Source organism: Streptomyces sp. NPDC097107 (genome assembly GCF_044762405.1).
Classification (GTDB): domain Bacteria; phylum Actinomycetota; class Actinomycetes; order Streptomycetales; family Streptomycetaceae; genus Streptomyces; species Streptomyces thinghirensis.
Genome location: NZ_JBIWEF010000014.1, coordinates 1 through 112,533, shown reverse-complemented (window position 1 = coordinate 112,533; position 112,533 = coordinate 1). Strand labels below are relative to the sequence as shown.

The 112,533-nt window shown below is 71.1% G+C and carries 105 protein-coding genes and 3 pseudogenes (1 of these 108 only partly in view); 41 read left to right on the top strand and 67 right to left on the bottom strand.

Annotated elements, in window-relative coordinates:
• The 3 genes and pseudogenes from ACIQ1J_RS29585 to ACIQ1J_RS29575 form a co-directional block, all read left to right on the top strand.
• Positions 1–618, top strand: partial view of a hypothetical protein gene (locus tag ACIQ1J_RS29585; protein ID WP_403561581.1) — the 3' portion only. 132 nt of this gene lie to the left of the window's left edge; only the last 618 of its 750 coding nucleotides appear in the window; its start codon lies beyond the left edge, outside the window; it ends in the stop codon at positions 616–618.
• Between the two features lie 364 nt (positions 619–982).
• Positions 983–1,535, top strand: a pseudogene (locus tag ACIQ1J_RS29580) (hypothetical protein); the annotation flags it as partial.
• A gap of 21 nt (positions 1,536–1,556) precedes the next feature.
• Positions 1,557–1,862, top strand: a complete 306-nt coding sequence (locus ACIQ1J_RS29575; protein WP_403561579.1) for a hypothetical protein — start codon at positions 1,557–1,559, stop codon at positions 1,860–1,862.
• Between the two features lie 4 nt (positions 1,863–1,866).
• Here the strand turns inward: ACIQ1J_RS29575 and ACIQ1J_RS29570 are convergent, their stop codons facing one another.
• Positions 1,867–2,049, bottom strand: a complete 183-nt coding sequence (locus tag ACIQ1J_RS29570; RefSeq protein WP_403561577.1) for a hypothetical protein — start codon at positions 2,047–2,049, stop codon at positions 1,867–1,869.
• Between the two features lie 22 nt (positions 2,050–2,071).
• Positions 2,072–2,464: a hypothetical protein gene (locus ACIQ1J_RS29565; RefSeq protein ID WP_403561575.1), complete on the bottom strand. Its 393-nt coding sequence runs from the start codon at positions 2,462–2,464 to the stop codon at positions 2,072–2,074.
• A 101-nt stretch (positions 2,465–2,565) separates the two neighbouring features.
• Here ACIQ1J_RS29565 and ACIQ1J_RS29560 point away from each other — a divergent pair, with 101 nt between their 5' ends.
• Positions 2,566–2,712 (top strand): hypothetical protein, encoded by a 147-nt coding sequence (locus ACIQ1J_RS29560; protein WP_403561573.1) that lies wholly within the window; start codon positions 2,566–2,568, stop codon positions 2,710–2,712.
• Positions 2,709–3,389, top strand: a complete 681-nt coding sequence (locus tag ACIQ1J_RS29555) for a hypothetical protein (RefSeq protein WP_403561571.1) — start codon at positions 2,709–2,711, stop codon at positions 3,387–3,389. The genes ACIQ1J_RS29560 and ACIQ1J_RS29555 overlap by 4 nt, the downstream gene beginning before the upstream one ends.
• A 51-nt stretch (positions 3,390–3,440) precedes the next feature.
• Here ACIQ1J_RS29555 and ACIQ1J_RS29550 read toward each other — a convergent pair whose 3' ends face one another.
• Together ACIQ1J_RS29550 and ACIQ1J_RS29545 are read right to left on the bottom strand one after the other, a co-directional pair.
• Positions 3,441–4,136, bottom strand: coding sequence for a hypothetical protein (locus tag ACIQ1J_RS29550; RefSeq protein WP_403561569.1), 696 nt, complete (start codon positions 4,134–4,136; stop codon positions 3,441–3,443).
• Between the two features lie 61 nt (positions 4,137–4,197).
• Positions 4,198–4,491 carry a winged helix-turn-helix domain-containing protein gene (locus ACIQ1J_RS29545; RefSeq protein ID WP_376669922.1) on the bottom strand — a complete coding sequence of 98 codons (294 nt, stop codon included), beginning with the start codon at positions 4,489–4,491 and terminating at the stop codon, positions 4,198–4,200.
• Between the two features lie 162 nt (positions 4,492–4,653).
• Between ACIQ1J_RS29545 and ACIQ1J_RS29540 the strand changes: the two genes are divergently transcribed.
• The 5 genes from ACIQ1J_RS29540 (at position 4,654) to ACIQ1J_RS29520 (ending at position 8,194) form a co-directional block, all read left to right on the top strand.
• A complete protein-coding gene (locus ACIQ1J_RS29540) occupies positions 4,654–4,950 on the top strand; it encodes a hypothetical protein (protein ID WP_403561567.1) in 297 nt (98 codons plus the stop codon).
• 497 nt (positions 4,951–5,447) lie between these two features.
• Positions 5,448–6,104, top strand: coding sequence for a hypothetical protein (locus ACIQ1J_RS29535; protein WP_403561565.1), 657 nt, complete (start codon positions 5,448–5,450; stop codon positions 6,102–6,104).
• A 32-nt stretch (positions 6,105–6,136) separates the two neighbouring features.
• Positions 6,137–7,126, top strand: coding sequence for a hypothetical protein (locus ACIQ1J_RS29530; protein ID WP_403561563.1), 990 nt, complete (start codon positions 6,137–6,139; stop codon positions 7,124–7,126).
• Positions 7,127–7,150: 24 nt separating this feature from the next.
• On the top strand, positions 7,151–7,456 hold the full coding sequence (locus ACIQ1J_RS29525; protein ID WP_403561561.1) for a hypothetical protein: 306 nt from the start codon (positions 7,151–7,153) through the stop codon (positions 7,454–7,456).
• A gap of 78 nt (positions 7,457–7,534) precedes the next feature.
• Positions 7,535–8,194 carry a hypothetical protein gene (locus ACIQ1J_RS29520; protein ID WP_403561559.1) on the top strand — a complete coding sequence of 220 codons (660 nt, stop codon included), beginning with the start codon at positions 7,535–7,537 and terminating at the stop codon, positions 8,192–8,194.
• Positions 8,195–8,205: 11 nt separating this feature from the next.
• Here ACIQ1J_RS29520 and ACIQ1J_RS29515 read toward each other — a convergent pair whose 3' ends face one another.
• From ACIQ1J_RS29515 to ACIQ1J_RS29505, 3 genes are all read right to left on the bottom strand, one after another.
• The gene (locus ACIQ1J_RS29515) at positions 8,206–8,925 is read right to left on the bottom strand and encodes a hypothetical protein (RefSeq protein ID WP_403561557.1); all 720 of its coding nucleotides are present in this window, start codon (positions 8,923–8,925) and stop codon (positions 8,206–8,208) included.
• Positions 8,922–10,316, bottom strand: a complete 1,395-nt coding sequence (locus ACIQ1J_RS29510) for a hypothetical protein (protein WP_403561555.1) — start codon at positions 10,314–10,316, stop codon at positions 8,922–8,924. The genes ACIQ1J_RS29515 and ACIQ1J_RS29510 overlap by 4 nt, the downstream gene beginning before the upstream one ends.
• 567 nt (positions 10,317–10,883) lie before the next feature.
• Positions 10,884–11,186 carry a WXG100 family type VII secretion target gene (locus tag ACIQ1J_RS29505; protein ID WP_210958061.1) on the bottom strand — a complete coding sequence of 101 codons (303 nt, stop codon included), beginning with the start codon at positions 11,184–11,186 and terminating at the stop codon, positions 10,884–10,886.
• 294 nt (positions 11,187–11,480) lie between these two features.
• Between ACIQ1J_RS29505 and ACIQ1J_RS29500 the strand changes: the two genes are divergently transcribed.
• Complete coding sequence (locus ACIQ1J_RS29500; protein WP_403561552.1) at positions 11,481–16,160, top strand: FtsK/SpoIIIE domain-containing protein; 4,680 nt, start codon at positions 11,481–11,483, stop codon at positions 16,158–16,160.
• Between the two features lie 77 nt (positions 16,161–16,237).
• Here the strand turns inward: ACIQ1J_RS29500 and ACIQ1J_RS29495 are convergent, their stop codons facing one another.
• Together ACIQ1J_RS29495 and ACIQ1J_RS29490 are read right to left on the bottom strand one after the other, a co-directional pair.
• Positions 16,238–16,402 (bottom strand): hypothetical protein, encoded by a 165-nt coding sequence (locus ACIQ1J_RS29495; RefSeq protein WP_403561550.1) that lies wholly within the window; start codon positions 16,400–16,402, stop codon positions 16,238–16,240.
• Positions 16,403–16,581: 179 nt separating this feature from the next.
• Positions 16,582–17,430: a menaquinone biosynthetic enzyme MqnA/MqnD family protein gene (locus ACIQ1J_RS29490; protein WP_210958063.1), complete on the bottom strand. Its 849-nt coding sequence runs from the start codon at positions 17,428–17,430 to the stop codon at positions 16,582–16,584.
• A 290-nt stretch (positions 17,431–17,720) separates the two neighbouring features.
• On the opposite strand from ACIQ1J_RS29490, the gene ACIQ1J_RS29485 reads away from it, so the two are divergent.
• Both ACIQ1J_RS29485 and ACIQ1J_RS29480 read left to right on the top strand, forming a co-directional pair.
• Complete coding sequence (locus ACIQ1J_RS29485) at positions 17,721–17,924, top strand: cold-shock protein (protein ID WP_003974443.1); 204 nt, start codon at positions 17,721–17,723, stop codon at positions 17,922–17,924.
• A gap of 147 nt (positions 17,925–18,071) precedes the next feature.
• The gene (locus tag ACIQ1J_RS29480) at positions 18,072–18,740 is read left to right on the top strand and encodes a class I SAM-dependent DNA methyltransferase (protein ID WP_403561547.1); all 669 of its coding nucleotides are present in this window, start codon (positions 18,072–18,074) and stop codon (positions 18,738–18,740) included.
• A gap of 91 nt (positions 18,741–18,831) precedes the next feature.
• Here ACIQ1J_RS29480 and ACIQ1J_RS29475 read toward each other — a convergent pair whose 3' ends face one another.
• Both ACIQ1J_RS29475 and ACIQ1J_RS29470 read right to left on the bottom strand, forming a co-directional pair.
• Positions 18,832–20,763, bottom strand: a complete 1,932-nt coding sequence (locus tag ACIQ1J_RS29475) for an AMP-dependent synthetase/ligase (RefSeq protein ID WP_403561544.1) — start codon at positions 20,761–20,763, stop codon at positions 18,832–18,834.
• 239 nt (positions 20,764–21,002) lie between these two features.
• Positions 21,003–22,289: an acetyl-CoA C-acetyltransferase gene (locus ACIQ1J_RS29470; protein ID WP_403561542.1), complete on the bottom strand. Its 1,287-nt coding sequence runs from the start codon at positions 22,287–22,289 to the stop codon at positions 21,003–21,005.
• A 151-nt stretch (positions 22,290–22,440) separates the two neighbouring features.
• Between ACIQ1J_RS29470 and ACIQ1J_RS29465 the strand changes: the two genes are divergently transcribed.
• Together ACIQ1J_RS29465 and ACIQ1J_RS29460 are read left to right on the top strand one after the other, a co-directional pair.
• Positions 22,441–23,742: a 3-oxoacyl-ACP reductase gene (locus ACIQ1J_RS29465; RefSeq protein ID WP_403561540.1), complete on the top strand. Its 1,302-nt coding sequence runs from the start codon at positions 22,441–22,443 to the stop codon at positions 23,740–23,742.
• Positions 23,742–24,608 carry a MaoC family dehydratase gene (locus ACIQ1J_RS29460; RefSeq protein ID WP_403561538.1) on the top strand — a complete coding sequence of 289 codons (867 nt, stop codon included), beginning with the start codon at positions 23,742–23,744 and terminating at the stop codon, positions 24,606–24,608. Before ACIQ1J_RS29465 ends, ACIQ1J_RS29460 begins: the two co-directional genes overlap by 1 nt.
• Here ACIQ1J_RS29460 and ACIQ1J_RS29455 read toward each other — a convergent pair.
• From ACIQ1J_RS29455 to ACIQ1J_RS29405, 11 genes and pseudogenes are all read right to left on the bottom strand, one after another.
• Positions 24,596–25,390, bottom strand: a complete 795-nt coding sequence (locus tag ACIQ1J_RS29455; protein ID WP_403561536.1) for a TetR family transcriptional regulator — start codon at positions 25,388–25,390, stop codon at positions 24,596–24,598. The genes ACIQ1J_RS29460 and ACIQ1J_RS29455 overlap by 13 nt on opposite strands.
• 71 nt (positions 25,391–25,461) lie before the next feature.
• The gene (locus ACIQ1J_RS29450) at positions 25,462–26,796 is read right to left on the bottom strand and encodes a dicarboxylate/amino acid:cation symporter (RefSeq protein WP_403561534.1); all 1,335 of its coding nucleotides are present in this window, start codon (positions 26,794–26,796) and stop codon (positions 25,462–25,464) included.
• Positions 26,797–26,869: 73 nt separating this feature from the next.
• Positions 26,870–26,971, bottom strand: coding sequence for a putative leader peptide (locus tag ACIQ1J_RS29445; protein WP_403561532.1), 102 nt, complete (start codon positions 26,969–26,971; stop codon positions 26,870–26,872).
• A 140-nt stretch (positions 26,972–27,111) separates the two neighbouring features.
• A complete protein-coding gene (locus tag ACIQ1J_RS29440; RefSeq protein WP_403561699.1) occupies positions 27,112–27,411 on the bottom strand; it encodes a DUF4229 domain-containing protein in 300 nt (99 codons plus the stop codon).
• Positions 27,412–27,511: 100 nt separating this feature from the next.
• Positions 27,512–28,036 carry a GNAT family N-acetyltransferase gene (locus tag ACIQ1J_RS29435; protein ID WP_403561530.1) on the bottom strand — a complete coding sequence of 175 codons (525 nt, stop codon included), beginning with the start codon at positions 28,034–28,036 and terminating at the stop codon, positions 27,512–27,514.
• A 16-nt stretch (positions 28,037–28,052) separates the two neighbouring features.
• A pseudogene (locus ACIQ1J_RS29430) lies at positions 28,053–28,687 on the bottom strand (UdgX family uracil-DNA binding protein).
• A 176-nt stretch (positions 28,688–28,863) separates the two neighbouring features.
• A complete protein-coding gene (gene mqnE, locus ACIQ1J_RS29425) occupies positions 28,864–30,027 on the bottom strand; it encodes an aminofutalosine synthase MqnE (RefSeq protein ID WP_210958070.1) in 1,164 nt (387 codons plus the stop codon).
• A 58-nt stretch (positions 30,028–30,085) separates the two neighbouring features.
• Positions 30,086–30,544: an Lrp/AsnC family transcriptional regulator gene (locus tag ACIQ1J_RS29420; protein ID WP_055418503.1), complete on the bottom strand. Its 459-nt coding sequence runs from the start codon at positions 30,542–30,544 to the stop codon at positions 30,086–30,088.
• 71 nt (positions 30,545–30,615) lie between these two features.
• Positions 30,616–31,296 carry a UbiX family flavin prenyltransferase gene (locus ACIQ1J_RS29415; protein ID WP_403561527.1) on the bottom strand — a complete coding sequence of 227 codons (681 nt, stop codon included), beginning with the start codon at positions 31,294–31,296 and terminating at the stop codon, positions 30,616–30,618.
• 31 nt (positions 31,297–31,327) lie between these two features.
• On the bottom strand, positions 31,328–32,233 hold the full coding sequence (mqnP, locus tag ACIQ1J_RS29410; RefSeq protein ID WP_403561525.1) for a menaquinone biosynthesis prenyltransferase MqnP: 906 nt from the start codon (positions 32,231–32,233) through the stop codon (positions 31,328–31,330).
• Positions 32,230–33,687, bottom strand: a complete 1,458-nt coding sequence (locus tag ACIQ1J_RS29405; protein ID WP_403561523.1) for a menaquinone biosynthesis decarboxylase — start codon at positions 33,685–33,687, stop codon at positions 32,230–32,232. Before ACIQ1J_RS29405 ends, mqnP begins: the two co-directional genes overlap by 4 nt.
• 88 nt (positions 33,688–33,775) lie before the next feature.
• Between ACIQ1J_RS29405 and ACIQ1J_RS29400 the strand changes: the two genes are divergently transcribed.
• Positions 33,776–34,156, top strand: coding sequence for a PLD nuclease N-terminal domain-containing protein (locus ACIQ1J_RS29400; protein WP_403561521.1), 381 nt, complete (start codon positions 33,776–33,778; stop codon positions 34,154–34,156).
• Positions 34,157–34,370: 214 nt separating this feature from the next.
• On the opposite strand, the gene ACIQ1J_RS29395 is transcribed toward ACIQ1J_RS29400, so the two are convergent.
• The 3 genes and pseudogenes from ACIQ1J_RS29395 to ACIQ1J_RS29385 form a co-directional block, all read right to left on the bottom strand.
• The gene (locus ACIQ1J_RS29395; RefSeq protein WP_403561519.1) at positions 34,371–35,243 is read right to left on the bottom strand and encodes a hypothetical protein; all 873 of its coding nucleotides are present in this window, start codon (positions 35,241–35,243) and stop codon (positions 34,371–34,373) included.
• Between the two features lie 200 nt (positions 35,244–35,443).
• Positions 35,444–35,563 (bottom strand): annotated as a pseudogene (locus ACIQ1J_RS29390) (DUF397 domain-containing protein); the annotation flags it as partial.
• Positions 35,517–36,473: a Scr1 family TA system antitoxin-like transcriptional regulator gene (locus ACIQ1J_RS29385; RefSeq protein WP_403561697.1), complete on the bottom strand. Its 957-nt coding sequence runs from the start codon at positions 36,471–36,473 to the stop codon at positions 35,517–35,519. The gene ACIQ1J_RS29385 and the pseudogene ACIQ1J_RS29390, both read right to left, overlap by 47 nt.
• 112 nt (positions 36,474–36,585) lie before the next feature.
• Between ACIQ1J_RS29385 and ACIQ1J_RS29380 the strand changes: the two genes are divergently transcribed.
• Positions 36,586–37,125, top strand: a complete 540-nt coding sequence (locus ACIQ1J_RS29380; RefSeq protein WP_403561517.1) for a hypothetical protein — start codon at positions 36,586–36,588, stop codon at positions 37,123–37,125.
• On the opposite strand, the gene ACIQ1J_RS29375 is transcribed toward ACIQ1J_RS29380, so the two are convergent.
• Complete coding sequence (locus tag ACIQ1J_RS29375; protein WP_403561515.1) at positions 37,052–38,665, bottom strand: carboxylesterase/lipase family protein; 1,614 nt, start codon at positions 38,663–38,665, stop codon at positions 37,052–37,054. The two genes, ACIQ1J_RS29380 and ACIQ1J_RS29375, sit on opposite strands and share 74 nt — an antisense overlap.
• A gap of 114 nt (positions 38,666–38,779) precedes the next feature.
• On the opposite strand from ACIQ1J_RS29375, the gene ACIQ1J_RS29370 reads away from it, so the two are divergent.
• Positions 38,780–39,499, top strand: coding sequence for a MerR family transcriptional regulator (locus tag ACIQ1J_RS29370; RefSeq protein WP_403561513.1), 720 nt, complete (start codon positions 38,780–38,782; stop codon positions 39,497–39,499).
• 123 nt (positions 39,500–39,622) lie between these two features.
• Positions 39,623–41,032 carry a condensation domain-containing protein gene (locus ACIQ1J_RS29365; protein ID WP_403561511.1) on the top strand — a complete coding sequence of 470 codons (1,410 nt, stop codon included), beginning with the start codon at positions 39,623–39,625 and terminating at the stop codon, positions 41,030–41,032.
• A gap of 40 nt (positions 41,033–41,072) precedes the next feature.
• Here the strand turns inward: ACIQ1J_RS29365 and ccsB are convergent, their stop codons facing one another.
• The 7 genes from ccsB to hemL all read right to left on the bottom strand — a co-directional run bounded on the left by ccsB (position 41,073) and on the right by hemL (position 49,083).
• Positions 41,073–42,212, bottom strand: coding sequence for a c-type cytochrome biogenesis protein CcsB (gene ccsB, locus ACIQ1J_RS29360; RefSeq protein WP_403561510.1), 1,140 nt, complete (start codon positions 42,210–42,212; stop codon positions 41,073–41,075).
• The gene (locus ACIQ1J_RS29355) at positions 42,209–44,041 is read right to left on the bottom strand and encodes a cytochrome c biogenesis protein ResB (protein WP_403561509.1); all 1,833 of its coding nucleotides are present in this window, start codon (positions 44,039–44,041) and stop codon (positions 42,209–42,211) included. Before ACIQ1J_RS29355 ends, ccsB begins: the two co-directional genes overlap by 4 nt.
• A gap of 3 nt (positions 44,042–44,044) precedes the next feature.
• Positions 44,045–44,815 (bottom strand): cytochrome c biogenesis protein CcdA, encoded by a 771-nt coding sequence (locus ACIQ1J_RS29350; RefSeq protein WP_310871892.1) that lies wholly within the window; start codon positions 44,813–44,815, stop codon positions 44,045–44,047.
• Position 44,816: 1 nt separating this feature from the next.
• Entirely contained in the window at positions 44,817–45,512 is a 696-nt protein-coding gene (locus ACIQ1J_RS29345) for a TlpA family protein disulfide reductase (RefSeq protein WP_403561507.1), read from the bottom strand.
• A 66-nt stretch (positions 45,513–45,578) separates the two neighbouring features.
• The gene (locus tag ACIQ1J_RS29340; RefSeq protein ID WP_403561505.1) at positions 45,579–46,868 is read right to left on the bottom strand and encodes a hypothetical protein; all 1,290 of its coding nucleotides are present in this window, start codon (positions 46,866–46,868) and stop codon (positions 45,579–45,581) included.
• A gap of 212 nt (positions 46,869–47,080) precedes the next feature.
• Complete coding sequence (locus ACIQ1J_RS29335; protein ID WP_403561695.1) at positions 47,081–47,728, bottom strand: histidine phosphatase family protein; 648 nt, start codon at positions 47,726–47,728, stop codon at positions 47,081–47,083.
• Positions 47,729–47,766: 38 nt separating this feature from the next.
• Complete coding sequence (hemL, locus tag ACIQ1J_RS29330) at positions 47,767–49,083, bottom strand: glutamate-1-semialdehyde 2,1-aminomutase (RefSeq protein WP_210958083.1); 1,317 nt, start codon at positions 49,081–49,083, stop codon at positions 47,767–47,769.
• A gap of 329 nt (positions 49,084–49,412) precedes the next feature.
• Here hemL and ACIQ1J_RS29325 point away from each other — a divergent pair, with 329 nt between their 5' ends.
• Together ACIQ1J_RS29325 and ACIQ1J_RS29320 are read left to right on the top strand one after the other, a co-directional pair.
• On the top strand, positions 49,413–50,039 hold the full coding sequence (locus ACIQ1J_RS29325; RefSeq protein ID WP_403561503.1) for a hypothetical protein: 627 nt from the start codon (positions 49,413–49,415) through the stop codon (positions 50,037–50,039).
• Positions 50,040–50,250: 211 nt separating this feature from the next.
• On the top strand, positions 50,251–50,448 hold the full coding sequence (locus ACIQ1J_RS29320; RefSeq protein ID WP_403561501.1) for a hypothetical protein: 198 nt from the start codon (positions 50,251–50,253) through the stop codon (positions 50,446–50,448).
• Positions 50,449–50,525: 77 nt separating this feature from the next.
• Here the strand turns inward: ACIQ1J_RS29320 and ACIQ1J_RS29315 are convergent, their stop codons facing one another.
• The 3 genes from ACIQ1J_RS29315 to ACIQ1J_RS29305 are packed head-to-tail and all read right to left on the bottom strand — an operon-like array spanning position 50,526 to position 53,389.
• Positions 50,526–51,794, bottom strand: coding sequence for an MFS transporter (locus ACIQ1J_RS29315; RefSeq protein WP_403561499.1), 1,269 nt, complete (start codon positions 51,792–51,794; stop codon positions 50,526–50,528).
• Positions 51,791–53,188: an NAD(P)-binding domain-containing protein gene (locus tag ACIQ1J_RS29310; RefSeq protein WP_403561497.1), complete on the bottom strand. Its 1,398-nt coding sequence runs from the start codon at positions 53,186–53,188 to the stop codon at positions 51,791–51,793. The genes ACIQ1J_RS29315 and ACIQ1J_RS29310 overlap by 4 nt, the downstream gene beginning before the upstream one ends.
• Before the next feature lie 30 nt (positions 53,189–53,218).
• Positions 53,219–53,389: a hypothetical protein gene (locus tag ACIQ1J_RS29305; RefSeq protein ID WP_403561495.1), complete on the bottom strand. Its 171-nt coding sequence runs from the start codon at positions 53,387–53,389 to the stop codon at positions 53,219–53,221.
• 84 nt (positions 53,390–53,473) lie between these two features.
• Here ACIQ1J_RS29305 and ACIQ1J_RS29300 point away from each other — a divergent pair, with 84 nt between their 5' ends.
• Positions 53,474–53,839 (top strand): ArsR/SmtB family transcription factor, encoded by a 366-nt coding sequence (locus tag ACIQ1J_RS29300; RefSeq protein ID WP_403561493.1) that lies wholly within the window; start codon positions 53,474–53,476, stop codon positions 53,837–53,839.
• A 168-nt stretch (positions 53,840–54,007) separates the two neighbouring features.
• Here the strand turns inward: ACIQ1J_RS29300 and ACIQ1J_RS29295 are convergent, their stop codons facing one another.
• The 3 genes from ACIQ1J_RS29295 to ACIQ1J_RS29285 are packed head-to-tail and all read right to left on the bottom strand — an operon-like array spanning position 54,008 to position 56,504.
• On the bottom strand, positions 54,008–55,093 hold the full coding sequence (locus ACIQ1J_RS29295; protein ID WP_403561491.1) for an ArsO family NAD(P)H-dependent flavin-containing monooxygenase: 1,086 nt from the start codon (positions 55,091–55,093) through the stop codon (positions 54,008–54,010).
• Positions 55,090–56,199, bottom strand: coding sequence for an ACR3 family arsenite efflux transporter (gene arsB, locus ACIQ1J_RS29290; RefSeq protein ID WP_403561489.1), 1,110 nt, complete (start codon positions 56,197–56,199; stop codon positions 55,090–55,092). The genes ACIQ1J_RS29295 and arsB overlap by 4 nt, the downstream gene beginning before the upstream one ends.
• Positions 56,196–56,504, bottom strand: a complete 309-nt coding sequence (locus tag ACIQ1J_RS29285; RefSeq protein ID WP_403561487.1) for an ArsR/SmtB family transcription factor — start codon at positions 56,502–56,504, stop codon at positions 56,196–56,198. Before ACIQ1J_RS29285 ends, arsB begins: the two co-directional genes overlap by 4 nt.
• Before the next feature lie 95 nt (positions 56,505–56,599).
• Here ACIQ1J_RS29285 and ACIQ1J_RS29280 point away from each other — a divergent pair, with 95 nt between their 5' ends.
• Positions 56,600–57,013 carry an arsenate reductase ArsC gene (locus ACIQ1J_RS29280; RefSeq protein ID WP_403561485.1) on the top strand — a complete coding sequence of 138 codons (414 nt, stop codon included), beginning with the start codon at positions 56,600–56,602 and terminating at the stop codon, positions 57,011–57,013.
• Between the two features lie 118 nt (positions 57,014–57,131).
• On the opposite strand, the gene ACIQ1J_RS29275 is transcribed toward ACIQ1J_RS29280, so the two are convergent.
• The 3 genes from ACIQ1J_RS29275 to ACIQ1J_RS29265 all read right to left on the bottom strand — a co-directional run bounded on the left by ACIQ1J_RS29275 (position 57,132) and on the right by ACIQ1J_RS29265 (position 64,914).
• Entirely contained in the window at positions 57,132–62,270 is a 5,139-nt protein-coding gene (locus ACIQ1J_RS29275) for a DNA repair ATPase (RefSeq protein WP_403561483.1), read from the bottom strand.
• 77 nt (positions 62,271–62,347) lie between these two features.
• A complete protein-coding gene (locus ACIQ1J_RS29270) occupies positions 62,348–64,375 on the bottom strand; it encodes a flotillin family protein (protein WP_403561481.1) in 2,028 nt (675 codons plus the stop codon).
• 146 nt (positions 64,376–64,521) lie between these two features.
• Entirely contained in the window at positions 64,522–64,914 is a 393-nt protein-coding gene (locus ACIQ1J_RS29265; RefSeq protein WP_403561479.1) for a hypothetical protein, read from the bottom strand.
• A gap of 618 nt (positions 64,915–65,532) precedes the next feature.
• Here ACIQ1J_RS29265 and ACIQ1J_RS29260 point away from each other — a divergent pair.
• Positions 65,533–67,056, top strand: coding sequence for an alanine/glycine:cation symporter family protein (locus ACIQ1J_RS29260; protein WP_403561477.1), 1,524 nt, complete (start codon positions 65,533–65,535; stop codon positions 67,054–67,056).
• Positions 67,057–67,096: 40 nt separating this feature from the next.
• Here ACIQ1J_RS29260 and ACIQ1J_RS29255 read toward each other — a convergent pair whose 3' ends face one another.
• On the bottom strand, positions 67,097–67,423 hold the full coding sequence (locus ACIQ1J_RS29255; protein ID WP_403561475.1) for a hypothetical protein: 327 nt from the start codon (positions 67,421–67,423) through the stop codon (positions 67,097–67,099).
• Between the two features lie 158 nt (positions 67,424–67,581).
• Between ACIQ1J_RS29255 and ACIQ1J_RS29250 the strand changes: the two genes are divergently transcribed.
• Genes ACIQ1J_RS29250 through ACIQ1J_RS29240 form a run of 3 tightly spaced genes read left to right on the top strand, consistent with a single transcriptional unit; the run spans position 67,582 to position 70,679 of the window.
• Positions 67,582–68,352 carry a hypothetical protein gene (locus ACIQ1J_RS29250; RefSeq protein WP_403561473.1) on the top strand — a complete coding sequence of 257 codons (771 nt, stop codon included), beginning with the start codon at positions 67,582–67,584 and terminating at the stop codon, positions 68,350–68,352.
• A gap of 6 nt (positions 68,353–68,358) precedes the next feature.
• Positions 68,359–69,933: a hypothetical protein gene (locus ACIQ1J_RS29245; protein WP_403561471.1), complete on the top strand. Its 1,575-nt coding sequence runs from the start codon at positions 68,359–68,361 to the stop codon at positions 69,931–69,933.
• A complete protein-coding gene (locus tag ACIQ1J_RS29240; protein WP_403561469.1) occupies positions 69,930–70,679 on the top strand; it encodes a TIR domain-containing protein in 750 nt (249 codons plus the stop codon). Before ACIQ1J_RS29245 ends, ACIQ1J_RS29240 begins: the two co-directional genes overlap by 4 nt.
• Positions 70,680–70,997: 318 nt before the next feature.
• Here the strand turns inward: ACIQ1J_RS29240 and ACIQ1J_RS29235 are convergent, their stop codons facing one another.
• The gene (locus tag ACIQ1J_RS29235) at positions 70,998–71,822 is read right to left on the bottom strand and encodes a macro domain-containing protein (RefSeq protein WP_403561467.1); all 825 of its coding nucleotides are present in this window, start codon (positions 71,820–71,822) and stop codon (positions 70,998–71,000) included.
• 242 nt (positions 71,823–72,064) lie between these two features.
• Here ACIQ1J_RS29235 and ACIQ1J_RS29230 point away from each other — a divergent pair, with 242 nt between their 5' ends.
• The gene (locus ACIQ1J_RS29230) at positions 72,065–73,495 is read left to right on the top strand and encodes a macro domain-containing protein (protein ID WP_403561465.1); all 1,431 of its coding nucleotides are present in this window, start codon (positions 72,065–72,067) and stop codon (positions 73,493–73,495) included.
• Between the two features lie 252 nt (positions 73,496–73,747).
• Here the strand turns inward: ACIQ1J_RS29230 and ACIQ1J_RS29225 are convergent, their stop codons facing one another.
• The 4 genes from ACIQ1J_RS29225 to ACIQ1J_RS29210 form a co-directional block, all read right to left on the bottom strand.
• A complete protein-coding gene (locus ACIQ1J_RS29225; RefSeq protein ID WP_403561463.1) occupies positions 73,748–75,181 on the bottom strand; it encodes an ATP-binding protein in 1,434 nt (477 codons plus the stop codon).
• A complete protein-coding gene (locus tag ACIQ1J_RS29220; protein WP_403561461.1) occupies positions 75,182–75,931 on the bottom strand; it encodes a response regulator transcription factor in 750 nt (249 codons plus the stop codon). It lies immediately after the preceding gene.
• A gap of 61 nt (positions 75,932–75,992) precedes the next feature.
• Positions 75,993–76,643: a CE1759 family FMN reductase gene (locus ACIQ1J_RS29215; RefSeq protein ID WP_403561693.1), complete on the bottom strand. Its 651-nt coding sequence runs from the start codon at positions 76,641–76,643 to the stop codon at positions 75,993–75,995.
• Positions 76,644–76,651: 8 nt separating this feature from the next.
• Positions 76,652–77,752 carry an LLM class flavin-dependent oxidoreductase gene (locus ACIQ1J_RS29210; protein WP_403561459.1) on the bottom strand — a complete coding sequence of 367 codons (1,101 nt, stop codon included), beginning with the start codon at positions 77,750–77,752 and terminating at the stop codon, positions 76,652–76,654.
• A 123-nt stretch (positions 77,753–77,875) separates the two neighbouring features.
• On the opposite strand from ACIQ1J_RS29210, the gene ACIQ1J_RS29205 reads away from it, so the two are divergent.
• Both ACIQ1J_RS29205 and ACIQ1J_RS29200 read left to right on the top strand, forming a co-directional pair.
• On the top strand, positions 77,876–78,214 hold the full coding sequence (locus ACIQ1J_RS29205) for a YnfA family protein (RefSeq protein ID WP_053135097.1): 339 nt from the start codon (positions 77,876–77,878) through the stop codon (positions 78,212–78,214).
• A gap of 62 nt (positions 78,215–78,276) precedes the next feature.
• A complete protein-coding gene (locus ACIQ1J_RS29200) occupies positions 78,277–79,056 on the top strand; it encodes an SDR family NAD(P)-dependent oxidoreductase (RefSeq protein ID WP_403561457.1) in 780 nt (259 codons plus the stop codon).
• A 21-nt stretch (positions 79,057–79,077) separates the two neighbouring features.
• Here ACIQ1J_RS29200 and ACIQ1J_RS29195 read toward each other — a convergent pair whose 3' ends face one another.
• Complete coding sequence (locus tag ACIQ1J_RS29195) at positions 79,078–80,271, bottom strand: RtcB family protein (protein ID WP_403561455.1); 1,194 nt, start codon at positions 80,269–80,271, stop codon at positions 79,078–79,080.
• A gap of 203 nt (positions 80,272–80,474) precedes the next feature.
• On the opposite strand from ACIQ1J_RS29195, the gene ACIQ1J_RS29190 reads away from it, so the two are divergent.
• From ACIQ1J_RS29190 to ACIQ1J_RS29180, 3 genes are all read left to right on the top strand, one after another.
• A complete protein-coding gene (locus ACIQ1J_RS29190; protein WP_403561453.1) occupies positions 80,475–81,335 on the top strand; it encodes a DUF3558 domain-containing protein in 861 nt (286 codons plus the stop codon).
• Positions 81,336–81,467: 132 nt separating this feature from the next.
• The gene (locus tag ACIQ1J_RS29185) at positions 81,468–82,340 is read left to right on the top strand and encodes a DUF3558 family protein (RefSeq protein WP_403561691.1); all 873 of its coding nucleotides are present in this window, start codon (positions 81,468–81,470) and stop codon (positions 82,338–82,340) included.
• A gap of 89 nt (positions 82,341–82,429) precedes the next feature.
• A complete protein-coding gene (locus tag ACIQ1J_RS29180; protein WP_403561451.1) occupies positions 82,430–83,848 on the top strand; it encodes a DUF2637 domain-containing protein in 1,419 nt (472 codons plus the stop codon).
• Positions 83,849–83,927: 79 nt separating this feature from the next.
• Here the strand turns inward: ACIQ1J_RS29180 and ACIQ1J_RS29175 are convergent, their stop codons facing one another.
• Positions 83,928–85,193, bottom strand: coding sequence for a hypothetical protein (locus ACIQ1J_RS29175; protein WP_403561449.1), 1,266 nt, complete (start codon positions 85,191–85,193; stop codon positions 83,928–83,930).
• A 1-nt stretch (position 85,194) separates the two neighbouring features.
• Between ACIQ1J_RS29175 and ACIQ1J_RS29170 the strand changes: the two genes are divergently transcribed.
• From ACIQ1J_RS29170 to ACIQ1J_RS29160, 3 genes are all read left to right on the top strand, one after another.
• Positions 85,195–86,466 carry an ALF repeat-containing protein gene (locus ACIQ1J_RS29170; RefSeq protein WP_403561447.1) on the top strand — a complete coding sequence of 424 codons (1,272 nt, stop codon included), beginning with the start codon at positions 85,195–85,197 and terminating at the stop codon, positions 86,464–86,466.
• Positions 86,467–86,605: 139 nt separating this feature from the next.
• Positions 86,606–86,986, top strand: a complete 381-nt coding sequence (locus ACIQ1J_RS29165) for a hypothetical protein (protein ID WP_403561445.1) — start codon at positions 86,606–86,608, stop codon at positions 86,984–86,986.
• Positions 86,987–87,023: 37 nt separating this feature from the next.
• Entirely contained in the window at positions 87,024–87,515 is a 492-nt protein-coding gene (locus tag ACIQ1J_RS29160; RefSeq protein ID WP_403561443.1) for a hypothetical protein, read from the top strand.
• 96 nt (positions 87,516–87,611) lie between these two features.
• Here the strand turns inward: ACIQ1J_RS29160 and lysS are convergent, their stop codons facing one another.
• Complete coding sequence (lysS, locus tag ACIQ1J_RS29155) at positions 87,612–89,354, bottom strand: lysine--tRNA ligase (protein ID WP_403561441.1); 1,743 nt, start codon at positions 89,352–89,354, stop codon at positions 87,612–87,614.
• Between the two features lie 254 nt (positions 89,355–89,608).
• On the opposite strand from lysS, the gene argS reads away from it, so the two are divergent.
• Positions 89,609–91,372, top strand: coding sequence for an arginine--tRNA ligase (gene argS / locus ACIQ1J_RS29150; RefSeq protein ID WP_403561439.1), 1,764 nt, complete (start codon positions 89,609–89,611; stop codon positions 91,370–91,372).
• A 139-nt stretch (positions 91,373–91,511) separates the two neighbouring features.
• Here the strand turns inward: argS and hemB are convergent, their stop codons facing one another.
• The 3 genes from hemB to ACIQ1J_RS29135 all read right to left on the bottom strand — a co-directional run bounded on the left by hemB (position 91,512) and on the right by ACIQ1J_RS29135 (position 94,762).
• Positions 91,512–92,504, bottom strand: a complete 993-nt coding sequence (gene hemB / locus ACIQ1J_RS29145; RefSeq protein ID WP_403561437.1) for a porphobilinogen synthase — start codon at positions 92,502–92,504, stop codon at positions 91,512–91,514.
• 108 nt (positions 92,505–92,612) lie between these two features.
• Positions 92,613–93,563 (bottom strand): nitroreductase/quinone reductase family protein, encoded by a 951-nt coding sequence (locus ACIQ1J_RS29140; protein ID WP_403561435.1) that lies wholly within the window; start codon positions 93,561–93,563, stop codon positions 92,613–92,615.
• Between the two features lie 230 nt (positions 93,564–93,793).
• Positions 93,794–94,762: an NAD(P)-dependent alcohol dehydrogenase gene (locus ACIQ1J_RS29135; RefSeq protein WP_403561433.1), complete on the bottom strand. Its 969-nt coding sequence runs from the start codon at positions 94,760–94,762 to the stop codon at positions 93,794–93,796.
• A gap of 111 nt (positions 94,763–94,873) precedes the next feature.
• Between ACIQ1J_RS29135 and ACIQ1J_RS29130 the strand changes: the two genes are divergently transcribed.
• Entirely contained in the window at positions 94,874–95,566 is a 693-nt protein-coding gene (locus ACIQ1J_RS29130; RefSeq protein ID WP_403561431.1) for a TetR/AcrR family transcriptional regulator, read from the top strand.
• A gap of 83 nt (positions 95,567–95,649) precedes the next feature.
• Here the strand turns inward: ACIQ1J_RS29130 and ACIQ1J_RS29125 are convergent, their stop codons facing one another.
• The 5 genes from ACIQ1J_RS29125 to ACIQ1J_RS29105 all read right to left on the bottom strand — a co-directional run bounded on the left by ACIQ1J_RS29125 (position 95,650) and on the right by ACIQ1J_RS29105 (position 101,398).
• Positions 95,650–97,347 carry a uroporphyrinogen-III synthase gene (locus ACIQ1J_RS29125; RefSeq protein WP_403561429.1) on the bottom strand — a complete coding sequence of 566 codons (1,698 nt, stop codon included), beginning with the start codon at positions 97,345–97,347 and terminating at the stop codon, positions 95,650–95,652.
• Positions 97,344–98,303, bottom strand: coding sequence for a hydroxymethylbilane synthase (gene hemC / locus ACIQ1J_RS29120; protein WP_403561427.1), 960 nt, complete (start codon positions 98,301–98,303; stop codon positions 97,344–97,346). The genes ACIQ1J_RS29125 and hemC overlap by 4 nt, the downstream gene beginning before the upstream one ends.
• Positions 98,300–100,024 (bottom strand): glutamyl-tRNA reductase, encoded by a 1,725-nt coding sequence (locus ACIQ1J_RS29115; RefSeq protein WP_403561425.1) that lies wholly within the window; start codon positions 100,022–100,024, stop codon positions 98,300–98,302. Before ACIQ1J_RS29115 ends, hemC begins: the two co-directional genes overlap by 4 nt.
• A complete protein-coding gene (locus tag ACIQ1J_RS29110; RefSeq protein ID WP_403561423.1) occupies positions 100,021–100,791 on the bottom strand; it encodes a redox-sensing transcriptional repressor Rex in 771 nt (256 codons plus the stop codon). The genes ACIQ1J_RS29115 and ACIQ1J_RS29110 overlap by 4 nt, the downstream gene beginning before the upstream one ends.
• A gap of 274 nt (positions 100,792–101,065) precedes the next feature.
• Complete coding sequence (locus tag ACIQ1J_RS29105; protein WP_210964086.1) at positions 101,066–101,398, bottom strand: glutaredoxin family protein; 333 nt, start codon at positions 101,396–101,398, stop codon at positions 101,066–101,068.
• Between the two features lie 174 nt (positions 101,399–101,572).
• On the opposite strand from ACIQ1J_RS29105, the gene ACIQ1J_RS29100 reads away from it, so the two are divergent.
• The 3 genes from ACIQ1J_RS29100 (at position 101,573) to ACIQ1J_RS29090 (ending at position 105,134) form a co-directional block, all read left to right on the top strand.
• The gene (locus ACIQ1J_RS29100) at positions 101,573–102,505 is read left to right on the top strand and encodes an HAD family hydrolase (RefSeq protein WP_403561420.1); all 933 of its coding nucleotides are present in this window, start codon (positions 101,573–101,575) and stop codon (positions 102,503–102,505) included.
• A gap of 302 nt (positions 102,506–102,807) precedes the next feature.
• Positions 102,808–103,605, top strand: a complete 798-nt coding sequence (locus tag ACIQ1J_RS29095; protein ID WP_193776438.1) for an ECF subfamily RNA polymerase sigma factor, BldN family — start codon at positions 102,808–102,810, stop codon at positions 103,603–103,605.
• A 284-nt stretch (positions 103,606–103,889) separates the two neighbouring features.
• Complete coding sequence (locus ACIQ1J_RS29090) at positions 103,890–105,134, top strand: DUF5667 domain-containing protein (protein WP_403561418.1); 1,245 nt, start codon at positions 103,890–103,892, stop codon at positions 105,132–105,134.
• A gap of 68 nt (positions 105,135–105,202) precedes the next feature.
• On the opposite strand, the gene ACIQ1J_RS29085 is transcribed toward ACIQ1J_RS29090, so the two are convergent.
• The 8 genes from ACIQ1J_RS29085 to ACIQ1J_RS29050 form a co-directional block, all read right to left on the bottom strand.
• The gene (locus tag ACIQ1J_RS29085; protein ID WP_403561416.1) at positions 105,203–106,285 is read right to left on the bottom strand and encodes a lysophospholipid acyltransferase family protein; all 1,083 of its coding nucleotides are present in this window, start codon (positions 106,283–106,285) and stop codon (positions 105,203–105,205) included.
• A gap of 14 nt (positions 106,286–106,299) precedes the next feature.
• Positions 106,300–107,361, bottom strand: a complete 1,062-nt coding sequence (locus ACIQ1J_RS29080) for an NAD-dependent epimerase/dehydratase family protein (protein ID WP_210964082.1) — start codon at positions 107,359–107,361, stop codon at positions 106,300–106,302.
• Between the two features lie 211 nt (positions 107,362–107,572).
• Positions 107,573–107,671, bottom strand: a complete 99-nt coding sequence (locus ACIQ1J_RS29075; protein ID WP_003948845.1) for a 30S ribosomal protein bS22 — start codon at positions 107,669–107,671, stop codon at positions 107,573–107,575.
• A gap of 108 nt (positions 107,672–107,779) precedes the next feature.
• Positions 107,780–107,992, bottom strand: coding sequence for a helix-turn-helix domain-containing protein (locus ACIQ1J_RS29070; protein ID WP_004984898.1), 213 nt, complete (start codon positions 107,990–107,992; stop codon positions 107,780–107,782).
• Between the two features lie 129 nt (positions 107,993–108,121).
• Positions 108,122–108,937: a phosphatase gene (locus tag ACIQ1J_RS29065; RefSeq protein ID WP_403561413.1), complete on the bottom strand. Its 816-nt coding sequence runs from the start codon at positions 108,935–108,937 to the stop codon at positions 108,122–108,124.
• Between the two features lie 383 nt (positions 108,938–109,320).
• On the bottom strand, positions 109,321–110,493 hold the full coding sequence (locus ACIQ1J_RS29060; RefSeq protein WP_403561689.1) for an acetoin utilization protein AcuC: 1,173 nt from the start codon (positions 110,491–110,493) through the stop codon (positions 109,321–109,323).
• Positions 110,444–111,688 carry an MFS transporter gene (locus ACIQ1J_RS29055; RefSeq protein ID WP_403561411.1) on the bottom strand — a complete coding sequence of 415 codons (1,245 nt, stop codon included), beginning with the start codon at positions 111,686–111,688 and terminating at the stop codon, positions 110,444–110,446. The genes ACIQ1J_RS29060 and ACIQ1J_RS29055 overlap by 50 nt, the downstream gene beginning before the upstream one ends.
• Positions 111,689–111,767: 79 nt before the next feature.
• A complete protein-coding gene (locus ACIQ1J_RS29050) occupies positions 111,768–112,415 on the bottom strand; it encodes an HAD family hydrolase (protein WP_403561409.1) in 648 nt (215 codons plus the stop codon).
• Between the last annotated feature and the right edge of the window lie 118 nt (positions 112,416–112,533).

Sequence of the window (112,533 nt, the reverse complement as noted above, 5' to 3'; positions counted from 1 at the left end):
CGGGAACAGCAGGAGAAGCAGGCGACGCCGGAGGAGCGGCTGAAGCAGCTCGCCATCACACAGACGGACGCCCCCGGCGACAGGAAGGTCACTGAGCCCGACGACGAGTTCGTGTTCGCCAAGTCCGCGAAGGAGGTCACGGCGGACAAGCCCGCCTGCGCCCCGCCGGCCCTGGCCATGAACCAACTCCCCCTCGGCGAACCCCAGGCCGACCTCACGCGCGTCGTCGACAGCGGTGGCGCGAACATCGGCGCGTTCACGTACGTGACGCTCACAGCGTACGAGTCCGGCGGCGCCCAGTCCGCGATGTCCGGTCTGTCGAAGGCGGTGGACGCCTGCGGTGGCGGCTTCACGGCCAAGTCCGGCGAGAACACGAGCGCGTACGACTCGGCGACCGTCGAGAATCCCGTGGCGACGGCCGGCGACCAGTCCCTCGGCTTCCGCTCCACGCTGACGTTCCGCGGCGTCACCCACACCGTGCACACCCAGGCCGTGCGCAGTGACGACGTCCTCGCCGTGTACTTCTCGGTCGACGGCAGCGCCATCGCCAACGCCAGGCCGAGCGACGCGAAGCTGCCGACGGCGGTGGTGGAGGCGCAGAACGGAAAGCTGGGGTGAGGGAGCGGGCGGTTTCGCGGCAGCGGAGCCGACCCCAGAGGTGCCGCTGGCGAGCAAGAGGGGAGCGGGGACACGGGACCGGTAGACGAGGGCTCGGCAGTAGAGCCAACCCGGGAGCCCCGCCCTGCCGTACGAGCCCAAGTGGACTCCGGACGAGTTCGCCGACGAGTTCCGCGAGCGCTGGGACATACCCCATGCCAGTGGAGTGGGTGAGGCGTACCGGCTCTCGCAGGACCACTACATCAACGGTGAGCCATACGAGGACTTCAACAAGAAGGAGGCGGGGAAAGGAATCTGGTGGGACTCGGTTCGGGACGAGAAGCGCGCCGAAGCGGGCGACCCGGCGGCCTTCGCCTGCGACACCCAGACGTTCTGGGTCGAGAACGGGGAAGCGCCGAACGTCGAGAACGCCGTCACTCCGGAGATCCTCGCCCAACTCGCCTACGCCAGGATCAAGGTCCCCGACACCGCCGTCACCCTCGCCCCGGCGGACGCGACCAAGGTCAACCTGCCCACCTGGGCCTGGCTGGACAAGGCGGAGTTCGACGAGGTGTCGGTCACGGCGTCGCTCGACGTCGGCGGCGTGAACATCCAGGCCACCACCACCGCCACCCCCGTCTCGCTCAAGCTGGAGCCGGGCACACCGGACGCCGAGACCTACCCCGCCTCCGGCGAGTGCACGATCAACGACGACGGTTCGATCGGGGAGCCGTACGCCAAGGGCAAGGCCGACCAGAACCCGCCCTGCGGTCAAGTACCTCCGCTCCTCCGGAGACGGTGCCTTCAAGCTCCAGGCCACGGTCACCTGGGAGGTCGCCTGGACCGGCAGCGGCGGCGCGGGCGGCGACCTGCCCGACGGGACCTTCGGCAACGACCAAGAGGTCGTCGTCCAGGAAATTCAGTCGATCAACCGCTGACCAGGTTAGGAGCAGGCATCCATGTCGTTCTTGAAGTTCTTCGCCGACGATGTGAAGGAGATGGCCCGCACCCTTGAGAACAGCGGTGGCCGTATGAAGGACGCGTCGAAGGAGATGTCACGCGCCGACTCGAGTCAGGTCGGCCACTCCGGGCTCCAGTCCGCATGTGACGACTTCGCCGGTTCCTGTGACTACGGCTTCGGCCAACTGTCGAAGTTGACCAAGGGCGTCTCGAAGTTCGCCAACAAGGCCTTCGACGAATTCCTCAAAATGGACCAGACGCTCTACGACGAGCTGAAGAAGTCCGGGGCCAAGAACAAGAAGTGACCACTCACGCATCCACTCGGGGAGGCCATTCAACACCCGCCGCGGCAAGGCGTGCGAGGTGCTTGGCCCGTCGGTACCGTGACACGCAGAGACCGACCAGATAGAGCGTGAAGAAAGCCAGCCAGATCCCCGCCGCGATGAGTACATCGTCGACCGTATAGCCGGGGAAGATGAGGAAAATCGCCATAACGATCGGCAGAATCAGAATGTTACTCAGTACGCGCGGGTTGTACCGGCCACTCGCGTCGACGACCATCTGCGAATAAGAGAAGCTCCGCCTCGGGCCGCACCGCCGGGATCGGAGTGAAACCGAGCCCCGGTCGCATACCCGGCAGCGCGTCCCCGACAGGAGCGGCCGCGTCGGTCCCCATGAGAACGGTGGCTCGCTCGCGGGCGTCGGGCGTGCGACGAAAGAGGAAGTACGGGTTGTTCAGAGCCGCGTTCCCCGGGGCGTGCCCCAGGTAGCGGTAGCCGAACCGTTCGGCGACGTAGGCGAAGGCCTCGAATTTCTTCAGACCGGGAAAGTGCGGTCTGACCGCGAACTCACGCGCCTCTTCCGCAACCGCCTTCATCAGTTCGTTGACGAGATGCCGTTCGTCCATGGGCCCCTCCTCCTTCGGCTCGTGCGGGGAGCGGGCGCCCTATCGTGGCATACAGGTGCCGCTGGTAACTTACCGGCTCATCCTGCACAGTCGGCCCGTTCATGGACTACTTCGGTCCGGTCGACGAGGACGAAGTCGTGGCTCCGGGCCCTCCCCCCGCCACGTTCGACGCCCCGACCGCCCTGAGCTCCTCGGGCAGCACCTTCACCAAGCACCTCGATCCCTCGCAGATGGGCGTGGCCGCATGAGCGCGGTGGCCCATGGACGGGCCGACGACGTCAAGCGCAACGCGGCGGCTCCCTTCCACTACGCCTTCCACCACGACGTCCCCGACGAGTTCGTCCGGCTTCCGGAGCCAACGGCCTCCGAGGGTTCGGAGAACGTGCTCCTCACCGCCATGTGTATCGGCACCGAGGAGGTGGACGGCGGCGAGCGCCTGTCCATGGGCCTGCTCGCGGTCACCGTCCGGCTGAGTGAACACAGCCCGGCTCAGCGCCTCTTCACTGCGGAGGGCATCCATCAAGCGACCGCGCGGAAGTTCTTCTCCAACGTCTCCGAAGACCGCTTGGAGGAGATCAGTTTCCCACTCGGTGAAGGACTGCAGGGTCCGCAGGACATGGTGCTCGCCTTCAAGCTGCCGTGCGGTCCGGGCGTGATGTCGACGTCGCTTCGCACACTCCGTCTGCCTGCCCTCGAGGCCGGGATCAGTGTGCCGCCCCTCCCGGTGGCCGCTCTGCAGTTGATCGTGCCCGCACCCCACAGTTACTGCGTGTACGTCACCATCTCCACGCCGTCCGTCTTCCTGCTCGATTCCTACAGTGCCCGCCTGGCGCACATAGGTCGCACTCTCAAATTCGGTGAGCGTCGCGGGACGCGGAGCCGACGGAGCGCTGAGCGCCAACACCGAGACGACGCCTTCCGTTGAAGCCACGCATGGGGGGGCGTCGGCACGAGCCGAGCGTCGCGAGCGGCGTGCTCACGCCCGTCGGGGGTCGCTCGCCCGCTCGTCATACTCCCGGTCCCACCTGCTCTGCCGAACGCCACCCCACGTGCCCATCACGACGGCCGCCCCGAAGAGCGTCGCGAGGAACACTCCGTCCGAGTCGCTGTCCCGGTCCTCGGTCGGACTGGCGATGCCCTCCGGGTCGTAGCGCACGCGCAGCTTGTCGCCCTTCGACACCCAGTCCTCGCAGCCGTCGCCCTCCGAGAGCGAGGGGGATATCGACCACCCGTCGACCGAGCGCAGGTCGCAGTGGTTGGTACTGCTGTCATCCATGCGTACGACCACTGCGTCGGTCCACTCACCCCGGTTCGCCAGAGCGACCTGATCACCGGCGTCGGTGCCGAAAAATCCCATGGCCATCCCGGCCATCAGAGACACGGTGAGCTGCCATGCGAACTTCCTCGTCTTGCGCGGCACCCTCCGCAACACGAGCAACGGGACCAGCAGCGAGGCCAGCGGAAGCACCAGGACGGCGAGCAGGAGCCCAACGCCCCGCAGCACAGACGGAAGCGGCACCACGGGCCCCAGCCAGGAGAGCCCCAGCGAACCGCCGGCGCACACCAGGCTGAACAGCAGCCACCGAACCCAATCGGCCCGCCACCACACGCCCGTACCGCCACCCCGCTCCGGCCGAACAGCGGCCCCCGCCCCGGATATGTCGTCTGCCACGCGCCCACCCTAACGAGCACGGCGCAGCCGCGAACGCCCGCGAGATACTCGCCCGGCAGACCTACGCCTCAGAGTCGTCGTCCGCCACCTGACCGGCTTCCGGCGGGTAGGCGACGAAGGTGCCCTTGGCGGGGAGGGTGACGACGAGGCCGCGTTCGCGGAGTTCGCGCGTAGCGCGCCGGGCGGTCAGATGCGCGACCCCGTACTCGGCGGCCAGATCACGCTCCCCCGGCAAACGAGCGCCAGGCCGGAGCTCACCCTTGGAGATCTGCTCGGCAATGTGATCGGCCATCTGCATGTACACGTAGGCGATCTTGGTGGGGTCAATCGGCGACTGCCCTGGATCTGGCGTCATATCGAACAACGTACGACAGCACCGAGCTGCATGTCTGGCTGGAGTGCGGTTAACCGCTATACACCACGTCATCGCACCCTGTAGCGTGCCAAGCACAAGCAGACCCCGGCGACGGATGAAGGCCGTCCCGGGGCATGGCCGACGCTGCAAAGGAGCGCCAACATGCTGGACCTTACCGCCCGCCTCCTCGCCTGGATGCTGAGCATCTGCACGCCCAACCCCCGGGGCCGCCACCGCCTCGGCACCACACCTCCCCTGCGTTTCATCCCGGCGCCCCCGCCCCGCTTCACCGAGATCCTCGACGGCAACGCGTCCCGCCTCGTACGCCCCTACGTCCTGGACCCCGCCGAACGCCGCCACCAACGCGAACGCCGCCGCGCCGCACACCTGAGCCCCCTCGGGATCGGCGTCGGCCCGAAGCACATCCACGGCGTACGGATCCCGGCGGCGACCCGATGACCGGGCGGCCTCCCCTGCGGATGTGCGCCCGCTGCCGGCGCACCACCGACGAACCGGTCCTGGTCCACGAGGTCCACGCGGCCACGGGCCCCGGCTTCAACGTCTACGCGTGCCCTGAGTGCGCGGAGCACTACCCGCCCATGACCGACGTGCTGGAACTACTGGACTCCGCCGCCCGCCGCCGCAACCGAACAGGCGGACCACCCACCGAACCGATCCCCTGCCCGCCGACGAACCCGCCGTGCGCGTGCCCGAGGTGCACAGCACAGCTATAGAGAAGGCCCCCAACGGCCCCGGACGCCACACTCCCCAGCGCGCCCGGGGCCACTTCCGGCCCCTCGCCCGCTGGGGCACGATCAGGACACAGCACATCACGGAAATGGCAGCAAAGGACCGGAATGCCCGAGCCGTTGAGGCAGTTCGCTCTGGCGAAACCAGCAACCCCACCGCTAGCGTCTGTGCTCTTGACTGAACCTTTGTCTTACGGGGAGTCCACTGTGAAGCGCCGCTCTTTGCCCGTTGCCGCGACGGTTGCCGCGACAGCAGCACTGCTCCTGACGTCCTGCGGAAGTGGGGAGGAAGGGTCCAGCGACAAGGACAAGATCGCTGGAGTGGACACAGGCGACTCGTCGACATCGGCGTCTGCGCCACCAAGCGCATCGGCCGACGCCGGCCGTCCTGATCTCTCCCTGCCCGATGACGTCAAGGAGGTCTTCGAGGACTGGGAGACCGGTGACGCCACCAAGGACGCCGTCCTCGCGGACGCGGGACACTCGATGACCGCGGTTACCCGAGCCATCACGGACGGAGACACCGAGTCACCCGCTCTCAGCTTCTACTACAAGGGCGAGGCTCTGGCAGGCGCTGCGAAGTGGGTGCAGACCTTCGTGGACCACGACGCGACGATCACCGGCGCCACGCGCTACTACGCGCCAACCGTGGATCTGTCCGGCAAAACCACGGCGGCGGTCACACTCTGCGCCGACGAGAGTAAGGCATTCAACAAGTTCCGCAAGACGAACAAGGTCGACCGCAGCACTCCCTCCGACAACTCGTACGTGTACTACGTCAGCCGTCTCGAGCGGAACGCCGAGGGAGTCTGGGTCACAAGCAAGGCCATTTCCAAGCGGGGGAACGAGAAATGCATTGCGTAAAGTACCCCAGAAGACTGGCGCTGCCCTCAGCCGTGCTGTTCATCAGCACCTTGTTCACCACGGGTCCGGCACACGCGGAGACCGGCTTCGGCGGATCTCGCGGAGAAGCCGACACCAGCAGCGATTCAAGCGGGCGGACCATCACTTCGCAGGTCACCTTCAACACCTCCAAGAACGGGGCCGGCGAGTCGACCGGCGCCCTGACCCCCGTCGGTGACTACGACCCACCTGCCTGTTGGTACGAACCGAAGTGGACGCCCGAGGAGTACGAGAAAGACTTCAAGCAGCGATGGAACGTCGGGCACTTCAGCGGTGCGGCGCAGGGTTACGCGGCAGAGAAGTCCCGCTACATCGAAGGCAAGCCTTACAAGGACTTCAACAAGGAGAAGTCCGGAGAAGGCATGTTCTGGGGCACGGTCTACGACTGGGACCGTCTCGAAGGGGATGACTACCTGACGTGCGGCCAAGCCGATTTCTGGGTCGACAACGGCGATGACCCCCCTGTGGAAGGTGCCATCGACGCCGAGACCCTGGCCAAGCTCGCATACAACCAGCTCCAAGTCCCCGACACCGCGGTCACTCTCGCACCCGAAGAGGCCTCGAAGGTCAACCTTCCGACCTGGGCCTGGCTGGACAAGGCCGACTTCCACGAGGTGTCCGTCACCGCGTCCCTCAACGTCGGCGGTTGGAATCTCTCTGCGACCACGACGGCCACGCCCGTCTCACTGAAGCTGGAGCCGGGAACCGCGGACGCCACCATGTTCCCCGCCTCGGGCGAGTGCACCATCAGCGCAGACGGCTCCGTCGGTGAGCCCTACGCCAAGGGCAAGTCCGATGAGGACCCGCCCTGCGGCGTCACATACCTCCGGTCCTCGGGGCAGGGCACGTATGACCTCAAAGCAACCGTCACCTGGGAAATCACCTGGGAAGGCTCCAACGGGGAGACCGGCTCGCTCCCCGACGGCGCCTTCGGTAATGAGCAAGCGGTGACGGTGCAAGAAATTCAGGCCGTTAATCGGTGATGCCGGAAGGGAAGCCGACTTTTCATGTCTTTTTTGAAGTTTTCGAGCGACGAGGTGAAGGAGATGGCGCGGACTCTGGAGAACAGCGGAGGCGACATGAAGAAGGCTTCGAAGGAAATGACCCGCGCCGACTCCAGCCAACTGGGTCACAGCGGCCTTCAATCCGCCTGCGACGAGTTCGCCGAGTCTTGGGACTATGGCTTCGGACAACTGTCAAAGCTCACCAAGGGCGTTTCCAAGTTCGCTACCAAAGCGTCGGACGAGTTCCTGAAGCTCGATCAGAAACTGTACGACGAGCTACGCAAAGCACAAGCCAAGGAAAAGCCGTAGCATCACAGAGCCAACCAGCAGGAATTATGAGAGGATACCTGCCTGGAGCTATGATACTCGCACCTCGAAAGGTGGGATATGGGCCTACGGCATCACCTCAAAAAGCTACTAGCTGAAGCCGACGAAGACAATCAGACCATATCTGAATTCACATCGTCCGGTTTCACGCAACCCGACTTGTACTACACCACGGAGATCCCGTGGCCGTCAATATGGTCCTTTGCGAAGTTCGCCTACATTGCCGAGCAATACGGGTACCGGTATGCCGGATTGCAGCCGGATATGGCCGACGCCGGGAGGCCCGCATTCATCTTTCGTCGCACGCCGGATGCCCTGGTTCGCGCGGAGCGAACGCGGGCCCAATATCCCAGAGCCCTGGAGGGCGGACAACTCCCCGGCATGCACGCATGGCGGTTTCCGCTTCTCCCGCAGCCGCGTTCGCGGCCCGATGTGAGGCTGCTTCACGCCCGCATAAAAGTCGACTACTTCAGTACACTGGGACGACAACAAATGAGGCCGTGGTTCATCCGCATCGCGGCGGTATGCCTCGTCGTCATCATAGTCAACGGTCAGTTCAATGCTTCGGGGCTGCGTCTCGCCGCAGGAGTAGCTGTCGGCCTGGGGGTTCTGGTTGCCACATCAAGGATCTTCATGCGCCGTCGGATCATCGCGTACCGCAAGAAGCTGGAACAAGCCGGTATCAACTGGCCACCCCCGACCGACCAAGTGAGTGGCTGAAGAGCAACTTCTCAGTCCGTTCTGTCAAATCTGAACGTCCGCCCGATGTGCGCCAGTCGCCCACAGTAAGAATTCAGGAGATAGACCGATGGCGTGCTAATCGTTATGTATACGCAGTAGTCGTTGGGGGCCGGGATGATCAGCTGAAGCACTGCCATGGGGATGCGTTTTGTGGACGAGGCGTTGGGGAGATGCGCCGCTCCCCGGGGTATCCGCGCCTCGACCGAACGCAATGAAACCGACATGACACCGGGCCCGCAGGGCAGTTTTGCGGCGAGCAGGGAATCCTGTCGCCCCTGAAAGCCTTTCCCGAGCGGGAAGTCCAGATCTTCGATCTGAGACTCCTTCGCAAAGAACCGCTTCCCTTTGGCTCGGTATATGCCTTCGGCACTCAACAACTGATCGCGGTGGTTGCTGGGCCGCACTGTGACGATGAGCAACCCCAGAGAGAGCCTGGCGGCCCCATCGACTTCCTCGATGCCCGTGCACAGGGCAATGTCGACGGGGGTTTCGCCCGAGTCGATCAACCAGGGAAGACAGCGGTTCATTTCTGCTGCCGCCTGATCGCGCTCATCGTTGGTGGCAGCAGGCATGAGCTCGGCCATGGCCGTCGCCCAGCCCTCGGCCGTATCGGGCGCCGACACCTTCACGAACTCCTCCGGCAACCGGTAGCGAAAGGCATAGGAAGCCTCTCGGGGTGCAGGTTCCGGGTCAGGCAGCCCCACTGTCATGCGGGGGCTCCCGCGAGGCCGGCAGCGAACGATCCGCTGGCACTGTTGAGCGCCTTGGATGGGCTCGACTCATGCCCGTAGTCGTATTCCAGAAGAGGTGGAAACGTGCCGACTACCGGAAGGTCGGCCCCTTTCAACTTCCCATCGAGCCAACGGTCCTCGTTGGCGTTGGAACCACCGGCAAGCCCGACCCCGGCCAATGTCCAGTTCGTGTCGAGCGTCTTTCCGCGAGCCACCATCTCCTGGCCCGCGGCGATTCGACGCTCGCCCTGGGCGATCTGGCGGAGGCCCGTATTCATCTGGCGAAAGCCGTGCAAGGAGTTCCGCACTCCGTCACCGATGCCCTTGATGTTCTTCCACGGGCTCTGCTTGAAGATGTTTCTTCCGGCCTTACCGACCGAGGCCGCGAAACCCTGGCCAAGGCGGAGCGCTTCGCCACTCCGCACGTTGGCTCGGCCCAGGTCTTTGAGAGCTTTCCCGGCCTGCGTGAGCTTGCTGCCCGCTTTACCCAGCTTCAGTCCCTTGAAGGCCCGCACACCAGCGAACAGGCCCGCTGCGTCCCAGGCCAGGGTCTTCCAACTCACGCCCTCCACGCCGTTCCCCCAGGCAATGAGGTGAGACCCCAACGCACCACCCGCGACGATCAAACCCAGCCAGCCAAGCCCCGGTACGCCGAGGAGCGCGAGAATGCCGATCACCATGGCAAGGTCGGCGAGAAGATCTCCGACCAGCTTCCAGAAGTTCGGGTCAGTAATAGTTTCCCAAGCGTCTGCGAAGAACTCACCGAGTCCGTCGACCAGTTCGTCGAACCAGCCAGGCTCGGGCGGAGCGTCATCGGCCGCTTCCTTGATGCGACGGGAAACGTCATCCGCCGCGGCGATGAACTCAGCGTGCAGGGTGTGGGCGCGACTGCGCACGGCATCGAGTTCATCGTTGGCCGTGTCGTATCTGTACTGCCGGCCCTCCTTGTCCTTGTCGTGCTCGTCCTTCTCCTTCTCGGACATTTCAGAAATGTCACTCGGCAGTCCGTCAAGTTTGGCCTTCGCGGCGCCGACCCGACTTGCCGCCTCAGCGGCCTCCCGTTCAAGCTTTCTGGCCCGGGTCTGGAAGTCGCTCAGGCTGGTCTCCCATGAGGAGAGGGCCCGGTGAGCGGCATCCATGGAGTTCAGGGACTTCTTGAGGTAAGGCGGGATCACCGAGACGGAGTCCGTGAACGCGACGGCTGACTTGCCCGCCCATACTCCGTCAGAGGTGCCAACTCTACTGAGTTTGGTCTGTGCGTCGCTGCCTCCGCTGATGACCGTGCCGACGGCGGCGACCAGCAACCTCACTGCTTCCGCATCCCCCGGCGCCGGGTCAAAACCCAGATTCGGAAACCCCGATGACTCCACCCGTTCCCCTCCTACTCGGCCGCCCGTGAGCGAGCGCCCGCCCCTCGGCCTCACTGTCCCTGGTGCTAGGAAGCTGTCCGTAGGCGAATGGTTCCGCCATCTCGCTGATCAGACGGTATCGGCGTCCGTGCACTGTGCGATGTCCAACCCCAAGAGGGTCAGTGTTCCTGCAGCCCACAGCTCGATGCACTTGAGTTGTCGGCGAGGGCACGGGATCTGCCAGCGTCAGGAGCAGCAGTCCACGCACGGGTGGCGGACGTGCGACGGAAGAGGAAGTACGGGTTGTTCAGTGCCGCGTTGCCCGGAGCGTGGCCCGCATAGCGGTATCCCCGCTGCTCCGCCAGGTACGCGAAGGCCGCAAATCTCTTCAGCCCTGGGAGACGTGGCCTCACCGTGAACTCACCCGCTTCTTCCGCGACCGCCTTCGCCAGCACGTACGGAAGATGCCTTCATCCACTGTCCACGGCTCCTTCCACACGCCTGGGCGTTCGGGAACACCGGCGCACCAACGCGACGGGAGACGGGAGCCGCCGGCCCGCCGCGTCGGCATGTCCGGACCGGCGCGCCCTACTTGCTCCGTGCCTGCTTCGCCAGTTCCTCGTCGATCTGCTCGAACTTGTCGGCGGCCGTGGTCAGGTAGTCGCCCATGCCGTCGAGGCCGTCGAGGGTGGTCTTGGCGCCCTTGGTGAACTCGTCGAAGTTCTCGTCGAAGGCCTTCGAGGAGGACTTCGTGACGTAGCCCGACTCGACCAGGTTGGCGATGTACTTGCGGAGGCCGTCGAGCTTCTCCTGGAGCTTTTCCTTCTCCTTCACGACATGCTTGGCCGCATCCCGCATGTCCTGGTATGTGATGTCAAGGTCCTTGGCCATGAAGCCGCTTCCTCTCACAACGCCGCAGGGCCAACCCCCGTGGCTCCCTGTTTGCGGATCGGACCGGCGCACCGGTCGAACCGGTCGCATGTGTCGCATGAAACGACCGGTGTGATCTTCCGCTCTTGAGGCAGCAGCTTACGGGGGTGGCTTGTGGTGTCACATCCCTGCATTGCCTTCGGGAACGTTCGGTCACCGCCCTGTTGCCGCACCGCGACACCCAACGGATATCGTCGCTTGGACTGTGAGCCGTGTTGCGGAAGCGGCCGCAGGGGCCGTTTGGGGAGGACAAGCGTGCGACTGAGCCTGACCGTCGTCGACCCGTTCGGCGGGGGCGCCGCCGACGTCGTGCTCGACGCCGATCCCGAGTCCACCGTGGGGGACATCGCCGAGGAGCTGGCCAAGCAGGTCGGCGTCGCGGGTGCGCAGGTCATTCCCATCGGGCATCAGCGGCAGGGGGGCGCGGACAACGCGCCGCTCGTCTACGTCGACGGGTATCCCGTCGATCCGTCGGCCACGGTCATCGGGTCGCCCCTTCGCGAAGGCGCGGTCGTCTCGCTCCAGGATCCCTCCGGGTGCCTGCCCGGGGAGCCCAGCGGGCTGGTCGAGTTGCGTGTCGTCGGCGGGCCGGGCGCCGGGTTCGTGCACCGGCTCGGCGTGGGGAAGTACGACATCGGCAGCGGGGCGGCGTCGTACATCCGTATCGACGATCCGGAAGTCGACGCGCGTGCTCTCACCCTCTCCGTGGCCACCGACGGCACCTGCAAGGTCGCCGTGCACTCCGACAAGGAGGGCGTCACCCTCGACGGCGAGCCCATGACGGACCCGGACAAGGACGGGGACAAGGGCCGGGGCAGAGGCGACAAGCGCCGGGACAGGGATCGCGCCAAAGGCCGGGACAGGGACCGGGACAAGGAAGGGGACAAGGGCCGGGGCCGGGGCGAGTGGCCGCTCGGGGCGCAGATAGCGGTCGGGAACTCCCTCCTCGAACTCGCCCGGTACTCGCCGCCCAACGCGGCGCTGAAGTGGTCCGAGGACGGTGTCGGGCTCGACTACAACCGGCCGCCGCGGCTGCGTCCGCCGGAGCGGCAGACCAGCTTCCGGCTGCCGTCGCCGCCCCGCGAGTACGAACCACGGCCGCTGCCCTGGCTGATGGCGTTCACGCCGATCGTCGGCGCGGTCGTGGCCGTCGCGATCTTCGGGCGCTGGTACTACCTGATCATGGCGGGACTCAGTCCCATTCTGCTCTTCGCCAACTACTTCAACGACAAGAAGCACGGGCGCAAGTCCCACGCCAAGCAGGTCAAGGAGTACGAGGAGCAGAAGGCGCGGATCGAGAAGGACGCGCAGGACGCGCTCGTCACCGAGCGGAACGACCGGCGGCATGCCATTCCCGATCCGGCGGTCGTGCTGTCGGTGGGGACGGGGCCCCGGACGCGGTTGTGGGAGCGGCGGCGGACGGACCGGGATCACCTGCTGCTGAGGGTCGGCACGGGGCAGTTGCCCTCCGAGGTCGTACTCGACGATCCCGAGCAGGACGACCACCGCCGGCAGGTCACCTGGAAGATCGAGGACGCTCCCGTCGCCCTCTCCCTGCGCGGCCTCGGTGTCATCGGCATCGCGGGGCCCGGGGACTCCGCCCGGTCGCTGGGGCGTTGGGCCGTCGCGCAGACCGCCGCGCTGCACAGCCCCATGGACGTGCAGTTCTACGTGCTGAGCGAGAACTCCGCCCAGGCCGAGTGGGACTGGGTGCGCTGGCTGCCGCACTCCCGGCCCTCCGGCGGCCAGGACGTCAACGTCCTCATCGGCACCGACGCCGAGACCGTCGGCGCCCGCATCGGTGAGCTGACGCAGATCCTCGACGCGCGCAAGAAGGCCGCCCAGCAGAAGGGTGGCAGCGGACAGGCGTCGACCTTCAGCGATCCCGACATCGTCGTGGTGTGGGACGGGTCGCGGCGGTTGCGGTCCCTGCCCGGGGTCGTACGGCTGCTGCGCGAAGGGCCGTCCGTGTCCATGTACGCCGTCTGCCTCGACGCCGAGGAGCGGTTCCTGCCCGGTGAGTGCCAGGCGTTCGTCGTCGCCGAGCCCAAGGCCGAGGAGACGGGACGGCGGCAGGAGAGCGAGCAGCGGCAGGCGCAGCCGGTCGCCGGCGGGTTTCCGTCCTTCCAGGCCTGGCACACCGGGGCCGCCGCGCAGCCCGAGCAGCGGGCGCGGGCCGAAAGGCTGCGGCTGCGGGTGGAGGAGGCGGGTGCCGAGCGGATCGCGGACGTGCGGCCCGACTTCGTGACCCCTGCCTGGTGTCTGCGGCTCACGCGTTCGCTGTCCGCGCTGCGGGACATCAGCGGCGAGACCGAGGACTCCGCGCTGCCCGGCTCCAGCCGGCTCCTCGACGTGCTCCAGCTGGAGCCGCCGACGGCCGACGCGATCAGCGCGCGCTGGCGGATGGGCGGGCAGTCGACGATGGCCGTCATCGGTGAGTCGTACGACGGTCCCTTCGGCATCGACATGCGCAAGGACGGGCCGCACGGGCTCATCGCCGGTACGACCGGTTCGGGCAAGTCGGAGCTGCTGCAGACCATCGTGGCGGCGCTGGCCGTCGCGAACACGCCCGAGAACATGACCTTCGTCCTCGTCGACTACAAGGGCGGGTCCGCGTTCAAGGACTGCGTGAAGCTGCCGCACACCGTCGGCATGGTCACCGACCTCGACGCGCACCTCGTCGAGCGCGCCCTGGAGTCGCTGGGCGCCGAGCTGAAGCGGCGCGAGCACATCCTCGCCGCCGCCGACGCCAAGGACGTCGAGGACTACCAGGACCTCGTCAGGCGAGACCCCTCGCATCCCCCCGTGCCTCGGCTGCTCATCGTCATCGACGAGTTCGCGTCCATGGTGCGGGACCTGCCGGACTTCGTGACCGGGCTCGTGAACATCGCCCAGCGAGGGCGGTCCCTCGGTATCCATCTGCTGCTCGCCACGCAGCGGCCGAGCGGCGTCGTCTCGCCCGAGATCCGCGCCAACACCAACCTCCGTATCGCGCTGCGCGTGACCGACGGCGGCGAGTCGAGCGACGTCATCGACTCCCCGGAGGCCGGGCACATCTCCAAGAGCACCCCGGGCCGCGCCTACGTGCGGCTGGGTCACTCCTCCCTCGTGCCCTTCCAGTCGGGGCGGGTCGGGGGCCGGCGGCCGGGTGCCGCCGACCCGGCCGCGCTCGCGCCCTGGGTCGGGCCGCTGGAGTGGGAGGACCTGGGCCGGGCGGCGCTGGCCAAGCCGAAGACCGAGTCCCGCGAGGACGACGAGATCACCGACCTCAAGGTGCTGGTCGACGCGGTGCGCGACGCCAACCGCTCGCTCGGCATCCCCGCCCAGCACAGCCCCTGGCTGCCGGCGCTCGACGAGACGCTGCTGCTGGACGAGATCGAGGTCCCGGCCCTCACCGGCGCCGCGCCGGGCAAGCTGCCGCCCGCCCCGTTCGGCATCGAGGACCTGCCCTCCGACCAGGCGCGCCGCCCGGTCGTGGTCGACTTCGCGAGCTTCGGCCACCTGATGATCGGCGGTGCCCCGCGCAGCGGCCGGTCCCAGGTGCTGCGCACCATCGCGGGTTCCCTGGCCCGTAGCCACTCCGTCGCCGACGTGCACCTGTACGGCATCGACTGCGGCAACGGCGCCCTCAACGCGCTGACCCGGCTGCCGCACTGCGGCGCGGTCGTCGGCCGTAACCAGACGGAGCGGGTGGTCCGGCTCGTCAACCGGCTCAAGGGGGAGATGGACCGCCGCCAGAACCTCCTGGCCGACAAGGGCTTCGCCGACATCGGTGAGCAGCGGGACGCGGTCGAGGAGGGCGAGCGGCTGCCGCACATCGTGGTGCTGCTGGACCGCTGGGAGGGCTGGGCGCCCACCCTCGGCGAGGTCGACCACGGCTCGCTCACCGACGAGTTGCAGACGATGATGCGGGAAGGTGCCAGCGTCGGCATCCACCTGGTGCTCACGGGTGACCGCACGCTCCTCGTCGGGCGTATCGCGACGCTCACCGAGGACAAGTACGGCCTGCGTCTCGCCGACCGCAGCGACTTCTCCTCGCTCGGCATCCCGGCCCGCAGGGTGCCCGAAGAGATCCCGCCGGGCCGCGCCTTCCGCAACGAGGCCGGTACGGAGACGCAGTTCGCGCTGCTCGCCGAGGACACCACCGGCCAGGGCCAGGCGGCGGCGATCACCGCGATCGGCGAGGCGGCCGCGGCCCGGGACGCGGAAGTGCCGCGCGCCCGGCGGCCGTTCCGCGTCGACAGCCTGCCCAGCCGTATCTCCTTCACCGAGGCGTGGGAGCTGCGCGACCCGGAGGCGTCCCGTTCCAAGCTGTGGGCGATGGTCGGCATCGGCGGCGACGAGATCGTCGGCTTCGGCCCCGACCTCGCGGACGGTGTCCCGGCGTTCGTCATCGCCGGTCCGGCCAAGTCGGGCCGCTCCACGGTGCTGATGAACGTCGCGAACTCCTTCCTCGCCCAGGGCACCCGCCTCGTCGTCGCCGCGCCCCGCCAGTCGCCGTTGCGTCAGCTGGACGGTGCGGAGGGCGTGCTGAAGGTCTTCACCGGGGACGACATCGACGAGGACGAGTTCGAGGAACTCATCGACCGGGCCAGCCTGGAGGAGCCGATCGCCGTCCTCGTCGACGACGGCGAGATCCTCGAGGACTGCGACGCCGAGAGCCAGCTGAAGAAGATCGTCTCCCGGGGTGCCGAACGCGGTCTCGCCCTCGTCATCGCCGGTGACGAGGAGGACGTGTGCAGCGGCTTCTCCGGCTGGCAGGTCGACGCCAAGAAGGCCCGCCGCGGCATCCTGCTCTGTCCGCAGGAGTCCTCCAGCGGCGACCTCATCGGCCTGCGTGTCTCCCGCGGCATGGTCGGCGGCCAGATCGCCCCGGGCAAGGGCATGCTGCACCTCGGGGACGGGGAGCTGCGTACGGTCGTGGTGCCGGGGTGAGTGGCGGCGGTTCGGGCCGGCCGGGCCGGTCCTGCCGCCGCCGGGCAGCAGGTCCGGGACGAACACCGAGCCGACCGTCACCGCCGCCGGCGGTGGCTGCGGTTCGGGCGGCCCGGGCCGGTCCTGCCGCCGCCCGGCAGCAGGTCCGGGACGAACACCGAGCCGACCGTCACCGCCGCCGGCGCTCCCGCCACCGCGAGCGCCACGGTGCAGCTCAGCCGCCGGCCGCGGCCACCGGCCACCGGCGCCCCGGGTGGAGGTCGCCGCGACGGACAGGGCGGGCTTGCCCGGCGAGCGGTCGCCCTCGCGGGGACGGTACGCCGGCGGCGGGTGCCGTCGGCGCGGGCATCACCGGCGGGGGCCCGAAGACGCCGGACGCCGCCCCGCCGACCAGGCCCGCCGTGCCGGGGCCCCGGCACGATCAGGGCTGGAGCAGGTCCACCTTCACGTCCGCCGGGAAGCCGGTGGTCGGGCCCACACGGCGGGCGAACTCGGTGACCGCCTCCAGCTGCGGCGTCCCGAAGCGGAAGTCGAGGGTGGTGAAGTACCGCGCGAGGGTCTCCTCGTCGAAGGCCTCCCAGCGGGCCGCCTGCTCGGCGACCTTGCCGACCTCCTCCAGGGAGAGGTTGCGGGAGGCGAGGAAGGCCTCGTGCACCTTGCGGGTGATGACCGGCTCGCGCTCCGCGTAGTCGCGCCGGGCCGCCCAGACCGCGAAGACGAACGGCAGGCCCGTCCACTCCTTCCACAGCGCGCCCAGATCGTGCACTTCGAGGCCGTAGCGCGGGCCGTCGATCATGTTCGCGCGCAGGGCGGCGTCGCCGATGAGGACGGCCGCGTCGGCCTCCTGCATCATCAGGCTCAGGTCGGGCGGGCAGGAGTAGTAGTCCGGCTGGACGCCGAAGCGCTCGGCGAGCAGTAGCTGGGCGAGGCGGACGGAGGTGCGCGAGGTGGAGCCGAGGGCGACGCGGGCGCCGTCCAGCCGGTCCAGCGGGACCTGCGAGACGATCACGCACGACATCACCGGGCCGTCGCAGCCGACGGCGATGTCGGGGAAGGCGACCAGGTCTTCGGCGTTCTTGAGGAATTCGACCAGGGTGACGGGACCGATGTCGAGGTCGCCCTGCACCAGCTGCTCGCTGAGCTTCTCCGGGGTGTCCTTCGTGAGCTCGAAGTCGAGGAGCGTGCCTGTTCTCGCGAGCCCCCAGTACAGGGGCAGGCAGTTCAGGAACTGGATGTGGCCGACGCGCGGCCGGGTGCGAGAATTGTCCACATCGCGAGCCTAGCCCTCCCCCGGCATCCGCCCGCCGCCACCCCCGGTGTCAGCCGAACGGCGGAGGCGTTCAAACATCCGGGTGAAGTGATCTTGGCCTCTGTTGCGCTCGGGTGCCTGCGTGCTAGGCTCACAGCAAGTTGCAGTTTGGTTTCCCTTGCAGTACAGAGCCTGCGGAGCATGTGACCGCGGGCTCTCGTCGTTCTCAGACGTATGCAGTTGTGCAGCATTCCAGTCTTCACACTTGCTGGTTCTGGAGCAGGGCAACCCTTTGGGCCCAAGGAGGGCTTATGGCTACCGGAACCGTGAAGTGGTTCAACGCCGAAAAGGGCTTTGGTTTCATCGCCCAGGAAGGCGGCGGCCCGGACGTCTTCGTCCACTACTCCGCGATCAACGCTCAGGGATTCCGTTCCCTCGAGGAGAACCAGCAGGTGTCCTTCGACGTCACGCAGGGTCCCAAGGGCCCGCAGGCGGAGAATGTCACTCCTGTCTGATTGACAGCAGTACCCAAGGAGCCCCGCGCCGGTTTCGGCGACGGGGCTCCTGCCCTTTCCGGGCCCTCTTTTCTGAATTCTCGGTGAATTCCGGCCGCAGCTCGTTCCGGCGGCCGGCTGTCGGTGCCCGGCACTAGGGTCCCCGCCATGACCGACGACACCCGCCCCACCGCCCGCCGCGACGCCGGCTTCCTGGACACCACCCGGACCTTCTACGACGCCATCGCCGAGGACTACGCGGACCGCTTCCGCGCCACGGGCGCCGGCACACCGCTGGACCGGGCTCTGATGGGCGCCTTCGCCGAGCTGGTGGGACCGGAGGGGCAGGTGGCCGACCTGGGCTGCGGACCCGGCCGGGTCACCGCCCACCTCGCCTCGCTCGGCCTGCGGGTCTTCGGCCTCGACCTCTCCGCCTCGATGGTCGCGATCGCGCGCCGCGAGCACCCGTATCTGCGGTTCGAGCAGGGTTCCATGCTGGAGCTGGACCTGCCCGACGGTGCGCTCGCGGGGGCCGTCTCCTGGTACTCGTCGATCCACACCCCGTGGGAGCGGATGCCGGACCTCTTCGGCGAGCTGCGGCGCGTGCTGGCCCCCGGCGGGCACCTGCTCCTCGCCTTCCAGGTCGGCGACGAGCCCCAGCACTTCGACCGCCCCTTCGGCCATCCGGTCGCCCTGGACTTCGAACGGCGGCGACCGGAGCCGATGGCGGAGCTGCTGGCGGAGGCCGGTTTCACGGTCCTGTCCCGGACGGTGCGCGTGCAGGAGGAGGACACCTCCACGAAGGTCCCGCAGGCCTGCCTGATCGCCCGCCGCTGAGCGCACACCGGCCAATAGGGCGTGCCGTACACCCCTAGGGGTTGCCGTACCCTCTTGGGAGTGCCGTACCTCCTAGGGAGTGCCGTACCCCCTAGGGAGCGCCGTACAGCCCCTCCACCGCCCCCGCGAAGTCCCGCATGATCACTTCGCGCCGGAGCTTCATCGAGGGGGTCAGATGGCCCTCCCACTCCGTGAAGTCCCTCGGCAGGACGGCGAAGCGGCGGATGGACTCCGGGCGGGAGACGAGCTTGTTGGCCTCGTCGACCGCGCGCTGGAGCACCGCCAGTACCTCCTCGTCGTCGGTCAGCAGCTCCGGCGGCACCGGGTGCTTGCCGTTCATGCGGCGCCAGTGGGTGACGCCGTCGGGGTCGAGGGTGAACAGGGCGCTGACGTAGGGGCGGCGGTCGCCCAGGACGATGCACTGGGAGATCAGGGGGTGGGAGCGCAGCCAGTTCTCCAGCGGGGCCGGGGCAACGCTCTTGCCGCCCGCGGTGATCAGCAGTTCCTTCTTGCGGCCGGTGATCGTCAGGTATCCCTCGTCGTCCAGGCTCCCGATGTCACCGGTGGCGAACCAGCCGTCGGGCGCGGCCTGGACGACGCCGCCCGCCTGCAGGTCCCAGTAGCCGTGCAGGACCTGGTCGCCGGCGACCAGGATCTCGCCGTCGGCGGCGATCCGGATGCGGGTGCCGGGCAGCGGCCAGCCGACCGTGCCGAGGCGCGGCTTCAGCGGGGGCGTCACCGTCGCCGCGGCCGTCGTCTCGGTGAGGCCGTAGCCCTCGAAGATCTCGATGCCGGCCCCGGCGTAGAAGGCGGCCAGGCGGCGGCCGAGCGGTGAGCCGCCGCAGATGGCGTACCGGACCCGGCCGCCCATGGCGTTGCGGATCTTCCGGTAGACGAGGGGGTCGTAGAAGGAGCGGGCGGTCTTCAGGGCGCGGCCCGGACCGCCGCCCGTGCCCGCCTGGCGGGCCTCCATGGCCTCGCCGTAGCGCTCGGCCACCGAGACGGCGCGGTCGAAGGCCGAGGCCCGGCCGCCCGACTCGGCCTTGGCGCGGGCGCTGTTGAAGACCTTCTCCAGCATGTACGGGATGGTGAGGAGGCAGGTCGGGCGGAAGGCCGCCAGGTCGGGCAGCAGGTCCTCGGGCTTCAGGCTCGGCGCGTGGCCGAGGCGGACCCGGGCGCGGACGCAGGCCACGGCGACCATGCGGCCGAAGACGTGGGACATGGGGAGGAAGAGCAGGACCGAGGGTTCCTCGCCCGTCTTGGCCTTGAAGACGGGGTAGAGCAGCTCGATCGCGTTGTCGACCTCGGCGAAGAAGTTCCCGTGGGTCAGCGCGCAGCCCTTCGGGCGGCCGGTGGTGCCCGAGGTGTAGACGAGGGTGGCGAGCGTGCTCGGGCTCAGCATGCTTCGGCGGACCTCCACCTCCGCGTCCGGCACCCGCTCACCCAGCTCGGCCAGCCGCTCCACATGCCCCTTCTCCATGATCCACAGGTGCTTGAGGTCGGGGATGCGGTCCAGCTCGGGGCCGAGGGCCGCGGCCTGCGCGGCGGTCTCAGTGACCAGGGTGACCGCGCCGGAGTCCTGGAGGATCCAGCGGGTCTGGAAGAGCGAGGAGGTCGGGTAGACGGGGACGGTGACCAGGCCGGCCGCCCACGCGGCGAAGTCGAGCAGCGTCCACTCGTACGTCGTCCGGGCCATGATCGCGATGCGGTCGCCCGGCGCCAGGCCCTCGGAGATCATGCCCTTGGCCACCGCCAGCACCTGTTCGGCGAACCCGGCCGCCGTCACGTCGGACCAGTCGCCGTCCGGCGATCTGCGGCTGAGGACCACCTGGCCCCCGGCCGCGGCCGCGTTGTCGAAGGGCAGGTCGGCGAGCGAGCCGCGCCGCGCCGGCGGGGCGAACGGTGGTACGTACGCCTCCCGTACGGCCCCGTCCAGCCGCCGCGTCTCGGGCGCCACCAGGGTGGGGCCGGGCGAGTCTGCGTAGGCGGCGGATGCGGCGAAGGAGGGAAGCGGGGTGGACACGGGCGGCTCCTGGGACGTGCAGCGGCGAGACTGCTTCTGCTGTCACCGGCTCGGCTGTCGCTGCTCTGCTGCATGACGTACGTGCCTCGCGCGCCGAGGCGTTCATCGCCGGGTTCCGCGGACATGGGTTACCGGCGGTCAGTGTCGGGATCGTACGGGGCCCTCGTGGGGAGTTCGTGAGGGTTCGGCGATGGTCCCGCGCCGGACGTGTGCAGTCTCGGGGGTTACCTGCCAGTAGGTCACGTTCGTTCCAGTATGGCCGTGACGCCCTGACCGCCCGCCGCGCAGACGGAGATCAGGCCGCGCCCGGGACCGCCCCGCTCGGCGAGCAGCCCGGCCAGCGTCGCCACGATGCGGGCGCCGGTCGCGGCGAAGGGGTGACCGGTGGCGAGGGAGGAGCCGGCCACGTTCAGGCGGGCCCGGTCCACCGGGGCCAAGCCCCGTTTCTCCCAGGCCGCCAGCGTGGCCAGCACCTGGGACGCGAACGCCTCGTGGATCTCGACCAGGTCGAAGTCCTCGATCCCGAGCCCGGCGCGCTCCAGCATGCGCGGCACCGCGTACGCCGGGGCCATCAGCAACCCGTCCTCACCGCCCGCGACATCACCGCCGACGAAGTCCACGGCCGCCGTCCCGTACGCCGTGAGGTGGGCGAGGGGCTCGAGGCCGCGCGCCTCGGCCCACTCCTCGCTCGCCAGCAGCACCGTCGCCGCGCCGTCCGTCAGGGGCGTCGAGTTGCCCGCCGTCATCGTGGGGGCGGGCCCCGAGAGGCCGAACACGGGCTTCAGCGCGGCGAGTTTCTCCACCGTCGAGCCGGGACGCAGGTTCTGGTCGCGGGACAGGCCCCGGAAGGGGATCACCAGGTCCTGGAAGAAGCCGCGTTCGTACGCCGCCGCCAGCCGCCGGTGGCTCGTGGCGGCCAGTTCGTCCTGAGCCTCGCGGGTGACACCCCAGGCCCGGGCGGTCACCGCGGCGTGCTCGCCCATCGACAGGCCGGTGCGCGGTTCGGCGTTGCGCGGGATGTCGGGGACCAGATGGCCCGGGCGGACCTTGGCCAGCGCTTTCATCCGGCCGCCGAGGGATTTCGCCCGGCGGGCCTCCAGCAGGATGCGGCGCAGGCGATCGTTGACACCCAGGGGCGCGTCGCTCGCCGTGTCCGCGCCGCCCGCGATCGCCGACCCGGTCTGGCCGAGGGCGATCTTGTTGGCGGCGGCGATCACGGCCTGGAGGCCGGTGCCGCAGGCCTGCTGGATGTCGTACGCGGGGGTGGACGGGTGCAGGGCCGAGCCGAGGACCGTCTCGCGGGCGAGGTTGTAGTCGCGGCTGTGCTTGAGGACCGCGCCGGCGACGAACTCACCGACCGCTCCCGGCTCTTGGAGGCCATGGCGCTCGACCAGGCCGTCGAGGGCCGCGGTGAGCATCTCCTGGTTGGAGGCGGTGGCGTACGGCCCGTCGGAGCGGGCGAAGGGGACGCGCGCGCCCGCGATGACCGCGACGCGGCGCGGCAACTGCGGTGGCAGAGGGCTCATCTCGACCTGCTCCTCACCCGTGACATAGGCTTACCTCCGGTAACCTTACTCCAGAGTAAGCAAGACTAGGACAAGAGCAGCGCATGAGCAGCGCATGAGCAGCCAAGAGCAGGCACTTGTGGGCACGACAGAGTCGTTGGGGAGACAGGACATGGCCGACCGCTATCTCAGCTTCACGGGCACCGCACCCGGCCGCTTCCTCACCCGCCGGCTGGGACTCCCACAGCCCGCCCCACTCGAACGCCGCTCGCTCACCGGCGGCCTGCTGCGCCTCACCGTGGGCAAGTCGGACCTCGGCCTCGCGTCCGTGCTGACCCGCACGGGCCTCGGCCCGGACGACGCCGGACGCCCCGCCGCCGTCGTCCTCGACGCCACCGGCGTCCGGGACGTCGACTCGCTCGCCGACGTGCACGCCGCGCTGCACCCCGTCGTACGGTCCGTCGCCGCGAGCGGCCGGGTGGTCGTGCTCGGCGCCCCGCTCGACTCCGCCGACCACCATCAGGCCGCCGCCCAGCAGGCGCTGGAGGGCTTCACGCGCTCGCTCGGCAAGGAGATCGGACGGGGCAGGACGGTCAACCTCGTCCGGCTCGGCGACGCCGACGCCGAAGCCGCCGAGTCCACTCTGCGCTTCCTCCTCTCCCCCGCCTCCGCCTACGTCAGCGGCCAGGTGATCGAGGTCCGGGCGGCCGGCACCGCGGTCACCACCCCCGACGACTGGGACCTCCCCCTCGCCGGTCGCACCGCGCTGGTCACCGGCGCCGCACGCGGCATCGGCGCGGCGGTCGCCGCGACGCTGGCCGGGCAGGGCGCCCACGTCGTCGTCCTCGACGTGCCGCGGGCCGAGGAGGAGGCCCGGAAGGTCGCCGAGCGCCTCGGCGGCTCCGCCCTCGCGCTCGACATCACCGCCGCCGACGCGGGCGAACGCATCGCCGCCGCCCTGCCCGGCGGGCTCGACGTCCTGATCCACAACGCGGGCATCACCCGCGACCGGCGTCTGGCCAACATGGACGCCGACCGCTGGAGTTCCGTCCTCGACGTCAACCTCGGGAGCGTCCTGCGCACCACGGACGCGCTGCTCGCGGCCGGCACGCTGGACCGGGGCGGCCGGATCGTCGCGACGGCCTCCATCGCGGGCCTCGCGGGCAACGCGGGCCAGACCAACTACGGCGCCTCCAAGGCCGGCATCGCCGGCCTGGTCCGCTCCCTCGCGCCGCGCGCGCTCGCCGGACACGGGGTGACCGTGAACGCGGTCGCGCCGGGATTCATCGAGACGAAGATGACCGCGGCGGTCCCCCTGCTCATCCGCGAGGCGGGCCGCCGCATGAACTCCCTCGCCCAGGGCGGTCTGCCGGCCGACGTCGCCGAGACCACCGCCTGGCTCGCGCACCCGGCCTCGGGCGCGGTCAACGGCCAGGTCGTGCGGGTCTGCGGCCAGAGCCTGCTGGGGGCGTGATGACCACCGCGGCCCGCACCACCGACACGCTGACCGGCGTCCCCGCCCTCCCGCCGCTCCTCCTGCGCGGCGCCCTGCTCTCGCCCCTCAAGCGGCCCCGTCCGGACGCGGTCTTCCCCCGTACCCGGCTGGTCCTGCCCGGCCTGCGCGTGGACCTCGCGCGGCTGGCCGCCTACGAGAGGGTGTGCGGGTTCCCGACCGGGGCGGACGCGCTTCCGGTGACGTACCCGCAGGTGCTGGCCTTCCCGATGGCCATGCGGCTGATGAGCGGCCGGGGCTTCCCGCTGCCGCTGCCCGGGCTCGTCCACACGTCGATCGCCATCACCCGGCGGGCCGCCATGCCCGCGACCGCCGCGTACGAACTCACCGCGTACGTCGAGGGCCTGGCGCCGCACCGGCGCGGGACCGAGGCCACGGTCGTGACGGAGCTGCGGGCCGGCACGGACCTCGTGTGGGAGTCACGCAGCACCTACCTGGCCAGGCGCCGCACAGCCGGACGCACTTCCCGGGAATCGTCCGCCGCGCACCCCGAGGCCCTCCCCGCCCGTGCCGAGTGGCGCCTCGCCGGTGACGTCGGGCGGCGCTACGGTGCCGCGTCCGGGGACCGCAACCCGATCCACCTGCACCCGCTCACCGCCCGCCTGTTCGGCTTCCCGCGGGCCATCGCGCACGGCATGTGGACCGTGGCCCGGTGCCTCGCCGAGCACGGGACGCCGGACGCGGCCGTGGTGCGGGCGGACTTCCGGGCGCCGGTGCTGCTGCCGGGCAGGGTCACGTACGGGGCCGCGGACGGGCGGTTCGAACTGCGCGACGGTGAGGGGCGGCGGCTGCACCTGTCCGGCGAGGTCGGGCCCTACCCGGCCTGAGCCGGGGCCGCCCGGCCCGGGACCGCCTGATCCGGCACCGCCTGATCCGGGACCACCCCGCCCGGGACCACCCCGTCCGGGACCACCCCGTCCGGGACCACCCGGTCCGGGGCCGCAGGTGCCACCGGCTCCGGCCCGGGATCCTCCGGCGGGGACCAGGGCCGGCCCCCCATCAGGTCGCCCAGGCCCGCCCAGGCGAAGTTCATCAGGGTCGCCGCCGCCTGCTTGGCGGTGACGCCCTCCGTGGCGCCGGCCCAGTCGGCGAGCGACTCGGCGGCGCCGACCAGCGCCTCGGCCAGCCCGGCGACCTCGTCCTCGGGCAGGTGCGGGTCCCGGTGCGCGTCCCGCGCCGCCACGGCGATCAACTGCGTCACGAACGCGACGATCTCCTCCCGCATCGCCGCCACCTCGGCCGCGAACCGCTCGCCGTGGGTACGGGCGTGCAGGTGCAGCATCCGCCAGGCCTCCGGGTTGCGCGCGGTGTGCGTGAAGAACGCCCGCAGCCCCGACCAGAGTTGCCCGTCGGCGGACAGCCCCGGACGCACACCGGCCCGCACCGCCTCGGTGAGGGCGCGGGCCTCGCGGCGGACGCAGGCGCTGAAGAGGTCGTCCTTCGAGTTCAGGTACAGATACACCAGCGGCTTGGAAACACCCGCCAGTTCGGCGATCTCGTCCATCGACGCCGCCATGTACCCGCGTTGCCCGAAGACGCTCACGGCGGCGTCCAGCATCTGCTGCTCACGGACCGCACGCGGCATCCGCTTGGTCTTCCCAGCACCCATGCGAATCAGCGTACGGTCCGTGCGGCGGTGATCAGGACGTCAGCGCGACGCCGGCACCCGGAACACGTCGGTCAGACGGCGGCCGGAACCGGCTCCGCCACCTGCTTCTCCTGCTCCTGCTCCCGCTCCGGCTCGTCGATCGGCGAGCTGTGCGCCGCGTCGTAGGCCTTGCGGTCGAGCAGTCCCTCGCGGGCCGAGACGATCACCGGGATCAGGGCCTGCCCGGTCACGTTCGTCGCCGTGCGCATCATGTCCAGGATCGGGTCGATCGCGAGGAGCAGGCCGACGCCCTCCATGGGCAGGCCCAGGGTGGACAGGGTCAGGGTCAGCATGACCGTGGCGCCGGTGAGGCCGGCCGTGGCGGCGGAGCCGACCACCGAGACGAAGGCGATCAGCAGGTAGTCGCCGATGCCCAGCTGGATGTCGAAGATCTGCGCGACGAAGATCGCGGCGATGGCCGGGTAGATCGCGGCGCAGCCGTCCATCTTGGTCGTCGCGCCGAACGGCACGGCGAAGGACGCGTACTCCTTCGGCACGCCGAGGCGCTCGGTGACCTTCTGGGTCAGCGGCATGGTGCCGACCGAGGAGCGGGAGACGAAGCCCAGCTGGATCGCGGGCCAGGCGCCCTTGAAGAACTGGAGCGGGCTGGCCTTGGCGACGGTGGCGAGCAGCACCGGGTAGACCACGAACATCACGATCGCGCAGCCGACGTAGATGTCGGCGGTGAAGGTGGCGTACTTGCCGATGAGGTCCCAGCCGTAGGTGGCGATGGCGTGGCCGATGAGGCCGACGGTGCCGAGCGGGGCGAGGCGGATGACCCACCACAGGGCCTTCTGGAGGAGTGCGAGTACGGACTCGCTCAGGTTCAGGATCGGCTGGGCCTTCTCGCCGAGCTGGAGGGCGGCGATGCCGGCGACGGCGGCCATGAAGACGATCTGGAGGACGTTCAGCTCGGTGAACGGCGTGATGACGTCGGTCGGCACGATGCCGGTCAGGAAGTCGATCCAGGACCCGGTGTTCTCGGGCTTCGCGCCGTCGGCCGGGGTGAGGCCGGTACCGGCGCCGGGGTTGGTGAGCAGGCCGATGGTGAGGCCGATGGCCACCGCGATCAGCGACGTGATCATGAACCAGAGGAGGGTGCGGGACGCCAGGCGGGCCGCGTTGTTGACCTTCCGCAGGTTGGTGATCGACACCAGGATCGCGAAGAAGACGAGCGGTGCGACGGCCAGCTTCAGCAGGCCGATGAAGGTGCCACCGACCTTCTCCAGGGTGGTGACCAGCCAGGATATGTCCTGACTGCGGGCCAGCCAGCCCAGCAGCACACCGAGGACGAGACCGGCGAGTATCTGGGCCCAGAAGGGCACCTTGAGGTACTTCTTGACGCTCGTGACTGAGGACACGGACATGCTCCGTAGGGGGACGGGACGCGGGGACGGACGCGCGGGGCTGACGTGGAGAACGACGGATGAGGGGGGAACGTCAGGGGCGACAGTTCGCGGACGCGCACCGACAGAGGTCCACGTGCAGGCGCGCCACGAGCGCGAGGCTCGACGGTGTGCGGGGCGCGGCTGCGTGCTTCATGCACACGACTTTAACACCTGCGCTTTGGGGCCCCCAAAGCCTCTCTTTGAGAGGCAGGAGACGCCTGCTGCCCGTAAAACGCAGATGGCCCCGGTTTCCTGTGAATTCGGAAACCGGGGCTTGCGGGTGCGTGACGGACGTTACGAGGTCTGGCCCTGCGCCCGTGCGGTGTCGTCGGTGGCGTCCTCCTGGCCGCGGCTGGCCTCGAGGTTGGCCTTCATGCGGCCCACGCGGCTCACGACCTGGACCGAGGCCCGGTCCCGCTCCTTGCGCAGCGCGACGTAGCTGATGGGGGCCGAGATGAGCAGGGAGAGCAGGATGATCCACATGCCGTTGGAGTCACCGAGGCCGCGCGGGAACACGCCGGCGTAGACGAGCCCCCAGACCGCGACGAGGCAGCCCACGAAGATCCCGAGGCGCATCAGCGTGTAGCGGAGCATCTCAATCCACTCTTCCGTTTCTGGCACAAAGAGGCACTGTCCAGTGAAACATGCCGGGCCGCCGATCTTTCACGGGGGTCGGTCCGCGACGGGAACGTGCTCAGGTCAGCGGCAGCAGCATGAAGACGTCGTCCCGGTCGTCGCCCGGCGCCACGCGGATCGCGCCGGGCACCCGGCCGACCTCCTTGTAGCCGCAGGACTCGTAGAACCGCTCCAGGCCGAGGCCGCCCCGGCAGGTGAGCCGGATCGCCTCGATGCCCGGGACGGTGCGGGCCGCGTCCGCGGCGGCGGCCATCAGGTCCCGGCCGTAGCCCCGGCCCTGGTGACGGGGGTGGACCATCACCGTGTAGAGCCACAGCCAGTGGGTCATCAGCCGGTGCGCGTTGAGGGCGAGGAACGCGGTGGCGGCCACTCGCCCCGTCTCGTCGTGGCCGACGAGCAGGCGGGTGCGGCCCTCGGCCATGCCCACCATGTGTCTGACCAGCTCGGGGCGGATGTCCTCCCGCGTCACCGGCGGTACGAAGCCCACGGAGCCGCCCGCGTTGGAGACGTCGGTCCACAGGTCGAGTACGCCGTCGCGGAGGTCGGGGGTGACGGGCGGATCGAAGGTAAAGGTAAGGGACACATGGCTATGGTAGCCATTACGCGAGTTCCTGTGCGGCCACCTTCAGATCCGGGACCAGGCCCCGGAACGCCCCCTCCCGGTCCGCCGCCCGCAGCACCGCCGACGGATGCACGGTCGGCACCAGCCGTTCCGGGCGCCCGTGGATCTCCTCCTCCAGCACCGTGCCGCGCACCTGCGTGACCCGGAACGAGGAGCCGAGCAGCGCCTTGCCGGCCGTGGCGCCGAGCACCACGATCAGTTCGCCACGCGGGCCGGCCCGGCGGCCGGCCAGGGGCCGCAGGCGGTCATCTCGCGCAGGGTGGGCGCCTTGTGGATACGGCGCTTGCGGGGCTCCGCCCGCGTGAACTCGAAGTGCTCGACGGCGTTGGTGACGTAGGCGTCCGCCGGACCGATGCCGGCATCCGCCGGCGCCCGGTCGAGCAGGCCCCCGGCGGGGCCGACGAAGGGCGTGCCCTGCCGGTCCTCCTGGTCGCCGGGCTGCTCGCCGATCAGCATCACGCGGGCGGTGGCCTGGCCGGCGCCGAAGACCGTCTGAGTGGCGTCCCGGTGCAGGGGGCAGCCCCTGCACTCGGCGGCGGCCCTGCGCAGGGCGGGGAGGCCGCCGCGGGTCGGCACGAAGGGTTGTGCGGTGTAGTCGTCCTCGGGGGCCATGCGGTGCGGGTACCCACCGTGGGCGGTTCGGTTCCGGTGCCGGGTGCGGCCGGTCCGTGGCTGGTCGCGCAGTTCCCCGCGCCCCTTGGGTACGTGCACCGGACGCCCCTGAAAGGGGCGCGGGGAACTGCGCGGCCGGTCCCCACCGGCCCGCAGCCGGACAACAACCGCGGAAATCACACCCGCATCGGCTGCGGCGACTCCCGGCGCCCCGCGTCGGGACCCTCGAACTCCCGGATGATCTCGTACCGCGTGTTGCGCTCGACCGGCCGGAACCCGGCGTCGCGGATCAGGTCGAGCAGGTCCTCGCGGGTCAGCTTGTTCGGCGTGCCGAAGTCGTCCGCGTCGTGCGTGATCTTGTACTCGACGACCGAGCCGTCCATGTCGTCCGCGCCGTGCTGGAGGGCCAGCTGGGCCGTCTGGACGCCGTGCATGACCCAGAAGACCTTGACGTGCGGGACGTTGTCGAACAGCAGCCGGGAGACGGCGAAGGTCTTCAGGGCCTCCGCGCCGGTCGCCATCTGGGTGCGGGCCTGGAGCCGGTTGCGGACCTTGCCGTCCTGCATGTCCACGAAGTCGTGCTGGTAGCGCAGCGGGATGAAGACCTGGAAGCCGCCCGTCTCGTCCTGCAGCTCGCGCAGGCGCAGCACGTGGTCCACGCGGTGGCGCGGCTCCTCGATGTGGCCGTAGAGCATGGTGCACGGGGTCTTCAGACCCTTCTCGTGCGCCAGGCGGTGGATGCGCGACCAGTCCTCCCAGTGGGTGCGGTGGTCGACGATGTGCTGCCGCACCTCCCAGTCGAAGATCTCGGCGCCGCCGCCGGTCAGGGACTCCAGACCGGCGTCGATCAGCTCGTCGAGGATGTCGGAGGCGGACATCCCGGAGATGGTCTCGAAGTGGTGGATCTCGGTGGCCGTGAAGGCCTTGAGCGAGACGTCGGGCAGCGCGGCCTTCAGCTCCCGCAGCGAGCGCGGGTAGTAGCGCCACGGCAGGTTCGGGTGCAGGCCGTTGACGATGTGCAGCTCGGTGAGGTTCTCGCCCTCCATCGACTTGGCGAGCTTCACCGCCTCCTCGATGCGCATCGTGTACGCGTCCTTCTCCCCCGGCTTGCGCTGGAAGGAGCAGTACGCGCAGGAGGCGGTGCACACGTTGGTCATGTTGAGGTGGCGGTTGACGTTGAAGTGGACGACGTCGCCGTTCTTCCGCGTCCGCACCTCGTGCGCGAGGCCGCCGAGCCAGGCCAGGTCGTCCGACTCGTACAGCGCGATGCCGTCCTCGCGGGTCAGCCGCTCCCCGGAGCGGACCTTCTGCTCCAGCTCCCGCTTGAGCCCGGCGTCCATGCGATACCTCTTTCTGAGACTGACTCGTAAACCGTACGCCCCGACCACCGGGCCACTGCTACTGAACCTCTTCCGGCAGCTCGCCCACCCGGTTCTCCCACTTGGTGGAGAGCACGATGGTGGTACGGGTCCTGGAGACGCCCTTCGTGCCCGACAGCCGGCGGATGATGCTCTCCAGGCCGTCCACGTCGGTCGCGCGCACCTTGAGCATGTAGGAGTCGTCGCCGGCGATGAACCAGCAGTCCTCGATCTCCCGCAGGTCCCGCAGGCGCTGCGCCACGTCCTCGTGGTCGGCGGCGTCGGAGAGCGAGACGCCGATCAGGGCGGTGACGCCGAGGCCGAGCGAGGCGGCGTCCACGGTCGCCCGGTAGCCGGTGATGACGCCGGCCGCCTCCAGCCGGTTGATGCGGTCGGTGACGCTGGGCCCCGACAGTCCGACGAGGCGCCCCAGCTCGGCGTAGGAGGCCCGGCCGTTCTCCCTGAGAGCCTGGATGAGCTGCCTGTCCACCGCGTCCATGCGATCGAAGCCTTCCACTGAAGAGTTCTGAAGATGTGGGTAACAAACGTGTGGGGGGGGGGAGGTGGTGCTCAGGTGGTGGGGCGGGCCCCGCCGAGGTCGCCGCGCCAGCGGCGGTAGAGGTCGTGCCCGACACCCGCCGCGTCGAGGACGCGTCCGGCGACGAAGTCCACCAGGTCCTGGATGTGCGTCGCCCCCGCGTAGAAGGCCGGCGAGGCGGGCACCACGGTCGCGCCCGCGTCGTCCAGGGTCACCAGGTGCCGCAGCGTCCGGCCGTCCAGCGGGGTCTCCCGCACGGCCACGACCAGCTTGCGCCCCTCCTTCAGGGTCACGCTCGCCGACCGCTGCAGCAGGTCCTTCGACAGCCCGAGCGCGACGCCCGCGACCGAGGCCGTCGACGCGGGCACGATCAGCATGCCCTTGGCCGGATACGAACCCGAGGACGGCCCGGCCGCGAGGTCGCCCGCGCTCCAGTGCCGTACCCGGTCGCCGGCCAGGTCGACGTCGAAGGTGCCGGGCTTGCCGTCGGCGCCCCGGGCCAGCCATGTGTGCAGGTCGGTCCGCCAGTGGGCGTCCCGGAAGGAGATGCCGGTCTCGTCGAGCAGGGTGAGCCGCGAGGCCCGGCTGACCACCAGGTCGACGCTCTCGCCCGCGGCGAGCAACGCCCGCAGTACCGCCGCCGCGTACGGCGTACCGGAGGCCCCCGACACCCCCACGATCCAAGGCGCGCGCTGCGTCTGTCCTGGCTTCATGATGCCGAGCCTAGTCGCAGGCTCAGGGTTTTCAGACAGTGAGGCCCCGCACCAGCAGGTCCAGCAGCGCGCACACGAACAGGGCGATGCCGATGAAGCCGTTGACCGAGAAGAACGCCCTGTTCAGGCGGGACAGGTCGGTCGGGCGCACGATGGTGTGCTCGTAGACGAACGCGCCCGCGACGATCAGCAGGCCCAGCCAGAAGAGGACACCGGCGTCGGTGGCGACGGCGTACCAGACGAACAGGGCCGTGGTGACGGTGTGGCAGGCGCGGGCGCCCCAGATCGCGGCCGGGATGCCGAAGCGGGCCGGGACCGACTTCACGCCGACCTGCCGGTCGGTCTCGACGTCCTGGCAGGCGTAGATCAGGTCGAAGCCGCCGATCCAGACGCCGACCGCGAGGCCGAGGAGCACGGCCTCCCAGGACCACTCGCCGGTGATCGCCAGCCAGCCGCCGATCGGGCCCATCGCCTGGGCGAGGCCCAGGATGGCCTGCGGGAAGTTGGTGAACCGCTTGCCGTACGGGTAGACCACCATCGGGATCACCGCGATGGGGGCGAGGGCCAGGCAGAGCGGGTTGAGCAGGGCGGCGGCGCCCAGGAAGACGACCAGGGCGATCAGCGCGCCGGTCCAGGCGTGCTTGACCGACATGGCGCCGGTGACCAGTTCGCGGTGGGCGGTGCGCGGGTTGCGGGCGTCGATCTCGCGGTCGATGATCCGGTTGACCGCCATCGCGAAGGTCCGCAGGCCGACCATCGCGACGGTGACCAGGAGCAGCCGGCCCCAGTGGATGTTCTCGTCCCACCGGTACATCGCGGTGAGGGCGGCGATGTAGGCGAAGGGCAGCGCGAAGACCGAGTGCTCGATCATCACCAGGCGCAGGAACGCCTTGGTGCGCCCCGGCTGCCGGGGCAGCGCGGCGGAAGCCGACGTCACAGTCCGTACTCCTTCCAGCGGCGGTCGACCTTCGCCGCCGTCTCCGGGTCGGACAGCACCATGTCCGGCCAGCCCCCGTCCCGCGTGTACCCCTCCTCGGGCAGCTTCTTCGTGGCGTCGATGCCCGCCTTGCCGCCCCAGAACTGCTGGTAGGAGGCGTGGTCGAGGTGGTCGACCGGGCCTTCGACGACGGTGAGGTCACGGCCGTAGTCGGTGTTGCCGAGCGCGCGCCAGGCGACCTCGTGCAGGTCGTGGACGTCGCAGTCGGAGTCGACGACCACGATCAGCTTGGTGAGGGACATCATGTGGGCGCCCCAGATGGCGTGCATGACCTTCTGGGCGTGCTTGGGGTACTTCTTGTCGATCGAGACGATCGCGCAGTTGTGGAAGCCGCCGGCCTCGGGGAGGTGGTAGTCCACGATGTCCGGGACGATGATCTTCAACAGCGGCAGGAAGAAGCGCTCGGTCGCCCTCCCCAGCGGGCCGTCCTCCGTCGGCGGGCGGCCGACCACGATCGACTGGAGCAGCGGGCGCTTCCGCATCGTCACGCAGTCGATCTTCAGGGCGGGGAACGGCTCCTGCGGCGTGTAGAAGCCGGTGTGGTCGCCGAAGGGGCCCTCGGGGAGCATCTCGCCGGGCTCCAGCCAGCCCTCGATGACGACCTCCGCGTGCGCCGGGACCTGGAGCGGGACGGTCTTGCAGTCGACCATCTCGATCCGCTTGCCCTGGAGGAACCCGGCGAAGAGGTACTCGTCGATGTCGCCGGGGAGCGGCGCGGTGGAGGCGTACGTCACGGCGGGCGGGCAGCCGAAGGCGATGGCGACCGGCAGGCGCTCGCCGCGCCGGGCGGCCACCTGGTAGTGGTTCCGGCTGTCCTTGTGGATCTGCCAGTGCATGCCGATGGTGCGCTTGTCGTGGCGCTGGAGGCGGTAGAGGCCCAGGTTGCGGATGCCCGTCTCCGGGTCCTTGGTGTGGGTGAGGCCCAGGTTGAAGAAGGAGCCGCCGTCGTCCGGCCACGTGAAGAGGGCGGGGAGGCGGTCGAGGTCCACGTCGTCGCCGGTGAGGACGGTCTCCTGCACGGGCGCGCTGCCCGGCTTCACCTTCTTCGGCGGTACGTGCGTCATCGCGCCGAGCTTCCCGAAGGCCTCGCGCACGCCGACGAAGCCCTGCGGCAGCTCGGGCTTCAGCAGCCCGCCGATCCTGTCCGAGATGTCGGAGTACGACTTCAGGCCGAGGGCCTTGAGCAGGCGGCGGTCGGTGCCGAAGACGTTCATCGCGAGGGGCAGGTCGGAGCCCTTCACGTTCTCGAAGAGGAGGGCGGGGCCGCCGGCCTTGTTCACCCGGTCGACGATCTCCCCGACCTCCAGGTGCGGGTCCACCTCGGCCTTGATGCGCTTGAGGTCGCCCTCGCGCTCCAGAGCCCTGAGCAGCGAGCGAAGATCGTCGTAAGCCATGCGGTCCAGTATCCCCGAGCGGCTACCCTGGCCCTGTACCTGGGGGCCGTGACGCGTCCCCAGCCCACCGCTTCCGCTGGAGAGGCCCATGCTCCGGGTGCTGATGTTCCTCGTGCCACTGGCACTGAGCGTCTACGCGTTCATCGACTGCATCAGCACGAAGGATGCCGACATCCGCCACATCCCCAAGCCGCTGTGGGCGATCCTCGTGCTGCTGTTCCCGCTGGTCGGCTCGATCTCCTGGCTCATCGCCGGCAAGAAGCGGCAGGCGGCGGGTGCGGCGCCCTGGCAGGGCGGTGGGCGGCGGCAGTTCGTCGCGCCGGACGACAATCCGGAGTTCCTCAAGTCCCTGGGCGACCAGCCCGGCGACGCGGACAAGGACCGTGGTGAGGACGGCCCGCGGGACAACGGCCCAAGCGGCCCCGAGGACGACGAGGACCGCAGGCGCGACAAGCGGGACGAGGCCTGAGCCTCCCCGATCCGCTCCGCCGTCAGATCCCGGTCCAGCGCTGGGAGGCGGAGCCGGTGCAGGGCGTGTCGTCAGGCCGATCATGGACGCCCTGCGGTTGAGGTCGAGGCAGCCACCCGTGGTGAGGTTCCTGAGCGAGCGGGGGCGAGCCGGGTGGCCCCGGCCTCCGTGGGCGGGCGACGGGTCTGCGGGGGAGCCACCGGCTCCCGCCGGCTCACTCGTCTTCGAAGACCGCCTCGGCGGTGGGCGCGGTGACGGCTCGGGCGAGCCAGTGGCGGAGGATCTCGGGGTCACCGCACGCCGTGACGCGTCCGCGCACGTCGTCGGAGATGTCGAGGCCTCGCTGCTCCAGAACGATCAGGAGAGCCTCGGCGCCGGCTTGAGCACGGCCCTCGTCCCGGATCTCTTCGGAGATGTACGACTTGTAGAAGGAGAGGTCCACGGCCACCAGGTTCCTCCAGAGGCGATTGGCCGGGCGGTTACCCAGGCCCTGTGCGGTGAATTCGATGATGGGGTCCGCGACATCTTGCGGCGCGTCCCGCAAAGCGGTGGACAGGGTTTTCAGTATCTCATTGATGGCCGGTTCGGCGGCGTGTGTGATGGCCGCCAGGCTGGCGAGCACCAGGTCGGCGCGGGCCTCCTCAAGGTCGGTGATCACCGGCATGTTGTGCGGACCGGCGACCACGGGCCGCAGGGTGAGAGTGGGTAGTTGGGGCGGACCACTGCTCACGGCCTGCTGGGCCCATTTGGCCGTGGCGTAGTCCTGGCAGACGACCAGCAGCGCGGCAGGCAGGCGGTACTTGGTCCACAGATAGGAGACGTAGTACGCCCAGCTCGCGGGCTTGTCCGGGTCCTTCTTGCCCTGGGCCTCGACGGCCAGGAGGAAGGGGCCCTGTTCCGCGGTCTCGAAGCGCAGGAGTGTGTCGACTCGGCGTTCGACGGGGCTTGCCTCGGTGAGGTCGGTGGGCAGGGCGGTCGCTCCGATGGGTCTGGGGATGTCGACACCGAGGAAGCGGGAGACGCGGCTGAAGAGCCCGGGGTCGTGCTGGAAGATGCGGTGCATCGCCTCGTGGGAGGGACTGACCATGAGGTTCCTTGCTTGTTCAGCCGTCGCAGTTACGCAGGGGGAAGCGGGCTGCGAGGGCCAAGTGGATGCCGGTCATATGCCAGCGGTTGATGCGCCGAGCGTAAGGGAGTTGGGGTGTCGGAGAGCCAGCCCGACCGGTGATGTTCACCCAGGCGAGTGAATCGGCGCCGCAGGGGTTCTTTCAGGGGTGGGCGCCCGTGTCACCGCAGCACGAGGAAGCGGGCTCCGGTGAAGACGGCCCAGGCGGCGCGGCCGACGATCAGTACGGGGCCGTCAGGGTTCTTGCTGTCGCGGACGGGGACGGCGCCGGGGAATCCGGGGGCCGCTTCTACGCAGTTGCCGCCGTTGGCGTCGCTGTAGGTGCTCTTGATCCAGACCGCCGCGCCGAGTTCGTGCCTGTCCATGATCCTGGTACCTCTCCATCGCGTCACTGATCAGAGCGGCGGACTCGGGGGCTGATGGAGCATCCGCCCTGAGCACATCATATGTCCGGCAGTGTCGTGCATAGACGGCCGGGTCATCGCTGAAATGACCCCGGTCCAGGGACTCGGAGTAGACCCAATCACGACCGTCCGGCAGCTTGATCAGGGACATTGAGCCGCTAGGGCGCAGGAGCCCGAGCCGCCCGGCAGGCGCCACTTGGAGACGGATGTTGGGGCGCAGCCCGATCTCCAGCAGGTGTGCGCACTGGTCTCGCATGGTGCCGTTGCCGCCGATGACGTTGTTCAGGCAGCTTTCGTCCAGCACGACTACGTAGAGCGGCCCGTCGTCCGACCACAAGCGTTGCTGCCGACTCAGGCGGGCTCGGACGCGCTCCTCCAGGTCGTCGCCCTTGGCGAGACGCGAGAACAACGCCCGCGCGTACTCCTCCGTCTGCAACAACCCCGGGATCACCCGCTCCTGATACTCCCGCAACGCGACCGCCACCGCGTCCATCTCCGCCCGTCGCCGGAACCAGTCCGGATGTTCCACCTCCGGATACCAGTCGATCCGCCCCCACAGCCGCCCCAGCACCCCACCCGTGCCCAGCAACTCGTCGCACGTCTTCGCGAACGTATCCTGCGGCACCCGCGACCCCGCCTCGACCCGCGCCACGTGCGAGCGGTCGCACGGGATGCGCACCGCCAGTCCTTCCTGCGTGAGCCCGGCGGCCTCCCTGAAGTGCCGCAGCACCTCGCCGAAGACGGCTGCCGTACTCGCCCCCGGCCCCTCGGCGTTGCGTCGCCCCACGATCCCCGCCCCCTCCCCCTTGTGACAGTGCGCGAGTGTCACGCGTCGAGCATTGCTCCCGACGATTCCCCTGAGCAACCCTCGATACACCCACAGTCACGGAGGTTGCACGATGGATCGTGAGGGACGACTGAGCGCCGCGGTGCGCGCGGCCAACGACCGGTCGTTCACGGACGCGTTGACGGCGCGGGCGCTGATCGCCCTGCCGCCGCCGCCCGAACCGGTGGCCGGCTGCGCCACCTGCACGCAGCTGGCCGTACTGCGCGCGCACGCCCGCGCCGTCGGCGACGGCAGCGCCGAGACCGACGCCGACGTGCTGCTGGCCCGGCACCGGCGACAGGGGCACGAGCGGACGCGCCGCGTCTTCCGGTACGTACCGTTCGTGATCGCGCAGGACCCGTCGGCGCAGCCCGAGTACGAGGCGCGCTGCGTGTCGGGCGACGAGGCCGACTGCGGCGCCTCCTCCGGGCCGTGTCCGGGCCCGGAGGAGGTGGAGGAGTGGCAGCGCGGGCACACGCAGGAGACCCGGCACCTGCGCTACCGGCGCCTCTTCGCGGACTACGCCGTGCTGGAGCCGGTCATGGGCCGGCCGGGCTCCCCTGGAGCCACAGGTCGCACTTGTGGTCCTGGGGGAAGGTCGTCGACTGCGTGATGGCGTCCGGGGCGAGCACCTGCACCTTCGGGTACTGGCTCCAGCGCGGGGCGTGCGCCGCGTACGGGACGCCGGTGTGCGCGAAGTTGGTCCAGTAGCCGATCATCTTCGCCGCGAGGGCGTTCTGGGCGGGGGTGCCCGAGACGCCGCCGAAGACGTACCGGATCTCGGAGCCGTGCGGGGCGCCGAGGGGGAAGCTGATCGGCAGGTTCAGGTAGTCCACGGCCTGGCGGTCGGCGAACTCGTACTGGTAGGAGCGGGTGTGGTCGGCCATCAGCTCCGCGGTGCGGGACTGGAGGCAGGCGAACTGGGAGTCGGTGAAGACCGCCCCCAGGGCCTCGGCGGGGGTGCCGTACTCGGACAGCGGGTAGCGGGCGAGGATCGCGTCGGACCGGTCGCCGTAGAGGGCGCGGACGGCCACCGGGTATCCGGCGGCGGTGAGCCGGCGGCCGGCCAGGTCGTACGTGGTCGCCACGGTGAGGCGGCCCTCGTCGGCGGTGGTGCCCTGGAGGACGGGAACGCGGTGGAAGCGCCCCTTCTCCAGCGCGTCCGGGATCTGGAGCGGCAGTACGCGGCCGTCGACGTTGGGGACCCAGCGGGCGCCGGGGTTCATTGCGGCGGTGAGCAGTTCACCGGCCGGTTCGGCGCGCAGGCAGGCCACGTCCGCGCAGCCCAGGGAGTCGGCCCAGGAGGCACCGGTGCGCTGCTGCGACTCCTGGGTGGGCAGGGGGAAGCCGCAGCCCGACTGGGCGATGGCACGGTCGTACAGGCCGAGCGTGCGGGGTGACACGAGGTGCTGGCAGACGCTGCCGCCGCCCGCCGACTCGCCGAAGATCGTCACGTTGCCCGGGTCGCCGCCGAACCCGGCGATGTTCTGCCGCACCCAGTGCAGTGCCGCCTGCTGGTCGAGCAGGCCGTAGTTGCCGGAGACGCCTTCCGGCGACTCACCCGCCAGGTCCGGGTGGGCGAGGTAGCCGAAGGCGCCGAGGCGGTAGTTGAGGGTGACGACGACCACGTCGCCGCGGGCGGCCAGTTCACCGCCGTCGTAGAAGGTCCCGGAGCCGATGGTGAAGCCGCCGCCGTGGATCCAGACCATCACCGGCTTCTCGCGCGAGGAGCGCTCGGCGGGGGTGTGGACGTTGAGGTAGAGGCAGTCCTCACTGGGGGTGCCGGGTCCGGCCAGGTCGCCCCAGGGGGTGGACGAGTCCGCCTGCATGCAGGGGTTGCCGGGGGCCGTGGCGTCGCGGACGCCCGTCCAGCGCGCGGGCGGGGCGGGCGGCCTCCAGCGCCTGTCTCCGACCGGCGGCGCGGCGTAGGGGATGCCGAGGTAGGCGTTCGCGGACTCGCCCGTCTCGCCCCGCACCTGCCCGTACCGGGTGGTGACGGTCGTACCGTCCGCCGCCGTGGCGGCGGGTGCGGCGACCGGACCGGCCGCCGACAGCAGGAGCGCGCCGGCCAGCGCCCCGCGCAGGCGGCGCCTCCACGGCGACGGGCCTCGCGTCGTCCTTCCTGCCTTGCGTCTCGTGAGCGGAGCGGACATCGGCACCTCCGGGTACGGGTCGGGTGGCACGGTCACCGCAGTGTCGGCGGCCCGGCTCCTTCTCCGCATCGCGTAAATCACCAGTCACGCCCACGGCCCCCTACCCTCGACGCGATGACGAACGACCGCCGGCTGCGCACCGTCGACCTCGCCCGCCTCGCCGGTCTCTCGACCCAGCAGATCCGCAACTACGAGGTCGCCGGCGTGCTTCCCCCGGCCGGGCGGACCGAGGCCGGATACCGGGTCTTCGGCGAGGCGCACCGGCTCGCGCTGCTGACGTACGGGGATCTGCGGAAGGGGTACGGGCCGGTGACCGCGACGCGGGTCATGCGGGCCGTGCACGAGGGAGACGTCCCCGGCGCACTCGCCCTCGTGGACGCCGCGCACGCCGCCCTGCACGAGGAGCGGGTCTCGCTGCGGGCCGCGAGTGAGGCGCTGGAGGCGCCGGCCGGTGCGGAACCCGCGGCGCCGTCCCGTTCCGGTGGCGGCCTGCGCATCGGTGAAGTGGCCGCGCTGACCGGCGTACGGACGTCCGCGCTGCGGGTGTGGGAGGCGGCGGGGCTGCTCGCGCCCGGGCGGGAGCGGGGCACGAAGTACCGCGTGTACGGGCCCGCCGACGTGCGCGACGCGCGGGTCGTGCGCGCCCTGCGCCGCAGCCACTACCTGTTCGACCAGATCAGGCCCGTCCTGGAGGGGCTGCGGCGGGAGGGGAGCAGCGAGGCGCTGCGGGAGGCGGTCGCGGCGCGCGGGCACTGGCTCACCGCGCGGACCCGGGCGATGCTGGCGGGCGCGGGTGCACTCCACGCCTACCTGGAGGAAACGGCGGCCCGGTAGCGGGGGCGTACCGCCGTTCGAGGGGCCATCCGTTCCGTTGAACCGTGCCGACACACCATGTGCGCGGTCGCGGGCTCGGCATTCCCTTGGTCGGGTCTGTACATCTGCGAACGGAGACCCCTCGTGCGACTGACCGACATCCACCGCTGCGAGATCCGGCCCGGGCGCCTCGTCGAGTGGACGCTCAGTCCGGCGACCGTCGAGGTCGCGGCGGCGCTGCCCGAGGACGCGCGGCCACCGGCGTACATCCAGGAGTCGCACATCCGGACGGCCCGGTCGGTCCGCGACGACGGCCTGTTCGTGCCGACCTGGCTCGGCACGGCCTTCGACATCCCGGGCCCGGTCGACCTGGACGCGCTCCAGGAGGCGCTGCGCGCCTGGACGCTGCGGCACGAAACGCTGCGCAGCGGCTTCCGCTGGAGCGGCGGGACCGGGGACGCGATGCGCCGGTTCACGCTGGCGGCGGACGCCGTGTCCCTGCACCGCGAGGACGTCGGCGACTTCCCCGACGCGACCGAACTGGCCCGCCACCTCCGGGACCGCTTCGACGGCGTCGCGGACGCGCTGCGCTGGCCCAACCTCATCTACACGGCCGTCGTCCGCGACGACGGCGTCAGCGTGTACATGGCGTTCGACCACAGCAACGTCGACGCCTACTCCATCTACCGCATCCCCGCCGAGATCCACGAGTTGTACGCGGCGGGCGTCGAGGGCCGGACCGTGCCGCACCCGCGGGTCGGCAGCTACGTCGACTTCTGCGAGGCCGAGCGGGCGGACGCGGACCGGATCGACGGCGGCCACGACGTCGTGTCCCGCTGGCGGGAGTTCATCCGGCGGTGCGACGGGCGGCTGCCGTCCTTCCCCCTGGACCTGGGCGTGGAGCCCGGCGGGACGCTGCCCGAGCAGAAGCTGCTGCGCGAGCCGCTGGTGGACGCGGCCGACGCCGCCGCGTTCGAGGCGTACTGCCGTCCCTACGGCGGCAGTCTGGTCGGTGTCCTGGCCGCCACCGCGCTGGTGGTCCACGAGATCGGCGGGGAGCCCGTCTACCGCACCGTCGTGCCGTTCCACACCAGGTCGCGGTCCCAGTGGTCGGAGTCGGTGGGCTGGTACGTGGGCGGCGCGCCGATCGAGGTCCCCGCGTCGCGCGCCCAGGACTTCCCGAGCGCCCTGCGCACCGTCCGCGCCGAACTACAGGCCAACCGACGGCTGTCCCGCATGCCGATCGACCGGGTGCTGCGCCTGCTCGGCACGGACTTCCGCCCCACCTCCCCCGACCTGTACTCGATCGTGTCGTACGTCGACGCCCGCGACGTCCCGGGCGCCGGGCGCTGGCCGGACCTGTCGGCGTACGCCCTGCTGCGGGTGTCGTACGGCGACCAGGTGTGCGCGTGGGTCACCCGCCTCCCGGAAGGCCTGTGGTTCGCCGCCCGGTACCCGGACACCGACGTCGCGCACAAGAACCTGAGCCTTTACGTGGAGCGGCTGCGGGACGTCGTCACGAACGTCGCCCGCGGCGGAGTGAACCAGCCGTAGGCGAGCCGCCTGGGTGAGCCGCCTGGGTGAGCCGTCCGGTTCAGAAACCGACGGACTGGAGGGCGCCCAGGCCCACGTCCGCGTAGGAGTGCTTGCCGGAGACGAAGATGTTGACGCCGTAGTAGTTGAACAGCCAGCAGCCGAAGGCGGCCAGTGCCAGGTAGGCGGCCTTGCGGCCCTTCCAGCCTGCGGTGGCGCGGGCGTGCAGGTAGCAGGCGTAGGCGACCCAGGTGATGAAGGACCAGACCTCCTTGGGGTCCCAGCCCCAGTAGCGGCCCCAGGCGTCGCCCGCCCAGATCGCGCCCGCGATGATCGTGAACGTCCACAGCGGGAAGACGGCGGCGTTGACGCGGTAGGAGAACTTGTCGAGGGAGGCGGCGGCGGGCAGCCGGTCCAGGACGGAGCTGGCGAAGCGGCCGGGCTCGCCGCCGTTCGCGAGCTTGTTCTCGAAGCTGTCCTTGAAGAGGTACAGGATCGTGCCGACCGCGCCGACGTAGAAGACCGCGCCGCAGAAGATCGCCGTGGAGACGTGGATGTACAGCCAGTACGAGTGCAGGGCCGGGACCAGCTGGTCGCTGGCGGTGTAGAGGACCGTCACCGCGAGACCGAGGTCGAGCAGGACGGTGGTGGTCAGCGGCAGGCCCAGCCAGCGGACGTTCTTCCTCATGGCGAGCAGTACGAGGTACACGCCGGCCGCGACCGTCGTGAACGTGATGTTGAACTCGTACATGTTGCCCCACGGCGCCCGCTTCACCGACAGGGCGCGGGTGAGCACGCCGCCCGCCTCGATGGCGAAGGCGAGCACGGTGAGCGAGATGGCGATACGGCCGTAGAGGTCGCCCTTCTCGGTGCCGCCGTGCGCACCGGGCCCGTCGGGCACGTCCCGGGCGCCGGCCGCGGCGCGGACGACGACCTTCGGCCGCTCCAGCACGGCGGTGCCGCCGGCCTTCTGCACGGTGACTGCCGGGGCGCCCTTCGCGTCCGCCTTCCCCTCGCCGGCCGCGGTGAGCGCGGCGGCGGTGCGGCCGACCTTGCTGCGGCTGCCGAAGAGCCACTCGGCGATGTGGGCGAAGAACGCGAGGGTGTAGACCGCCATCGAGGAGTAGATCAGCGTGTTGCTGAGGTTCGCTAGGTCCTCGTTGGCCGCGGCGGCCAGTTGGGTTGCGGTGGCGAGAGTCATTTCTCGGCCCCTTCGGCAGGTACGACGTGGGTGTCGGGGGAATCGGGGGTGTCGTCGTCGTTCTTCGGTGCGCCGGGCGCGTCGGCGGTGTCCGGTGCGCCGGGCGCCTGCTCGTACAGGATCGCGGCGAGGTCGCCGAGCTCCTCGGGGACCTTCGCGGACTCGCTGCGCCCGAGGCCGGCCATCTCGACGACCGTGACGCCGTCGGCGCCCTTGACTGCCCGGACCCAGACGCGGCGGCGCTGGATGAACAGGGAGCCGGCGAGGCCGAAGATGGCGGCGACCGCGCCGGCGAGCGCCCAGCCGCTGGCGGGCTGCTGGGTGACCTGGAAGCCGGCCCACTCCTGGACGCCGTCGAAGGTGACCGTGCCGGCACCGTTCGGGAGCGTCATGGTCTCGCCGATCTTGAGCTGCTTCTTGAACAGCTCGCCGTCGGAGTCCTTGAACTCCTCCAGGTTCTTCTTGTCGAGCTGGTAGATGCTCTTCGCGAAGCCCGCGTCGACACCGAGGTCGCCGTGGTAGGCGGAGAGCGCCAGCATCGGGTTGGTCAGCGCGGGGAAGGCCGACAGCATCGTGCTGCCCTCGCCGCCGTAGGTGGGCAGGAAGAAGGCGTTGAAGCCGAGCTGTTCCTTCTCGCCCTCGGCGTTGCGGTAGCCGTCCCTGACCATGACGGCACCGGAGGAGGTGACGTTGGAGTCCAGCGGCAGCAGGGCGGTCGCCTCCTTGTCCATGACGACGTTGCCCTTGGCGTCCCTGATGGTGAGGACGGGCGCGTAGCCGTGGCTGACGAGGTAGACCTTGGAGCCGTCGATCTCCAGCGGCTCGTTGACCTCGATGGTGGTCGCCTTCTCCTCGCCGTAGGCGCCTTCGCTGTAGTCGACCTCGGCCTCGTAGACGCGCGGGGTGCCCCGGTTGGGGCCGGTCGCCTCGTAGGTGCCGCGGAAGTTCTTCAGGGAGAAGCTGAAGGGGGCGAGGTCGTGGTCCGGGTCGAAGAGGTTGCCGGACTTGAAGTCGTCGTACTGGGTGAGGGTGTTGGAGAAGCCGTCGCCCTCCAGGATCAGCTTGTTGCCCTCGTACTTGAACAACTGGCCCCAGCCGAAGGCGATCAGCATCACGATCAGCGCGATGTGGAAGGCCAGGTTGCCCACCTCGCGCGCGTAGCCCTTCTCGGCGGCGACGGCGTCACCGACGGCGTGGGCGCGGAAGCGGCGCTTCTTCAGCAGCGTGAGCGCGGCCTCGCGGACCTGCTCGGGTTCGGCCCCGGTGCGCCAGGTGGTGTACGCCGGGAGCCGGGTCAGGCGCCGGGGGGCGCCGGGCGGGCGGCCGCGGAGCTGGCCGACGAACTGCCAGGTGCGCGGGACGATGCAGCCGATGAGGGAGACGAACAGCAGGATGTAGATCGCGGAGAACCACACCGAGCTGTAGACGTGGAAGAGGCCGAGCGCGTCGTAGAGGGGCCCGAGGATGTCGTGCTTCTCGCGGAAGTCCTCGACCTTCAGGGCGTCGACGCCCTCCTGCGGGATCAGCGAGCCCGGGATCGCGCCCAGCGACAGCAGCAGGAGCAGCAGCAGCGCCACCCGCATCGAGGTGAGCTGCCGCCAGAACCAGCGGGCCCAGCCGATGACCCCGAGGGCGGGGAGGCCCGGCGCCTCCTCCTTGGGGGCGGTGGAGAGCTGGGAGCCGGCGTCGCCGAGTTCCTGCTCCTCGCCCGCCGTGGGGACGTCCTCCGGGGTGCCCTTCGGGGTGCCCTTCGGGGCGTCCGTCGGGGCGTCCGTCGGGGCGTCCGTCGGGGCGTCCGTCGGGGTCTTGCCCGTGGTGGTCTTGCTCATCGGTCAGATCCCTACAGTGAAGCCGTTGGACCAGGTCTGCATGTCCTGCACGATGCTGTCCCACACGCCGGTGAGGAGCAGCAGCCCGGTCGCGATCATCATGATGCCGCCGACCCGCATCACCCAGACATAGTGGCGCTTGATCCAGCCGAAGGCGCCGAGCGCCTTGCGGAAGGCGACCGCGGCGAGCACGAAGGGCAGGCCGAGGCCGACGCAGTAGGCGACGGTCAGTATGGCGCCGCGGCCGGCGGTGCCCTGGTCGGCGGAGAGCGCCAGGACGGACGCGAGGGTCGGGCCGATGCAGGGCGTCCAGCCGATGCCGAACAGCGCGCCCAGCACGGGGGCGCCGATCAGGCCGTTCACGGGCTTCTTGTGGAAGCGGAACTCGCGCTGGGTGAGCCAGGGCATCAGGCCCATGAAGAAGACGCCCATGAGGATCATGAAGACGCCCAGCACCTTGGTCAGGACGCCCTGGCTCTCCTGGAGCGTCTGGCCGAAGTAGCCGAACAGCGCACCGCTGGAGACGAAGACGGCGGTGAAGCCGAGGACGAAGAGCGACGCGCCCGCGACCATCCGGCCGCGCCGGGACTCGGCCAGATCGGTGCCGGTGACCCCGGTCACGTAGGAGAGGTAGCCGGGGACGAGGGGCAGGACGCAGGGCGAGAAGAAGGAGACGAGGCCGCCGAGCAACGCGATGGGCAGGGCCACCAGCAGGGCGCCGTTGAGCACGGTGCCGTTGGTGCCCGCCACGGCGAGCGTGGACAGTGCGCTCACGTCACTTTCCCGACTCGCCGGACTTCGCGGACTCGGCGGACTTCGCGGATTCGGCGGAGCCGTCGGACCCGTCCTCGAGGAACGGCTCCAGCATCTTGCGGAGCTTCTCCTCGCTCAGTGCCTGGAGGGTGCGCGCGGCGACCTTGCCCTCCCGGTCGATGATGAGCGTGGAGGGGATGGCCTGCGGGTTGAGCGTGCCCTTCTCGAAGCGGAGCATCAGCTTGCCGGCCGGGTCGTACAGGCTCGGGTAGCTGACCCCGAACTCCTTCTCGAAGGCGCGGGCCGGGCCGGTGGACGTGTCGCGGGTGTTGATGCCGACGAACTGGACACCCCGGTCCTTGACGTCCTGGTAGACCTTCTCGAAGTTCTTGGCCTCGGCACGGCAGGGCGGGCACCAGGAGCCCCACACGTTGAGCACGACGACCTTGCCCTTGTAGTCGTCGACGTCCACGTGTCCCCCGTCGACGGTCTCGCCGGACAGGTCGGGGGCGTCGGCCCGCTCACCCGCATCCACGGTGGAGATGCCGTCCGCGCCGGTGACGAAGCCGGTGTTGCCTCCGCCGCCCGAGGTGCCGCCGGAGCCGCAGGCGGTGGCGAGCAGCGCGACCGCGGCGGCGCCGGTGGTCAGGGCGACGCGGCGACGGGCGCGGGCGGCGGTGCGGTTCGAGCGCAGGGGGGCGCGGCTGGCGGCACTCATGTGAAAAGTTTCGCATGTCCGTTCCGGGGATCTTGCGCACCCCCCTCACGGGCGGAAACCCGCATTTCAGGCGGCGTTTCCGGAGGAAACCGGTGCCTCCTTCAGGAAGGTCTTCCAGCCGCCGGCCGGCTGCTGCCCGACCTCGACGGTGCGGAGCCTGGCCAGCACTTCCGGCTTCTGCACGTCCAGCCAGTCGGTGAACTGGCGGAAGGAGACGAGCCGGATGTCCTCGCCCTTCTCCTTCTCGCGCGCGATGTGCTTGAGCGCGTTCTCGACGGCGTCCATGTAGATGCCGCCGTTCCACTCCTCGAAGTGGTTGCCGATGAAGAAGGGCGCCCGGTTCGACTCGTACGCCCGCTTGAAGCCCGATATGTACGAGTTCGTGGCCTGCTCGCGCCAGCCGGGGTAGTGGTGTGCGGGCGCCTTCGTCGAGTTGACCGACTGGTTGGCGAGGATGTTGTAGTCCATCGAGAGGACCTCGAAGGAGTGTCCGGGGAAAGGTATCTGCTGCAACGGCAGGTCCCAGATCCCGTCCTTCTTCGCCGGCCACACCTGACGGCCGCCGGGCGAGGAGGCGTCGTAGCGCCAGCCGAGCTCGCGGGCGGTGGGCAGCAGCTTGTCCTGGCCGAGCAGACAGGGCGTGCGGCCGCCGACGAGTTCCTTGTCGTAGTCGAAGGGCAGGGACGGCAGGTCGGTCCAGCCGGTGTTGGTCCGCCACTCCTTCACGAAGGACCTCGCCTGGTCGATCTCGCTGCGCCAGTGCGCCGGCGTCCAGTTCCCGACCGAGCCGCTGCCGCCGCAGAAGTGCCCGTTGAAGTGGGTGCCGATCTCGTGCCCGTCCAGCCAGGCCCGGCGGACGCCCGCGAGCGTGTCCTTGATGTGGGCGTCGGTGAGGTAGCCGATGTCGGAGGCGCCGCGCGGGTTGTTCGGCGGCTCGTAGAGGCGCTTCTTCGACTCGGGCAGCAGATACAGGCCCGAGAGGAAGAAGGTCATGTGCGCGCCGTACTCCCGGGCGAGGTCGAGGAAGCGCGGGAAGAGCCCGTTGCCGACCTCCCCCGCCCCGTCCCAGGAGAAGACGACGAACTGCGGCGGAGTCTGGCCGGGCTCCAGCGGTACGGGCGCGTCCGGCTGGTGCGGCTGCTTGCCGGTGTACGACGTGGAGCCGTCACCGATGGGCCGGGCCGGCGCCTTGCTGCTGCCGGAAGGCGAGGGCTTCCCGGAACCGTCGGCCCGGTGCGAGCCGTCCGACGCCGTGTGGGAGCCGGTACCGCAGCCCGCGAGCCCGACCGCGGCCGCGGCGCCCGCGCCGAGTCCGAGCATTCCCCTGCGGGTGAGAGTGCGGGTGGAAGTGCGCATCGCAACCTCGTTCGTCACGTCCTCTGGTGGTCACCCAGTCAGAGGACGTGACGAACGTGCGGGTTCCGGATATTTGTGCGGATTTCGTAACGGGCGTCACGTACGGGCAGTTGCGCGGGGCGAGGCGGACCGGCCGTCAGGCCCCGTACGCCGGACCGGCCGTCGGACCCCGTACGCCGGACCGGCCGTCGGACCAGGCGTCGAACCGGCCGTCAGGCCCCGTACGCCTTGCCCTGCCCCTTCACCGGCTTGGCTCCGGCGAGGAGGTGGGCCGGGACGAGGTCACGGGCGGGCTCGGTGTAGCCGACGGACACGATCCGGTCGCCCCGGTACGTGAACGTCGTCAGGGACGCCAGCGTGCACTGCCGCTTGCGCGGGTCGTGCCACAGCCGCCGCCGTTCGACGTACGACCGCAGGGTCCAGATCGGCAGCTGGTGGCTGACGACCACGGCCTCGTGCCCGCGAGCCAGGTCCCGGGCCGCGTCCAGCGCGCCCATCATGCGCACGGCCTGGTCGACGTAGGGCTCGCCCCAGGACGGCTTGAACGGGTTGACCACGTGCTTCCAGTTGGCGGGCCGGCGCAGCGCGCCGTCGCCGATGCCGAAGGTCTTGCCCTGGAAGACGTTGTCGGCCTCGATGAGCCGGGCGTCGGTGCCGAGGTCGAGTCCGTGCGCCTTGGCGATCGGCGTCGCCGTCTCCTGCGCCCGCTCCAGCGGGGAGGCCACGACGTAGGTGACGTCGCGCGGGGCGAGGTGCTCGGCGACCCGGTCGGCCATGCGCCGGCCCAGCTCGGAGAGGTGGTAGCCGGGCAGCCGGCCGTAGAGCACGCCGGTGGGGTTCTCGACCTCGCCGTGCCGCATCACATGGACGACGGTCAGCTCCTGGTCGGTGTCGTGGCTCACGCGGTCGCCTCCGCAGCCGCACGGGCCGCCGCCGGAAGGGCGTCGGCGATGCGCTGGACGGCCCGCTCGTCGTGCGCGGTGGACACGAACCAGGACTCGAAGGAGGACGGCGGCAGGTAGACGCCGTTCTCCAGCAGCGAGTGGAAGAACGCGGTGAACCGGAAGGACTCCTGCGCCTTGGCGTCCTCGTAGTTCCGCACCTCTCCGTCGGTGAAGAAGACGGAGAACATGTTGGAGGCGGTCTGCAGCGTGTGCGCGACGCCCTCCTTGCTCAGCGCCTCGGTGACGAGCCCCTGGATCTGCTCCGACACGGCGTTGACCTTGGCGTACGCGGCGTCGTCGAGGAGCCGCAACTGGGCGAGCCCGGCGGCGGTGGCGACGGGGTTCCCGGAGAGGGTGCCGGCCTGGTAGACGGGCCCGGCCGGGGCGAGGTGCGCCATGACATCGGCACGTCCGCCGAACGCGGCGGCGGGGAACCCGCCCCCCATGACCTTCCCGAAGGTCATCAGGTCGGGGACCACGCCCTCGACGCCGTACCAGCCGGCGCGGCTGGTCCGGAATCCGGTCATGACCTCGTCGGAGACGAAGAGCGCGCCGCCCGCCGCGCACGCGTCCTTCAGCCCCTGGTTGAACCCGGGCAGCGGCGGCACGACGCCCATGTTGCCCGGCGAGGCCTCCGTGATCACGCAGGCGATCTCGCCGGGGTGGGCGGCGAAAGCGGCGTGCACGGCGTCGATGTCGTTGTACGGCAGCACGATCGTGTCGCTCGCCTGGGCGCCGGTGACGCCGGGGGTGTCGGGCAGCGCGAAGGTGGCGAGGCCGGAACCGGCGGCGGCGAGCAGCGAGTCGACGTGGCCGTGGTAACACCCGGCGAACTTGATCACCTTGGTGCGCCGCGTGAACCCCCGGGCGAGCCGGATGGCCGACATGGTGGCCTCGGTCCCGCTGGACACCAGCCGTACCTGCTCCAGCGGGGCGACCCGCTCGACCATCGCCTCCGCGAGGGCGACCTCTCCCTCGGCGGGCGTGCCGAACGACGTCCCGCGTGCGACCGCGTCCTGCACGGCGGCGATCACCTCGGGGTGGGCGTGCCCGAGGATCATCGGCCCCCAGGAGCAGACGAGGTCGACGTACTCCCGGCCGTCGGCGTCGGTGAGGTACGGCCCGGTGCCGGACACCATGAACCGGGGCGTGCCGCCCACGGCACGGAAGGCCCGCACCGGGGAGTTCACGCCGCCGGGCGTGACGGCCGCCGCGCGGTCGAACAGAGCCTGCGAGGCCGGTGCTTCGTATGGATATGCCAGTTCGCTCATGACCTGCGACTTCTCCGACCTTCTCGACCTTCTCCGACGTATCGGACTCCGCTACGGACCCTCTCGGGTCCCGCCCGACCTCTGGTTGCCCAGGGTGACCTCATTCAGGGTAGACAACCGCCCCGTCCGCCGCGTCGTCTGCCAGACTGGGGCCCGTCCGCGCAGCTCACACAGGCGGCGCGGAGAGGGGCCGCCGGCCACCCCGGGACATATGACGGACATATGTTTCACGGCACGTTTCGGCGAGCGGCCGTGGGGGAGGTCACTGACACGATGATCGGGTTGCGCGGCGGGGGCCACGCGTCCTAGAAAAGCAGTCGGGTGGAGATATGCATCGCGGTGGCGGACTGGGCGAGGGGACCGACGGCCTGGGTCCTCGACGTGCCCGGCGGGGAAAACACCGACGCGAGGCGGAGGAATCGACCGAAGCACGTCAGACTCACGACACGCCGGGTGAACCCGACCGGTTCGAGGAGCGGGCCGGCCGGCCGGGGGCGGGGAGCAGGAATGGTGGTCGGGTGGGGGTGACCTACAAGTACTTCGGCGCGCCCGACGGCGCGACCGCGGCCCGCGTCCCGATCTCGATGCGCCCGGAGGAGCTCGGCGGCGACGAGCTCGGGATGAACGGCATGTTCACCAAGATCAAGCCGGAGACCATGGCCGCCATGGTCCTCACCGGCATCGAGGGCGTCCCCCTGCACAAGGTCCCGCCCCTGGAACTGGTCGTCCTGCACCCCGACTACGCGGTCGTGAAACTCCCGATGACCGTCGTCGACCCCCTGCGCGGCATCGGCGAGGAAGCGGTCGGCGCGGCAGCCTTCATCTGGTCGACGGTGCCGGACCGGGGCGGGCCCCGGGACGCGTTCAACGTGTATCAATTGCTGCACGAGTGGCAGGACTTCAGCCACCGGCTGCACGAGGCGGGACATCAGCCGTACTGCCTGGTGTGGCCCTGAGCCGGTCCGATCCGGGGCTTCGTGAGGGGCGGGCGGGGTCTTCGGGCCTCGCCCTTTTTGCGTGCCGGGGAGGGCCGTCAGGCGGCCAGGGCAGGGACTGTGAAGCTCGTTTGACAGATCCTCCGTCGGGCCGTGCCCGGGCACTCGGAGCACGTCCTCGCGGATCCCTCGCTTGCTGCCCTCACCGCCGCACTCGCCGTGGTCTCCACGGGTGGCCGAGCAGGACGGGCAGGTGGCCGACCTCATCGAGCGCGGGCGCACCATCGGGAATCGAGGAAGTACCCACCGATACCCACCGATACCCACCGATCACCGCCGGGCCGTCGGACACCTCCGGCGCATGGCGTGGACGCTCGACGAACTCCTCGAACGCCTGGTGGTCCACCAGTGCCTTGCGGAGGTGCTGTGACCTCCCCGCCCCTCCGCTCACGTACAACCCGCGGACCGTCGAGTCGAGAGACAAGAGCCTCTCCCTGGTCCCGTGCATCACCCAGAGGGACGGGGAGGACGCGGCGCCGGACGCACCTTGGCCTGGTGGGCGGTGTCAGGACTGGTCCAGGCCGCAGTGGAAGCGGCGGTCATGGAGAGGGCGGCCAGGAACACAAATAGGTGGCTGTACCCACCTAGTGGTGCGGCGAGCGCCGCTCCGGCGAAGGGGGCCATGGCGGCCGCAGTGGTTGCCGGTGCCGCGAGGAGTCCGGAGAGCCGACCGTAGTGGGTGGTGCCCCACCGGTCGGTGACGGCGGTGGCCCGGAGCAGGGTGAGATTGCCTCGGACCAGGCCGGCCGCGATGGACACGGCGACCAGCAAGGCATAGGGGCCCGGGACGGCGGCGAAAGCGGCGGTGGTGAGGCCGCCGAGAGCGATCAGGATCGTCGTGCGGGCCGTCACGGTGGTGCGACGGGCCAGTGCGGCGTACAGGGTGCGGCCGAGGGTTTGGCCGGCCCCGCCGAGTCCAAGCGCCCAGGCGGCCTGGTTGATCGTGTAGCCGCGTTCCATGAGAAGCGGGACGAGGGCCACGACGACGGCGTACATCGTGAAGGCCGACAGGGTGAAGGCCGCTGCGAGCAGCAGGAACGGTCCGCTGCGCTCGGGTCTGGACTCCCCGGTGTCCGCATGCGCTGGTGTGGGTGGGGCGTCGGGCCACGGGGCACGCAGCGCCAGAGCGTGGGCGGGGATGGTGAGGGTGGCGAGGATCGCGGCCAGTACGAGGTAGGTGTGGCGCCAGGAGAGGTGGTCGGCGAGCACGGCGGTCAGCGGTGCGAAGACGGTCGAGGCCAGGCCGCCGGCGAGGGTGACGATGGTCAGAGCCCGGATGTGGTCGGGGGCCCACCAGCGGGTGAGGGCGGCGAAGGCGGGCTGGTAGAAGGTCGCCGCCATGGCGAATCCGGCGAGTGCCCAGCCGACGAAGAAGGCGGGCAGGCTGGGAGCTGTGGCGACCACCAGCAGGCTGGTGACGCCGAGGGCCGAGCCGATCGTCATGACGGCGCGCGGGCCACGCCGGTCGAGGATGCGCCCGACACGGATTCCGGCGAGCGCGGAGACGACGAGGCCGAGCGAGAACGCCGCCGTAGTCGCTCCGGCCGTCCAGCCGGTCGCGGCGGTGATCCGGGGGTTGAGGACGGGGAAGGCGTAGTAGACGATGCCCCAGCTCACGATCTGCGTCAGGCAGAGGGCAGGGAGGGCGGCGCGGGGCCGCGACCGGTCCCCTGTTCCGGTCGCGGCCCCGCTGTCGCGGGTGTTGAGGCCGGTCACGAGCCGCAGCAGCCGCCCGCCGGTGCTTCCTCGGCAGCCGTGCCCACCGCCGCGGGCGCGACGAGCGCCACGAGCTGCGGTTCCGGGGCAGCGCAGCATCCGCCACCTTCGGTCTGCTGGGCGTCCGGGGTGTCGAACAGGCCCGCACCGCCGCAGACCCCGGTCTCAGGGAGGGTGAGTTCCACGCGGTCGGCGGACTCGGTGTCGCCGACGATGGCGGCGGCGACGGAGCGGACCTGCTCGTAGCCGGTCATGGCCAGGAAGGTGGGCGCGCGGCCGTAGGACTTCATGCCGACCAGGTAGACGCCCTGCTCGGGGTGGGACAGCTCGCGGTGACCGTGCGGGTAGACGGTGCCGCAGGAGTGCTGGTTCGGGTCGATCAGCGGGGCCAGTTCCACCGGAGCCTGAAGGCGCTCGTCCAGGCTCAGGCGCAGCTCGTCCAAGAAGGAGAGGTCGGGGCGGAAGCCGGTCAGCACGATCACCTCGTCCACCGGGTCGAGCCGATGTCCGTCCTCGCCCACCAGGACCAGGCGGCCGTCACCGTCGCGTTCGAACGCCTCGGTACGGAAGCCCGTGACCGCGTCCGCGTGCCCCTTGTCGACAGCGGCCTTCGCGGCGAGGCCGAGGGCTCCTCGGGCGGGCAGTTGGTCGGCGGTGCCGCCGCCGAAGGTGGAGCCGGAGATGCCGCGGCGCAGGATCCACACCGCGTGCGTGCCCGTACCGCCCTCGGACTCGGCCAGCTCGGCAAGGTACGCGAGCGCGGTGAAGGCGGAGGCCCCCGAGCCGATGACGGCCGTGCGCTTACCCGCGTAACGGGCGCGGACGGCCGGGTCCTTCAGATCCGGTACGCGGTAGGTGATCCGGTCGGCCGCCGCCTTCTCGCCGAGCGCGGGCAGGCCGCTGCCGCCGGCCGGGCCGGCCGTGGCCCACGTACCGGAGGCGTCGATCACGGCGCGGGCGTGGATACGCTCCCCGCGGCCGTCGGCGTACTCGACGTGCACGACGAACGGCTGCTGCTCCCGGTCGGCGTCGACGATCCGGTCGCGGCCTGCCCTGGAGACGCCGGTGACGGTGGCACCGGTGCGCACCCGGTCGCCGAGGGCGTCCGCGAGGGGCTGCAGGTATCGCTCGGTCCAGTCTCCGCCGGACGGGTACGTCGCCGGGTCGGGGCGGGTCCAGCCCGTGGGGGCGAGGAGCTTCTCGGCGGCCGGGTCGACGACCTCGCCCCAGGTGGAGAACAGGCGCACGTGGCTCCATTCACGCACGGCTGCGCCGGCACGGCTGCCCGCTTCCAGGACGAGGGGCTCGATGCCTCGCCCGACGAGGTGGGCGGCGGCCGCGAGCCCGACGGGGCCGGCTCCGATGACGACGACGGGGAGCTGCTGGGTGCTCATGATGCTCGGTCTCCTTGAGGGCGAAGGGGGTCAGCGCGCCTGTGTGAGGGTGGTCGGCTGGGTGCGCTGTCGGCGTTCGGCCGCCCGGGTGGCGCCGCCGCCGACCTGAACGCAGCTGCCGCAGAAGCTGACGCCGGCCAGGTGGCGGGCGGTGCGACGGGCTCGGGCCGCGGTGAACGCAGTACGAAGGGTGGTGGTCACGACGACTCCTTGTTTCGATGTCTGTCGATACCTGCCTACGCCTCGGAGCTTGCCACCCGTATCGACGGGTGTCAACATAGACGCATGTCGAAATCAGAGGTCGTGGAACTTCCCGTTCTGCCGGGCAGCGGCGTCGTGCCGTGCTGCCCGCCGATCACCGCCGGAGAGCTGTCCCAGGCGGACGCGGAGAAGATGGCCGCCATGTTCAAGGCGCTGTCGGACCCGGTGCGCCTGCGTCTGTTCTCCAAGATCGCCTCGCATCCGGGCGGGGAGGCGTGCGTGTGCGACATCGCGGACGTCGGCGTGTCCCAGCCGACCGTGTCCCACCATCTGAAGAAGCTGCGCGAGGCCGGCCTGCTGACGTCCGAGCGGCGTGGCACTTGGGTCTACTACCAGGTCGCGCCGTCCGTGGTGGCGGCCATGGCCGCCATGCTCGACCTGCGCGGCTGACCGCCGCCCGAGCCGGGCTGTCGGTCAGGCGCCGCAGCCGGGCGGACAGCAGCGCAGGAGGTACGCCTTGAGGGCGTCCAGACCGACCCGGTGCCGGGACAAGCGCGAGGTCATGCCCGGCAGCCTGCAACGATCACGCTGCGGCACAACATCGGGCGAAGTCACGAATCACGCCGGGTTGCCCTGTCGGTTGCGTGCACACAGCGCCGTGATGTCGCGGGCGGCGTCCCGCGCTGGGCGCCCCACCCCGATCAGCGTCGCGGACGCCGGGCCGGTCCAGTCGCCGTAACCGAGCAGATGCAGCCGCGGCTCGTCGACCGCGCGGGTGCCCTCGGTCGCGATGTACCCGCGTACGCCTCGCAGTTGGAGCGGGGCCAGATGGGACAGGGCGGGACGGAAACCGGTGCACCAGACGATCGCGTCCGCACCCGTACGGCTGCCGTCGCCCCATCGGACGCCGTCGGCAGTGAGCCCGGAGAACATCGGCTTCGCGGTCAGGAGTCCGGCGTCGCGGGCGGCACGGACGGGCGGAACGGCCACGATGTCGCCCAGCGAGGCGACGCCACCGGTGTCGCCGCGGCCGGCGTCAAGGGCGCGGCGGCGAGCGGTGGCGACGTCGAACAGGGCACGGCCGTCGATGTCGTCGGGCAGGAAGCGCGGCGGGCGCCGGGTCACCCACGTCACCTCCACCTGGCCGTTCAGGGCGAGGTCTGAGGCGATTTGAGCACCGGAGTTGCCGCCGCCGACCACGATCACGCGCCGGCCGGCGAAGGCGGCCGGGCGGCGGTAGTTCACGGTGTGGAGCTGACGTCCGGTGAAGACGCTGCGGCCCGGTACGGCGGGGAGGAAGGGGCGAGACCAGGTACCGGTCGCGCTGATGACCGCCCGGGCTCGCCAGGTGCCCGAGTCGGCCTCGACCAGGAGCCGGTCGCCGTCGCGGCGCACGGCCTCCACTCGGCTGCCGTGCTGGACGGGCAGGTCGTACCGCTTCTCGTAGTCGGTGAGGTAGTCGACCACGTGTCCGGCGTCCGGGTAGCTCTCACCGGGCCGGGCGGGCATGAGGCGGCCGGGCAAGGAGGAGTGATCCGCCGGCGAGAAGAGGTGCAGTGAGTCCCACATGTGCTGCCAGGACCCGCCCGGCGCCGCGTCGGCGTCCAGGACGACGTGGCCGAGGCCCTGGCGGCGCAGGTGGTAGCCGGCGGCGAGCCCAGCCTGGCCGCCGCCGACCACCACCACATCCGTGTGCTGCGTCATGGCGCCGTCGTCACCGCGCCGGCGGCGAACTTCCTGCGCCAGGCGAGCGCGACGTAGACCAGACCGATCAGCACCGGGACTTCGATGAGCGGGCCGACGACGCCGGACAGGGCCTGGCCGGAGGTGACGCCGAAGGTGGCGATGGCGACCGCGATGGCCAGCTCGAAGTTGTTGCCGGCCGCGGTGAACGCCAGCGTGGTGGTGCGGTCGTAGGCGAGCCCCAGGCCCTTGCCGAGCAGGAAGGTGCCGAAGAACATGACCGCGAAGTAGACGAGCAACGGCAGGGCGATCCGGGCGACGTCCAGGGGCTGGGAGGTGATGGTCTTGCCCTGCAGGGCGAAGAGGATGACGATCGTGAACAGCAGCCCGTACAGCGCCCACGGCCCGATCCTCGGCAGGAACCGCTGTTCGTAGCCCTCACGGCCCATCCTCTGCTCACCGATCCGGCGGGTCAGGAAGCCGGCCAGCAGCGGGACGCCGAGGAAGACGACCACGTTCAGGGCGATCTCCCACATCGAGATGTCCAGGTGCTCGCCGTCGCCGAGGCCCAGCCAGCCGGGCAGCAGGTCGAGGTAGAACCAGCCCAGCAGACCGAACGCCAGGACCTGGAAGACCGAGTTCAGCGCGACGAGCACGGCCGCGGCCTCCCGGTCGCCGCAGGCGAGGTCGTTCCAGATGATCACCATGGCGATGCAGCGGGCCAGTCCCACGATGATCAGGCCGGTGCGGTACTCGGGCAGGTCCGGCAGAAAGATCCATGCCAGGGCGAACATCACCGCGGGTCCGAGGATCCAGTTGATGACCAGGGAGGAGATCATCAGCTTCCGGTCGCCGGTGACGGCGTCCAGCCGGTCGTAGCGGACCTTGGCCAGGACCGGATACATCATGATCAGCAGGCCGAGCGCGATCGGCAGGGAGATACCGCCGACCTCCACCTTCGCCAGCGCGTCGTTCAGCCCTGGAACGGCCCGTCCGAGCCCGAGGCCGACGGCCATGGCGATGAGGATCCAGACCGCCAGGTAGCGGTCGAGGGTGGAGAGCTTCTTGACGATCGAGTCGTCGCCGCCCCCGGTCTGCGCGGAGGTGGTGGGCTCGGTGGAGGTCACGGGCAGGCCCTCTTGTTCTCGGCGGCGGTGCGGGCGCAGGCGGCGAGTTCGGCGAACTGCTCGGACAGGCCGGCCAGGACCTCGGGCTTGAGCTTGTAGTAGGTGTAGCGGCCGCAGGGCTCGGTCTCCACGATCCCGGCTTCGCGCAGCACTTTCATGTGGTTGGAGAGATTGGTCTGCCTGGCTCCGGTCTCCTCGACCAGGTGCGTCGTGCAGAGTGTCTCGCGCGCCAGCAAGGTCACGATCTTCAGGCGGAGCGGATCGCCCAGCACCCTCATCACATCAGGATCGACTGAAGTCAGCATGCGCTGATACTCTCACATCACCACTCGCTGATACCAGCGGGGGCTGAAGTCACTGGCGGCCGGGTTCCGCCGTGCGACGAGAGAGAACGATCACCATGGCCGACAAGCCGTCCGTCCTGTTCGTCTGCGTCCACAACGCCGGCCGCTCCCAGATGGCCGCCGCGTGGCTGACCCACCTGGCCGGCGACCGCGTCGAGGTCCGCTCCGCCGGCTCCGCCCCCGGCGACCAGGTCAACCCGGCCGCCGTCGAGGCCATGGCCGAGGTCGGCATCGACATCTCCGAGGAGACGCCGAAGATCCTCACCGTCGACGCGGTCCGCGAGTCGGACGTCTGCATCACCATGGGCTGCGGTGACACCTGCCCGGTCTTCCCCGGCAAGCGCTACCTGGACTGGGAGCTGGAGGACCCGGCCGGCCAGGGCGTCGAGGCCGTCCGCCCCATCCGCGACGAGATCAGGGCCCGCGTCGAGTCCCTCGTCGCCGAGATCGACATGAAGCGCGAGACGTGACGCCGCGGACAGCGTGTTACGCGTGAAGCCCTGCCGGGCTCCCTGCCAGTCCCCTGGCAGGCCCCTGGCCACGCGCGACACTCAGAGCCTTCGGCCCCGGAACAGGAGCGCGGTCGGCTCACTGAGCACACGGCCCGTTCGGCGGGGCGCCGGCCTGGGGCTCCTCCGCCGCCGCGTGCCTGGCGTGCGCGCCGGTCGGACGGTGCGGCGGCCCGGCGGCGCGGTCGATCGCCGTCCCGACGGCGGCGATCCGGTCGGCGAGGAGACCGAGGGCGGCCACGGCGCGGGCCGACTGGTCGTCCTCCGGGCCACCGGGGGCCCGGCCGCGGACGTAGGCGGCCCGTACCTCGGCCCAGCGAGCCGACTGTCCGCCGGTGAGTGTGGAGCGCAGTTCCGCGAGCTTCAGCAGGTTCTCCTCCGCTCCCGCGGTGAGGGTCTGGGCCTCGGCCCGGTAGTGGTCCTCGATCAGTGCGGAGAGTTCGGCGCTGTTCATGACCGGCTGGATCCGCTGGGCGATCTTGCGCATGTTGCGGTACGAGCCCTGGAGCCGGAAGGGCGGTTCGGTGCGGGCGGCGTCCGTCCGGGCCGCGGAGGCGATGTAGGCGGCGTTCACGGCGAGGACCGTCTCGCGGGCGGTGAGCAGGTGGCGCAGGACGGAGAGGACTCGTTCCAGTTCCGCCGGAGCGTAGGGATGGGTGAGCCGGTCCGTCCGGGCCGACGGGTCGCCCTCGGCGAGGCGGAGCAGCAGGTCGAGGTCGGCGCGGTCGCGGCCGGCGAGCGGGGCGAGGACCGGGTTGGCGGTGAGGGCGTTCTCGGCGAAGCTCAGCGCGAAGGCGTCCTGCTTGCCGGTGAGTACGTCGCCCAGGTTCCAGACGTCGGCGCGGTTGGCGAGCATGTCGGGGACCTGGAAGCGGCCGCCGGACTCGGTGTAGGGGTTGCCGGCCATGCACACGGCGAAGCGCTTCCCGCGCAGGTCGTAGGTGTGGGGCTCGCCGTCCCGTACGCCGTCGATGCGGCGGGTGGCGTCGCACAGCGGGATGAACTTCTGGAGCAGTTCGGGCGAGGTGTGCTGGATGTCGTCGAGGTGCAGGAGGGTGTTGCTGCCCGCGCCCAGCGCGAAGTTGATCTTTTCGACCTCCTGGCGTGCGGTGGCGTTGGGGGCCTCGGCCGGGTCGAGCGAGGTGACGGCGTGCCCGAGCGCCGGGCCGCTGATCTTCACCAGCATGAGGCCGAGGCGGTCGGCGACGTACTCCATGAGCGTCGTCTTGCCGTAGCCGGGCGGGGAGACCAGCAGGAGCAGTCCGCCGGTGCCGGTGCGGTGTGCGGGGTCCGTGGTGCCGAGCTGTTTGGCGAGGCTGTCGCCGATCAGCGGGAGGTACACCTCGTCGATGAGCCGGTTGCGGACGAAGTCCGACAGCACGCGTGGGCGGTACTCGTCCAGGCGCAGCCGGGCCCGCTCGGCGGCCACCAGGGCGCCGCGGCGCCGCTGGTAGGCACGGTGGCCGGGCACGTCGTGGGCGCGGAAGGCGCGGGTGCGGGCGAGGAGTTCGTCGACCCGGACCGTGAGGGTACGGCCGGTGACTCGCGGGTGGGTGCCGAGCAGGCCCCGCACGGTCTCCGTCAGCGGGGCGTCGCACGCGTAGCGGGGCAGGTCCGGGCAGAGTTCGGCGGCCACCGCCTCCGCCAGGTCGCCGGGCGTGGTGTCCGTGCCGGTGGACGTGGTGTACGCGGTGAGCCACGCCTCGACGAGCTGGCGGCGCGCGGCGGGGTGGGCGAGGGCGGTGAGGTCGTCGTCGTAGGCCGGACCGCCCACCGTGCGGCGGAACTTCTCCAGCAGGGTGCGGGTGGCGGCACCGAGGACGAAGCCGGCGGGGCCGGTGGTCAGCTCCTCGAAGAGGTACGCGGCGCCGGCCTCCGCGTGCTCCCCGCCGATGGCCCGCGCCAGTTCTCCGCGCAGGTCGGCGATGGCGGGCGCGAGCCCGAAGGTGTCCCGGGCACGGGCCAGGGAGACCGCGCGCCGCTGCCAGTCGCCTCGCGCCCGGTCCGTCGTGCCGTGTGCCCAGAACAGCTGGGCGGCGGCGCGGGCGGCGGGCTCGTGGCACAGCGGGCCGGCGGCCTCGTGCAGGCGCAGCAGGGCGGTCAGGATCAGGGTGGCGTCGTGGTCGTGGACGCCGCGCTCGTAGCCCTCGTCGTACGACTCCTCCGCCGCGTCCCGTACCAGGGCGGCCAGGTCGTCGGTCTGGGCGAGGGCCGCCGGGCCGTGCGCGTCGAGGAGGCGGGCGGCGAGGTGTTCGGCACGGTAGACCTCGGGTGACTCGGACGGCAGGAGCCGGTCCCAGTAGGGGCGGGTGCTGGTGAAGTCCGGGTCGGTGACCGGGAACCGGTGGTCGGTGCCGGTCACGGCGAAGGCCAGGCCGTCGCCGTCGGGGACGAGGGCGAGGTCGAGGGGCTGGGTGTTGACGGCGAAGCGGTGGCCGCCCAGGCGCAGGGTGCGGCCGTCGTCGGCGTACAGGTCAGCGCGGTCGCGCAGGGCGCGGGACGCCTCCTGGCGGGCGGCGTCGAGACGGCCGTCGAGTTCCTCGGCGCGTACCGGGTCGCCCAGTTCCCGCAGTTCGGTCGCGGTGCGGCGCACCTTGGCGGGCATCGGGTCGGAGGTGAAGAAGGTCGTCACGGCGTCCGGGTCGGCGAGCGTCGCGGCGCGGCGGACGACCGTCCGCAGGACTCGGGCCGCCGAGTCCGCCAGGCGCTCGGCGCGGCGGGCGCGGGCGTCGGCCAGGGACTGCTTGCGGGCGGAGAGCACCTCGTGGACCTCGTCGCGCTTGTCCGCGAGTTCGCCGAGGAAGTCGTCGAAGTCGGCGAACCGGGTTTCGAGGTTCTCCACCTGGACCAGCAGGCGGGCGAGTTGCTCGTCGCACGCGTCAGGGGTGTCCGCCACGGCCAGGGCACCGGTGACCGCCTGCCCGAGCAGCGCGAACTCGGCGGCGAACCCGGCACGGCCCTCCCGGTCGCGCAGGGCACGCCGGCGGGTGTCGAGAACCGCCCGGGCCCGGTTGACGCCACCGAGGGCCTCCGCGACGCGCTCCAGGACGGACGTGCGGACCGTGGCGTCGCCGATGTCGAGCCCGGCGACGACCTCGGTCACCGCGCCGAGCTGCTCCCCCAGCTCGTCGAGGCGGGCCCTAAGGGGTGCGGCCTCGGCGGCGGTGCCCATCGCCTCGGCGTCCGCGACGAGCCGTTCGACGTCCGCGTGGTGGTCGGCCAGGGCGTCCTCGCGCGCCAGGTGGGCGACGGCCCGCTGCCCGAAGGCGGCCAGGTCGGTTCCGGCGCCGGTGGCGAGCTCGTCGATGCGGGCCGTGTCCGCGTACCGCGTCTCCTTGAGGGTCAGCAGGTGCCCCCGTGCCCGGCGCAGCTCGGTCAGCCCGGCGACCCACGCGGCGGCCCCGCGTGGCGCCTCCCCGCGCAGCCGGCGTACCACCCCGGCGAGCCGCGCGGCGGCCTCGTCGAGCGCGTCGGCCGCCTGCCGGGTGAGGGCCTGTACGTTCTCGAACTCGGCGAGCACCTGCTCCGCCGTGTCGCGCAGCCGTGCCAGCGGGTCCGCCAGGTCACCGGCCTCGGGATCGCCCAGCCAGTGGTGGGCGTCGGCCGCCCGGGCGCAGGCGGCGGCCAGTTCCGCGTACACCCCGCTGGTCGGGGTGGTCTCCGTGGCGGCACGGGTCACGGCCAGGCAGTCGGCGATGCCCCGGACGAGGTCGGCGTTGCCGATACGGGCCAGCGGGCCGCTGCCGGCGGGCCGGGCGGCGTCGTACGTGTCGGACACGAACGGGGAGGACCAGCGCTGGACCGGATGCACCCGGGCCGGCTCGCCGCCCTCGGACCGCAGCAGGGTGAGCGTGCCGTCGTCGAACAGTGCCCACCCCTGGCACGACAGCGGGGCCGCGACCTTCTTGCGGATCCGGTTGTACGGCAGCAGCAGGGTGCGGCCCCGGGCGGGGGCGCGGAACGTGTACAGCACGTCCTCGCCGTTCGGCGAGAACACCTCGCGCTCGAACTCCACGCCTTGCGGGTCGAGTTCGTACGTGCGGTGATCGCCGGTGGCCAGGTAGTGGCCCCCGGGGAAGATGATCCCCTGGTCGTCGGGGAGCCGGCGGCACGCCTGTCCGATGCCGTCGAGCCGGACCACTGTCCGGGTGAGGGTGTTGAACACCAGGTACCGGTCGGTCTCCTCCTTGTAGGGGCGGACGCGCAGCAGGATCAGGGCACCCACGCGCGCGTGGGCGATCTCCGCGTCGGCGAGGGCCTGGAGCGGCTCGTCGACCGGTTCGCCGTGGATGCCCCGCGCCGTCTCGGTGTCGTTGTCCACCTTGACGGTGAGCGCGCCGCCGACGGTGGCGACGAAGACCTCGCCCCGGACGGAGACGTGCGGGTGCCGGCCGAGCACGTGGTCGCCGCGGGTCGCCTCGGTCCACGTGAAGTCGTGGGAGGGCGGCAGGACGTGGTCGCGGTCGCCGCGTGCGTCGAGGAAGGACGCCCGTCCGTCCTCGGTGAGTGCCCAGCGCAGTACGCGGATGTCGTCGGCCTTCTCACCGGTCCGGAAGACGGCGAGCAGTCTGCCCTCGACGCGGCGCAGCCGGATCAGGGTGGCCTGGCGGTAGTAGCGGTACAGCGCGCCGAACTCCCGGACGAAGGCGGGGTCGTCCAGCAGGCCCGGCACGGCGTCCTCGGGCAGCCGGCCGAGGTCCCGGTCGTGCAGCGCGAGGACGTCGCCCACGGTCGCCTCGGACTGGGTCGCGAACGCCGTGTTGTATCCGAGGAGCAGCGTCTCCCCCACGGCCACGACGTCCTGGGGCGCACAGGCCCGCTCGGTTCCCAGGCGCTCGGTGCCGGTGAGTTCCAGCCGGACCGAGCCGAACTCCTCGATTCGGCGGGCGTTGAGCGCCTCGGTCCGGCGGGCCAGTTCGGCGGCCTGTTCGGTGAGCCGGTCCCGCAGCACCTCGTAGGTTCCGGCGTCCAGCGTTCCGTGAGCGCCGGACGCCCCGGTCGGGCCGGAGCCCGGTGCGGCGTGCGGGCCGGCGGCCGGTGCCGCCTGCGGGCCGGCGGCCGGTGCCCCGGTCCGGCCGGAGCCCGGTGCGGCGTGCGGGCCGGCGGCCGGTGCCGCCTGCGGGCCGGCGGCCGGTGCCCCGGTCGGGCCGGAGCCCGGTGCCGCCTGCGGGCCGGCGGCCGGCGTCTCCTGTGTGCTGGTGTCCGCCCCGGTTGCCATGGGGTTCCTTTCCGCGGGTGGGCTCCGGAGCCGCCGTCCCCTGTGCGGCGGCTCCGGAGGACGAGGTGGTCGGACGGTCAGGCCTTGGCGCTGCCGTTGAGGGACGCCGGTGAGGCGTCCGCGAGGCCCGGGTCACCCGCCTCGCCGAGGAGCTTCCGCACCTGGCCGGCGTCGTCCGTCTTCATGAGCTTCATCAGCAGGGCGGAGACGGTCAGGTTCTGCACGTCGGCCGTGGAGACCGAGCCGAGGACCCGGCCGAGGTCGTCCGGGAGGTTCGACGTGCCGTCCAGATACGGCTTGGCGAGGGCCTGGGCGGTCTCGGAGTGCTGGACGAAGCCGTCGACGCTCTTGCCGAGCGCGATGGAGGACATCAGGCGGTCGAAGAACACCGACTCGCCGCCGACGATGTTGATGTCGGCGTTCTCCAGGCCGGTGGCCAGCACCGTGGCCTGCGCCTCGGCGACCTGGCGCTGCACGTCCAGGCCCGCGAGCCGGATGTCCTTCTCGGCCTCCAGCCGCAGCCGGTACTCCTCGTGCGCGCGGGACGCCTCGTCGAGCGCGGCCATCGCCGCCGCCTTCTCCGTCAGACCGGCCGCCTCGGCCTTCAGCTTCTCGCCGACGCCCTCGGCCTCGGCGAGCGCCTTCGCCCTGACCCCCTCGGCCTCCGCGCGCATCCGCGCCTGGGCGGCCTCGGCCTCCGCACGGCCGGCCTTCTCGATGACCTCGGCCTCCTTGTCGCGGACCTGGACCTCGGCCAGCCCCTGGGCCGCGCTCTCCGCCTGGACGCCCTCGGCGAGCCGCAGCTTGGCCCGCGCGTCGAGGTCGGCGCTCTTCAGCCGGGCCTCGGCCAGGGTCAGTTCCTCGGCGGCGCGGTGGGTGGCGGCCTGCTCCGCGGCCTCCGCCGCCTTGATGTCCTTGACCAGCTTCTCCTGCGCCTGGGCCTCGGCGGCGATGATCACGGTCTGCCGGTCGCGCTCCGCCTCCTCCACCGCGCGCAGCTTCTTGATGGACTCCTCCTGCTCCGCGACCGTACGGTCCACGGCGACCCGCTCACGGATGACCTCGGCGATGTCCCGCTTCTCGGCCTCGACCTCCTTGGAGGCCGCGATCCGGGTCAGTTCGGTCTCCCGGTCCCGCGCGATGACCTCCAGGAGCCGGTCCTTCTCGATGCGCTCGCTCTCGATCGCGATGACCCGTTCCCGGTTCTTCGCGGCGACGGCGACCTCGCGGGCCTGGTTCTCACGCTGGACGCCGAGCTGCTCCTCGGTACGCAGGAAGGCGCCCTGCGCGCGCAGTCGCTCCTCCTCCACCACTCGCGCGGTCTCGGCCTCCTCGCGCGCCCGTACGGTCTCGATCTCCCGCTTCTGCTTGGTCTCGGCGTCGACCTGCCGGCGCTCCAGCTCCAGGATCGCCTCCCGGGCGTCGACGTTCTGCCGGGTGATCTCCTTCTCCTCGGTGCGCTGGGCCTCGTTGGTGCGCACGTGCTCCACGGCCGTCAGCTCGGTGATCTTCCGGATGCCCTGCGCGTCGAGGACGTTGGCCGGGTCGAGCTGGGTCAGCGGCGTCTGCTCCAGGTAGTCGATCGCCGCGTCCTCCAGGTGGTACCCGCTGAGGTCGACGCCGATGACCTCGATGATCCGGTACCGCAGTTCCTCGCGCTTGGTGTAGAGGTCGGTGAAGTCCATCTGCTTGCCGACGGTCTTCAGCGCCTCGGAGAACTTCGCGTGGAACAGCTCCTGGAGGGTGTTCCGGTCACTCGCCCGCGCCGTGCCGACCGCCTGGGCGACCCTGACGACGTCCTCGACGGTCTTGTTGACCTTGACGAAGAACGAGATCCGGATGTCCGCCCGGATGTTGTCCTGGCAGATCAGGCCCTCCTTGCCGGCCCGGGTGATCTCGATGGCCTTGACGGAGATGTCCATCACCTCGGCCCGGTGCAGCACCGGCAGCACGACCTGCCCGGTGAAGGTCACGTCGACCTTGCGCATCTTGGAGACGATGAGCGCCTTGCCCTGCTCCACCTTGCGGAACAGCCGGGAGACGACGAGTACGGCGAGCAGGCAGAGGACGACGAGCACGCCCGCGCCCACGATCATGGCATTCATCAGCTACGTCCTTGGCAGGTAGGGAAAGGTGAGCCCGCGCCGGGCTCGGCGGAGACACGGTGGCGGCCCGGCGAGCCCGCAGGGCGCCGCGTCCGCGAAGGTCGGAAACGCGAGGGTCGGAAACGCGAGGGTCGGAAACGCGAGGGTCAGGAAGTGGCCGTCCGGGACGGCCCGCGTTCGTCGGGCACGTGCCGGCGCCAGAGGCGTACGAGCAGGCGGGTCGCGAACGACGCGGCCACGGGGGCGGCGACGAGGACCGCGAACCCGGTCAGCGCGCGCACGGCTCCCCCGGACACGACGGGTTCGAGCAGCAGGCCGGCGGCGAGGGCACCGGACCAGGCGAACACCGTCATCAGCGAGAAGGAGACGGCGACCGGCGCTTCGCCCAGCCTCCAGGCAGCGGCGTCCACGTCCTTGTCGAAGCAACGGGAGCCCACGGCGCCCACCGCGACGAGCAGCCAGAACGCCGTCACGACGAGCAGGGCGACGGTGAAGTGGAAGACGGGGAAGCCCACGGCGACCTCGGCGAACGTCCGCATGCTTCCTCCCCCGTGATGCCGTACGTGACGGCGACGGCACGTCGGGCTCCGATGCCGTCACCTGCCGGTATCAGGCACCGGAGCCATCCGATGTGCTCCCCTCACCCATATCCTGCCGACCGATCCCCCTTGCCGCATTGCCGTTTTCCGGCAATCTTCCGCCACCGCTGCATGCCGGGCACCGTTAAGAAGGCGTCAGGCCCGCGACCCCCGGGGCAAGCGGTGTCCTGGGAGCGCGCGGGGCGCATACGCGTCGACCGGCCGCGCGCCGCACCGGTCGTACCAGACATAAGTGTCCATTGCACCTACCCCGCGGCGGCATAACAGTCCGGTCTCACGTATCGGAATTTCGCCTGGTCACGGATGGTGATGTGATTTGCATCACTCAAACACCGGCAAAGTCGTGGTAGAACAACGCAACTCCGCAGGTGACTGGGTGCAGCGCCGCTCTGCGGAGGGTCGGCACCACCGGCGGACCCGTTCGGCACGATCACATTCCGGAACGGGACGGTGCGCGCCACGTTCGCCCACCGGACAAAGACGTTCGCTCAGAGACTCAGAGACCGCTCCCCGGCGAGACTTCCCAGACCGCCAGCCCCGCGTCATCGAGGTAGCAAAGTGTCACTCGACTCCGTCACCCAGTCCGTCGACGAAGCAGTCAGCGGATTCTTCGAACCCATAGCCAAGTGGCTGGGGGAGGTGGTCTTCTACGCCGTTCCCGTCGGCGGGACCGACCTGCCCCTCATCGTCGCCTGGCTCGTCGTCGCCGGTCTGGTCTTCACCGGCTGGTTCGGGTTCATCCAGGTCCGCAAGTTCAAGCTCGCCGTGGACGTCGTACGAGGGAAGTTCGACGAGAAGGGGTCGGCCGGCGAGGTCAACCACTTCCAGGCGCTGACCGCCGCCGTCTCCGGCACGGTCGGCCTCGGCAACATCGCGGGTGTGGCCGTCGCCGTCTCCATCGGCGGTCCCGGCGCCACCTTCTGGATGATCCTGTGCGGCCTGCTCGGCATGGCCACCAAGTTCGTCGAGGTCACCCTCGGCGTGAAGTACCGCGAGGTGCACGCGGACGGCACCGTCTCCGGCGGTCCGATGCACTACCTGCCCAAGGGCCTCGCCGAGCGCTTCGGCAAGAACGGCAAGACCCTCGGCAAGGTCCTCGCGGTCCTCGCCTCGTTCATGATCCTTTTCTTCGGCCTCTTCGGCGGCAACCTCTTCCAGGTCAACCAGTCCTACGCGCAGCTGGTCTCGGTCACCGGCGGCGAGGACGGCGCGCTCGGCTCCTCCGCGGGCGCCCTGTTCTTCGGCATCCTGATCGCCGCGCTCGTCGGCATCGTGCTCCTCGGCGGCATCCGCTCCATCGCCAGCGTCACCAGCAGGCTCGTGCCGGCCATGGCGGGCGTCTACATCGTCGCGTGCCTGGTCGTGATCCTGGTCAACGTCACCGCCGTCCCGGACGCCATCGCCACCATCGTGGAGGGCGCGTTCAACCCCGAGGGTGTCGCCGGTGGTGTGCTCGGTGCTCTGATCATCGGCTTCAAGCGGGCCGCGTTCTCCAACGAGGCCGGTCTCGGCTCCGCCCCGATCGCCCACTCCGCGGTCAAGACCAAGCACCCCGCCAGTGAGGGCCTGGTCGCGCTGCTGGAGCCGTTCATCGACACCGTCGTCATCTGCACGATGACCGCGCTGACCATCGTCATCGCCAACCCGGACAGCCTCGGCAAGGACATCGGCGGCGTCACGATCACCTCCGACGCCTTCGAGACGGTCCTGCCCTGGTTCCCGTACGTCCTGACCGTCGCGGTGCTGCTGTTCGCCATCTCCACGGTGCTGACCTGGGGCTACTACGGCCTCAAGGCCTGGACGTACCTCTTCGGCCGCAGCCGGACCAGCGAGGTGACGTACAAGGCCCTCTACACCGTCTTCGCCATCGCGGGCTCCCTGCTGACGCTGCAGACCCTGATCGACCTGGCCGACGCGGTCCTCTTCTCGCTCGCGGTCATCAACATCATCGGCCTCTACCTCCTCGCCCCCGTCGTCAAGCGCGAACTCAACACCTTCCTGGAGTTCATCCGCGCCCGGAACGCCGGTGAGAACACCGGGGACGGCGACGAGGACCAGGACTCGGTGAAGACCACCGTCTGATCCAGGACCACCGTCCGACCTGTCACGAACGGGTCCGTGCTCACCTCGCGCCTTGGTGAGCCGGGCCCGTTCGCCGTTCCCCGGCCCGCCCGTGGGCGGCAGCCGCGCGGACTCGGCCCCAGGACTGGCCGGCCGCTTCTCCGACGGTGCGGTTGAGCCGGTCGAAGGAGTCGGTCAGCGCGATCTCCGGGTTGAGCGCGCCGATCTCGTCCTCGCCCTCACCGTCGCCGACGGCCGCATCACCGCGGTCACCGCTGTGATCGACCCGGCCGTACTCGCGCTCATGGACCCGCCGGGCCCGCCGCTGCCGGGCGACGGCCCGATGAGGAAGGCCCCCGGCCGAGGAGAGGCGGGCTCCGGGACGCACCTCATACCGGAAGCCGATCGGAAGCGCATCGGAAGCCCGGAAATCTGGTTTCGGAAGCGCTGCCCCTGGTCGGATCGGGCGATGCACAAGGCACATCGGCCCACTCGGGGCGCGTGCCGTATCCGCTCAGCCGGATACCGGCGGCAATGAGGTGACAGATGAGTAGTACACGAGTACCGCCCGGCGCCCGGGGTTCCTACCCCGCACCGGGGCTAGCACTCGCGCCCGGCCACGTACGCAACCAGGCCCTGACCGTCATCGCGGTCCCGTTCGTCCTCATAGTCGTGCTGGTCGTCGTGCTCGCCGCGACCGGCCGTGACGACGGAACCTCCGCCACCGACGGGCTCTACAACAGCGGAGCCCTGCCGGACTGGGCGGACGGAACGGACGACGACGGGACCACGGACGACGGAACCAACCCGGACGGCCTGGGCGGCCCGACCGGTCAGGACACGTCGCCCTGGGACGACGGGACGACCGACGAGCCGACCGACGGGACCTACGACGACGGTACCTACGACGGGGCGACCGGCGGGACGACCGACGCGCCCCTCGACGACACCGCTGACGGCACGGCCACCGGCGGCACGGCCACCGGCGACGCGACCGACGACCCCGCCGACTCCCCGTACCCGGACGGGGACGGGCCGGAGGCGACGGTGACCGCGTACTTCGAGGCCATCAACAACCGGGACTTCCAGGCCGCCTGGGAGCTGGGCGGCAAGAACCTCGACCCGGACTACGACCACTTCGTCGCCGGCTTCGGGACGACCGAACGGGACGAGGTAACCGTGACCGGAACGACGGGCGACGAGGTGTCGCTCACGGTCGTGGCCTGGGAGACCGACGGCACGCGGACGACGTACGAGGGCACCTACACGGTGACCGACGGCGTCATCACCTCGGCGGACATGCGGGAAGGGAACTGAGCTGCCATGACCACCCACGCCGCCCCGCCGCCCCCCGACGCGACGAGCAACGCCACCCGCCTGCTGTGCGCGGGCACCTACCTCGACCCCGTCTACCGCAAGGCGGTGATCCGGGAGCTGCTGACCCACCGGTACCGGGTGGTGGCCCCCTCCTACGGCTACGACGCGGCGCCCGTGCTGGCGCACGCCCTCGCCGCCCACAACCTGCGCCGCAACCAGCTGATCGCCCTGTGGACGGGCACCGCCGTCATCGCGCTGCTGCTCGCGGCGGGGCTGCTCAACGGCGTCTCGGCGGCCCTGCTCGTCTTCTGGCTCGCCTGGGCCACGATGTTCCTGCGCCGGCTCGCCATCCTCCAGACCCTCGCCGAGCACCTCGCGCCGCCGGCCGACGACCGGACGGGATTCGACGGCGGCTTTCCGACGACCTCGCGCCTGACCCCGGAACTGGTCGGCAAGATCGACCGGGAGCAGGCCGCCGACACGGTGTACTACGGCGGCTACAAGCCGTTCGTCGGCGCGGGCCACTCGATCCGCCGGTGGGCCAACGCGGAGCTCCTCCTCGGCGCCCCGGTGCCCCGCAACGGCTCCCTCGGCCAGGACCTGCTCAACGGGCACGTCCCCGCCCAACACGGCCCCGCGGACGGCGCGGGCGACGGCGGTCCGGCCGAGCGCAAACCGATCATCCCCTTCACCGTCGGGGACATCACCGGCCGCGTCCACGAGCAGATGCTCGCGGAACTGCGGGACAGACCCGTCCCCAGCGACCGTATCCAGCTGCTCTCCGTCGACCGGCGCCGGTTCGCCAAGGCCGTCCGGACGACCGAGGGCGACGACTCCGTCGCCGCGCTCATCGACACGCCCGACCCCGGCCGCACCGACGAACACTGGCGGGAGGACTACGACGCCAGCCGCGAGTACCTGTGCATCCGGATCGGAGCCTGGCAACAGGAGCTGGTGACCTCGGTGTTCATCGGCTTCGACATCAAGGGCAGCACCCTGCACACCGAGTTCTACACCTACGTCCTCGGTCCGGTGCCGGAGAGCTTCCACCTCGCCGACCGGCTGCCCGCCACGATCGACGGCAGGCTCATGCGGCGCATCGCCTGGGACGTGACCCGCAGCGCGCCCGGCGAACTCCTGCGGCTGATCACCAACCCGTTGCGCGAGCGGCTGCCCAGCCGCTTCGGCTCCGACACCGTCCGGACGCTGGTGAGCCAGCCTGCCGACACCAGCGAGTTCCGGCTCGGCCGCTACGCGCTGACCGTCGTGGACTGCGGCGCGCTCACCAGCGTCCGCGAACTGGCGCCCAACAGCGACTTCCACCACTTCTTCCAGGAAACGGACGCGATCAAGTACATCCAGATCATCGAGCGTCATCTGCTGCAGATCGTCGGCGACTTCCTGCACGACCACGACGTCGACACCAGTGAGCACGAGGCCAACCAGACCAACATCCTCCAGCAGAACTTCGGCGCCCACAGCACCAACAACTTCGGCGGCAACCAGAGCGTCGGCAACACCGGCACCACCCAGACCTTCGGCAACAACTCCGGCATCACCAGGGAGGCACGACCGGCATGAGCGGCCAGCAGTTCCACGGCAACAGCTTCGGCCAGGGCGGCAACAACAACTTCGGGGGCAACCAGAGCGTCGGCAACAGCGGCACCACCCAGACCTTCGGCGACAACTCCCCGGTGCACCCCGCGCCGTCCGGTCCGGCCGGCCCGGCCGGGCTGCCGCCCGCCGGCGGGCGGCGGTCCGACCCGGCCGTGGTGCCGGATGACGCCGACCGGGCGCGGAGCGTCTTCGTCGTCCACGGCCGCGACGACCAGGTACGGCGCGAGATGTACGAGCTGCTGCGCCGGCTCGATCTGCGCCCCAAGGAGTGGGAGGACCTGGTCAGAGCGACCGGCCACGCCTCGCCCTTCCTCGGTGACGTGGTCGCCGGCGCTCCGGCGCAGGCCCAGGCGGCACTCGTCCTGCTCACCCCGGACGACGTCGTCTCGCTCCACCCGGACCTGCAAGGTCACAACGAGCCCGACTACGAGACCCGGCCCGTGTGCCAGCCGCGCCCCAACGTCCTGATCGAGCTGGGCATGGTGCTGATGGCGTACCCCGAGCGCACGCTGATCGTCGAGGTCGGCGGTCTGCGGCCGATCGCCGACATCGCGGGCCGCAACGTCATCCGCTTCGACGGCTCCGGGACCGCGCTCGGCAAGATCGTGGAGCGGCTGAAGCTGGCGGGCTGCACGGTCAACGACACCGGGTCCGACTGGCGCCACACCTACCCGTTCCAGCACCTGTCCGCCTACCACCGCCGGCCGTAGTCCGGCGGATCCGGCGCCGCTCGGGGGACCGGCGCAACCGGCCCCCGGGACGCGTCCCGCCACCGCGGCACGCGTCCGGGGGGCCGGCGTCCACGCTCAGGGGACTGCCGCCCCCAGCCACCAGAGCCCGCCGCCTCACCCGGGAGACTGCCGCCCCGACCTCGGGACTTCCGCCGCCTCCCGGGGGCCGCTGCCCTCAGCCGGGAATCCTCCTGTCCCGCCCAGGGGACTGCTGCCCCGGCCAGGAACCCGACGCGCCGCACAGGGGGTTGCTGCCCCACCCGGGGACCGCCGCGCCGCACAGGCCGGCGCCCGCTCCTACCCCGCGCCGCCGGAATCCGCCGCCGCCAGCACCCCGAGGAACGCCGCGACCTCCGCCAGATCGACCCGTTCCAGCTCGGCGGGGCGCAGTACGACCCGCAGCTCGCGGCAGATCACCCGCTCCCGGGAGTGGGTGATGAAGGAGAGCAGGATCAGGCGCAGCAGACTCTCCTCGTCGAGCCCATGCAGCCGCGACAGCCCCGAACCGATCAACGGCACGGCCACGCAGTCCAGCTGACCGTGCCGGTAGACGGCGTCCCAGACGCGGCTGAGGCTGAGCCACAGTTCCTCCGTGCTGGACCGCGCCACGCAGTCGTTGCCGAGCCGGCTGTAGGCGACCCCGAAGACCAGCCGCGGCCGGCTGCCGAGCACCGCCACCGTGCCGACCGGGTAACGGCCGAGCTTTCCGTACGGCTTGTCCTGCCGGGACTCCCTGGCGACCGGCACGGCCGTGCGCAGAGCCGCGTCGAGCTCGTCGTCCAGCCGCCGCGCGTCACCGTCGTACCGGCGCTCCAGCAGTTGCCCCTGCACACTGGCGCCACTGATGACGACGCCGTCGCGGACGTCGGTGTCGAAGGTGTCGCAGAACCCGACGACGAGGTGGGCGGACTCGTCGAACAGATCGCCGGGGCCGACCGTCACCGCCATCTGCGGCCGCCGGAACTCCTGGCGCACCGCCACCGTCGGCCGGCTGCGCAGCACGCCCCAGGCCAGGCACAGCAGCGCGGACGCCGCCGTCACCGGAGCCGGGGCGGGGATGGCGGCGGGCCACACCTGCCCGGCGAACTGGACGACCGCCGACACCCCGCCGAAGGCCGCCATCACACTGCCGGCGAACAGCCGCCGGGTCCGCGCCCCGCCGAACAGCCCGCGACGGCCGCCCCGGCTCCGCCGCCCCCCGGGGCTCAGCCGGCCGCTCCGCCGCGACGGACGGCGTACGACCGGACCGGCCCCACGCGAACCGACCGAATCCACAACTCCCCCAATCGGACGATTGATACGCTGCCGAAATCTCCCCCGCCACCGCTCGGCGGGAGAGAGTGAAGCGAGTGGAGACCACTTGTATGGCGCGCATCCGTGTGAGCGTCCTGGGACCGGCAGAACTCCAAGTAGACGGCGCGCCCGTCCGGTTGACCCCGCTGACCACACGGCTGCTGGTCCGCCTGGTGGCCGCGGAGGGCGAAGCCGTACCGGTACGCCGGCTGCACCGGGACGTGTGGGCGGTCGCCGGTGAGCAGCCGCACCAGACCGGGCGCCACCGCAACGACGTGCAGAAGCGCGTCTTCGAACTGCGCCGCGCCCTCGACTCCGCCCAGAACGGTGACGGCGCCCGGGTGCTGCGCACCGAGCAGCTGCTGGCCGCCCCGGCACCCGAGACCGCGTACCGGCTGGTGCTCGCACCCGACGAGCTGGACTGCTCGGAGTTCACCGACCTGGTCAACTCCGGGCTGCTCGCGCCCCCCGCGTCGGCCGCCGACCGGCTCGCGGCGGCGCTCGGCCTCGTCCGCGGCCGCCCGCTGGCCGAGGTGGCCGACGAGGAGTTCGCGCTGCCGCTGATCCGCCGGCTCACCGCACTGCGTGAGACGGCCCGCCGCCAGCTGATCCGCAGCCGCGTGGACCTGGGCCGGCACGACCTCGCCCTGCCGGTCGCCGAACGGATGGCCCGGGAACGGCCGGACGACCGGGACGTCGCCGAGCTGCTCGGTTCCCTGCGGGACCGGCTGCGGGAGCGGCACGGGCAGGAACTGCTGCGGCAGCCGTTCCCCGGCGCGGGGGACCTCGTGGTGGTCCGCGGCGACCTGTTCGACCAGGAGGACGCCAATCTGGTCGTCGGGTTCACCGACACCTTCGACACCGCCACCGAGCGGAACCTGGTGATCAGCCGGGAGAGCGTGCAGGGGCAGCTGGTGGAGCGGCTGTTCCGCGGCGAGCGCAAGCTGCTGGACGACCGGCTCCAGGCCGGACTGAAGGCGTTCACCCCGCTGCGCACGGAACGGGTCCGGGACAAGCCCCGCGGCCGCCGCGTCCGCTACCCGCTCGGCACCACCGTCCCCCTGCCGGTGGACGGCCGCCGGGTCTTCGCCGTGGCCTACTCCCGGCTCGGCAACGACCTCGTCGCCCGCTCCGCACCGGCGGAACTCCGGGCGAGTCTGGACGCCCTCTGGCCGGCCGTCGCCCGGTACGGCATGTACAAGCCGGTCGCGATCCCGCTGATCGGCTCCGGACTGGCCCGGGTCGTGGAACTCGACCGCACCCAGCTGCTGCTCATGATCGTGGAAAGCTTCACCGCCCACTGCCGCCGGGAGCCGGCGACAGCGCCCGAACTGCGCATCGTGATCCGGCCGGCGGACCTGGAGCGGACCGACCTGTCCGCGCTCGGCACGTTCCTGCGCACCTCGCGGCACGGCGGCACCGGCGTGAGCACCGCGAGCGGCGCCGTCGCCGACACCGGCGGCGCAGGCAGCGGCGACGGGGGCGCGCTGGGCCGCTGGTGACGTCGTCATGTCCCCAGGGCATCAGCGGCCCTGCTTCCGGTGCCAGCCGCACACCGCTTCCGAACCGCTTCCGGCCCGCTTCCGGCTCCCGTCACGGGGCCGACGGGACGCCACGCACGCCCATCGCCGTCACGTACGCCCCGTCGTCACGTACGCCCCGTCGTCACGTACGCCCGGACCTCACGCACGCCCATCGCCGTCACGCACGCCCCGCCCTCACCCCCGCCCATCGCCGTCACGTACGCCCCGCCCTCACCCCCGCCCGTCGGCCCCCTCCTCCGCGCCCCCTCCACTCACCGTGAACCCGATCACCGACCCGCCCCCATCCCGCCGGAAGGCGAACGGCGCTCCCCCGTGCGCCAGCGCCACCTCCCGCACGATGGACAGGCCGAGTCCGGAACCGGGCCGCGAACGGGCGTCGGCGGTGCGGAAGAAGCGGTCGAAGACCCGGGTCAGGTCGGCTTCGTCGATGCCCGGACCACGGTCGCGGACATCGACGCGGATCGGCCCCTCCAGGGCGGGCCCGGCGACGGCGACCTCGATGGGCCCGGTGCCGCCCGGGTCGAACTTCGCGGCGTTCTCCACCAGGTTGGACAGCGCACGGGTCAGCATCGCGGGCCGGCCTTCCGTCACCGTCTCACCGCGGACGCTCACGCCGATCTCCCGCCCGGTGCGGCGCCGGGCCAGGCTCGCCACGTCGCGCGCGACCCGCGCCAGGTCGACCCGCTGCGGGGGCTCCCCGGCGGACTGCCCGGCCGCCAGCTCGACCAGTTCGTTGACCAGGTCGGTCAGCTCACGGGCCTCCTGGCCCAGATCCGCGACCAGTTCCTGGCGGGCGCCGGACGGCAGCTCGTCGATCCGGCGCAGCAGCGAGATGTTGGTCCGCAGCGAGGTGAGCGGCGTACGCAGCTCGTGCCCCGCGTCCTGGACCAGGCGCCGCTGGTCCTCCTCCGACTGGGCGAGGCGGACCAGCATCAGGTCGATGGCGCGGCCGAGGCGGCCCACCTCGTCGGGTCCGGTGACCGGCACCAGGACACCCAGCCGACGGGTGCGGGCCACGTCCTCGGCGGCGGAGGTCAGGAGCACCAGCCGCCGGGTGATGCGCCGCGCCAGCCACCAGCCGAACAGCCCGGCGGCCGTCACCACCGCGGCCATCAGCAGCAGCGTCCGCCGCTGCAGCGCCCGCAGCAGGTCCTCGGTGCCGCTGAACTCCTGCGCCACCTGCACCGCGCCCCGGCCACCGCCCAGCGACACGGTCGCGACCCGGAAGACGTCGCGCCCGACCCCGACGTCCTCGTGCTGGACCGTCCGCCCGGCCACGGCGGCGTGCGCGGTCCGCCGGTCGGCGTCGGTGACCGGCAGCGGCGGACCGGCCGGGTCGGACACCCTGCCGTCCGGCCCGAGCACCTGCACGTCCGTACGGGCCGGGCGCACGATGTCGTGGCCGGGCGCGGAGGAGGAGAAGTCGCCGGGCGACAACCGCCGCTCGCGCACCTCGGCCCGCAGGTCCCGCACGACCTGCGCCAGTACGGACTCCTGGTCCACCCGGACCAGCCGGGCCGCGGCGTTGTACGACAGCACGCCGACGAGGACCGTGACCACGGCGGTGACCGTCGCGAAGGACACCGCGAACGTCGTACGCAGCGACAGCAGCCGGGGCCGGCGCCCGAGCGGGGAGGGGCCCACTCAGCCCTCCCGCAGCACGTAACCCACGCCGCGCACGGTCTGGATCAGTTGCGGCGCGCCCGGCTGGTCGAGCTTGCGGCGCAGGTAGCCGACGTAGACGGCGAGGTTCTTGGAGCCGGGACCGAAGTCGTAGCCCCAGATACGGTCGTAGATCGTGGAGTGGTCGAGCACGATGCCGACGTTGCGGACCAGCAGCTCCAGCAGCTCGAACTCGGTACGGGTCAGCTCCAGCTCGCGCCCGCCCCGCCAGGCACGGCGCGCCCGCGGGTCCATGCGCAGCCCGGCCGCTTCCAGGCAGCGGGCGGGGTCCGGCTCCTCCTGCGCGTCGGCGGAGGTGGCGGAGGTGGAGGCGGCCAAGGCGTTCGGAGTGCCCGCCTCCTCACGGTCGGTGCGGCGCAGCAGGGCGCGCAGGCGGGCGAAGACCTCCTCCACGTCGAAGGGCTTCACCACGTAGTCGTCGGCGCCCGCGTCCAGGCCCGCGATCCGGTCGGCGGTCTCCACCAGCGCCGTCAGCATCAGGATCGGCGTGGCATCGCCCTCGGCGCGCAGCTCCCGGCAGACCTGGAGGCCGTCGACGCCCGGCATCATCACGTCCAGCACCAGCACGTCCGGCCGGCCGCTGTGGGCCCGCACCAGCGCCTCGGCGCCGTCGGCGACCGCGGTGACCCGGTAGCCCTCCAGGGTGAGGGCGCGCTCCAGGGCGTGCCGGATCGCGCGGTCGTCTTCGGCGAGCAGAACAGTCCGGGGCACGCGTCCAGTCTGCCAAGGCCGGGGGCCCGGTGACCGGACGGCCGGGCTTCTTACCGAGATCTCACCCGGCGGGCCGCAGCGCGGCGAGCCGCTCCTCGAAGGGCACGACCTCGAAGGCGTCGCCCGCCGGCTTCCCGGCCGGTTCCGGTGCCGCCGGCAGTTCGCCCGACAGACCGTCCGACAGCCCGCCCGACAACCCGGCCATCAGCCCCGCCAGCTCCCCCGCCGCCCGCTCGATCCGCCCGTCCAGACCCTCGGCGCCCCAGTCCTCCGAGGCGGCGTAGACGCCGGTCGGGACGACGACGGCCTTCAGGTAGGCGAAGAGTGGGCGCAGGGCATGGTCCAGGACCAGGGAGTGCCGGGCCGTGCCACCGGTCGCGCCGACCAGCACGGGCTTCCCGGCGAGGGCGCCCTCGTCGGTCACGCTCAGCGCGTCGAAGAACGACTTGAACAGCCCGCTGTACGACGCCGAGAAGACCGGCGTGACGACGATCAGGCCGTCGGCCGCCGCCACCGCGTCGAAGGCGGCGGCCAGGCTCCGGCCCGGGAACCCGTTGGCGAAGGTGTGCGCGATCTCCACGGCGAGGTCGCGCACCTCGACCACCTGGACCTCCGCCGGCGCCCGGCCGGTGGTTGCGGCGGCCAGCCGGTCGGCGAGCAGCCGGGTGGACGACGGGACGCTCAGCCCCGCGGAGACGACGACGAGCCTCATGCCCGTACTCATGCCCGTACTCCTTCCTCAGCCGTGTCCTTGCGGGTGGCCAGCAGGGACGCGTGGGTGGGCGCGTCCGGCACGTTCGCCGGGCGGTCCTTGGCGAACTCCTCGCGCAGCACCGGCACGACCTCCTCACCGAGCAGGTCGAGCTGCTCCAGCACGGTCTTCAGGGGCAGACCGGCATGGTCCATCAGGAACAGCTGGCGCTGGTAGTCACCGGCGTAGTCGCGGAAGGCCAGCGTCTTCTCGATCACCTGCTGCGGCGAGCCGACGGTGAGCGGCGTCTGCTCGGTGAAGTCCTCCAGCGACGGCCCGTGCCCGTAGACCGGCGCGACGTCGAAGTAGGGCCGGAACTCACGCACCGCGTCCTGGCTGTTCCTCCGCATGAACACCTGCCCGCCGAGGCCGACGATCGCCTGCTCGGGGGTGCCGTGCCCGTAGTGGGCGTAGCGGGCCCGGTAGAGCTCGACCATGCGCTTGGTGTGGTCGGCGGGCCAGAAGATGTTGTTGTGGAAGAAGCCGTCGCCGTAGTAGGCCGCCTGCTCGGCGATCTCCGGCGACCGGATGGACCCGTGCCAGACGAACGGCGCGACCCCGTCCAGCGGCCGGGGAGTGGACGTGAAGCCCTGGAGCGGCGTACGGAACTTCCCCTCCCAGTTCACGACGTCCTCGCGCCACAGGCGGTGCAGCAGGGCGTAGTGCTCGACGGCGAGGTTGATGCCCTCGCGGATGTCCTTGCCGAACCACGGGTAGACCGGGCCGGTGTTGCCGCGACCCATCATCAGGTCCACCCGGCCGTCGGCCAGGTGCTGGAGCATCGCGAAGTCCTCGGCGATCTTCACCGGGTCGTTGGTGGTGATGAGGGTGGTGGAGGTGGACAGGACCAGCCGCTCGGTGCGTGCCGCGATGTAGCCGAGCATGGTGGTCGGCGACGACGGTACGAAGGGCGGATTGTGGTGCTCGCCGGTCGCGAAGACGTCGAGCCCGACCTCCTCGGCCTTCAGCGCGATGGCGACCATGGCCTTGATGCGCTCACGCTCGGTCGGCGTACGGCCCGTGGTCGGGTCCGGCGTGACGTCGCCGACGGTGAAGATGCCGAACTGCATGGTCGCTCAACCTCCGAGTCGTTGACGCTTCAACTATACCGCCAACGACTGACCCCCGGACGTTATTCCGGCCACGCCCCCTGCCCCGTGCGCAGCCCGGCCCCGCCGTGCGAGGCTGCCCGCATGCTCGTGCTCCGCTCCGCCGCCCTCTTCGTCGTCGCCGCCCTCTTCGAGATCGGCGGCGCCTGGCTGGTCTGGCAGGGCGTACGCGAACAGCGCGGCTGGCTCTGGGCCACCGGCGGCGTCCTCGCCCTCGGCGCCTACGGCTTCGTCGCCACCTTCCAGCCCGACGCCCACTTCGGCCGCATCCTCGCCGCGTACGGCGGGATCTTCGTGGCCGGCTCGATCCTGTGGGGCATGGTCGCCGACGGCTACCGCCCCGACCGCTGGGACGTGACCGGCGCGCTGGTCTGCCTGGCCGGGATGGCCGTGATCATGTGGGCGCCGCGCAACGGCGGCTGACTACGCTGGGCGGCGACCGGTAACACCGACCGAGACCGGTAACACCGACCGAGGAGCAGCCCATGGCCCCCGCAGCCGCCCCGTCCGCCGCCTCCCGCATCGCCGTCGTCACCGGTGCGAGCAGCGGCATCGGCGCCGCCACGGCCCGGCAGCTCGCCGCGGCCGGCTACCGCGTCGTCCTCACCGCCCGCCGCAAGGACCGCGTCGAGGCGCTGGCGGAGGAGATCCAGGCGGCCGGCCACAAGGCGACGGCGTACCCCCTGGACGTCACCGACCGCGAGGCGGTCGACGAGTTCGCGACCGCGTTCAAGGCGGTCGGCGTCCTCGTCAACAACGCGGGCGGCGCGCTCGGCGCCGACCCGGTGGCGACCGGCGACCCGGACGACTGGCGCCGCATGTACGAGACGAACGTCCTCGGCACCCTCAACCTCACCCAGGCCCTGCTCCCCAAGCTGGAGGCGAGCGGCGACGGCACGATCGTCGTCGTCTCCTCGACCGCGGGCTTCGCCACCTACGAGGGCGGCGGGGGCTACGTCGCCGCCAAGCACGCCGAACACGTCCTCGCCGAGACCCTTCGCCTGGAGATCGTCGGCCGCCCGGTCCGCGTCGTCGAGATCGCGCCGGGCATGGTCAAGACCGACGAGTTCGCCCTGACCCGCTTCGGCGGCGACCAGGACAAGGCCGCCAAGGTCTACCAGGGCGTGACCGACCCCCTGTCCGCCGACGACGTCGCCGACACCATCACGTGGGCGGTCACCCGCCCCGCCCACGTCAACATCGACCTCCTGGTCGTCCGCCCCCGCGCCCAGGCATCGAACACGAAGGTCCACCGGGAGGGCTGACGCCGGACGGCGTCCCCGGCGTCAGCCCTTCACGCAGACGACCTGCTTCAGCTTGGCCACGACCTCCACCAGGTCGCGCTGCTGGTCGATGACCTGCTCGATCGGCTTGTAGGCGCCCGGGATCTCGTCCACGACGCCCGAGTCCTTGCGGCACTCCACGCCCCGCGTCTGCTCCTCCAGGTCCTTGGTCGAGTAGCGCCGCTTGGCCGCGTTCCGGCTCATGCGCCGACCGGCGCCGTGGGAGGCGGAGTTGAAGGACTTCGCGTTTCCGAGTCCCTTGACGATGTACGAACCCGTGCCCATGGAACCGGGGATGATCCCGTAGTCCCCGGAACCCGCGCGGATCGCGCCCTTGCGGGTCACCAGCAGGTCCACACCGTCGTACCGCTCCTCGGCGACGTAGTTGTGGTGTGCGCTGATCTCCGGCTCGAAGACCGGCCTGGCCTTCTTGAACTCCTTGCGGACCACGTCCTTCAGGAGCGCCATCATGATGGTGCGGTTGTACTTGGCGTACTCCTGCGCCCAGAACAGGTCGTTGCGGTACGCCGCCATCTGCGGGGTGTCCGCGACGAACACCGCGAGGTCGCGGTCGATCAGGCCTTGGTTGTGTGGGAGCTTCTGGGCGATGCCGATGTGATGCTCGGCAAGTTCCTTGCCGATGTTGCGGGAACCGGAGTGGAGCATGAGCCACACAGAACCGGCCGTATCCGTGCAGACTTCGACAAAGTGATTTCCGCTTCCGAGCGTTCCCATCTGCTTCCCGGCCCGCTCGTAACGGAACTTGACCGCTTCGGCGACTCCATCGAACCGCCCCCAGAAGTCGTCCCACCCCGCCGTCGCCAGCCCGTGGAACCGCCCCGGCTCGACGGGACTGTCATGCATCCCCCGCCCCACCGGAATCGCCTGCTCGATCTTCGAGCGCAGCCGCGACAGGTCGCCCGGCAGGTCGTTCGCCGTCAGGGACGTCTTCACCGCCGACATTCCGCAGCCGATGTCGACCCCCACCGCCGCCGGGCACACGGCACCCCGCATCGCGATCACGGACCCGACCGTCGCGCCCTTGCCGTAGTGCACGTCCGGCATGACGGCGAGGCCCTTGATCCAGGGCAGGGTCGCGACGTTGCGCAGCTGCTGGAGCGCGCCCTCCTCGACCGTCGCCGGGTCGGCCCACATCCGGATCGGTACCTTCGCGCCCGGCATCTCCACGTACGACATATCGTCCTCATTCCCCCGGAAACAAACAGAAGCCTCAAAGCGCAAAACCGGCGCCAAGGGCAGTCAAAGGGACGACCGACCGGCGTTCACGGCAGCGCGTGCGATACACATTGTCTGCAGGGGACGCCCCCGTGCGGCAAGCGAATAACCAGCGGGGACACTGGAGTACCGACCACAGCCACACCGGCGAGAGGAGCCGCACCGTGCAGCGGAAGGCCTATGTACCCGGCGTCGCCGCCCTCCTGGCGGCGCTGCTGGCCGGCTGCACCGGCGGCTCGGGCGACGGCGCCACGGCGGACGACTCCAACCCGGGACAGCCCGGCGTCGCGACCGAGGCGGCCGAGCCCGGCAAGTACCGCACCCTCCCGGAGCCGTGCGGCGCGGTCGGCGACAAGGCGCTCGGCTCGCTGCTGCCCGGCCTCGAGGAGATCCCGGACGAGGAGCAGCGGAAGAAGGCGTACGCGGGCGAGGCGACGCTCGCGTACGACACCGACCGCAAGGTCGGCTGCCGTTGGAAGGTGGATTCGGCGGACGCCACCAACCACCTCTTCGTGGACTTCGAGCGGGTGGTGGCGTACGACAACTCCGTGAGCGACGACAGCGAGGCGGAGACGCTCTTCGCCCGGCAGGTGGAGGCGGCCGACCTCCCCGAGCCGGCCGTCTCGGAGTCGGAGGCGGGTTCGGAGTCGGGTTCGGAGTCCGCGTCCGGTTCCGGGTCGCCGTCCGCCACCGCGTCGTCCGGCACGCCCTCCGCCCCGGCCTCCGGCTCCGCGTCGTCCACCGCCCCCTCCTCGAGCGCGTCCGCCGGTGCCACGCCCGCCGAGCTCCAGCCCCGGCTCCTCGACGAGCTGGGTGACGAGGCGTTCGTGGACGACGAGCTGAGCAGCTCCGGTTCGACGGCGAAGCGGCGCACGGTGACTGTGGCGTTCCGCACGTCGAACGTCGTGGTGACCATCGAGTACGCGGAACAGTCGGCGACTCTCGGAGTCGTGCCGGACAGCGAGGAAATGCAGGACATGGCGCGGAAACTGGCTTCCCATCTGGCGGATTCACTGAGCGGTTGAGCCCGGCCCGGGCTCCCTCGCGTCCGCGCGCGATGCACCTGAAGCAGACTCGTGCGGTTTTCCCACCGCGTACGGTGGCCCCTCGGACCCGTTCCGACCGCAGGAACCACGAGTGCCATGAGTGAAGGAACCATGCAGCGACGAGCCCAGCGTGACCAGCGAGACCTGGGGGTACCTCCCACGCCGTCCAGGCAGTGGGGGAGAGCGAAGCGACTCCGCCGCGCCTTTGCCGGCGCGGCCGCCGTCCCCGTGATGCTGGTGGCAGCCGGCTGCTCCTCGGACTCCGGCTCCGACGGCGGCAAGGACAAGGCCGCGGACAAGACGGCCGCGTCCAAGTCGGCGAGCCCGTCCCCGACGGTGCGGGCGGCGGCGTACGGGAAGCTTCCGGAGCCGTGTTCCGTGCTGTCGAAGAAGACGCTGGAGGACTTGGCGCCGAAGGCCGATTCCGGCAAGGAGGGCGCGTCCAACGACACGGCGACGCGCGCCGGTTGTTCCTGGGACAGCCTGGACGACAACGGCGTGAAGGGCTCTCAGTTCCGCTGGCTGAGCGTGTCGATGCTGCGATTCGAGTCGGACGCGTCCCGCGGCGAGGGTGACAAGCTGGCGCGCGCCTACTACACGAAGCAGCTGCAGGACGCCCAGTCCGCGCAGGGCGCGAAGAGCGTGAAGACCGCGCCGGTGAGCGGCACGGGCGACGAGGCGTCGGTGGTGCGCTACGACCTGGAGAAGAAGGAAGGCACCTTCAAGCAGCAGACGGTCGTGGCGCGCGTCGAGAACGTCGTCGTCACCGTCGACTACAACGGCGCGGGCCTGGCCGGCGACAAGACACCGGACGCCGACGACCTGGTCAAGGACGCGCAGCAGGCGGCCAAGGAGGCGGTGGCCGCGGTGACGAAGGCCAACACCGCCGACACCGACGGCGGCAAGCCGGGCACCTCGTCGTCACCGTCCGAGTCGGCCTCGGAAGCGGAGTCGTCGCCGAAGTCGCCGTCCAAGACCGGCTGACAGGTCGTACCGACCCACCGGCCACCCGTCCCCCGCACACATGTGCCACTCTGTTGCGCGCAACAACACGCACTGGGAGGGGAGTACGGGTGGCCGCGCCATTGGAGCTGACACGGACGCATCGCGTTCTCATCGGCATGGTCGTCTTCGGTGCCGTCATCATCGCCGGGATCGGCTTCGCGGGTTCCTACGCGGCGGTGCGGGAACTGGCCCTGCAGAAGGGCTTCGGGAACTTCAGCTACGTCTTCCCGATCGGCATCGACGCGGGCATCTGCGTACTGCTGGCCCTGGACCTGCTGCTGACCTGGATCCGCATCCCCTTCCCGCTGCTGCGGCAGACGGCCTGGCTGCTGACGGCGGCGACGATCGCGTTCAACGGCGCGGCGGCGTGGCCGGACCCGCTGGGTGTGGGCATGCACGGGGTGATCCCGATCCTGTTCGTGGTGTCCGTCGAGGCCGCCCGGCACGCGATCGGCCGGATCGCCGACATCACCGCCGACAAGCACATGGAGGGTGTCCGCCTCACGCGCTGGCTGCTCTCGCCGGGGCCGACCTTCCTGCTGTGGCGCCGGATGAAGCTGTGGGAGCTGCGCTCCTACGAGCAGGTGATCAAGCTTGAGCAGGAGCGTCTGGTCTACCAGGCCCGGCTGCGTTCCCGGTTCGGGCGCGGCTGGCGCCGCAAGGCCCCCGTCGAGTCGCTCATGCCGCTGCGCCTGGCCCGCTACGGGGTGCCGTTGTCGCAGACGGCCCCGGCGGGGCTGGCGGCGGCGGGCATCGAGCCGGCGCTGCTGCCGCCGGCGCCGCAGGCCGACGCGCTCCCGGACGGACGGGCGGCCCACGGGACGGCGCCCTCCCTGCGGAAGGCGGACCCCGCCGGTGAGCAGCGCCCCGAGCTGGTCGGCGGCCGGGACGCGGCGCCGGAGCCCGCGCCGGAGCAGGCCGCGGTGGGCCGGAACCCCGCGACGGACCCGAACTCCGCGTTGAGCCAGAACCCGGCGGCGGACCAGAACCCGGCAGCGGGCCAGAACCCGGCAGCGGGCCAGAACCCGGCGATGGGCCCGAACCAGAATCCGTGGCTGCACGCCCGGGACCCGCAGTCCGTCGAGTACCACGGCGACTACGACCCCGCGTACGACCCGGACCAGTACGCCCAGTGGGAAGCGGAGCAGCGGCAGGCCGAGCAGTACCGGCAGCAGTTCGAGGAGGAGCCCCCCGTGCGGGAGCCCTCTCCGGAGGACACCGGCAGTTTCCCCATACCGGTCGGCCCCCACCGCACCCGCGAGCTGGGGGAGGGCGGTGGCACGCCGGAGCCGCAGGGCCCGGACGAGGACGCCTACTACCAGGTCTTCAAGCAGTCGATCAACGGCAGCTACCCGACGCCCCGGGAGTTCGGTGACAACGTGGAGGCGACGTTCGGTACGCCGCTCGCCGACCCGGAGGCCAAGCGACTGGTCAGCCGCTTCACCAACCGCCACAGCGCGGAGCTGGAGGACGAGCACATCGCCTGACCGGCGGTGCGCACGGCGAAGGGGCGCCCGGTGGTATCACCGGACGCCCCTTCGTGGTGCCGTGGTACCAGCGGGGGTACTAGCGGGCCGCGTAGCCGAAGGCGGTGCCGGCCGGCGGGAGGCCGCCCTGCCCGGGCCGGTACACGGTGACCGGTGCGGTGGGCTCACCGAGGGTCACGTTGGACATCGGCAGAGCGTGGAGGGCGCCGGTGCTGGTCGGGCCGTACGGCATGCCGACGTACAGGTGGGTGCCGGTGAAGTGGATGCTGGAACCGAGCCGCTGGCCGGCTCCGGGGGCCCCGGGGATGCCGTCGCCGGACTCCACCCACTTGTCGTTGGCGCCGGGCGAGCCCAGCAGCGAGAAGACGTGCACGGCGCCGGCCTTCTGCACCGAGCCGAGTGCCTCGTCCGGAACACCGACGGCCATCTTCATGGTCGCCTCGGTGCTGACCGCCCGCGGTGCGGTGTTCACGGCCGTCAGGGTGGTGCCGAAGTGGTCACCGGCCTCCGACGTGCCCGACACGTCGTCGCCGCCGGTGCCCGAGGAGAGGCCGTTGAGCTGGGTGTAGGTGCCGGAGGCGGTGACGCGGAAGGTGAGGACCGCGCCGGTCTCCGCCTTGCTGACGCCATCCACGTTCAGGGCCTCGCCCGGCGTGCCGACGGCGAGGATCGACTCGTCGGCCGTCGCCGAGCCCGAGGGCCGGTAGGGGGCCAGGGCGAGGGCCGCGCCGAAGCGGTCTCCGACCTCGGCGCCGCCCGAGACCGTGTCCAGGTCCTGGTCGAGGCCGAAGAGCGGGGTGGGCCGCTTCTCGGAGTTCAGTTCGTGGGAGAAGACCACGAGGTTGCCGGCGGTGTTGTCGCCGTTGATGCTCTCGTCCGGGGCACCGATCGCGATGTGGTTGGCGTCGGCCGCGACCGAGGCGCCGAAGCCGTCGTTCGCCTGCACGGCCCCGGGCACGTCCAGCTTGTCCTGGTGGACGGAGACGTTGGTGCCGCGGCTCACGTAGAAGGCCTCGCCCGCCTTGGCGGCGTCACCGAGGCCCTCACCGGGCGTGCCGATCACGAGGAAGGGCTCGCCCGCGGCGGAGGTGCCGGCGGCGAGGGCCGCGCCCATGAGGTCGCCGGTCTCGGGGGTCGAGGCGGAGATGGAGCCGTTGCCGGTGGCCTGCTGGAAGTTGGTGTCCTTGGTCGCTCCCGTGCCCAGGCCGCCGGGGGCGCCGTGCAGGAGGTCGACCATTCCGGCGTCGACGGCGCTGCCGGCGCTGGCCAGTGAAGACGCCGACGCCGCGAGCGACTTCCTCGCCACCGGGGTCATCGAGGCGGCGGCCACCGACAACCGCGTCACCGTGTTCTCGATCCTGAACGAGGACCCTGGCAAGGCCGTCAAGGCGAAGGCCGAGGCGGCGCTCAGCGACGGCAGTGCCATGGCCCTGCACCGCTTCCTCAACGTGGAACTGGCGGAGGCGGTCAAGCAGGACGACCAGGTCGAGATCTTCCGTCTCCTCGACTCCGGCGGCCCCTACATGAAGTCGGCCGCACAGATCGTCCTCGAGGGCAGCGCCCGTATGCGGCGGTACTTCGTCGCACGCGACAAGTACAACGTCGCCCGCCTCGACCAGGATCACGCGACCCACGTCGCCGCCATCCGCGCGGCCGTCGCACACGCCGCGAAGGTGGCTGCGCAGGCCCTGGCGGACGCCGCGCTCGCCTCCAAGGCGGCGGCCGAAGCCCGGCAGGCCGCGTCGGAGGCGACCGAGTGGGCGCAGAAGGCCAAGGGGTACGCGACGGACGCCTCCGAATCGGCCATCGAGGCGAAGGCGAACGCGGACGCCGCCGACAAGTCCGCGGCCGACGCCGCCAAGTCCGCCGCCGGCGCCAAGCAGGCCGCCTCCGTGGCCCGCGGCGCGGCCAGGACGGCGAACTACTCGATGCGGCAGGCGTCGGCGTCCGCCCGGCAGGCGGTCTCGTACGCGGCCGACGCGCAGGCGTCCGCGGCCAGCGCCCGGGCCGCGGCGATCGAGGCCGGCAAGGACGAGCGGGCCGCCGCCGCGGCAGCCAGCGAGGCGCGTTCCATCGTGGCCGCCAAGCGGAAGGCCGAGGCCGCCGAAGCCGCGCGCAAGGCCGCCGAGAAGGCCAGGCAGGACCAGGAGAACGGGACCAACCCCTCCCAGAACTCCGACGAGGACAAGCCCTGGTACTGGGACTGGGAGCTGTGGCCGGAGGACATCGGCGACCCCAAGCAATGGGCGGCGGTCACCGGGCACTGGAGCGCGATCGTCGGCACGGCCGGCGTCGTACTGGGCGTGGGCGCCCTGCTCTTCCCGCCCGCCGCCCCGGCCCTGCTGGCGGCCGCCGGCGCGGTCGGCCTGGTCTCCTGGGGCCTCCAGGGGGCGAGCGCCCTGCTCCACGGCATCGCGGACAACTGGCAGGGCAGCGACTTCCACAGCGCGCTCGGCATGTTCGCGGTCGGCGGCATCTTCCTGGGCAAGGGGGCTCTGCTCAGCAAGTTCGGCGGCGTCGACGACGCACTGCGCCCCGTGGCCGAGGAGGTCGGTTCCAAGATCTCCAGTGTGGTGGGGGACTCGGTGACCACGGTCGTCGGCTGGCTCACCTGGTAGAAAAGCAGCGCACACCGGCGGGGTGGAACGGCACGTTCTCGTGTTCCACCCCGCACGGAGAAGCCCGGAGCGGTCGCCAGGACCGCCTCGCACAGAGGACCGCCTCGCACAGAGGACCGCAAGGAACAGAGGAGATCTCATGCTGACACCCGACATGTCGGTGACCCAGTGGTGGGTGTTCGCCGTCGTCTCCGGTGTCGCCCTGGCGCTGGCCGCGCAGTCCCTGGCCGCCACGACCGCACAGCGGATCTCCTCGGTGCTCGTTCCGCTGGCGGGTGCCGTCGCCGTCGTCGGGCAGTCCGCGGCCCGCGGCTACGAGGGGAAGCAGCCTCTCTTCCTGTTCACCCTGGTCGCCCTCGTCCTGGTGATCCTGCGGCTCGTGTACGGCAGGTACCTGGCGCGGCAGATGGCTCTGTACCGTGCGGGCGAGTCCGCGGACGAGGTGACGAAGAGGCAACTCGCCGTCTTCCTGCTCGCCTTCGTCGCCGCGGCCGTCCTGGTGGCCTTCCTCATCGGCTGAGCGATGACGGACCCTTTCGACAGCTGAGGAGCCCGCGGTGGTTCTGCCCCTCTGGGTGTTCGCCCTCTTTGTGTCCGATCTCGTGCTCACCTGCGTGTTGATGCGGTGGCTGCCGCAGCGGCGGGAGCGGTGGGTGGCGGCGGTCACCCTGCCGGTACTCGCGGTGCTGGCGCTGCTCCTCCGGTTCGGCGCCCAGGCCTCGTGGACGGCCGCGTTCGCCGCCTGCACCGGGTTCGTGTGGGGGACGGTCGTGGCGCTGCTGCCGTTCCGGGGCTGGGTCTCGTCGTGGACGCTCCCGGTGCACGGCGACGCGCGTCTGCGGTGGCCGGAAGCGGTGCTGGTACTGCTGGGTTCGCTGACCCCGTTGTCCACGAAGCGGACGGATGCCGCGCAGCGCAAGGCGTTCACGGCACGCGAGGTGGAACGGGACCGGGGGCGGTTCCCCCGGTTGATGGGCCTGGCGCTCCTCCTGCTGCCGGCGCTGGCCGCGGTGGGCTCGGGATGGGCGACCGGCGCGCCGTCACCGTGACACCGCCCCGCCGCATCCCTTCCTCCGCATGGCGACGGGGGCGCCCGGCCGAAGCCGGGCGCCCCCGTCGCCGCGTCGGCACGGTCCGGTCCGGGCCTACTCGCCGAGCAGGCCCCGCACCCGCTCCTGCCCCACCGCCAGCAGCAGCGTGGGCAGGCGCGGGCCGGTGTCGCGGCCGACGAGCAGGTGGTAGAGCAGCGCGAAGAAGGACCGCTGGGCGGTCTTGATCTCCGGCGGCAGTTCCTTGGGCGTGGCGTCGGCGGGGAAGCCGGCCTGGACCTTGGGCACGCCGTAGACGAGGTGGGTGAGCCCGTCCAGGGACCAGTGGTCGGCGAGCCCGTCGAGCAGCAGCCGCAGCGAGGCCCGGCCCTGTTCGTCGAGGGACTTCAGCAGGTCGGCGTCCGGTTCGGCGCGCACGATGGTCCGCTGGTCGGCGGGGACGTGGGTGTTGATCCACGCCTCGGCCTTGTCGTACCGCGGCCGGGCCTCTTCGAGCCCGCCCAGCGGGTCGGCCGGGTCCAGCTCGCTGAGGATGCGCAACGCCTGGTCCTCGTGTCCGGCGGTGATGTCGGCCACCGAGGCGAGCGTGCGGTACGGCAGCGGCCTGGGCGTCCTCGGCAGCTCGCCGGCGGCCGTGCGGACGGCGCGCGAGTGGGCGGCGACGTCGGCGGGCAGGGCGCTGCCGTCGGCGACCTTGGCGTCGAGGCGGTCCCACTCGTCGTAGAGCCGCTGGATCTCCTGGTCGAAGGCGATCTTGAAGGACTGGTTGGGCCGGCGGCGGGCGTACAGCCAGCGCAGGAGCTGCGGCTCCATGATCTGGAGCGCGTCGGCCGGGGTGGGCACCCCGCCCTTGGACGAGGACATCTTGGCCATGCCGCTGATGCCGACGAAGGCGTACATCGGCCCGATCGGCTGCTCGCCGCCGAAGATGCCGACGATCTGCCCGCCGACCTGGAACGAGGAGCCGGGAGACGAGTGGTCGACACCGCTCGGCTCGAAGATCACGCCCTCGTAGGCCCAGCGCATCGGCCAGTCGACCTTCCAGACCAGCTTGCCGCGGTTGAACTCGCTGAGCCGGACCGTCTCGGAGAAGCCGCACTCGGTGCAGGCGTAGGTCAGCTCGGTCGAGTCGTCGTCGTACGAGGTGACCGTGGTGAGGTCCTTCTCGCAGTTGCCGCAGTACGGCTTGTACGGGAAGTATCCGGCGGCCGAGCCCGAGCCGTCGTCCTCGGCGGCGGCGCCGGAACCCTCGGCGGCCTCCAGCTCGGCCTCGTCGACGGGCTTCTGCGACTTCTTGCCGGCCGTCTTCGGCTTGGTCCGGTACTGGCCGAGGATCGCGTCGATGTCCCGCCGGTGCCTCATGGCGTGCAGGATCTGCTCGCGGTAGACACCGGAGGTGTACTGCGCGGTCTGGCTGATCCCGTCGAACTCCACGCCCATCTCGGCGAGCGAGGCGGTCATCGCGGCCTTGAAGTGCTCGGCCCAGTTCGGGTGCGGAGAGCCCTTCGGGGCCGGGACGGAGGTGAGGGGCTTGCCGATGTGCTCGGCCCACGACTCGTCGACCCCGGAAATGCCGGCCGGCACCTTGCGGTAGCGGTCGTAGTCGTCCCAGGAGATGAGGTGCCGCACCTGGTGGCCCCGGCGGCGGACCTCGTCGGCGACCAGGTGCGGGGTCATGACCTCGCGCAGGTTGCCCAGGTGGATGGGACCGGACGGGGAGAGTCCGGACGCGACGACGACGGGTTTGCCCGGGGCACGGCGCTCCGACTCGGCGATGACCTCGTCCGCGAAACGGGAGACCCAGTCGGTGGTCTCTGTGCTCTGAGCCACGATCGGCACGTCCTCTTCCCTGAAAGTTCTGCTGAGCAGCCGGACGGTCGCACGGCTGACCGCTCCATTCTCCCAGCCCGGCCCGCATCCGCGAAAACCGCTTTTCACCAGCGCCCCGGAGGGGCGCGGGGCCGTGCCGGTCCGCGGCTCCGCCGCGTGGGCGCGACCAGCCCCCCACCGGCCCGCAGCCGAAAACCGCTTCCCCACCCGTGGGATACTGACCAGGTCTATCTGAACCCACGAGGAGAACGGCACCCACTCCTATGGCCTCGGTCGCGTCGCTCACCGATCTCGTCAACCAGCAGCTGACGTCCGCCCTCTCCGCCGCCCGGCCGGAGGCACCCGCGGACCCGCTGCTGCGACGCAGCGACCGGGCGGACTACCAGGCCAACGGCATCCTCGCCCTGGCCAAGAAGGCGAAGGCGAACCCGCGGGAGCTGGCGACCGAGGTCGTCTCGCACATCGTCACCGGCGATCTGATCAAGGACGTCGAGGTCTCCGGGCCCGGCTTCCTGAACATCACGATCGGCGACCGGGCGATCACCGGGAACCTCGCCGCGCGGTACGCGGACGACACCGGCCGCCTCGGCGTCCCGCCCGCCGAGCACCCCGGCACGACGGTGATCGACTACGCCCAGCCGAACGTGGCGAAGGAGATGCACGTCGGCCACCTGCGCTCCGCGGTGATCGGCGACTCGGTCGCACAGCTGCTGGAGTTCACCGGCGAGAGCGTCGTGCGCCGGCACCACATCGGCGACTGGGGCACCCAGTTCGGCATGCTCATCCAGTACCTGGAGGAGCACCCGCACGAGCTGGACCACGAGGCCGGCGAGGTGAGCGGCGAGGAGGCGATGTCCAACCTCGACCGCCTCTACAAGGCCGCGCGCAGGCACTTCGACTCCGACGAGGAGTTCAGGACGCGGGCCCGGCGCCGGGTGGTCGACCTCCAGGCCGGGGACCCGAAGACGCTCGCCGCGTGGCAGAAGTTCGTCGACGAGTCGAAGATCTACTTCTTCTCCGTCTTCGAGAAGCTGGACATGCAGATCCGCGACGCCGACATCGTCGGCGAGTCCGGCTACAACGACATGCTGGCCGAGACCTGCCGGATGCTCGAGGAGTCGGGCGTCGCCGTCCGTTCCGAGGGCGCGTTGTGCGTCTTCTTCGAAGACGTGAAGGGCCCGGACGGCAACCAGGTCCCGCTGATCGTGCAGAAGTCGGACGGCGGCTACGGCTACGCGGCCACCGACCTCTCCGCGATCCGCGACCGCGTCTTCAACCTGAAGGCGGACACGCTGCTGTACGTGGTCGACGCCCGCCAGTCCCTGCACTTCAAGATGGTCTTCGAGACCGCCCGCCGGGCCGGCTGGCTGAACGAGGACGTGACGGCGCAGCAGCTGGCCTTCGGCACGGTCCTCGGCAAGGACGGCAAGCCGTTCAAGACCCGTGCGGGTGAGACGGTCCGCCTGGTCGACCTCCTCGACGAGGCGATCGACCGCGCGTCCGCCGTCGTCCGGGAGAAGGCGCAGGACCTGTCCGAGCAGGAGATCGCCGAGCGGGGTACCCAGGTGGGCATCGGCGCGGTGAAGTACGCGGACCTGTCGACGTCGGCGAACCGGGACTACAAGTTCGACCTGGACCAGATGGTCTCGCTGAACGGCGACACGTCCGTCTACCTCCAGTACGCCTACGCCCGGATCCAGTCGATCCTGCGCAAGGCCGGCGACGTACGCCCCGGGGCCCACCCGGAGCTGGAGCTGCACGAGGCGGAGCGCGCCCTCGGCCTGCACCTCGACGCCTTCGCGGAGACGGTGGCGGAGGCGGGCCGCGAGTACGCCCCGCACAAGCTGACGGCGTACCTCTACCAGCTGGCGTCCCTGTTCACGTCGTTCTACGACAAGTGCCCGGTGATCAAGCCGGCGCCGCCGCGGGACGTGGCGGAGAACCGCCTGTTCCTGTCCGACGTCACGGCCCGCACCCTGCACCGGGGCATGGCCCTGCTGGGCATCCGGACGCCCGAGCGGCTCTGACCCCTCGCCCCCGGCCGCCTTCACCCGGGCCGGCCGACGGTCACCTACTGGCAGACCAGCATGGACGGCGCCCTCGGCCGCTGAAGGGGTGCCCACACGCCACGCACCCCCTGCACGAAGCACCGGGCGAGGTCGCCGCTCAGCGCAGCGTGCGAGCGACCTCGGTGGCCCAGTAGGTCAGGATGTTGCGCGCGCCGGCCCGCTTGATGCCGGTGAGCGCCTCCAGGATGGCCCGGTCGCGGTCGATCCAGCCCTTCTCGGCGGCGGCCTCGATCATCGAGTACTCGCCGGAGATCTGGTAGGCGGCGACGGGCACGTCCACGGCCTCGGCGACCCTGGCGAGGATGTCGAGGTAGGGGCCGGCCGGCTTGACCATCACCATGTCGGCGCCCTCCTCCAGGTCGAGGGCCAGCTCCCGCATCGCGTCCCGCACATTGGCGGCGTCCTGCTGGTAGGTCTTCCGGTCCCCCTTGAGCGAGGACCCGACGGCCTCCCGGAAGGGCCCGTAGAAGGCGGACGCGTACTTGACGGTGTAGGCGAGGATCGCGACGTCCTCGCGCCCGATCTGGTCGAGGGCGTCACGGACGACCCCGACCTGACCGTCCATCATCCCGCTGGGTCCCACCACATGGGCACCCGCGTCGGCCTGCACCTGCGCCATCTCGGCGTACCGCTCAAGGGTGGCGTCGTTGTCGACCCGCCCCTGAGCGTCCAGCACCCCGCAGTGCCCGTGGTCGGTGAACTCGTCGAGGCACAGGTCGGACATGACGAGCAGTTCGTCCCCGACCTCGGCCCGCACGTCCCGCAGCGCGACCTGCAGGATCCCGTCCGGGTCGGTCCCCGCCGTCCCGGCCGCGTCCTTCTTCTCGTCCTCCGGCACCCCGAAGAGCATGATCCCGGAGACCCCCGCCTCCACCGCCTCCGCGGCGGCCTTCTTCAGCGTGTCCCGGGTGTGCTGCACGACCCCGGGCATCGCCGCGATCGGCACCGGCTCGCTGACGCCCTCGCGTACGAAGGCGGGGAGGATGAGGTCGGCGGGGTGCAGCCGGGTCTCGGCGACCATCCGACGCATGACGGGAGTGGTCCGCAGCCGCCGGGGCCGGGTGCCGGGAAAGGATCCGTACGTCGACATACCTCCTACGCTACGCCCGCCCCACCCGTGCCTTTGCCGACGGGAAGTCGGCCCACGCGGCCCCTGTCCTGAAGCCGACAGCCACCGCGAGGGCCCGGACGGTCCGGGTCAGGGCATGACCGGCGGCCACGGCACGTCGGCCAGCAAAGGGATCAGCGCGTCCTCCTCGTAGTCGAGGTGTGCGTTCAGCTCCGCGGACATCGCCGCCAGTTCCGTGCGGAAGCGCTGCGGGTCGGCGATGGCTATGCCGGCCAGCAGGTTCGCCAGGTCGCCCTGGATGCGGGCGACCGTGCGGTGTTCGGCGTCGAGCCGGTCGAAGACGTCGGTGAGGTGGGGGTGGTGGCGGGCGATGCCCGGGAACAAGTGCCCGTCCTCACTGTCGTGATGGAACTCCAGCGCCTGGCAGAACGCCAGGCACCGCTGCCGGATCTGCAACCCGAGCCCCGGCACCGGCGCCTCACCGGCACCCCGGTGCGCGTCCCGTGACGCGAAATGAGCGTCGGTCTCCGCCCGCACCTGACGCAACTGGCCGCGCAGCCAGGTGTGGACCTCCATGACCTTGTCGGCGAGGGTGCGGACCTCGCCGGGCCCCTCCCAGTCGTCGGGCTCGGCGCGCTCCAGCACCACGACCGGCAGCAGCCGGTCGGTCCCGGCCTGGTAGTCGCCGTAGCCGGGCGCCACCCGCACTACGTGCGCGAACAACTCCTCGCGCCGGGCGCCCTCGGCGGGCACGGCGAGCGCCTGGAAGGCCTGGGTGCCGATCTCCACCTCGACCAGGGGACGGGCGAGCAGGTTGTGGTACCAGCCGGGATGCCGCGGACCACCGAGGTTGGACCCGACGACGAGGAGGGAGTCCCCGTGCCGGACGTAACCGAGGGGCGTGGTCCGCGCGGCTCCCGACCGGGCGCCGGTGGTCGTCAGCAGGAGCAGGTCCTCGCCCTCGAAGGGGCCGCCGACCTTTCCCCCGTTGGCGCGGAACTCGCCGATGACGGACTGCTGGAAGGACTGGGCCGGCTCGGAAAGCTCAGAAGGCCGGGAAGGCTGAAAAGACGTGGGCATACGGTTCTGTGTCTCCATGACGGCAGGCCGCGGCGCGCGGCACGGTGCCGGAAAGGGCGAAGCGAGAAGGACGACGACGTGCGAACGCGCTACGTCGTGTCAGGGCGCGGAGCAGGAACTCATCACGTACCCCTTGAGTGAGGGCGCTCGCCCGATCGCCGGCCGGCCCACTGCTCTTTGACCGGCGCCACGCGGCACCGCCCTCATTACACGCACCCTCCCGCCGCCTGTCAACGCACCGCGGCGCCGACCCGGACCACGTGCTTGCCGCGGACCCCACCGGCCTCCAGGGCCCGGTGCGCGTCGGCGACACGGTCGAGAGGGTGGGCCGTGTCCACGACGGGGACGATGTCGCCGCGCTCCGCGTAGCGGGTGACCTCGCTCAGCAGCGCTGTGTCGGGGTTGCCGCTGAAGGCCCGGATGCGTCCCCTGCCGTGCACGGTGGAGGCGAGGACCGTGCCGAGGCCGGCCAGGGGCCGGTCGAAGTCGATACTGACGGCCACCATGCGCCCGCCCGGAGCCAGCAGCCGGCGGACCCGGGACTGCTCGGTGCCGACCGTGTCCACGATGACGTCGAAGCGGCCGAGCCCGGAGAGCGGAGTCGCCCGGTGGTCCAGCGCCTCGTCGGCGCCCAGGCCGCGCACGAAGTCGAGGTTCCTCCCGCCCGCGAGAGCGGCGACGTGCGCACCGAAGAGCCGGCCGATCTGGACGGTGACGCTGCCCACGCCCCCGCTGCCGCCGCGCACCAGGAGCCGCTCACCGGGCTGGAGGGCAGCCTTGTCGCGCAGGGCGGTCACCGCCGTGGTTCCGCCCGCGAGCAGCGAAACGGCCTGCTCCGGGGTGAGGTTCTCCGGCGCGGGCGCGATCTGGCGAGCGCTTACGGCGACGTACTCGGCCATGCTGCCGGTCCCGCGCCCCAGCAGCCCCCACACCCGGTCCCCCGCACGCACCCCGGCGACCGAGGACCCGACCTCGGTCACCTCTCCCGCGAAGTCGATGCCGCTCGCCTTGGGGAAGGCGCGGCCGGTCACCAGGCGCACCTTCCCGGTCCGGTCGAGCAGGTCGCCGCCGTTGACACCGGCGGCGTGCACCCGCACCAGCACCTGCTCGGGACTGATGACGGGTACGGGCCGCCTGCCGACGTAGAGGACGTCCGGGGGGCCGAAACGGTCGAAGAGGACCGCGTTCATCTCGCTCATGTCTTGTCCCATATCGCGTTCGGGGAGCGCGGGCACCGCTCGAACCCGCTGCTACGCTCATCCTGGACCCGTAAGTGGACGACATCCTCCACTTCGCCGGAAGTGAGAAACATGCCTGATCAGACCTCTCACAAACCCCCCGAGCACACCGCCGGAGGCCCTCCGGCGGATCGGGACCTGCGCGCCGACGCCCGCCGCAACCGCGAACGCGTCCTGGAGGCCGCCCGCGAGACGTTCGCGGCCCAGGGCGTCGACGCCCCCATGAGCGCCGTCGCCCGCCGAGCCGGCGTCGGCGTCGCCACCCTCTACCGGCGCTTCCCGACCCGCTCCGCGCTCGTCACCGCCGCCTTCACCGAACAGCTCTCACTGTGCGCGTCCGCTCTCGACGAGGCCCTCGCCGACCCCGACCCGGGGCACGGCCTGTACACGCTCCTCGAGAAGGTGTGCACCACGCTGGTGACCGACCGCGGCTTCGAGACCGTACTCATGGCCCGCTTCCCCGAAGCTCTCGACTACGACGAGGAACGCGCCTGCGCCGAGGAAGGCCTGGCCCGCCTGGTCCGACGCGCCCGCGAGGCCGGACAGCTCCGCGAGGACTTCGATCCCGCGGACATCGCGCTCCTCCTCCTGGCCGTCACCGGCCTCGCCGGCCAACCCCGCGAAACCGCCCTGGCCGCCTCGCGCCGCCTGCTCACCTACCTCTTCCAGGCCTTCCGGCCACCGCCCCCCGGCCGCCCGGCCCCGCTGCCGCCCGCCCCACCGATGGGGCTGAGCGAGGTGCGCCGGCCGACGGGACGCCCGTAGTCACGCTCCGGGACCGGCGGGTAGCGACAGCGAGGCGGGGCGCCCCCGAAGGAACGCCCCGCCTCACCTCACCTCGCCTCACCTCACGTGGAGGACCGACGCCGCCGCGCCCCCGGCCGCCGCTCGCTCGGCCGCGTCACCGGGTCCCCGGCCTCCAGGGCCGACGCGCGGCGCCGCAGGCCGAAGTCGGCCAGGGCCTCCGCCAGCTTGTGGACGGACGGCTCGGGAGCCATGACGTCCACCCGCAGACCGTGCTCCTCGGCCGTCTTGGCGGTCGCCGGGCCGATGCACGCGATCACCGTCACGTTGTGCGGCTTGCCGGCGATGCCGACCAGGTTCCGCACCGTGGACGACGACGTGAACAGCACCGCGTCGAAGCCACCGCCCTTGATGGCCTCCCGCGTCGTGGCCGGCGGCGGCGAGGCGCGCACCGTCCGGTAGGCGGTGACGTCGTCGACCTCCCAGCCCAGCTCGATCAGACCGGCGACCAGCGTCTCGGTCGCGATGTCGGCGCGCGGCAGGAAGACACGGTCGATCGGGTCGAAGACCGGGTCGTACGGCGGCCAGTCCTCCAGCAGACCGGCGGCCGACTGCTCACCGCTCGGCACCAGGTCCGGCTTCACGCCGAAGGCGATGAGGGCCTTCGCCGTCTGCTCGCCCACCGCGGCGACCTTGATGCCCGCGAAGGCACGGGCGTCCAGCCCGTACTCCTCGAACTTCTCCCGGACCGCCTTCACCGCGTTGACCGACGTGAACGCGATCCACTCGTAGCGGCCCGTCACCAGGCCCTTGACCGCCCGCTCCATCTGCTGGGGCGTGCGCGGCGGCTCGACGGCGATGGTCGGGACCTCGCTCGGCACGGCGCCGTACGAGCGCAGCTGGTCGGAGAGCGACGCCGCCTGCTCCTTCGTGCGCGGCACGAGAACCTTCCAGCCGAACAGCGGCTTGGACTCGAACCACGACAGCTTCTCGCGCCGGGCGGAGGCGGAACGCTCGCCGACCACGGCTATCACCGGCCGGCCACCGTCCGGGGACGGCAGCACCTTCGCCTGCTTCAGCGTCTGCGCGACCGTGCCGAGGGTGGCGGACCAGGTGCGCTGCCGGGTCGTCGTACCGGCGATCGTCACCGTCATCGGGGTGTCCGGCTTGCGGCCCGCCGAGACCAGCTCACCGGCGGCCGCGGCCACCGAGTCGAGCGTCGTCGACACGACGACCGTCCCGTCGGAGGCACCGACCTCGGTCCAGCAGCGGTCCGACGCCGTACGGGCGTCCACGAACCGCACGTCGGCACCCTCGGCGTCCCGCAGCGGCACACCGGCGTACGCCGGCACGCCGACGGCGTTCGCGATACCGGGGACGACCTCGAAGGGCACCCCGGCCGCGGCGCACGCCAGCATCTCCTCGGCGGCGTACGTGTCGAGCCCGGGATCCCCGGTCACCGCACGCACGACCCGCCTGCCGCCCCGCGCGGCCTCCATGACAAGATGTGCGGCATCCCGCACGGCGGGGACGCCCGAGGTCGTTGACGCGCTGTCAACTACCTTCAGCTGGGGCGTGCTTGTGCCCGGATCCGAGGGATCGGTGTCCGTGTGCACTTCCGACACGCCCTGCCTCGCGTGCGTGCGTACGACGTCGAGCACCTCGTGCTCGGCGACGAGGACGTCCGCGTGTGACAGCGCCTCCACGGCGCGCAGAGTCAGCAGTCCCGGATCTCCGGGTCCGGCACCCAGGAAGGTGACGTGCCCTTGTTCCGGACCGGCGGGAAAGGTGGTGGGGCTCACTGTGCTCGCTCCCCCATCAGACCGGCCGCGCCCTGGGCGAGCATCTCGGTGGCGAGTTCGCGACCGAGTGCCAGTGCCGCCTCGTGCGTTTCAGGCACGGGACCGGTGGTGGACAGCTGCACCAGCGTCGAGCCGTCGGTCGTGCCGACGACGCCGCGCAGGCGCATCTCCTTGACAATCTGCCCGTCGGCCAGGAGGTCGGCCAGCGCGCCCACCGGGGCGCTGCAGCCGGCCTCCAGGGCGGCGAGCAGTGACCGCTCGGCCGTCACGGCGACCCGCGTGAACGGGTCGTCGAGTTCGGCGAGCGCGGCGATCAGCTCCGTGTTGTCCGCGGTGCATTCGATCGCCAGTGCCCCCTGGCCGGGGGCGGGCAGAACCGTGTCGACCGACAGGAAGTCGGTCACCTCGTCGATGCGGCCCACCCGGTTCAGCCCGGCGGCGGCCAGCACGACCGCGTCGAGCTCGCCGCTGCGGACGTACCCGATGCGGGTGTCGACGTTGCCCCGGATCGGGACCGTCTCGATCTCCATCCCGTGGGTGCGGGCGTACGCGTTCAGCTGCGCCATGCGCCGCGGCGCGCCCGTACCTATCCGCGCCCCGCGGGGCAGGTCGGTGAGCTTGCGCGCGTCCCGGGCGACGACCACGTCCCGCGGGTCCTCGCGCTCCGGAACGGCGGCCACCACCAGGCCCTCGTGCTGCGCGGTGGGGAGGTCCTTGAGCGAGTGAACCGCGAAGTCCACCTCACCCCGCAGCAGCGCGTCGCGCAGCGCGGCCACGAACACGCCCGTGCCGCCGATCTGCGCGAGCGCCTCGCGGGAGACATCCCCGTACGTGGTGATCTCGACCAGCTCAACGGGCCGACCGGTCACCTGGCTCACGGCGTCCGCCACCTGCCCGGACTGGGCCATGGCGAGCTTACTTCGCCTGGTCCCCAGCCTCAGTGCCTTCTCAGTCATGCCGGCCCTCGGTTCTTCTCAGTGCTGTTCTCGGCGCGGGAGACGGAGGCCACCGTCTCGGGGTCGAGGTCGAACAGGGTGCGCAACGCGTCCGCGTACCCGGCACCGCCGGGCTCGGCGGCGAGTTGCTTGACCCGTACCGTCGGTGCGTGCAGCAGCTTGTCGACCACACGCTTGACGGTCTGGGTGATCTCGGCGCGGTGTTTGTCGTCGAGGCCCGGCAGCCGCCCCTCCAGCCGGGCGATCTCGCCCGCCACGACGTCGGCGGCCATGCTGCGCAGCGCGACCACGGTGGGCGTGATGTGCGCGGCCCGCAGGGCCGCCCCGAACGCGGCGACCTCGTCGGCCACGATGCGGCGGACCATGTCGACGTCGGCCGCCATGGGTGCGTCCGCGGAGGCGTCGGCGAGCGACTCGATGTCCACCAGCCGCACCCCGGACAGCCGGTGCACGGCGGCGTCGATGTCCCGCGGCATGGCGAGGTCGAGGAGGAAGAGCACGGGCTGCGGGCGCGGCACCTCGGCGACCGGCTCGGGCCGTCGCCGCTCGGGGATGCGCCCGACACTCGCGGCCGTCGCGGCGAGCGCGGTGATCAGCTCGGCGTCCGCCTCGGCGCCCGGCCGTCCGGCCTCGCGCGTCCGGTCCGCGACCGCGCCGCCCGCGGCCCAGGCCCCGTGCTGCTCCAGCGTCGCCGCGTCCATGCCGGCCACGGCGGCCTCCCCCATGACGGAGAAGCCGGTCGGTACGGAGGACAGGTCGAGTGGGCAGTTGTCGTCCGTGCCGGCGCCCGGCACAGGCGTTTCGGCTGCCTCCCGTACGACGCCGGCGGCGGCGCCCGCCTCGGAGGGCGCGTCGCCGGACTCGGCGGCGGGGACCCCCGTACGGCGCTCCACCGCGGCCGCCACGGCGTCGGCCGTGAGGACGATCCCGGTCGCGCCGGTGCAGGAGACGGCCACGTCGGCACGTGTCAGCTCGAGCGGCACCGAGTCCATCGGTACCGCGCGGGCCAGCACGTCCGTGTCGTCGCCCTCCGTCAGGATCTGCGCGAGCCGCTCGGCGCGTTCGAAGGTGCGGTTGGCCACGACGATTTCGCCGACCCCGGCCCGCGCCAGCGTGGCGGCGGCCAGCGAGGACATCGAGCCCGCGCCGATGACCAGGGCCCTCTTGCCCCGCGCCCACTGCTGGACGTCGGCTCCCGCGGACAGCTGCTCCAGGCCGAAGGTGACCAGGGACTGCCCGGCGCGATCGATGCCGGTCTCGGAGTGGGCCCGCTTGCCGACGCGCAGCGCCTGCTGGAACAGGTCGTTCAGGAGCCGGCCGGCGGAGTGCAGGTCCTGCGCCCGGGCCAGCGAGTCCTTTATCTGGCCGAGGATCTGGCCCTCGCCCACCACCATCGAGTCGAGCCCGCAGGCCACCGAGAAGAGGTGGTGGACGGCCCGGTCCTCGTAGTGCACATAAAGATGAGGAGTGAGCTCATCCAGGCCGACCCCGCTGTGCTGGGCGAGCAGCGTGGACAGCTCGGCGACACCGGCGTGGAACTTGTCCACGTCGGCGTACAGCTCGATGCGGTTGCAGGTGGCCAGGACCGCGGCCTCGGTGGCCGGTTCGGCGGCGACCGTGTCCTGCAACAGCTTGAGCTGCGCGTCCGCGCTCAGGGACGCCCGCTCCAGCACGCTGACCGGCGCGCTGCGGTGGCTCAGTCCGACGACGAGGAGACTCATGCCGGCATCACGGCGGGCACGTCCCCGTCGGGTCCCTGGTCGGTGGCGGGGCGCTGCTTGCGGGCGACGGCGGGCGGCACGACGCCGGCGTCGGCCGCGGCCTCCTCGCCCGCCTTGCGCTGCTCGTGGAAGGCGAGGATCTGCAGCTCGATGGAGAGGTCGACCTTGCGCACGTCGACGCCCTCGGGGACGTTCAGCACGGTCGGCGCGAAGTTGAGGATCGAGGTGACACCGGCGGCCACGAGCCGGTCGCAGACCTGCTGGGCGGCACCGGCGGGGGTCGCGATCACACCGATCGAGACACCGTCGTCCTGGATGATCTTCTCCAGCTCGTCGGTGTGCTGCACCGGGATACCGGCGACGGGCTTTCCGGCCATTGACGGATCGGCGTCGATCAGCGCCGCGACGCGGAACCCGCGGGAGGCGAAGCCGCCGTAGTTGGCGAGCGCGGCGCCGAGGTTACCGATACCGACGATCACTACCGGCCAGTCCTGGGTGAGCCCCAGCTCGCGGGAGATCTGGTAGACGAGATACTCGACGTCGTAGCCGACACCCCGGGTCCCGTAGGAGCCGAGGTAGGAGAAGTCCTTGCGCAGCTTCGCGGAGTTGACTCCGGCCGCGGCCGCCAGCTCCTCGGAGGAGACCGTGGGCACCGAGCGCTCGGAGAGCGCGGTGAGGGCGCGGAGGTACAGCGGAAGCCTGGCGACGGTGGCCTCGGGAATCCCTCGGCTGCGGGTCGCCGGTCGGTGTGTTCGGCCAGTTGCCACGGTGCTCCTGCGGGTAGAGCGGGGCTGTAGGCGGTCATACGTCCCTACATGACCGCCCCGTCGAATGCAGGCTATGTCTTTGTGAACGCGTGCACAAAGATGGTGTCCGATTTGCCCGGCCAACGTGACCGGGCTCACGCGCGCCCGGCGCACGAGCCGGGAACCGGCGCATACGCGCACGCGCTCCTCTCCCATCGGGGGCAAAGCCGCACACGCTCCTCACGATCAACGCCCCCGAGACCAAGTCACCATCGATCCTAAGCGACCATCCGGACTACTTGGACTGCTCGGTCAGTGCCTTACGCAGGCGTTCCTCGTTCACACGCCAGAAGGTGTGCTGCCTGCCGTCGACGAGGACGACCGGGATCTGTTCCCAGTACTCGTCGTGGAGTTGGCGGTCCTGGGTGATGTCCTTCCCCTCCCAGGGGACACCGAGGTCGGCACACACCTTCTCGACGACGAGCTGTGCGTCATCACACAGATGACAGCCGGGTTTGCGGATGAGGGTGACGAGATGGTTCTCGGAGTGCTCATGAGACTGCGCGGGCTGCGGGCCCCCCGGGGTCTGCGGGGGCTTTCGGCGGAAGAGGGGACTCATGCCGGCCATTCTCGCGCGCACGGCGGCGTACGCCGGCCCCTCGGCGACGGGCGGGCCGCCTGCCGGGCCGGGGGGCCGACGCGCCCGCGCGGGCACCTCTTTAACGGCCCGGCCGCCCAGAGTTCACAGCCTGCGAACCTCTCCACTCCGAAGCCTCCGAACAAACTGGCTATGCTCACGGGCATGGCCGCTCTTCGATGGCTCACCCCCCGTAGGCGCTCCGCCACGGCGCGGAGCGTGTTGGCAGGCGAGGCCTCGGCGGAGGCAGCCCGTAAATCCGCCCAGTCCGCACAGGACACTTCCGCCCCCGCCACGGGCGCGGAAGTGGAGTTCCCGGTCCACGGCGACGACAGGGCGGCCGCCTTCTTCGACCTCGACAACACCGTGATGCAGGGCGCCGCGATCTTCCACTTCGGCCGGGGCCTGTACAAGCGGAAGTTCTTCGAGACCCGCGACCTCGCCCGGTTCGCGTGGCAGCAGGCGTACTTCCGGCTGGCCGGGCTCGAGGACCCGGAGCACATGCAGGACGCCCGCGACTCCGCCCTGTCGATCGTCAAGGGCCACCGCGTCTCCGAGCTGAAGTCGATCGGCGAGGAGATCTACGACGAGTACATGGCCGAGCGGATCTGGCCCGGCACCCGCGCCCTCGCCCAGGCCCATCTGGACGCGGGCCAGAAGGTCTGGCTGGTCACGGCCGCCCCGGTGGAGATCGCCCAGGTGATCGCCCGCCGCCTGAGCCTGACCGGCGCGCTGGGCACGGTGGCCGAGTCGGTCGGCGGCGTCTACACGGGCAAGCTGGTCGGCGAACCGCTGCACGGCCCCGCGAAGGCCGAGGCGGTACGCGCACTGGCGACGGCGGAGTGCCTGGACCTGACCCGCTGCGCCGCCTACAGCGACTCCCACAACGACATCCCGATGCTGTCGCTGGTCGGCCACCCCTACGCGATCAACCCGGACTCCAAGCTGCGCAAGCACGCCCGCGAACTGGAGTGGCGCCTGCGCGACTACCGCACCGGCCGCAAGGCGGCCAAGGTCGGCATCCCCGCGGCCGCGGGCGTCGGCGCGGTGGCCGGCGGCACCGCGGCGGCCATCGCACTGCACCGCCGCCGCCGTTGACCCAATCGGTGTGACGTACCCGCGCGACACCCCCTCCAGTCCACTTTCCTCACATCGACCACAACACGCTCTGTAGTCACCAGGAATCCGAACCGTTCCGGTCATTAACTGATCACTTTGCAGCATCCGATCGAGCGTCAATCGGGCAGAGAAGCGACGTAATCGATGATTTGAGCAACTGGGCGTAGCAGTGCCTGCACGAAGCGTTATTCTCCTCAGACGCATTCCGGTACCCCACCTTCGCTACGACGGGTGAATGGTTCCGTACTGCACGTGATGGAAGCTCTGCCTCTGGGAGTCCCGTGTACCCACACGTCGGGGTTGACGCCTCGGGCCTGGCTACGCTGCGCGCAACGGTCAAATCAGCCCAAGACCTGTTGCGCGGCTTCGTCCCCACCGCGTACGCCGTCCCCGCCCTCGCCGCGGCCACCGCCCCCGTGGGCCCGTGCTACGCACTGGCCGACGGAAGCGCCGCCGTCGGCAGACGCGCGCGGTCGTCCTCGTCCGGGACCGCCGCCGCAACCACCCACCGCCGCCCCGCCGCGGACAGCGACAGCGCCCGCATGATGGACCTGGTCGAACGCGCCCAGGCCGGCGAGGCCGACGCCTTCGGGCGGCTCTACGACCAGTACAGCGACACCGTGTACCGCTACATCTACTACCGCGTCGGCGGGAAGGCGACCGCCGAGGACCTCACCAGCGAGACCTTCCTGCGGGCCCTGCGGCGCATCGGCACCTTCACCTGGCAGGGCCGCGACTTCGGCGCCTGGCTGGTGACCATCGCCCGCAACCTCGTCGCCGACCACTTCAAGTCCAGCCGCTTCCGGCTGGAGGTCACCACCGGCGAGATGCTCGACGCCAACGAGGTCGAGCGGTCCCCCGAGGACTCCGTCCTCGAATCGCTCTCGAACGCCGCCCTGCTGGACGCCGTGCGACGGCTCAACCCGCAGCAGCAGGAGTGCGTGACCCTGCGCTTCCTCCAGGGCCTCTCGGTCGCCGAGACCGCGCGCGTCATGGGCAAGAACGAGGGTGCCATCAAGACGCTCCAGTACCGGGCCGTACGCACCCTCGCCCGGCTGCTGCCGGACGACGCACGCTGAACCGTGGGCGCCCCGAGGCACCGCGACGCACCCCGCCCACACCCACCCACCGCAGCGACCCTCCGCATTTCCCAAATCACCGTAGGTGAAAGTCGGTTGGGTCCGCGGTCCGATCATCCACCGTCCGTAACCCAAGTGCCGCGCCGCTCGTTGTGCGGGATGCAGGCTCCCTGTGGTCGCTCCCCGACCGACTCCGATCACACGATCGGGTGGTCCCGATCAGGGAGTGCAACCCTCAGGACCCCCTGGGGAGTCGACCGTCATGACGAGAGGAGGTGCCGCCAGTGATCGCGAACGTATCGGCACACCGGCGGGCGAACGCCTTCGCCCGGGCTCTGGAGGAGCAGTCCGATCCCGGGGCGGCGACCGAGCAGTCCGGAGGACCGGCAGCCGCCGGGGCCACCGCGGAACCGACCGAGCAGGGTCGTCTCTTGACCCTCGCCACCGGTCTGGAGACGCTGCCCCGGCCACAGCTGGATCCCGAGGTCAAGGTCGTCCAGCGGGCCCAGCTGGTGGCCGCGTTCGAGGCCATGCTGCAAGAGGGCACCGCGGGCGGCGGGGCGGCGGACACTTCGGTCCCGGAGCAACGCCGGGCGCGCGGCACCCACCGGGCGGCCCCGCTGAAGAGGTTCCGGCCGCGCTCGCGGCTGGCCAAGGGCCTCACCGCGGGCGGACTGAGCGTGAGCGTGGCCGCCGGCGCCTTCGGCGGAGTCGCCGCCGCCAGTTCGGACGCCCTTCCCGGCGACTCGCTCTACGGCCTCAAGCGCGGCATAGAGGACTTCCGCCTCGGCCTCGCCGAAGGGGACGACGAGCGCGGCCGGGCCTATCTGGACCTGGCGTCGACCCGGCTGAACGAAGCACGCCGGCTGATGGAACGCGACCGCAGCGGGCCCCTCGACCACGAGTCCCTCGGCGAGGTCCGCCGCGCCCTGTCCGGCATGCGCCACGACGCGTCCGAGGGCCATCGCCTACTCAGCGCGGCCTACGCCCGGGACCCCGACTCACTGGCCCCCATGCAGGCCCTCTCCGCCTTCTCCCGCTCCCACCGGGAGGCCTGGGGAGCACTGCGCGAGCGCCTGCCCGTGCAGCTCGGGGACGTCAGCGAGCAGGTGTCGTCGGTCTTCGACGCCATAGAGAACGACGTGGCACCGCTGCAGTCCATGCTGCCGCAGCCGCCCACCCGGGACCACGGCACCGGAGACGGCGGCCGACAGGGCGGCTCCGAGTCGACGACCACCGACACCCCGGGCTCCGGCCACTCGCCGGCCCCCGGCGACGGCGACGACGGTACGTCCGAGCGCGGCCGCACGGACAGCGGCAGCCCCAGCGAGTCGGCCGACTCCGGCAAGGAGAACGACGGCCTGCTCGGCGGCGGCACGGGCGGCCTGCTCGACCCGCCGAAGGACGCCGGCACCGCCTCTCCGCCGACGGGCGACAACACCCTGCCTGACGAGCCGGACGTCACCCTCCCGCCCCTCCTGCCGGGCCTCCTGCCGGGCCTTGGCATCGAGGGCGAGGACGCCGACTGAGCCGGTGGGGGTGCCCCCTGCGTCGCGCAGAGGGCACCCCCACCGACGCACCGACGCACCGACGCACGTCAGAAGAACACCGACCTCCGCTGCACCAGCAGCTTGTAGAGCGTGTGCTGAATCTGCTCCCTCACCTGGTCGGTCAAGTTGAACATCAGCATCGGGTCCTCGGCCGCCTCCGGCGGATAGCCGTCCGTCGGGATCGGCTCGCCGAACTGGATCGTCCACTTCGTCGGCAACGGCACCGCGCCCAGCGGCCCCAGCCACGGAAAGGTCGGCGTCAGCGGGAAGTACGGAAAGCCCAGCAGCCGCGCCACCGTCTTGGCGTTGCCCACCATCGGGTAGATCTCCTCCGCCCCGACGATCGAGCACGGAACGATCGGCACACCCTGCCGCAGCGCCGTGGACACGAAGCCGCCGCGCCCGAAACGCTGGAGCTTGTAGCGCTCGCCGAACGGCTTGCCGACGCCCTTGAAGCCCTCCGGCATCACCCCGACCAGCTCGCCCTGACCGAGCAGCCGTTCGGCGTCCTCCGCACAGGCCAGCGTGTGCCCGAGCTTGCGCGCCAGCTCGTTGACCACCGGCAGCACGAACACCAGGTCCGCCGCCAGCAGGCGCAGGTGCCGGTCGGCCGGATGATGGTCGTGCACCGCGACCTGCATCATCAGCCCGTCCAGCGGCAGCGTCCCGGAGTGGTTGGCGACGATCAGCGCGCCGCCCTCGGACGGGATGTTCTCCACGCCCTTCACCTCGACTCGGAAGTACTTCTCGTACACCGGCCGCAGCAGGGACATCAGCACCTGGTCGGTGAGTTCGGCGTCGTAGCCGAAGTCGTCGACCTCGTAGTCGCCGGTGAGCCGGCGGCGCAGGAACGCCAGACCGCCCGCGATACGCCGCTCCAGACCACCGTCCGCGTCCTGTGCCCGCGGCTCGGGCGCCCCGGACGACTCGGGCGACTCATGTGACACCGGCACATCATCCTGCGCGGCCCCCCGCACCGGCAGGGGCTGCACCTCACGTACCGGCACCGAGCCCGCCGTGCCCTTGCGGCGGCTCCCCGCGCCGCGGCGCCGCGCCGGTCGCTGGGCCGCGTCCTGGCCGCTCCCCCGCGACCGGTCGTCGTCGAACGGAATGACCTTGGCGTCCGCCATCGTTGATGCGCTCCTCAGTTGGCGCTCTGGGTCGGGAGGTGGCCGCTGCCCCGCAAGGACAGCTCCGCGATCCGGTCGACGGCCCCCGCGAGGGCCTCGGGCGGCAGCAGCCCGGCACCGCGACCGCGCGCGAAGTCCGCGAACGCCCCGGCCGTCGTGTACTTCGGCCGGAAACCCAGGGTTTCACGCATCTGCGTGGTGTCCACCGCCCGCCCGTGGGTGAGCAGCCGGATCTGCTCGGGGGAGAAGTCCGTCATTCCCAGCGTACGCACGAGCGAGCCCGCCCAGGTGACCGCGGGCAGCAGCAGCGGCACCGTGGGGCGGCCCAGCCGGCGCGAGCACTGGGAGAGCAGCAGGACACCGTCGCCGGCGATGTTGAAGGTGCCGCTGTTCAGCGTGGACCGCCGCGGCTCGTGCGAGGAGATCCGCAACACCTCGATCACGTCGTCCTCGTGTACGAACTGCAACCGCGGGTCGTAGCCGAACACCGTCGGCAGCACCGGCAGCCCGAAGTACGAGGCGAGCGGCGTGTCCGCGCTCGGGCCGAGGATGTTGGCGAACCGCAGTACGGTCACCGCCACGTCCGGGCGACGCCGCGCGAACCCTCGTACGTACCCCTCGACCTCGACCGCGTCCTTGGCGAAGCCGCCGCTCGGCAGCGACTTGGGCGCGGTGGTCTCGGTGCAGACGGCCGGGTCGCGCGGCGCGGACCCGTAGACGTTCGTACTGGACTTCACCACGAGCCGCTGCACGGTCGGCGACTTCTGGCAGGCACCGAGCAGCTGCATCGTGCCGATGACGTTGGTCTCTTTGACCGACGTACGGCTGCCGCTGCCCAGCGGCGTGCCCGTGACGTCGAGGTGGACGACCGTGTCGGCCCCCGTCTCGGCGAGGATGCGCCCGATGGCCGACTGCCGGATGTCCGCCTGGACGAAGTCCGCGCCGCCCAGATGGTGCTCCGGCGCGACGGCGTCCACGCCGACGACCCGGTCCACGTCCGGGTCACGCTGGATGCGCCGCACGAACCGGCCCCCCAGCTGACGGGCCACTCCGGTCACGAGCACGACCTTGCCCAAGATCAGCGCCTTCCTTCCGCCCTACTCCGTAGCCTGCCGCGTTCCCCGTCTGCCGGCCAACTTAGCCGGTCGGTGTTGCGCTGTGATGACCGCCGGATGCAGCAAGTGACGGGAATTCGCGGTCGTCGGCGCCCCGGCCCCCTGGATACGACTGTGGCCCCCCACCGGATGCGGTGGAGGGCCACAGGACACGCTGACGGCGCAGCGTCGCTTACTTCTTGTTGCGACGCTGAACGCGCGTGCGCTTGAGCAGCTTGCGGTGCTTCTTCTTGGCCATCCGCTTGCGCCGCTTCTTGATAACAGAGCCCACGACTATCCTCGCTCACTTCTCATCACTCGGTTGGTGAGCGCCATGGGCCCACACGACCTACGAGGGGCTAGCCTACCCGCCCGAGCGCTGAGGTCGTAATCGAGGTCGTCAGGCCGTTTCCACCCCCACATAGCTCTCGCGAAGGTACTCGTGAACCGCTTGCTCCGGGACGCGGAACGACCGTCCCACCCGGATCGCGGGCAGATGACCGCTGTGCACCAACCGGTACACGGTCATCTTGGACACGCGCATCACCGAGGCGACCTCCGCCACGGTAAGGAACTGAACCTCGTTCAGAGGCCTCTCGCCAGCTGCAGCCATGACACACCTGAACCTTCCGCACTCGACGGCCACCGGCTTCCCCTTCCGGTGACTCTTCGTCGCTGCGTGCTCACTCCCCAATGTAGGGGCGGGTGATGCGAATGGGGAAGAGGTGCACCCTTCGCTTCCCTACCGTGACAGACACGCCCGATTGAGTACGTAGCGGGTAAGCGGCCGGTAGTACTCGGACCGCACGGCGTCATCAACTGGAACGACGACGGACACGAACCCCTCCGCCTCACCGACGAAGAGCGCGGGATCGTCCGTATCGGCCGGCCCGATGGCCTCGAACCCCAGCTGACCTGCTCCGCAGACCCAGCCGTGATCCCCGATCACCAGCTCGGGAAGCGGCCCGCCGGCGTCGGCCGCGGCGGCCAGCACGGTGCGAACCGGGAGCGGCGAATGCGTGTGTGCGCCGGGCTCACCACCGGCGCGCCCGGCGCCGGGTTCCCGCACCAACGCGACTCCCCGGACGTAGTCGAGGTTGTACGTGCGTAGACCGAACCGGGTCGTTATGTCGACACAGCGACCCTGCGCCGGGGTGAGGACAGTACATCCCGCCGCCGACAACGCCTCGGACAAGGCGGCGTAGAAGCCGAGCAGTCGGTGAGGGTGCCCGGTGCCGAGGAGGACCGGGGCGCGACGCTGAGCGACCGCGGCGAGCCGGCCGGCGAAAGCATCCAGCGCGGCCAGTGTCCGATCGGGGTCAATCACATCCTGGCCCGAAGTGTCGCGCGGATCGGCCGAAACCCCACACCTCTCCGCCATCAGCCCGAGCAGGTCCCCCTGCCCCCAGCCCCCTGCCGGGTCGATCCCGATCAGCACCCGCGGGTCCCGTGCGGCGAACAACCGGTAACTCCGCAGACTCACCTCCCGGGAAGTCGCCACGACCCCGGCAAGACGAACGTCCAGAAGATGAGCCCGAAGAGCTCGACGGGTCAGCACGAACCCGATGCTGCCGGTTCCTCCCACCCCGCACCGGGGAACGCACGAATCTCCCCACGGTCGGCGTAACGTCCCCGCCTCGCCCCTGAGCTGCGGCCAGTCGCATCCACCGCAGGGGCGGGCAGCCGTGCCGTAGCCGCAGGCAGCCGTGCCGTAGCCGCGGGCAGTCGTGCCGCTGGGGCGGCACGGGTGGGCGCAGCGGCACCCGGCCAGCGCCGGCCCACGTCAACCCACCCCCGGCGCACCCTCACGCCGGGCAACGGGCAGACCCCGGCACCCCGGCACCCCGGCACCCCGGCACCCCGGCACCCCGGCACCGAACACCACGCGAGCTCCCGAAGCCGCGGTCACGCCCTAAGCCACGGTCACGCCAGAAGCCACCGTCACGCCAGAAGCCCCCGCAACGGAAACACCGCCCGCCGAGCCGCCACCACCGCCTGGTCCAACCGATCGGCAGGGTCGTACCCCGCCTCCCAGGAGGCCCACCCCACCGGCCACCGCCCATCGGTCATCCGCATCGGCCCGAGCTGCCGCGTCCGCGCGAACACCTCCTGCCGCCACCCCTCCGGGATCACCGTCTCCGGCTCCACCGGCCGCCCCGCCGCGATCCCCACCAGATGCGTCCACGACCGCGGCACCACATCCACCACCGCGTATCCCCCGCCCCCCAGCGCCACCCACCGGCCCCCGGCGTACTCGTGCGCCAGCTCATGACACGCCACCTGCACCGCCCGCTGCGCATCCAACGACACCGCCAGATGCGCGAGCGGATCCTCGAAGTGCGTGTCCGCACCGTGCTGCGTCACCAGCACCTGCGGCCGGAAGTCCGCGATCACCTCCGGCACCACCGCGTGGAACGCGCGCAGCCACCCCGCGTCCCCGGTTCCCGCCGGCAACGCGACATTCACCGCCGACCCCTCCGCACAGTCCGCCCCGGTCTCCTCCGGCCACCCGGTCTGCGGGAACAACGTCGCCGGATGCTCGTGCAGCGAGACCGTCAGAACCCGCGGGTCCTCCCAGAACGCCGCCTGCACCCCGTCCCCGTGATGCACGTCCACATCCACATACGCGACCCGCTCGGCTCCCAGCTCCAGCAGCCGCGCGATCGCCAGCGCCGCGTCGTTGTACACGCAGAAGCCCGAAGCCGCGCCGGGCATCGCATGGTGCAGCCCGCCCGCGAAGTTCACCGCGTGCAGCGCGTCACCGCGCCACACCGCCTCCGCCGCCCCCACCGACTGCCCGGCGATCAGCGAGGACACCTCGTGCATCCCCGCGAAGGCCGGATCATCGATCGTCCCGAGCCCGTACGACCCGTCCGCCGAGCCCGGATCCACGGAGGCCGCCCTCACCGCGTCGATGTAGTCCTGCCGGTGGACGAGCCGCAGCGTCGACTCCCCGGCCGGCCGCGCCGCGACGACCTCCACCTCGCGGTCGAGCCCCAGGGCCCCGACCAGTCCTCGCGTCAGGGCGAGACGGACCGGATCCATCGGGTGATCCGGGCCGAAGTCATAGCCCGTTACTGCCTCGTCCCACATCAGCTGTGCGCGGCCGCTCATGCCCGCCACCGTATCGGTCAGGTTGAGCCTCGAACGACCGGGCGTACACGACCGTCACCAGCACCAACACCATCGGTACGAGCATGGCCCCGCGATAGCTCCAGGCATCCCCCAGCGCACCCACCAACGGCGAACCGATCAGAAAACCGACGTAGTTGAAGACATTGAGCCGCGCCACCGCCGCGTCGGACGCCCCGGGCCGGCCGTCCCTCTCCGCAGCCAGCCGCCCCGCAGCCGCGAACGTCTGCGGCACCAGCACACACAACCCCAGCCCCAGCCCCATGAACCCGAGCATCCCCACCCAGGCCCCCGGCGCTCCCGCCACCACGGCGAACCCACCCGCCGCGACGACCGCCCCGCCCCGCACCACCGCCACGGCCCCGAACCGCCGCACCCCGAAGTCCCCGACGGCACGCCCCACCAGCGTGGTCACCATGTACACGTTGTACGGCACAGTGGCCAGCTGCTCCGAACTACCCAGCACGTCCTGGAGGTACTTCGCGCTCCAGTTGGAGACGGTCGAGTCCCCGATGTACGCGAACGTCATCACCAGACACAGCGGCAACAGCACCTTGAATCCGACGCCCGCGCCGTCCCCCTTCCGCGCCCCCTCCGCACCGGGCTCCCCGCCATGGGCCGTCCCGTCGACGTACCACCGGCTCCCCACCAGGGCGGCCGGCACCAGCACCGCCACGACCGGCAGATACGACACCCACAACGCCAGATCCCAGTGCGCCCCCGCCCAGGCCAGCGAGGCCCCCAGAATCCCGCCCAGGCTGTACGCCGCGTGGAACCCCAGCATGATGCTGCGCCCGTACGACCGCTGCAGGCTCACCCCGAGCATGTTCATCGACGCGTCCAACGCACCCACGGCGAGCCCGAATCCGGCCAGCGCGACGGCCAGCACCGCCACCCGGTCCCCCGCCCCGACACCGAGCAGCGCCAGCAGCACCACGGGCTGGGACCAGCGCAGCAACCGACTCGGCCGCACCCGCCGCACCATGCGCCCGGTCACCACACTCCCCACACCGGCCAGGATCGGCACGGCGGCCAGGAAGACGGGCAGCAGCGCGTCGGAGACGCCGTACTGGTCCTGGATGGCCGGGATGCGCGTGACGAGCAGAGCGAACGCGACGCCCTGAGCGAAGAAACCGAACGCCAACGAGACCCTGCCGCGCCGCAGCACATCAGTCATGGCGGCGAGCGTAGGGCTCCCGCCTACCCGTGGGTAGATCCAACCAAAGGTGAATTCGGCTCAGCTCTGTTGAGTTCTGTCAGCGCAACAGCAGATCGGCCAGTTCCCCCATGTCCCCGAAGAGCCGGGTCGCCCCGGCGAGCTTCTCCGCCGGCGTCATAGCGGTGAACCCGTACACATCCATCCCGGCCGCGACAGCCGCCCGGACGCCGAGCGGGCTGTCCTCGACTACGACACACCGCTCCGGCGCGGCCCCCATCCGCTCGGCGGTGTGCAGGAACAGATCCGGCGCCGGCTTTCCCCGCCCCACGTCCTGGGAACTGAAGATCCGCCCGTCGTCGAACCACCGGTCCAGCCCGGTCTTCCGATGCCCCACCCGGATTCGCTCATGACTCCCGGACGAGGCCACGCAGTACGCCACCCCGTCCGCCGCGAGCTTCTCGAGCACACCGAAAGCTCCGGGCACCGGCTCCAGGTCCCGCTCGAAGGCGGCGAACACCCGCCCGTGGAAGACGTCGTCGAAGTCCCCGGGCAGCCGTCGGCCCGTCCGCTCCAGGACGAGGTCATGAACCCGGTGCATCGCGGCACCCATGTAGTCCCGGATGGAGTCGTCGTATGACGTGGGGTGGCCCAGCTCGGTCAGGTAGCCGGCCAGCAGCCGATTGGAGATCGGCTCGCTGTCGACGAGCACGCCGTCGTTGTCGAAGATAACCAGGTCGTAGCGCATACAAGGACAGTAAACGCGACCGTAAACGCAGAAAACCCCGCACCGTTCCCGGTGCGGGGTTTCCTCGCAATGATTGTTCGGCGGCGTCCTACTCTCCCACAGGGTCCCCCCTGCAGTA

Coding starts and splice junctions, on each gene's coding strand:
- ACIQ1J_RS29165 (WP_403561445.1), top strand. CDS start 86,606: ATGCTGACACCCGACATGTCGGTGACCCAGTGGTGGGTGTTCGCCGTC.
- ACIQ1J_RS29055 (WP_403561411.1), bottom strand. CDS start 111,688: ATGACTGATGTGCTGCGGCGCGGCAGGGTCTCGTTGGCGTTCGGTTTC.
- hemB (WP_403561437.1), bottom strand. CDS start 92,504: ATGTCGACGTACGGATCCTTTCCCGGCACCCGGCCCCGGCGGCTGCGG.
- ACIQ1J_RS29135 (WP_403561433.1), bottom strand. CDS start 94,762: ATGAGCGAGATGAACGCGGTCCTCTTCGACCGTTTCGGCCCCCCGGAC.
- hemC (WP_403561427.1), bottom strand. CDS start 98,303: ATGACTGAGAAGGCACTGAGGCTGGGGACCAGGCGAAGTAAGCTCGCC.
- ACIQ1J_RS29215 (WP_403561693.1), bottom strand. CDS start 76,643: ATGAGGCTCGTCGTCGTCTCCGCGGGGCTGAGCGTCCCGTCGTCCACC.
- ACIQ1J_RS29085 (WP_403561416.1), bottom strand. CDS start 106,285: ATGGCGGACGCCAAGGTCATTCCGTTCGACGACGACCGGTCGCGGGGG.
- ACIQ1J_RS29310 (WP_403561497.1), bottom strand. CDS start 53,188: ATGAGCACCCAGCAGCTCCCCGTCGTCGTCATCGGAGCCGGCCCCGTC.
- ACIQ1J_RS29200 (WP_403561457.1), top strand. CDS start 78,277: ATGGCCCCCGCAGCCGCCCCGTCCGCCGCCTCCCGCATCGCCGTCGTC.
- ACIQ1J_RS29465 (WP_403561540.1), top strand. CDS start 22,441: ATGGCCGACCGCTATCTCAGCTTCACGGGCACCGCACCCGGCCGCTTC.
- ACIQ1J_RS29070 (WP_004984898.1), bottom strand. CDS start 107,992: ATGGCTGCAGCTGGCGAGAGGCCTCTGAACGAGGTTCAGTTCCTTACC.
- ACIQ1J_RS29400 (WP_403561521.1), top strand. CDS start 33,776: ATGCTCCGGGTGCTGATGTTCCTCGTGCCACTGGCACTGAGCGTCTAC.
- ACIQ1J_RS29405 (WP_403561523.1), bottom strand. CDS start 33,687: ATGGCTTACGACGATCTTCGCTCGCTGCTCAGGGCTCTGGAGCGCGAG.
- ACIQ1J_RS29105 (WP_210964086.1), bottom strand. CDS start 101,398: ATGGCCGGCATGAGTCCCCTCTTCCGCCGAAAGCCCCCGCAGACCCCG.
- ACIQ1J_RS29555 (WP_403561571.1), top strand. CDS start 2,709: ATGAGCGCGGTGGCCCATGGACGGGCCGACGACGTCAAGCGCAACGCG.
- mqnE (WP_210958070.1), bottom strand. CDS start 30,027: ATGGACGCCGGGCTCAAGCGGGAGCTGGAGCAGAAGGTCCGCTCCGGG.
- ACIQ1J_RS29270 (WP_403561481.1), bottom strand. CDS start 64,375: ATGAATGCCATGATCGTGGGCGCGGGCGTGCTCGTCGTCCTCTGCCTG.
- ACIQ1J_RS29130 (WP_403561431.1), top strand. CDS start 94,874: ATGCCTGATCAGACCTCTCACAAACCCCCCGAGCACACCGCCGGAGGC.
- ACIQ1J_RS29520 (WP_403561559.1), top strand. CDS start 7,535: ATGGGCCTACGGCATCACCTCAAAAAGCTACTAGCTGAAGCCGACGAA.
- argS (WP_403561439.1), top strand. CDS start 89,609: ATGGCCTCGGTCGCGTCGCTCACCGATCTCGTCAACCAGCAGCTGACG.
- ACIQ1J_RS29445 (WP_403561532.1), bottom strand. CDS start 26,971: ATGAAGCACGCAGCCGCGCCCCGCACACCGTCGAGCCTCGCGCTCGTG.
- ACIQ1J_RS29370 (WP_403561513.1), top strand. CDS start 38,780: ATGACGAACGACCGCCGGCTGCGCACCGTCGACCTCGCCCGCCTCGCC.
- ACIQ1J_RS29395 (WP_403561519.1), bottom strand. CDS start 35,243: ATGGTCAGTCCCTCCCACGAGGCGATGCACCGCATCTTCCAGCACGAC.
- ACIQ1J_RS29060 (WP_403561689.1), bottom strand. CDS start 110,493: ATGAGCGGCCGCGCACAGCTGATGTGGGACGAGGCAGTAACGGGCTAT.
- ACIQ1J_RS29140 (WP_403561435.1), bottom strand. CDS start 93,563: ATGCCCACGTCTTTTCAGCCTTCCCGGCCTTCTGAGCTTTCCGAGCCG.
- ACIQ1J_RS29210 (WP_403561459.1), bottom strand. CDS start 77,752: ATGCAGTTCGGCATCTTCACCGTCGGCGACGTCACGCCGGACCCGACC.
- ACIQ1J_RS29505 (WP_210958061.1), bottom strand. CDS start 11,186: ATGGCCAAGGACCTTGACATCACATACCAGGACATGCGGGATGCGGCC.
- ACIQ1J_RS29280 (WP_403561485.1), top strand. CDS start 56,600: ATGGCCGACAAGCCGTCCGTCCTGTTCGTCTGCGTCCACAACGCCGGC.
- ACIQ1J_RS29050 (WP_403561409.1), bottom strand. CDS start 112,415: ATGCGCTACGACCTGGTTATCTTCGACAACGACGGCGTGCTCGTCGAC.
- ACIQ1J_RS29460 (WP_403561538.1), top strand. CDS start 23,742: ATGACCACCGCGGCCCGCACCACCGACACGCTGACCGGCGTCCCCGCC.
- ACIQ1J_RS29265 (WP_403561479.1), bottom strand. CDS start 64,914: ATGCGGACGTTCGCCGAGGTCGCCGTGGGCTTCCCCGTCTTCCACTTC.
- ACIQ1J_RS29185 (WP_403561691.1), top strand. CDS start 81,468: ATGCAGCGACGAGCCCAGCGTGACCAGCGAGACCTGGGGGTACCTCCC.
- ACIQ1J_RS29355 (WP_403561509.1), bottom strand. CDS start 44,041: ATGAGCAAGACCACCACGGGCAAGACCCCGACGGACGCCCCGACGGAC.
- ACIQ1J_RS29230 (WP_403561465.1), top strand. CDS start 72,065: ATGGCGCGCATCCGTGTGAGCGTCCTGGGACCGGCAGAACTCCAAGTA.
- ACIQ1J_RS29440 (WP_403561699.1), bottom strand. CDS start 27,411: ATGCTCCGCTACACGCTGATGCGCCTCGGGATCTTCGTGGGCTGCCTC.
- ACIQ1J_RS29560 (WP_403561573.1), top strand. CDS start 2,566: ATGGACTACTTCGGTCCGGTCGACGAGGACGAAGTCGTGGCTCCGGGC.
- ACIQ1J_RS29345 (WP_403561507.1), bottom strand. CDS start 45,512: ATGAGTGCCGCCAGCCGCGCCCCCCTGCGCTCGAACCGCACCGCCGCC.
- ACIQ1J_RS29545 (WP_376669922.1), bottom strand. CDS start 4,491: ATGACGCCAGATCCAGGGCAGTCGCCGATTGACCCCACCAAGATCGCC.
- ACIQ1J_RS29300 (WP_403561493.1), top strand. CDS start 53,474: ATGTCGAAATCAGAGGTCGTGGAACTTCCCGTTCTGCCGGGCAGCGGC.
- ACIQ1J_RS29570 (WP_403561577.1), bottom strand. CDS start 2,049: ATGGCGATTTTCCTCATCTTCCCCGGCTATACGGTCGACGATGTACTC.
- ACIQ1J_RS29420 (WP_055418503.1), bottom strand. CDS start 30,544: ATGGACGCGGTGGACAGGCAGCTCATCCAGGCTCTCAGGGAGAACGGC.
- ACIQ1J_RS29245 (WP_403561471.1), top strand. CDS start 68,359: ATGACCACCCACGCCGCCCCGCCGCCCCCCGACGCGACGAGCAACGCC.
- ACIQ1J_RS29325 (WP_403561503.1), top strand. CDS start 49,413: ATGCATCGCGGTGGCGGACTGGGCGAGGGGACCGACGGCCTGGGTCCT.
- ACIQ1J_RS29540 (WP_403561567.1), top strand. CDS start 4,654: ATGCTGGACCTTACCGCCCGCCTCCTCGCCTGGATGCTGAGCATCTGC.
- ACIQ1J_RS29240 (WP_403561469.1), top strand. CDS start 69,930: ATGAGCGGCCAGCAGTTCCACGGCAACAGCTTCGGCCAGGGCGGCAAC.
- ACIQ1J_RS29340 (WP_403561505.1), bottom strand. CDS start 46,868: ATGCGCACTTCCACCCGCACTCTCACCCGCAGGGGAATGCTCGGACTC.
- ACIQ1J_RS29295 (WP_403561491.1), bottom strand. CDS start 55,093: ATGACGCAGCACACGGATGTGGTGGTGGTCGGCGGCGGCCAGGCTGGG.
- hemL (WP_210958083.1), bottom strand. CDS start 49,083: ATGAGCGAACTGGCATATCCATACGAAGCACCGGCCTCGCAGGCTCTG.
- ACIQ1J_RS29205 (WP_053135097.1), top strand. CDS start 77,876: ATGCTCGTGCTCCGCTCCGCCGCCCTCTTCGTCGTCGCCGCCCTCTTC.
- ACIQ1J_RS29525 (WP_403561561.1), top strand. CDS start 7,151: ATGTCTTTTTTGAAGTTTTCGAGCGACGAGGTGAAGGAGATGGCGCGG.
- ACIQ1J_RS29275 (WP_403561483.1), bottom strand. CDS start 62,270: ATGGCAACCGGGGCGGACACCAGCACACAGGAGACGCCGGCCGCCGGC.
- ccsB (WP_403561510.1), bottom strand. CDS start 42,212: ATGACTCTCGCCACCGCAACCCAACTGGCCGCCGCGGCCAACGAGGAC.
- ACIQ1J_RS29575 (WP_403561579.1), top strand. CDS start 1,557: ATGTCGTTCTTGAAGTTCTTCGCCGACGATGTGAAGGAGATGGCCCGC.
- ACIQ1J_RS29285 (WP_403561487.1), bottom strand. CDS start 56,504: ATGCTGACTTCAGTCGATCCTGATGTGATGAGGGTGCTGGGCGATCCG.
- ACIQ1J_RS29235 (WP_403561467.1), bottom strand. CDS start 71,822: ATGGCGGCCTTCGGCGGGGTGTCGGCGGTCGTCCAGTTCGCCGGGCAG.
- ACIQ1J_RS29450 (WP_403561534.1), bottom strand. CDS start 26,796: ATGTCCGTGTCCTCAGTCACGAGCGTCAAGAAGTACCTCAAGGTGCCC.
- ACIQ1J_RS29250 (WP_403561473.1), top strand. CDS start 67,582: ATGAGTAGTACACGAGTACCGCCCGGCGCCCGGGGTTCCTACCCCGCA.
- ACIQ1J_RS29485 (WP_003974443.1), top strand. CDS start 17,721: ATGGCTACCGGAACCGTGAAGTGGTTCAACGCCGAAAAGGGCTTTGGT.
- ACIQ1J_RS29515 (WP_403561557.1), bottom strand. CDS start 8,925: ATGACAGTGGGGCTGCCTGACCCGGAACCTGCACCCCGAGAGGCTTCC.
- ACIQ1J_RS29375 (WP_403561515.1), bottom strand. CDS start 38,665: ATGTCCGCTCCGCTCACGAGACGCAAGGCAGGAAGGACGACGCGAGGC.
- ACIQ1J_RS29380 (WP_403561517.1), top strand. CDS start 36,586: ATGGATCGTGAGGGACGACTGAGCGCCGCGGTGCGCGCGGCCAACGAC.
- ACIQ1J_RS29455 (WP_403561536.1), bottom strand. CDS start 25,390: ATGGGTGCTGGGAAGACCAAGCGGATGCCGCGTGCGGTCCGTGAGCAG.
- ACIQ1J_RS29115 (WP_403561425.1), bottom strand. CDS start 100,024: ATGAGTCTCCTCGTCGTCGGACTGAGCCACCGCAGCGCGCCGGTCAGC.
- ACIQ1J_RS29470 (WP_403561542.1), bottom strand. CDS start 22,289: ATGAGCCCTCTGCCACCGCAGTTGCCGCGCCGCGTCGCGGTCATCGCG.
- ACIQ1J_RS29480 (WP_403561547.1), top strand. CDS start 18,072: ATGACCGACGACACCCGCCCCACCGCCCGCCGCGACGCCGGCTTCCTG.
- ACIQ1J_RS29100 (WP_403561420.1), top strand. CDS start 101,573: ATGGCCGCTCTTCGATGGCTCACCCCCCGTAGGCGCTCCGCCACGGCG.
- ACIQ1J_RS29415 (WP_403561527.1), bottom strand. CDS start 31,296: ATGAAGCCAGGACAGACGCAGCGCGCGCCTTGGATCGTGGGGGTGTCG.
- ACIQ1J_RS29195 (WP_403561455.1), bottom strand. CDS start 80,271: ATGTCGTACGTGGAGATGCCGGGCGCGAAGGTACCGATCCGGATGTGG.
- ACIQ1J_RS29565 (WP_403561575.1), bottom strand. CDS start 2,464: ATGGACGAACGGCATCTCGTCAACGAACTGATGAAGGCGGTTGCGGAA.
- ACIQ1J_RS29335 (WP_403561695.1), bottom strand. CDS start 47,728: ATGCGGCACGGCGAGGTCGAGAACCCCACCGGCGTGCTCTACGGCCGG.